114 protein-coding genes and 2 riboswitches (1 of these 116 cut by a window edge) are annotated in these 111,034 nt (G+C 70.3%); of the genes, 36 read left to right on the forward strand and 78 right to left on the reverse strand.

The window, feature by feature from the left end:
• Positions 1–162: 162 nt before the first annotated feature.
• The 6 genes from FHY05_RS01275 to FHY05_RS01300 form a co-directional block, all read right to left on the reverse strand.
• Positions 163–2,820, reverse strand: a complete 2,658-nt coding sequence (locus FHY05_RS01275; protein WP_183942608.1) for a valine--tRNA ligase — start codon at positions 2,818–2,820, stop codon at positions 163–165.
• 118 nt (positions 2,821–2,938) lie between these two features.
• Complete coding sequence (gene rplQ / locus FHY05_RS01280) at positions 2,939–3,361, reverse strand: 50S ribosomal protein L17 (RefSeq protein WP_132909159.1); 423 nt, start codon at positions 3,359–3,361, stop codon at positions 2,939–2,941.
• A gap of 219 nt (positions 3,362–3,580) precedes the next feature.
• Positions 3,581–4,645: a DNA-directed RNA polymerase subunit alpha gene (locus tag FHY05_RS01285; protein WP_183921102.1), complete on the reverse strand. Its 1,065-nt coding sequence runs from the start codon at positions 4,643–4,645 to the stop codon at positions 3,581–3,583.
• 92 nt (positions 4,646–4,737) lie between these two features.
• Positions 4,738–5,127, reverse strand: a complete 390-nt coding sequence (gene rpsK / locus FHY05_RS01290; protein ID WP_019516037.1) for a 30S ribosomal protein S11 — start codon at positions 5,125–5,127, stop codon at positions 4,738–4,740.
• Between the two features lie 105 nt (positions 5,128–5,232).
• Positions 5,233–5,601, reverse strand: a complete 369-nt coding sequence (rpsM, locus tag FHY05_RS01295) for a 30S ribosomal protein S13 (RefSeq protein WP_132909157.1) — start codon at positions 5,599–5,601, stop codon at positions 5,233–5,235.
• 192 nt (positions 5,602–5,793) lie between these two features.
• Entirely contained in the window at positions 5,794–6,039 is a 246-nt protein-coding gene (locus tag FHY05_RS01300; protein ID WP_183942609.1) for a hypothetical protein, read from the reverse strand.
• A 539-nt stretch (positions 6,040–6,578) separates the two neighbouring features.
• Between FHY05_RS01300 and FHY05_RS01305 the strand changes: the two genes are divergently transcribed.
• The gene (locus tag FHY05_RS01305) at positions 6,579–6,791 is read left to right on the forward strand and encodes a hypothetical protein (RefSeq protein ID WP_183942610.1); all 213 of its coding nucleotides are present in this window, start codon (positions 6,579–6,581) and stop codon (positions 6,789–6,791) included.
• On the opposite strand, the gene FHY05_RS01310 is transcribed toward FHY05_RS01305, so the two are convergent.
• The 30 genes from FHY05_RS01310 to FHY05_RS01455 all read right to left on the reverse strand — a co-directional run bounded on the left by FHY05_RS01310 (position 6,754) and on the right by FHY05_RS01455 (position 26,841).
• Positions 6,754–7,401 (reverse strand): adenylate kinase, encoded by a 648-nt coding sequence (locus FHY05_RS01310; protein ID WP_183942611.1) that lies wholly within the window; start codon positions 7,399–7,401, stop codon positions 6,754–6,756. The genes FHY05_RS01305 and FHY05_RS01310 overlap by 38 nt on opposite strands.
• A gap of 40 nt (positions 7,402–7,441) precedes the next feature.
• Positions 7,442–8,788 carry a preprotein translocase subunit SecY gene (gene secY / locus FHY05_RS01315; protein WP_183942612.1) on the reverse strand — a complete coding sequence of 449 codons (1,347 nt, stop codon included), beginning with the start codon at positions 8,786–8,788 and terminating at the stop codon, positions 7,442–7,444.
• A gap of 287 nt (positions 8,789–9,075) precedes the next feature.
• Positions 9,076–9,609 carry a 50S ribosomal protein L15 gene (rplO, locus tag FHY05_RS01320; RefSeq protein WP_132909152.1) on the reverse strand — a complete coding sequence of 178 codons (534 nt, stop codon included), beginning with the start codon at positions 9,607–9,609 and terminating at the stop codon, positions 9,076–9,078.
• A gap of 97 nt (positions 9,610–9,706) precedes the next feature.
• Positions 9,707–9,886: a 50S ribosomal protein L30 gene (gene rpmD / locus FHY05_RS01325; protein WP_132909151.1), complete on the reverse strand. Its 180-nt coding sequence runs from the start codon at positions 9,884–9,886 to the stop codon at positions 9,707–9,709.
• Between the two features lie 5 nt (positions 9,887–9,891).
• On the reverse strand, positions 9,892–10,641 hold the full coding sequence (rpsE, locus tag FHY05_RS01330; RefSeq protein ID WP_132909150.1) for a 30S ribosomal protein S5: 750 nt from the start codon (positions 10,639–10,641) through the stop codon (positions 9,892–9,894).
• A 3-nt stretch (positions 10,642–10,644) separates the two neighbouring features.
• Entirely contained in the window at positions 10,645–10,995 is a 351-nt protein-coding gene (rplR, locus tag FHY05_RS01335) for a 50S ribosomal protein L18 (protein WP_132909149.1), read from the reverse strand.
• Entirely contained in the window at positions 10,992–11,525 is a 534-nt protein-coding gene (gene rplF / locus FHY05_RS01340; protein WP_183942613.1) for a 50S ribosomal protein L6, read from the reverse strand. Before rplF ends, rplR begins: the two co-directional genes overlap by 4 nt.
• Complete coding sequence (rpsH, locus tag FHY05_RS01345) at positions 11,525–11,935, reverse strand: 30S ribosomal protein S8 (protein WP_132909147.1); 411 nt, start codon at positions 11,933–11,935, stop codon at positions 11,525–11,527. Before rpsH ends, rplF begins: the two co-directional genes overlap by 1 nt.
• Before the next feature lie 9 nt (positions 11,936–11,944).
• Positions 11,945–12,250 (reverse strand): 30S ribosomal protein S14, encoded by a 306-nt coding sequence (gene rpsN, locus FHY05_RS01350; RefSeq protein ID WP_183921109.1) that lies wholly within the window; start codon positions 12,248–12,250, stop codon positions 11,945–11,947.
• A 35-nt stretch (positions 12,251–12,285) separates the two neighbouring features.
• Positions 12,286–12,873 (reverse strand): 50S ribosomal protein L5, encoded by a 588-nt coding sequence (gene rplE, locus FHY05_RS01355; RefSeq protein ID WP_183942614.1) that lies wholly within the window; start codon positions 12,871–12,873, stop codon positions 12,286–12,288.
• The gene (rplX, locus tag FHY05_RS01360) at positions 12,866–13,183 is read right to left on the reverse strand and encodes a 50S ribosomal protein L24 (protein WP_132909144.1); all 318 of its coding nucleotides are present in this window, start codon (positions 13,181–13,183) and stop codon (positions 12,866–12,868) included. The genes rplE and rplX overlap by 8 nt, the downstream gene beginning before the upstream one ends.
• Entirely contained in the window at positions 13,183–13,551 is a 369-nt protein-coding gene (gene rplN, locus FHY05_RS01365) for a 50S ribosomal protein L14 (protein ID WP_022687056.1), read from the reverse strand. The genes rplX and rplN overlap by 1 nt, the downstream gene beginning before the upstream one ends.
• A gap of 221 nt (positions 13,552–13,772) precedes the next feature.
• Positions 13,773–14,045 (reverse strand): 30S ribosomal protein S17, encoded by a 273-nt coding sequence (rpsQ, locus tag FHY05_RS01370; protein ID WP_132909143.1) that lies wholly within the window; start codon positions 14,043–14,045, stop codon positions 13,773–13,775.
• Between the two features lie 13 nt (positions 14,046–14,058).
• Positions 14,059–14,265 carry a 50S ribosomal protein L29 gene (rpmC, locus tag FHY05_RS01375; protein ID WP_183942615.1) on the reverse strand — a complete coding sequence of 69 codons (207 nt, stop codon included), beginning with the start codon at positions 14,263–14,265 and terminating at the stop codon, positions 14,059–14,061.
• Between the two features lies 1 nt (position 14,266).
• Positions 14,267–14,701: a 50S ribosomal protein L16 gene (gene rplP, locus FHY05_RS01380; protein WP_022687059.1), complete on the reverse strand. Its 435-nt coding sequence runs from the start codon at positions 14,699–14,701 to the stop codon at positions 14,267–14,269.
• An 11-nt stretch (positions 14,702–14,712) separates the two neighbouring features.
• Positions 14,713–15,420: a 30S ribosomal protein S3 gene (rpsC, locus tag FHY05_RS01385; RefSeq protein WP_183921113.1), complete on the reverse strand. Its 708-nt coding sequence runs from the start codon at positions 15,418–15,420 to the stop codon at positions 14,713–14,715.
• Entirely contained in the window at positions 15,420–15,797 is a 378-nt protein-coding gene (rplV, locus tag FHY05_RS01390) for a 50S ribosomal protein L22 (protein ID WP_132909140.1), read from the reverse strand. Before rplV ends, rpsC begins: the two co-directional genes overlap by 1 nt.
• Positions 15,797–16,072, reverse strand: coding sequence for a 30S ribosomal protein S19 (gene rpsS, locus FHY05_RS01395; protein WP_132909139.1), 276 nt, complete (start codon positions 16,070–16,072; stop codon positions 15,797–15,799). Before rpsS ends, rplV begins: the two co-directional genes overlap by 1 nt.
• The gene (gene rplB / locus FHY05_RS01400) at positions 16,072–16,905 is read right to left on the reverse strand and encodes a 50S ribosomal protein L2 (protein ID WP_132909138.1); all 834 of its coding nucleotides are present in this window, start codon (positions 16,903–16,905) and stop codon (positions 16,072–16,074) included. The genes rpsS and rplB overlap by 1 nt, the downstream gene beginning before the upstream one ends.
• Position 16,906: 1 nt before the next feature.
• A complete protein-coding gene (locus FHY05_RS01405) occupies positions 16,907–17,221 on the reverse strand; it encodes a 50S ribosomal protein L23 (RefSeq protein WP_132909137.1) in 315 nt (104 codons plus the stop codon).
• Entirely contained in the window at positions 17,214–17,828 is a 615-nt protein-coding gene (gene rplD / locus FHY05_RS01410) for a 50S ribosomal protein L4 (RefSeq protein ID WP_132909136.1), read from the reverse strand. Before rplD ends, FHY05_RS01405 begins: the two co-directional genes overlap by 8 nt.
• 2 nt (positions 17,829–17,830) lie before the next feature.
• Positions 17,831–18,583 (reverse strand): 50S ribosomal protein L3, encoded by a 753-nt coding sequence (gene rplC / locus FHY05_RS01415; protein WP_183942616.1) that lies wholly within the window; start codon positions 18,581–18,583, stop codon positions 17,831–17,833.
• 327 nt (positions 18,584–18,910) lie between these two features.
• Entirely contained in the window at positions 18,911–19,219 is a 309-nt protein-coding gene (rpsJ, locus tag FHY05_RS01420) for a 30S ribosomal protein S10 (RefSeq protein WP_007406109.1), read from the reverse strand.
• Between the two features lie 267 nt (positions 19,220–19,486).
• Positions 19,487–20,683, reverse strand: a complete 1,197-nt coding sequence (tuf, locus tag FHY05_RS01425) for an elongation factor Tu (protein ID WP_183942617.1) — start codon at positions 20,681–20,683, stop codon at positions 19,487–19,489.
• Between the two features lie 217 nt (positions 20,684–20,900).
• Positions 20,901–22,994, reverse strand: coding sequence for an elongation factor G (gene fusA / locus FHY05_RS01430; protein ID WP_183942618.1), 2,094 nt, complete (start codon positions 22,992–22,994; stop codon positions 20,901–20,903).
• A 107-nt stretch (positions 22,995–23,101) separates the two neighbouring features.
• Complete coding sequence (gene rpsG, locus FHY05_RS01435; protein ID WP_132909132.1) at positions 23,102–23,572, reverse strand: 30S ribosomal protein S7; 471 nt, start codon at positions 23,570–23,572, stop codon at positions 23,102–23,104.
• A 43-nt stretch (positions 23,573–23,615) separates the two neighbouring features.
• Positions 23,616–23,987, reverse strand: a complete 372-nt coding sequence (gene rpsL / locus FHY05_RS01440; protein WP_029936467.1) for a 30S ribosomal protein S12 — start codon at positions 23,985–23,987, stop codon at positions 23,616–23,618.
• Positions 23,988–24,195: 208 nt separating this feature from the next.
• Entirely contained in the window at positions 24,196–24,549 is a 354-nt protein-coding gene (locus FHY05_RS01445) for a DUF3140 domain-containing protein (RefSeq protein ID WP_183942619.1), read from the reverse strand.
• Positions 24,550–24,593: 44 nt separating this feature from the next.
• A complete protein-coding gene (locus FHY05_RS01450) occupies positions 24,594–25,877 on the reverse strand; it encodes an amidohydrolase family protein (protein WP_183942620.1) in 1,284 nt (427 codons plus the stop codon).
• Positions 25,878–25,953: 76 nt separating this feature from the next.
• Positions 25,954–26,841 carry a LysR family transcriptional regulator gene (locus tag FHY05_RS01455; RefSeq protein ID WP_183942621.1) on the reverse strand — a complete coding sequence of 296 codons (888 nt, stop codon included), beginning with the start codon at positions 26,839–26,841 and terminating at the stop codon, positions 25,954–25,956.
• Positions 26,842–26,978: 137 nt separating this feature from the next.
• Between FHY05_RS01455 and wrbA the strand changes: the two genes are divergently transcribed.
• Entirely contained in the window at positions 26,979–27,581 is a 603-nt protein-coding gene (wrbA, locus tag FHY05_RS01460; RefSeq protein WP_183942622.1) for an NAD(P)H:quinone oxidoreductase, read from the forward strand.
• A gap of 72 nt (positions 27,582–27,653) precedes the next feature.
• Here wrbA and FHY05_RS01465 read toward each other — a convergent pair whose 3' ends face one another.
• From FHY05_RS01465 to FHY05_RS01500, 8 genes are all read right to left on the reverse strand, one after another.
• Positions 27,654–28,682: a LacI family DNA-binding transcriptional regulator gene (locus FHY05_RS01465; RefSeq protein ID WP_183942623.1), complete on the reverse strand. Its 1,029-nt coding sequence runs from the start codon at positions 28,680–28,682 to the stop codon at positions 27,654–27,656.
• Positions 28,683–28,747: 65 nt separating this feature from the next.
• Entirely contained in the window at positions 28,748–30,430 is a 1,683-nt protein-coding gene (locus FHY05_RS01470) for a GMC family oxidoreductase (protein ID WP_183942624.1), read from the reverse strand.
• 24 nt (positions 30,431–30,454) lie between these two features.
• Entirely contained in the window at positions 30,455–31,294 is an 840-nt protein-coding gene (locus tag FHY05_RS01475) for a sugar phosphate isomerase/epimerase (protein ID WP_183942625.1), read from the reverse strand.
• Positions 31,291–31,860, reverse strand: a complete 570-nt coding sequence (locus tag FHY05_RS01480; protein WP_183942626.1) for a gluconate 2-dehydrogenase subunit 3 family protein — start codon at positions 31,858–31,860, stop codon at positions 31,291–31,293. Before FHY05_RS01480 ends, FHY05_RS01475 begins: the two co-directional genes overlap by 4 nt.
• A gap of 49 nt (positions 31,861–31,909) precedes the next feature.
• Positions 31,910–32,839, reverse strand: coding sequence for a TIM barrel protein (locus FHY05_RS01485; protein WP_183942627.1), 930 nt, complete (start codon positions 32,837–32,839; stop codon positions 31,910–31,912).
• Positions 32,836–34,143, reverse strand: coding sequence for a sugar MFS transporter (locus tag FHY05_RS01490; RefSeq protein WP_183942628.1), 1,308 nt, complete (start codon positions 34,141–34,143; stop codon positions 32,836–32,838). Before FHY05_RS01490 ends, FHY05_RS01485 begins: the two co-directional genes overlap by 4 nt.
• Positions 34,144–34,190: 47 nt before the next feature.
• A complete protein-coding gene (locus FHY05_RS01495; RefSeq protein ID WP_183942949.1) occupies positions 34,191–35,231 on the reverse strand; it encodes a sugar phosphate isomerase/epimerase in 1,041 nt (346 codons plus the stop codon).
• Positions 35,232–35,245: 14 nt separating this feature from the next.
• Positions 35,246–35,623, reverse strand: a complete 378-nt coding sequence (locus FHY05_RS01500) for a cytochrome c family protein (protein WP_183942629.1) — start codon at positions 35,621–35,623, stop codon at positions 35,246–35,248.
• 112 nt (positions 35,624–35,735) lie between these two features.
• On the opposite strand from FHY05_RS01500, the gene FHY05_RS01505 reads away from it, so the two are divergent.
• On the forward strand, positions 35,736–36,875 hold the full coding sequence (locus tag FHY05_RS01505; RefSeq protein WP_183942630.1) for a Gfo/Idh/MocA family protein: 1,140 nt from the start codon (positions 35,736–35,738) through the stop codon (positions 36,873–36,875).
• 142 nt (positions 36,876–37,017) lie between these two features.
• On the opposite strand, the gene FHY05_RS01510 is transcribed toward FHY05_RS01505, so the two are convergent.
• The gene (locus FHY05_RS01510; RefSeq protein WP_183942631.1) at positions 37,018–37,722 is read right to left on the reverse strand and encodes a cytochrome c family protein; all 705 of its coding nucleotides are present in this window, start codon (positions 37,720–37,722) and stop codon (positions 37,018–37,020) included.
• A gap of 105 nt (positions 37,723–37,827) precedes the next feature.
• Here FHY05_RS01510 and FHY05_RS01515 point away from each other — a divergent pair, with 105 nt between their 5' ends.
• Both FHY05_RS01515 and FHY05_RS01520 read left to right on the forward strand, forming a co-directional pair.
• The gene (locus tag FHY05_RS01515) at positions 37,828–38,718 is read left to right on the forward strand and encodes a prephenate dehydratase (protein WP_183942632.1); all 891 of its coding nucleotides are present in this window, start codon (positions 37,828–37,830) and stop codon (positions 38,716–38,718) included.
• Between the two features lie 70 nt (positions 38,719–38,788).
• Positions 38,789–40,903 (forward strand): S9 family peptidase, encoded by a 2,115-nt coding sequence (locus tag FHY05_RS01520; protein ID WP_183942633.1) that lies wholly within the window; start codon positions 38,789–38,791, stop codon positions 40,901–40,903.
• Positions 40,904–40,952: 49 nt separating this feature from the next.
• Here the strand turns inward: FHY05_RS01520 and nudC are convergent, their stop codons facing one another.
• Genes nudC through mutY form a run of 3 tightly spaced genes read right to left on the reverse strand, consistent with a single transcriptional unit; the run spans position 40,953 to position 44,208 of the window.
• Positions 40,953–41,819: an NAD(+) diphosphatase gene (nudC, locus tag FHY05_RS01525; RefSeq protein WP_183942634.1), complete on the reverse strand. Its 867-nt coding sequence runs from the start codon at positions 41,817–41,819 to the stop codon at positions 40,953–40,955.
• Complete coding sequence (locus FHY05_RS01530; protein WP_183942635.1) at positions 41,816–43,168, reverse strand: serine hydrolase; 1,353 nt, start codon at positions 43,166–43,168, stop codon at positions 41,816–41,818. The genes nudC and FHY05_RS01530 overlap by 4 nt, the downstream gene beginning before the upstream one ends.
• Complete coding sequence (mutY, locus tag FHY05_RS01535; protein ID WP_183942636.1) at positions 43,165–44,208, reverse strand: A/G-specific adenine glycosylase; 1,044 nt, start codon at positions 44,206–44,208, stop codon at positions 43,165–43,167. The genes FHY05_RS01530 and mutY overlap by 4 nt, the downstream gene beginning before the upstream one ends.
• Positions 44,209–44,234: 26 nt before the next feature.
• Between mutY and FHY05_RS01540 the strand changes: the two genes are divergently transcribed.
• The 4 genes from FHY05_RS01540 to FHY05_RS01555 all read left to right on the forward strand — a co-directional run bounded on the left by FHY05_RS01540 (position 44,235) and on the right by FHY05_RS01555 (position 49,796).
• On the forward strand, positions 44,235–44,747 hold the full coding sequence (locus tag FHY05_RS01540) for a DUF721 domain-containing protein (protein WP_183942637.1): 513 nt from the start codon (positions 44,235–44,237) through the stop codon (positions 44,745–44,747).
• On the forward strand, positions 44,744–45,421 hold the full coding sequence (locus tag FHY05_RS01545; protein ID WP_183942638.1) for a thioredoxin domain-containing protein: 678 nt from the start codon (positions 44,744–44,746) through the stop codon (positions 45,419–45,421). The genes FHY05_RS01540 and FHY05_RS01545 overlap by 4 nt, the downstream gene beginning before the upstream one ends.
• 194 nt (positions 45,422–45,615) lie before the next feature.
• Entirely contained in the window at positions 45,616–46,374 is a 759-nt protein-coding gene (locus FHY05_RS01550; RefSeq protein ID WP_183942639.1) for a thioredoxin domain-containing protein, read from the forward strand.
• Positions 46,375–46,403: 29 nt separating this feature from the next.
• Positions 46,404–49,796, forward strand: a complete 3,393-nt coding sequence (locus FHY05_RS01555) for a chromosome segregation SMC family protein (protein ID WP_183942640.1) — start codon at positions 46,404–46,406, stop codon at positions 49,794–49,796.
• Between the two features lie 154 nt (positions 49,797–49,950).
• On the opposite strand, the gene FHY05_RS01560 is transcribed toward FHY05_RS01555, so the two are convergent.
• From FHY05_RS01560 to FHY05_RS01570, 3 genes are read right to left on the reverse strand one after another with little or no spacing between them, the layout of a single operon-like run.
• Positions 49,951–50,295 (reverse strand): DUF3325 family protein, encoded by a 345-nt coding sequence (locus FHY05_RS01560; protein WP_183942641.1) that lies wholly within the window; start codon positions 50,293–50,295, stop codon positions 49,951–49,953.
• Positions 50,288–51,835: a PepSY domain-containing protein gene (locus FHY05_RS01565; protein WP_183942642.1), complete on the reverse strand. Its 1,548-nt coding sequence runs from the start codon at positions 51,833–51,835 to the stop codon at positions 50,288–50,290. The genes FHY05_RS01560 and FHY05_RS01565 overlap by 8 nt, the downstream gene beginning before the upstream one ends.
• The gene (locus FHY05_RS01570) at positions 51,832–52,149 is read right to left on the reverse strand and encodes an iron transporter (protein ID WP_183942643.1); all 318 of its coding nucleotides are present in this window, start codon (positions 52,147–52,149) and stop codon (positions 51,832–51,834) included. Before FHY05_RS01570 ends, FHY05_RS01565 begins: the two co-directional genes overlap by 4 nt.
• A gap of 82 nt (positions 52,150–52,231) precedes the next feature.
• Between FHY05_RS01570 and FHY05_RS01575 the strand changes: the two genes are divergently transcribed.
• From FHY05_RS01575 to FHY05_RS01595, 5 genes are all read left to right on the forward strand, one after another.
• Complete coding sequence (locus FHY05_RS01575; RefSeq protein WP_183942644.1) at positions 52,232–54,523, forward strand: TonB-dependent siderophore receptor; 2,292 nt, start codon at positions 52,232–52,234, stop codon at positions 54,521–54,523.
• Positions 54,524–54,591: 68 nt separating this feature from the next.
• Positions 54,592–56,349 (forward strand): type I secretion system permease/ATPase, encoded by a 1,758-nt coding sequence (locus FHY05_RS01580; RefSeq protein WP_260181080.1) that lies wholly within the window; start codon positions 54,592–54,594, stop codon positions 56,347–56,349.
• A 1-nt stretch (position 56,350) separates the two neighbouring features.
• Positions 56,351–57,691: an HlyD family type I secretion periplasmic adaptor subunit gene (locus tag FHY05_RS01585; protein ID WP_183942645.1), complete on the forward strand. Its 1,341-nt coding sequence runs from the start codon at positions 56,351–56,353 to the stop codon at positions 57,689–57,691.
• Positions 57,692–58,113: 422 nt separating this feature from the next.
• Complete coding sequence (locus tag FHY05_RS01590) at positions 58,114–59,907, forward strand: glucan ABC transporter ATP-binding protein/ permease (protein ID WP_183942646.1); 1,794 nt, start codon at positions 58,114–58,116, stop codon at positions 59,905–59,907.
• 291 nt (positions 59,908–60,198) lie between these two features.
• The gene (locus tag FHY05_RS01595; protein ID WP_183942647.1) at positions 60,199–60,768 is read left to right on the forward strand and encodes a uracil-DNA glycosylase family protein; all 570 of its coding nucleotides are present in this window, start codon (positions 60,199–60,201) and stop codon (positions 60,766–60,768) included.
• Here FHY05_RS01595 and FHY05_RS01600 read toward each other — a convergent pair.
• Positions 60,737–62,059, reverse strand: a complete 1,323-nt coding sequence (locus FHY05_RS01600; protein ID WP_183942648.1) for an MFS transporter — start codon at positions 62,057–62,059, stop codon at positions 60,737–60,739. The genes FHY05_RS01595 and FHY05_RS01600 overlap by 32 nt on opposite strands.
• 113 nt (positions 62,060–62,172) lie before the next feature.
• Here FHY05_RS01600 and cyoA point away from each other — a divergent pair, with 113 nt between their 5' ends.
• From cyoA to FHY05_RS01635, 7 genes are all read left to right on the forward strand, one after another.
• Positions 62,173–63,309, forward strand: coding sequence for a ubiquinol oxidase subunit II (gene cyoA / locus FHY05_RS01605; protein WP_183942649.1), 1,137 nt, complete (start codon positions 62,173–62,175; stop codon positions 63,307–63,309).
• Between the two features lie 6 nt (positions 63,310–63,315).
• A complete protein-coding gene (cyoB, locus tag FHY05_RS01610; protein WP_183942650.1) occupies positions 63,316–65,316 on the forward strand; it encodes a cytochrome o ubiquinol oxidase subunit I in 2,001 nt (666 codons plus the stop codon).
• Between the two features lie 5 nt (positions 65,317–65,321).
• On the forward strand, positions 65,322–65,954 hold the full coding sequence (gene cyoC / locus FHY05_RS01615; RefSeq protein ID WP_183921149.1) for a cytochrome o ubiquinol oxidase subunit III: 633 nt from the start codon (positions 65,322–65,324) through the stop codon (positions 65,952–65,954).
• Positions 65,954–66,370, forward strand: coding sequence for a cytochrome o ubiquinol oxidase subunit IV (cyoD, locus tag FHY05_RS01620; RefSeq protein WP_183942651.1), 417 nt, complete (start codon positions 65,954–65,956; stop codon positions 66,368–66,370). The genes cyoC and cyoD overlap by 1 nt, the downstream gene beginning before the upstream one ends.
• Positions 66,367–67,050 carry an SURF1 family protein gene (locus FHY05_RS01625; protein WP_183942652.1) on the forward strand — a complete coding sequence of 228 codons (684 nt, stop codon included), beginning with the start codon at positions 66,367–66,369 and terminating at the stop codon, positions 67,048–67,050. The genes cyoD and FHY05_RS01625 overlap by 4 nt, the downstream gene beginning before the upstream one ends.
• A 165-nt stretch (positions 67,051–67,215) precedes the next feature.
• A complete protein-coding gene (locus FHY05_RS01630; protein WP_183942653.1) occupies positions 67,216–68,496 on the forward strand; it encodes an ATP-binding protein in 1,281 nt (426 codons plus the stop codon).
• On the forward strand, positions 68,493–69,023 hold the full coding sequence (locus FHY05_RS01635; RefSeq protein WP_183942654.1) for a response regulator transcription factor: 531 nt from the start codon (positions 68,493–68,495) through the stop codon (positions 69,021–69,023). The genes FHY05_RS01630 and FHY05_RS01635 overlap by 4 nt, the downstream gene beginning before the upstream one ends.
• Positions 69,024–69,122: 99 nt before the next feature.
• Here the strand turns inward: FHY05_RS01635 and FHY05_RS01640 are convergent, their stop codons facing one another.
• Positions 69,123–72,056, reverse strand: coding sequence for a TonB-dependent siderophore receptor (locus tag FHY05_RS01640; RefSeq protein ID WP_183942655.1), 2,934 nt, complete (start codon positions 72,054–72,056; stop codon positions 69,123–69,125).
• Between the two features lie 162 nt (positions 72,057–72,218).
• On the opposite strand from FHY05_RS01640, the gene FHY05_RS01645 reads away from it, so the two are divergent.
• From FHY05_RS01645 to FHY05_RS01655, 3 genes are read left to right on the forward strand one after another with little or no spacing between them, the layout of a single operon-like run.
• Positions 72,219–73,493 (forward strand): extracellular solute-binding protein, encoded by a 1,275-nt coding sequence (locus FHY05_RS01645; RefSeq protein ID WP_183942656.1) that lies wholly within the window; start codon positions 72,219–72,221, stop codon positions 73,491–73,493.
• Positions 73,490–74,371 (forward strand): carbohydrate ABC transporter permease, encoded by an 882-nt coding sequence (locus FHY05_RS01650; protein WP_183942657.1) that lies wholly within the window; start codon positions 73,490–73,492, stop codon positions 74,369–74,371. The genes FHY05_RS01645 and FHY05_RS01650 overlap by 4 nt, the downstream gene beginning before the upstream one ends.
• Positions 74,368–75,219 (forward strand): carbohydrate ABC transporter permease, encoded by an 852-nt coding sequence (locus FHY05_RS01655; protein WP_311732339.1) that lies wholly within the window; start codon positions 74,368–74,370, stop codon positions 75,217–75,219. The genes FHY05_RS01650 and FHY05_RS01655 overlap by 4 nt, the downstream gene beginning before the upstream one ends.
• Here FHY05_RS01655 and FHY05_RS01660 read toward each other — a convergent pair.
• The 3 genes from FHY05_RS01660 to FHY05_RS01670 all read right to left on the reverse strand — a co-directional run bounded on the left by FHY05_RS01660 (position 75,193) and on the right by FHY05_RS01670 (position 77,437).
• Positions 75,193–76,305 carry an ABC transporter ATP-binding protein gene (locus FHY05_RS01660; protein ID WP_183942658.1) on the reverse strand — a complete coding sequence of 371 codons (1,113 nt, stop codon included), beginning with the start codon at positions 76,303–76,305 and terminating at the stop codon, positions 75,193–75,195. The genes FHY05_RS01655 and FHY05_RS01660 overlap by 27 nt on opposite strands.
• Before the next feature lie 279 nt (positions 76,306–76,584).
• A complete protein-coding gene (locus tag FHY05_RS22365) occupies positions 76,585–77,199 on the reverse strand; it encodes a hypothetical protein (RefSeq protein ID WP_260181081.1) in 615 nt (204 codons plus the stop codon).
• On the reverse strand, positions 77,186–77,437 hold the full coding sequence (locus FHY05_RS01670) for a hypothetical protein (protein ID WP_183942659.1): 252 nt from the start codon (positions 77,435–77,437) through the stop codon (positions 77,186–77,188). Before FHY05_RS01670 ends, FHY05_RS22365 begins: the two co-directional genes overlap by 14 nt.
• Positions 77,438–77,607: 170 nt before the next feature.
• Between FHY05_RS01670 and FHY05_RS01675 the strand changes: the two genes are divergently transcribed.
• From FHY05_RS01675 to FHY05_RS01695, 5 genes are all read left to right on the forward strand, one after another.
• Complete coding sequence (locus tag FHY05_RS01675) at positions 77,608–78,603, forward strand: LacI family DNA-binding transcriptional regulator (protein WP_260181082.1); 996 nt, start codon at positions 77,608–77,610, stop codon at positions 78,601–78,603.
• A gap of 176 nt (positions 78,604–78,779) precedes the next feature.
• Positions 78,780–81,263 carry a TonB-dependent receptor domain-containing protein gene (locus FHY05_RS01680; protein ID WP_183942661.1) on the forward strand — a complete coding sequence of 828 codons (2,484 nt, stop codon included), beginning with the start codon at positions 78,780–78,782 and terminating at the stop codon, positions 81,261–81,263.
• 47 nt (positions 81,264–81,310) lie between these two features.
• Positions 81,311–83,092 (forward strand): alpha-amylase family glycosyl hydrolase, encoded by a 1,782-nt coding sequence (locus tag FHY05_RS01685; RefSeq protein WP_183942662.1) that lies wholly within the window; start codon positions 81,311–81,313, stop codon positions 83,090–83,092.
• Positions 83,093–83,157: 65 nt separating this feature from the next.
• Positions 83,158–84,426: an MFS transporter gene (locus FHY05_RS01690; RefSeq protein WP_260181083.1), complete on the forward strand. Its 1,269-nt coding sequence runs from the start codon at positions 83,158–83,160 to the stop codon at positions 84,424–84,426.
• A gap of 70 nt (positions 84,427–84,496) precedes the next feature.
• Complete coding sequence (locus FHY05_RS01695; RefSeq protein WP_183942664.1) at positions 84,497–85,636, forward strand: DUF1624 domain-containing protein; 1,140 nt, start codon at positions 84,497–84,499, stop codon at positions 85,634–85,636.
• A 17-nt stretch (positions 85,637–85,653) separates the two neighbouring features.
• Here FHY05_RS01695 and FHY05_RS01700 read toward each other — a convergent pair whose 3' ends face one another.
• The 3 genes from FHY05_RS01700 to FHY05_RS01710 form a co-directional block, all read right to left on the reverse strand.
• A complete protein-coding gene (locus FHY05_RS01700) occupies positions 85,654–87,039 on the reverse strand; it encodes a Coenzyme F420 hydrogenase/dehydrogenase, beta subunit C-terminal domain (RefSeq protein ID WP_260181084.1) in 1,386 nt (461 codons plus the stop codon).
• On the reverse strand, positions 87,032–88,105 hold the full coding sequence (locus FHY05_RS01705; protein ID WP_183942666.1) for a polysaccharide pyruvyl transferase family protein: 1,074 nt from the start codon (positions 88,103–88,105) through the stop codon (positions 87,032–87,034). Before FHY05_RS01705 ends, FHY05_RS01700 begins: the two co-directional genes overlap by 8 nt.
• 164 nt (positions 88,106–88,269) lie before the next feature.
• Positions 88,270–88,809 carry an NUDIX hydrolase gene (locus tag FHY05_RS01710; RefSeq protein ID WP_183942667.1) on the reverse strand — a complete coding sequence of 180 codons (540 nt, stop codon included), beginning with the start codon at positions 88,807–88,809 and terminating at the stop codon, positions 88,270–88,272.
• Positions 88,810–88,929: 120 nt separating this feature from the next.
• Here FHY05_RS01710 and mscL point away from each other — a divergent pair, with 120 nt between their 5' ends.
• Positions 88,930–89,406, forward strand: a complete 477-nt coding sequence (mscL, locus tag FHY05_RS01715) for a large conductance mechanosensitive channel protein MscL (RefSeq protein WP_183942668.1) — start codon at positions 88,930–88,932, stop codon at positions 89,404–89,406.
• Between the two features lie 60 nt (positions 89,407–89,466).
• On the opposite strand, the gene FHY05_RS01720 is transcribed toward mscL, so the two are convergent.
• The 5 genes from FHY05_RS01720 to hisF all read right to left on the reverse strand — a co-directional run bounded on the left by FHY05_RS01720 (position 89,467) and on the right by hisF (position 93,530).
• Positions 89,467–91,017, reverse strand: a complete 1,551-nt coding sequence (locus tag FHY05_RS01720; protein ID WP_183942669.1) for an amino acid permease — start codon at positions 91,015–91,017, stop codon at positions 89,467–89,469.
• A 363-nt stretch (positions 91,018–91,380) separates the two neighbouring features.
• On the reverse strand, positions 91,381–91,767 hold the full coding sequence (locus FHY05_RS01725; protein ID WP_183942670.1) for an HIT domain-containing protein: 387 nt from the start codon (positions 91,765–91,767) through the stop codon (positions 91,381–91,383).
• Between the two features lie 10 nt (positions 91,768–91,777).
• Positions 91,778–92,128, reverse strand: a complete 351-nt coding sequence (locus FHY05_RS01730) for a phosphoribosyl-ATP diphosphatase (protein WP_183942953.1) — start codon at positions 92,126–92,128, stop codon at positions 91,778–91,780.
• Positions 92,129–92,202: 74 nt separating this feature from the next.
• Positions 92,203–92,772: a septal ring lytic transglycosylase RlpA family protein gene (locus FHY05_RS01735; protein ID WP_183942671.1), complete on the reverse strand. Its 570-nt coding sequence runs from the start codon at positions 92,770–92,772 to the stop codon at positions 92,203–92,205.
• A complete protein-coding gene (gene hisF / locus FHY05_RS01740) occupies positions 92,769–93,530 on the reverse strand; it encodes an imidazole glycerol phosphate synthase subunit HisF (RefSeq protein WP_183942672.1) in 762 nt (253 codons plus the stop codon). Before hisF ends, FHY05_RS01735 begins: the two co-directional genes overlap by 4 nt.
• A gap of 126 nt (positions 93,531–93,656) precedes the next feature.
• On the opposite strand from hisF, the gene FHY05_RS01745 reads away from it, so the two are divergent.
• Positions 93,657–93,899 carry a hypothetical protein gene (locus tag FHY05_RS01745; RefSeq protein ID WP_183942673.1) on the forward strand — a complete coding sequence of 81 codons (243 nt, stop codon included), beginning with the start codon at positions 93,657–93,659 and terminating at the stop codon, positions 93,897–93,899.
• 129 nt (positions 93,900–94,028) lie between these two features.
• Here FHY05_RS01745 and hisA read toward each other — a convergent pair whose 3' ends face one another.
• The 4 genes from hisA to hisB form a co-directional block, all read right to left on the reverse strand.
• Positions 94,029–94,763, reverse strand: a complete 735-nt coding sequence (gene hisA, locus FHY05_RS01750) for a 1-(5-phosphoribosyl)-5-[(5-phosphoribosylamino)methylideneamino]imidazole-4-carboxamide isomerase (protein WP_183942674.1) — start codon at positions 94,761–94,763, stop codon at positions 94,029–94,031.
• Positions 94,764–94,971: 208 nt separating this feature from the next.
• Complete coding sequence (gene hisH / locus FHY05_RS01755; protein ID WP_183942675.1) at positions 94,972–95,577, reverse strand: imidazole glycerol phosphate synthase subunit HisH; 606 nt, start codon at positions 95,575–95,577, stop codon at positions 94,972–94,974.
• Complete coding sequence (locus tag FHY05_RS01760) at positions 95,574–95,885, reverse strand: YciI family protein (protein ID WP_311732340.1); 312 nt, start codon at positions 95,883–95,885, stop codon at positions 95,574–95,576. Before FHY05_RS01760 ends, hisH begins: the two co-directional genes overlap by 4 nt.
• The gene (hisB, locus tag FHY05_RS01765; protein WP_183942676.1) at positions 95,882–96,469 is read right to left on the reverse strand and encodes an imidazoleglycerol-phosphate dehydratase HisB; all 588 of its coding nucleotides are present in this window, start codon (positions 96,467–96,469) and stop codon (positions 95,882–95,884) included. Before hisB ends, FHY05_RS01760 begins: the two co-directional genes overlap by 4 nt.
• Before the next feature lie 73 nt (positions 96,470–96,542).
• Between hisB and FHY05_RS01770 the strand changes: the two genes are divergently transcribed.
• Together FHY05_RS01770 and FHY05_RS01775 are read left to right on the forward strand one after the other, a co-directional pair.
• Positions 96,543–97,028, forward strand: a complete 486-nt coding sequence (locus FHY05_RS01770; RefSeq protein ID WP_183942677.1) for an SspB family protein — start codon at positions 96,543–96,545, stop codon at positions 97,026–97,028.
• Positions 97,025–97,438, forward strand: a complete 414-nt coding sequence (locus tag FHY05_RS01775; RefSeq protein WP_183942678.1) for a GNAT family N-acetyltransferase — start codon at positions 97,025–97,027, stop codon at positions 97,436–97,438. The genes FHY05_RS01770 and FHY05_RS01775 overlap by 4 nt, the downstream gene beginning before the upstream one ends.
• Positions 97,439–97,653: 215 nt before the next feature.
• Here the strand turns inward: FHY05_RS01775 and FHY05_RS01780 are convergent, their stop codons facing one another.
• From FHY05_RS01780 to FHY05_RS01790, 3 genes are read right to left on the reverse strand one after another with little or no spacing between them, the layout of a single operon-like run.
• Complete coding sequence (locus FHY05_RS01780) at positions 97,654–98,904, reverse strand: adenosylmethionine--8-amino-7-oxononanoate transaminase (RefSeq protein WP_183942679.1); 1,251 nt, start codon at positions 98,902–98,904, stop codon at positions 97,654–97,656.
• The gene (gene bioD / locus FHY05_RS01785; RefSeq protein ID WP_183942680.1) at positions 98,901–99,521 is read right to left on the reverse strand and encodes a dethiobiotin synthase; all 621 of its coding nucleotides are present in this window, start codon (positions 99,519–99,521) and stop codon (positions 98,901–98,903) included. The genes FHY05_RS01780 and bioD overlap by 4 nt, the downstream gene beginning before the upstream one ends.
• Entirely contained in the window at positions 99,518–100,639 is a 1,122-nt protein-coding gene (locus FHY05_RS01790) for an aminotransferase class I/II-fold pyridoxal phosphate-dependent enzyme (protein WP_183942681.1), read from the reverse strand. The genes bioD and FHY05_RS01790 overlap by 4 nt, the downstream gene beginning before the upstream one ends.
• A 105-nt stretch (positions 100,640–100,744) precedes the next feature.
• On the opposite strand from FHY05_RS01790, the gene FHY05_RS01795 reads away from it, so the two are divergent.
• Entirely contained in the window at positions 100,745–101,572 is an 828-nt protein-coding gene (locus tag FHY05_RS01795; protein WP_183942682.1) for a DUF4336 domain-containing protein, read from the forward strand.
• A gap of 7 nt (positions 101,573–101,579) precedes the next feature.
• On the opposite strand, the gene FHY05_RS01800 is transcribed toward FHY05_RS01795, so the two are convergent.
• From FHY05_RS01800 to uraH, 3 genes are all read right to left on the reverse strand, one after another.
• Positions 101,580–102,593, reverse strand: a complete 1,014-nt coding sequence (locus FHY05_RS01800; protein WP_183942683.1) for a zinc-binding alcohol dehydrogenase family protein — start codon at positions 102,591–102,593, stop codon at positions 101,580–101,582.
• Between the two features lie 229 nt (positions 102,594–102,822).
• Complete coding sequence (locus tag FHY05_RS01805) at positions 102,823–104,355, reverse strand: aminoacyl--tRNA ligase-related protein (RefSeq protein WP_183942684.1); 1,533 nt, start codon at positions 104,353–104,355, stop codon at positions 102,823–102,825.
• A gap of 53 nt (positions 104,356–104,408) precedes the next feature.
• Complete coding sequence (uraH, locus tag FHY05_RS01810) at positions 104,409–104,825, reverse strand: hydroxyisourate hydrolase (RefSeq protein WP_183942685.1); 417 nt, start codon at positions 104,823–104,825, stop codon at positions 104,409–104,411.
• 129 nt (positions 104,826–104,954) lie between these two features.
• On the opposite strand from uraH, the gene FHY05_RS01815 reads away from it, so the two are divergent.
• Entirely contained in the window at positions 104,955–105,860 is a 906-nt protein-coding gene (locus FHY05_RS01815; RefSeq protein ID WP_311732341.1) for a DMT family transporter, read from the forward strand.
• 152 nt (positions 105,861–106,012) lie between these two features.
• On the opposite strand, the gene gcvPB is transcribed toward FHY05_RS01815, so the two are convergent.
• The 4 genes from gcvPB to gcvT all read right to left on the reverse strand — a co-directional run bounded on the left by gcvPB (position 106,013) and on the right by gcvT (position 110,528).
• A complete protein-coding gene (gene gcvPB, locus FHY05_RS01820; RefSeq protein WP_183942687.1) occupies positions 106,013–107,587 on the reverse strand; it encodes an aminomethyl-transferring glycine dehydrogenase subunit GcvPB in 1,575 nt (524 codons plus the stop codon).
• On the reverse strand, positions 107,584–108,942 hold the full coding sequence (gene gcvPA / locus FHY05_RS01825; RefSeq protein ID WP_183942688.1) for an aminomethyl-transferring glycine dehydrogenase subunit GcvPA: 1,359 nt from the start codon (positions 108,940–108,942) through the stop codon (positions 107,584–107,586). Before gcvPA ends, gcvPB begins: the two co-directional genes overlap by 4 nt.
• Before the next feature lie 67 nt (positions 108,943–109,009).
• Entirely contained in the window at positions 109,010–109,381 is a 372-nt protein-coding gene (gcvH, locus tag FHY05_RS01830; RefSeq protein ID WP_183942689.1) for a glycine cleavage system protein GcvH, read from the reverse strand.
• Position 109,382: 1 nt separating this feature from the next.
• Entirely contained in the window at positions 109,383–110,528 is a 1,146-nt protein-coding gene (gene gcvT, locus FHY05_RS01835) for a glycine cleavage system aminomethyltransferase GcvT (RefSeq protein ID WP_183942690.1), read from the reverse strand.
• A 52-nt stretch (positions 110,529–110,580) separates the two neighbouring features.
• Positions 110,581–110,693, reverse strand: a riboswitch (glycine riboswitch).
• A riboswitch (glycine riboswitch) is annotated at positions 110,694–110,796 on the reverse strand. It lies immediately after the preceding riboswitch.
• Positions 110,797–110,939: 143 nt separating this feature from the next.
• On the opposite strand from gcvT, the gene FHY05_RS01840 reads away from it, so the two are divergent.
• Positions 110,940–111,034, forward strand: the 5' end (the start) of a protein-coding gene (locus tag FHY05_RS01840) for a hypothetical protein (protein WP_183942691.1). Its footprint extends 169 nt past the window's final position; the window shows 95 of its 264 coding nt (coding positions 1–95); it begins with the start codon at positions 110,940–110,942; its stop codon lies beyond the right edge, outside the window.

The raw sequence follows: 111,034 nt of genomic DNA on the forward strand, positions 1-111,034 counted from the left end.
GACGATAGAGTGTGGGGAAAACAGACGTACCAGCCCCACCCGTCATCCCTGCGAAGGCAGGGATCCAGACATGCTGACGTCCGTGAAAGAACCGCGGCGTCAGCGCGTCTGGATCCCCGCCTGCGCGGGGATGACGGGAGGAGGAGGCGGGGTAGCCCCCCCTCACCCCAGCCGCGCCAGCGCCGCGGCGAAGCGTTCCGCGTCCGCCGCCTTCTCGGCGTGGTCGGCGCGCGCCTTGTCCACCGCCTCAGGCTTGGCGCGCTCGACGAAGCTCGCGTTGCCGAGTCGCCCCGCCAGCGAGTCGCGCTCCTTCTCGGCCGCCGCCAGCGACTTCTGCAATCGCTGCCGCTCCGCCTCGAGGTCGATCACGCCCTCCAGCGCGAGCGCGAACGTCTCCGCGCCCCACAGGATCGGCGCGCGCGCGCCGCTCGCCTCGCCCGGCGTCAGCGTGACGCGCGCGAGCCGCTCGACGTACGGGGCGATCGTCGCCGGCACGTCGCCCGCCCCGGTGTGGAGCGCGATCCGCGTGCCCGGCGGTACGTTGAGCTCGGCGCGTGCGCCGCGCACCGCCTCGACCAGCTCGATCAACCGCTCGACCGCCTGTGTCGCCCCCGGGTCAAGCGCGCGCGCGTCCGCCATCGGCCAATGCGCCACGATCAGCTCGTGCTCGCGTGGCGCCAGCGCGTGCCACAGCTCCTCGGTAATGAAGGGCATGAACGGGTGGAGCAGCACCAGGATCTGGTCGAGCACCCAGCCCGCGACCGCCTTGGTCTCGTCGTCGATCTGCCCTTTGATGAGCTCCAAATACCAGTCGCAGAAGCGGCTCCACACGAACTGGTAGATCGCGTTGGCGGCGGCGTCGAAGCGATAGTCGGCGAGCGCGAGGTCGACCGCCTGCACCGTCGCCACCGTCTCGGCCAGGATCCACTTGTTGACCGGATTGGACGCGAGCGGCGGCTCTAGCGTGGTCGAGCCGCCGATCCCGTTTGCCTGGGCGAAGCGACTGGCGTTCCACAGCTTGGTCGCGAAATTGCGATAGCCCTCGACGCGCTTCTCATCCATCTTGATGTCGCGCCCCTGGCTCTCCATCGCCGCCATGAAGAAGCGCAGCGCGTCGGCGCCGTAGCGGTCGATCAGCCCGAGCGGGTCGACCGTGTTGCCCTTGGACTTGGACATCTTGGCGCCGTCCGCGGCGCGCACCAGGCCGTGCAGGTAGAGCGTGCGGAACGGCACCTCGCCCATGAAGTGCATGCCCTGCATCATCATCCGCGCGTCCCAGAAGAACAGGATGTCGAAGCCCGAGACGAGCACGTCATTGGGGTAGCGGCCGCCGAGCGTGCGGTCCGCGGCGTCGGGCCAGCCCATCGTCGCGAACGGCCAGAGCGCGCTGGAGAACCACGTGTCCAGGACGTCGGGGTCGCGGGTCAGCGCCACGCCAGCGCCCGCCTCGGCCTGTGCCTCCGCCTCCGTTTCCGCGACATAGGCGCGACCGTCCGCGTCGAACCACGCCGGGATCTGGTGTCCCCACCAGAGCTGGCGCGACACGCACCACGGCTGGATGTTCTCCATCCAGTTGAAGAAGGTCTTCTCCCACGACTTGGGCACCAGCTTGATGGCACCCGAGCGCACCGCCTCGATCGCGGGCTGGGCGAGCGTCGCGGCGTCGACATACCATTGGTCGGTCAGCCACGGCTCGATCACCGCGCCCGAGCGGTCGCCGAACGGCGTCTGGATCACGCGCGGCTCGGCGTCGTGCGCGACGCCCTCCTTGTCGACGTGCGGGATCAGCACGCCCGCGTCCTTGAGCTGCGCGACCACCAGCCGGCGCGCGTCCTGCGCGGCCTTGGCGTCGTTGCCGGGAAGGCCGAGGAACTCAGCGGGGATCAGTCCGTCCGCGGTCTGCACCACGCGCGCCGTGGCATCGAGCATGTTGAGCATGTCGCGCGCCTCGATCCCGGCGCGGCGGCCGACCTCGAAGTCGTTGAAGTCATGGCCCGGCGTGATCTTCACCGCGCCCGAGCCGAGCGCTGGGTCGGCGTGCTCGTCGGCGACGATCCGGATCAGCCGGCCGGTGATCGGCAGCCGCACCTGTTTGCCCACCAGAGCGGTGTAGCGCGCGTCCTCGGGGTGCACCGCCACCGCCATGTCGGCGAGCATCGTCTCGGGCCGCGTCGTCGCCACCTCGATCGATCCCGAGCCGTCCGCGAGCGGGTAGCGCAGCCGCCAGAAGCTGCCGCGCACCTCGCGGGTCTCGACCTCCAGGTCGCTGATCGCGGTACCGAGGCCCGGGTCCCAGTTGACCAGCCGCTTGTCGCGATAGAGCAGGCCCTGGCGGTGCAGCTCGACGAACACCTTGAGCACCGCGCGCGAGAAGCCCTCGTCCATGGTGAAGCGTTCGTTCGCCCAGTCCATCGAGCAGCCGAGCCGGCGCAGCTGGCGCGTGATCTCGCCGCCGCTCTCCGCCTTCCACTCCCAGACGCGGGCGACGAACGCCTCGCGCGAGAGGTCGGTGCGCTTCTCGCCCTTGGCCGCCATCTGGCGCTCCACCACCATCTGCGTGGCGATGCCGGCATGGTCGGTGCCGACCACCCAGAGCGCGTCCTTGCCCTTGAGCCGGGCGTGACGCGTCAGGATGTCCTGCAGCGTGTTGTCGAGCGCGTGGCCGATGTGGAGCGAGCCCGTCACGTTGGGCGGCGGGTTGACGATCGTCCAGGGCTCGGCGTTGGGGCGCTCGGGGCGGAACAGGCCATTGTCTTCCCAGTGGGTATACCAGCGGCGCTCGATCGCGGCGGGGTCGAAGGTCTTGGCGAGCTCGGTCATGGCCCGGCGGCTATCCCGCGTCGCGGCAAAAGGGAAGACCGCGCCGCCCCCCGCATAGCAGAAGGGCCGCCCCGGTCTCCCGGGACGGCCCTGCTGTCAGCCTCGCGGCGCGCCGGGATCAGGCGGCGACGTCGAAGTCCTCGTCGGTCGTCACCGGGCCCGAGTCCTGGCCCTTGGCGGCCACGTCGCGGTCGACGAACTCGATGATCGCCATCGGCGACGCGTCCGAGGCGCGGATGCCCGCCTTGATGATGCGGGTGTAGCCGCCGTTGCGCGACGCGTAGCGCGGCGCCAGCACGTCGAACAGCTTCACCAGCTGCGCGTCGTCGAGCAGCCGCGCGTGGGCGAGACGACGGTTGCTGAGACCGCCCTTCTTGCCGAGCGTGATCAGCTTCTCGATGTACGGGCGCAGCTCCTTCGCCTTGGCGACGGTGGTGGTGATCTGCTCGTGCTTGATCAGCGCGGCCGACATGTTGCGGAACAGCGCCTGGCGATGGGCCGAGGTACGCTGCAGCTTACGACCGCCAACTCTATGACGCATGTATCTTACCTTTCGTTCGTCAGGGGGCCGTGTGAGGTACCCCGGGCCTGGTGGGGACGTTTGAGCCCACCTTTGTCACGTCGCTCCCGTGGGAGCCTCTATACTATAGGAGACCGGGAGGCGCCGCGGCGAAGCCGCGGCCTCGGTCGGGTGCCGCCTGCGGCACCCGCCGGCCGGGGCAGTCCGTCTCGCGCATAGCTCACGCTACGCGCGTGGGGATCAGCCCATGATCTCCTGCTCGAGCTTCTTGGCGACTTCCTCGATGTTCTCGGGCGGCCAGCCGGGGATCTCCATGCCCAGCCGCAGCCCCATCGACGAGAGCACTTCCTTGATCTCGTTGAGCGACTTGCGCCCGAAGTTCGGGGTCCGCAGCATCTCCGCCTCGGTCTTCCCGACGAGATCACCGATATAGATGATGTTGTCGTTCTTGAGGCAGTTGGCCGAGCGCACCGAGAGCTCGAGCTCGTCGACCTTCTTGAGCAGGTAGCGGTTGATCTGCGCGGTGTCGCTCGCGACCTCGCCGCCCGACGCCGCCGGGGCCGCGACGCCGACCGGGGCCGAGCGCGTGACCGACGAGTCGTCGAAGTGGACGAACAGCGCCAGCTGGTCCTGCAGGATACGGCCGGCATAGCCCACCGCGTCCTCCGGAGTGACGGTGCCGTCCGTCTCGATCGTCAGCGTCAGCTTGTCGTAGTCCAGGTCCTGCCCGACGCGGGTCGGGTCGACCTTGTACGACACCTGGCGCACCGGCGAGTAGAGCGCGTCGACCGGGATCAGACCGATCGGCGCGTCGGCCGGGCGGTTGTTGACCGCGGCGACATAGCCCTTACCGACGTCGGCGGTGAGCTCCATGTTGAGCGTCGCGCCCTCGTCGAGGTGGCAGATCACCAGCTCGGGGTTCATCACCTCGATGTCGCCCGACACCGCGATGTCGCCCGCCTTCACCTCGGACGGCCCGGTCGCGGAGAGCTGGAGGCGCTTCGGCCCCTCACCCTGCATGCGGATCGCGATCTGCTTGACGTTGAGGACGATGTCGGTGACGTCCTCGCGCACGCCGGCGAGCGAGCTGAACTCGTGCAGCACGTTCTCGATCTTGATCGAGGTCACCGCGGCACCCTGCAGCGAGGAGAGCAGGACGCGGCGCAGCGCGTTGCCCAGCGTCAGCCCGAAGCCACGCTCCAGCGGCTCGGCGACGAAGGTCGCCTTGCGCTTGCCGTCACCGCTCTTCTTCTCGAGCTGGTTGGGCTTCTTCAGTTCTTGCCAGTTCTTTGCGTTGACAGACAAGCTCTCGTCCCCTGGGGTTGGGCCGGCGCTGGCGGGCGCCGACCGGGTAATGGACGCAGCCGCTCGTCAGCGGCCACGCGAAGAACATCGGATCAGACGCGACGCCGCTTCGACGGACGCACGCCGTTGTGCGGGATCGAGGTCACGTCGCGGATCGACGTGATCTGGAAACCGACCGCCTGCAGCGCGCGCAGCGCCGACTCGCGGCCCGAACCCGGTCCCTTGACCTCGACCTCGAGCGTGCGGACGCCGTGCTCGGCGGCCTTCTTGCCCGCGTCCTCGGCCGCGACCTGCGCCGCGTACGGCGTCGACTTGCGGCTGCCCTTGAAGCCCATCATGCCCGCGGACGACCAGCTGATGGCATTGCCCTGCGCGTCGGTGATGGTGATCATGGTGTTGTTGAAGCTGGCGTTCACGTGAGCGACGCCCGCGGTGATGTTCTTGCGTTCGCGCCGGCGAATGCGCTGCGGTGCCTGAGCCATGTGGTGTTCCTGACCTTGAATTCCAATACGGAGGGCGGCGGGCTGTCAGCCCCGGGCCTGCCTTCCGGCGGAGAAAAAGAGAAAATCGTCCCCCGGACGATTTTCTTACTTCTTCTTACCCGCGATCGGCTTCGCCTTGCCCTTGCGGGTGCGCGCGTTGGTGTGCGTGCGCTGGCCGCGGACCGGCAGGCCCTTGCGGTGACGCAGGCCGCGGTAGCAGGCGAGATCCATCAGGCGCTTGATGTTCATCGCGGTCTCGCGACGAAGATCGCCCTCGACGGTGTAGCCGGCATCGATCGCCTCGCGGATCTGCAGCACTTCCTGATCGGTCAGGTCCTGCACGCGCCGCTCCGGCGTGATGTTCAGCTTCTCGGTCAGCTCCTTGGCCTTGGCCGGCCCGATGCCGTGGATGTAGGTTAGCGCGATCACCACGCGCTTGTTGGTCGGGATGTTAACACCCGCGATACGTGCCATGTGCTATATGCCTCCTGTGCTCCACGGGAAGCGGCATGGCTGCACGCGACCCATCTCAACGCATTGCCTTCCGCGCCCCCGCCTGCCCGAGTCGCTCCCCGCCGAACGCAGGAAACGCGACGTGCGCACGAGTGCGACGCCGACGAGTGAGAGGTTGGAAGGGAGGGCGGATAAGCGCGCGGGAACGCACTGTCAAGCAAGCGGTTCCGAGTCGCGCCGCGTCTGGCGTCGCAGCGCGACCCATTTGCGGAGCGCCACGACGACCCAGGCGAGCTCGACCAGCCCGAACGGCCACGCGCCCTGGAGGAAGCCGTAGGCGGAGCCCATTAGGCAACCTAAGGCGAACAGCAGTGTCCAGAAGGGCGCGCGCTCCTCCATCATATAGCACAGCAGCATGAAAGTGACCGCGAACAGGCCGAAGAGAGTCAGGGCGTCCATGCCGCGGGTGTGGCGCATCGCGGGCGCGGGGGCCAGAGGGGTGCTGGCCTGAGCGCCGAGGCGATCGGCGGTCGTGGCCGCAGGACCCCCCCCCCGCCTTCCTTCCTGGCGTCATCCTGAACTCGACTCAGGATCCACCTCTCCGCAGATAGTACGGCGGTCGTATGAGCGGCGCCGTGGCTCCCGACACGGGTTCGGGATGACTCGCTGTCGGGGGGATGGGACCGCCGCTCGCGCCGCCCGGGCGAGCCGGCGAGCGCGCCGGACACGCGAAGAGCCGGCGGAGGACAGGGAACCCTCCGCCGGCCTCGTCACCACCGGGAGAGAAGGTGACGAGTTCCGTATTGTCTTCGACGATCGGGCAGCGACCACCGCTGCCCGTGAGCCGTCTCTACCCCCCGTCCCGCTTCCGCAGCGTGGCAGGCGCATGAACTTTCCGTCATGTCCGTGAAACTGCGACCGTATCGGTGGCGAGATCCGCACCGCGCGCGCGCCTCGACGCGAACGCATCTAGCGCCGCGCCCGTGCGTTCGAGCGGCATGGAGGACCTACAGCGCGCCTACGCCTCGCTGGAGACGACGCGGCTCCGTGCCCGCGCCGCGGTGGAGGTGACGCCGGCGGGACTGCTCGCGCTCGGCGGGATGGTGGCAGCGATCCTGGCGGGCGGCGCAGCGATCGTGCTCGCCGCGCGTCGCCCGCCCATGCCGCCGCGGGTCAGCGATCGCCGAGGATCGCCTCGATCGCGGCGGTGACCTCGCCGATCTCCGCCATGCCGTCGACGCGGCGCACCAGCCCGCGCGACTCGTAGATCGGGATGATCGGCGCGGTCTTGGCGCGATACTCGGCCATACGGGTCCGTACCGTCTGCTCATTGTCGTCGGGGCGGCGCTTGAACTCGCTCGCGCCGCAGACGTCGCAGACATCGTCGACCTTGGGCCGCTTGAACGTGTCGTGGTAGCCGGTGCCGCACACCGCGCAGGTGAAGCGGCCGACGATCCGCTCGACGAGCGCGTCCTCGTCGACCTCGAGCTCGATGACATGGTCGAGCGCCTGGCCGCGCTCCGTCAGCAGCAGGTCGAGCGCGTCGGCCTGCGCCGCCGTGCGCGGATAGCCGTCGAAGATCGCACCGCTGCCGGTGCCCGCGTCCATCCGCTCGCCGATGAGCGCCGAGACGATCGCGTCCGAGACGAGCTCGCCCGCCTCCATCACCGCCTTGGCCTGGAGACCCACCGGCGTGCCCGCCTTCACCGCGGCGCGCAGCATGTCGCCGGTGGAGAGCTGGACCATGCCGCGCTCCTCGACCAGCCGCTGCGCCTGGGTGCCCTTGCCCGCCCCCGGCGGCCCCAGCAGAATGATGTTCACGAGATAACGCCTCCCTGTCGCGTCGTCCCGCGCCCCGCGCTCAGCGGCGGCGCGCGCCCTTCAGTTTCGCCTTCTTGATCAGGTCGCCATACTGGTGCGCCAGCAGGTGCGACTGGATCTGGGTGACGGTGTCCATCGTCACGTTGACCACGATCAGCAGGCTGGTGCCGCCGAGATAGAAGGGGATCGACAGCGCCGACACCAGATACTCGGGGACGACGCAGATGAACGTCAGATAGGCCGCGCCGATCACCGTGATGCGGGTCAGCACATAGTCGAAATAGCTCTCGGTGTTCTTGCCCGGCCGAATGCCCGGGATGAAGCCGCCGTAGCGCTTGAGGTTCTCGGCGGTCTCCTCCGGGTTGAACACCACCGCGGTGTAGAAGAAGGAGAAGAAGATGATGCCGGCGGCGTAGAGCGCCATGTACACCGGCGAGCCGTGCTGGAGATATTGGTTCAGCCCGATCAGGATGTCGCCGAAGCGGCTCTCGCCCGAGACGCGGTTGCCGGCGAACTGGGTGATCGTCAGCGGCAGCAGCAGCAGCGACGAGGCGAAGATCGGCGGGATCACGCCGGCGGTGTTGATCTTGAGCGGCAGGTGGCTGCGGTCGGCCTGCATGCCGCGCTGTGTCTGACGCTTGGGATATTGGATCAGGATGCGGCGCTGCGCGCGCTCCATGAAGCAGATCAGCAGGATCAGGCCAGCGACCACCGCGACGATCAGCACGACCGAGATCGGGTTCATCGACCCCGACCGCCCGCCCTCGAGCAGGTTGACCAGCGTGGTCGGCAGATGCGCGACGATGCCCGCCATGATGATCAGCGAGACGCCGTTGCCGATGCCGCGGCTGGTGATCTGCTCGCCCAGCCACATCAGGAACATCGTTCCGCCGATCAGCGAGATCACCGCGCCGATGCGGAACACCATGCCCGGCTCGATCACCGCGCCGCCGGCCTCGAGCCCGCGCGCGATGAAATAGCCCTGCACCGCGGTCAGCGCCACCGTGCCGTAGCGGGTGTACTGGTTGAGCTTCTTGCGCCCCGACTCGCCTTCCTTCTTGATCGCGGCGAGCTGCGGGCTCAGCGAGGTGGCGAGCTGCACCACGATCGAGGCGGTGATGTAGGGCATCACGCCCAACGCGATCAGCGACGCGCGCGACAGCGAGCCGCCCGAGAAGGTATTGAAGAAGTCGAGCACGCCGCCCTTCATGCGATCGGCGAGGACGCCGAGCTGGGTCGGATCGATCCCGGGCAGCGGCACGTAGCTCAGCAGCCGGAAGACGATCAGCGCGCCGATCGTGAACCACAACCTTTTCTTGAGATCGGTCGCCTGCGCGAATTTCGCGAGGCTGATGCTCTGCGCCATCTGGTCGGCTGCGGATGCCATCGTGTCGGTGTATCCTGGAAACGAAGAACGGCGGGATGCGTTTGTACCGCCCCGCCGCTCATATAGGCGCAAGAGGCGCCTTGTCTAACCCGAGACGGCGGAAGCGCGGCATTAAGGCGGCTAACCCGCCTCGCCCTCCGAGTGTCACCCCGGACCTGGTCCGAGGTCTACCGTCTCGCCCGACCCTCGGCCTGAGAGTTCGCGGGAGGGTGAAACGCGGAAGATGTCCGGGGTAACGGCAAGGTGGGAACCGGCGCGCGCCCTGCGGCGCGTGCCGGGACGGCAGCTTACGCCTGCGTCTGCGCCTGCTTGCGCGCGGCCTGCGCGGTGCGGTGCTTCGCCTTGTGCTTGTCCGCGGCCGGAACGATCTCGGGCACGGTGACCGAGCCGCCGAGCTTCTCGACCGCCTCACGTGCCGACGCCGACACGCCCGCGACGGTGAAGTTGAGCTTGGTGGTCAGCTCGCCCTTGCCGAGCAGCCGCACGCCGTCCTTGCCGCCGCGCGCCAGGCCCGCCGCCTTGAGCGCGGCATGGTCCAGGTCGGTGCCGGTCAGCTTGCCCGACTCGATCGCCTTCTGGATCTCGCCGAGGTTCACCGTGGCATAGTCCTTGGCGAAGATGTTGTTGAAGCCGCGCTTCGGCAGCCGCATGTGGAGCGGCATCTGGCCGCCCTCGAAGCCGGCGATGCTGACGCCCTCGCGGCTCTTCTGACCCTTGACGCCGCGCCCGCCGGTCTTGCCCTTGCCCGAGCCGATGCCGCGGCCGACGCGGATCTTGCGGTGACGGGCGCCCTGGTTGTCGCTGAGTTCGTTGAGCTTCATGATATGCACTCGCTTTCGCTTCTGTCGCGCTGAAAAACAGGAAGGGGGCCGGTTAGCCCCCTTCCCTCGTCGTGTCACTAGTCAGGTCGGGGAAGGCTCAGCCTTCGACCACCTCGACCATGTGCTGCACCTTGCGAATCATGCCGCGCACCTCGGGGCTGTCCTGCAGCTCCGCGACGCGATGCATCTTGTTGAGGCCCAGGCCCACGAGCGTCGCGCGCTGGTCCTTGGTCCGCCGGATCGGCGAACCGGTCTGCTTCACCTTGATGGTCGCCATGTCGCTCACTCCACCACTGCCGCGGCATCCGCCTCGGCGGTCGCCGCGTCCGCGCCGTGCGCGCGGCCGAGCAGGTCGGCGATCTTCTTGCCGCGACGCTGCGCCACCGCCTTCGGCGAGGTCTGCGTGTTCAGCGCCTCGAAGGTCGCGCGGATCATGTTGTACGGGTTCGAGGTGCCGACCGACTTGGTCACCACGTCGGCGACGCCGAGGCTCTCGAACACCGCGCGCATCGGACCGCCGGCGATGATGCCGGTGCCCTGCGGCGCCGAGCGCAGCGTCACGCGGCCCGCGCCGAAGTGGCCGTTGCCGTCGTGGTGCAGCGTGCGGCCTTCCTTGAGCGGCACGCGGACCATCTTCTTCTTGGCCGCGGCGGTCGCCTTGGAGATCGCCTCGGGGACCTCGCGCGCCTTGCCGTGACCGAAGCCGACCCGGCCCTTGCCGTCGCCCACCACGACCAGCGCCGCGAAGCCGAAGCGCTTGCCGCCCTTCACCGTCTTCGAGACGCGGTTGATGTGGACGAGCTTCTCGATCAGCTCCTCGCCGCCGTCGTCATTGTTGCGACGGTCGTCGCGGCGGCCGCGGCCACCGTCACGACCACCGCGCCCGCCGCGGTCGTTGCCGCCGCGACCACCGCCGCCGCCACGGCCGCCGCGCGCGCCGCGCGACGGGCCATTGTCCTGCGGCGCGGCCTGCGCCGGTGCCGCATTGGCCTCGGCCTCGGGCGCCTGCGTCTGCTGGTTCTCGTCAGCCATGTCTTAGAACTCCAGTCCGGCTTCGCGCGCGGCCTCGGCCAGCGCCTTCACCCGGCCGTGAAAGAGGAAGCCACCGCGGTCGAACACGACCTGCGTGACACCGGCGGCCTTGGCCGCCTCGGCGACGCGCTTGCCCACCTCGGTCGCGGCCGCGACGGTCGCGGTCTTGCCCTCGTGCCCGGCCAGCGTCGAGGCCGAGGCCACGGTGTGGCCGTTGGCGTCGTCGATGACCTGGGCGTAGATGTGCTTGCCCGAGCGATGCACCGACAGGCGCGGGCGCGTGCCGGCACGCGCGCGCAGCGCGGTGCGGTTGCGGCGGCGCCGCTTGTCGAAAAGCGAAAGACCCTTGGTCACTTCTTCTTCCCTTCCTTACGGAAGATATACTCGCCGTCGTACTTGATGCCCTTGCCCTTGTACGGCTCGGGCTTACGCCAGCGGCGGATCTCGGCGGCCAGCTGGCCGACGCGCTGCTTGTCCGCACCGCTGATCTCGACGGTGGTCGCGTCCGGCGTCTTCACCTCGATGCCCTCGGGCACCTCGATGTTGACGTCGTGGCTGTAGCCGAGCTGCAGGCGCAGGTTGCGGCCCTGCGCGGCGGCGCGGTAGCCGACGCCGGTGATCAGCAGCTTCTTGGTGAAGCCCTCGGTCACGCCGGTGACGAGGTTCTGCACCAGCGTCCGCTGCATGCCCCAAAAGGCGCGCGCGCGCTTGGTGTCGTTGGCCGGCTGCACGCCGATCGAGTCACCCTGCACGTCGTAGCTGATCAGGTCCGACAGCGGCATCGTCAGGGTGCCCTTCGGGCCCTTGACCGACAGCTCGTTGCCGGTGCGGGTGGCGGTGACGCCCGACGGGATCGGGACCGCCTTCTTGCCGATGCGGCTCATCAGAACACCTCCGCCAGCACTTCGCCGCCGACGTTCTGCTCGCGCGCCTCGGCGTCCGACAGAACGCCCTTCGGCGTCGACACGATGGTGATGCCCAGGCCGTTCATCACGCGCGGCAGCTCGGTGGCGCCGGAGTAGATGCGACGGCCCGGCTTCGAGACGCGCGCGACATGCTTGATCGCGGGCTGACCCTCGAAATACTTGAGCTCGATGCGGACGCCCTTGGTGGACGCGCCCTTGCCGAGCGCGAGCTCCTCCTCGGAATAGCCGCGGATATAGCCCTCGCGCTGGAGCACGTCGAGCACGCGGACGCGCAGCTTCGACGCGGGCGACAGCACGCTGTCCTTGCGCGCGCGCTGGCCGTTGCGGATGCGGGTGAGCAGGTCACCCAGGGGATCGGTCACTGCCATCGTACGTCCTTACCAGCTCGACTTGGTGAGACCCGGGATCAGGCCCTTGTTGGCCAGATCGCGCAGCATCACACGGGCAAGCCCGAACTTGCGGTAGTAAGCACGCGGACGCCCGGTCAGCGCGCAGCGGTTGCGGATCCGCGTCGGGTTGGCGTTGCGGGGCAGCTCGGCCATCTTCAGCCGCGCGATGAGACGCTCGGTCTCGTCGAGCGACTGGTCGTTCGCGGTTGCCTTCAGCTTCGCCAGCTTGGGCGCATATTGCGCCACCAGCTTCTTGCGACGCTCGTTCTTGTTCACGGAACTCAGTTTCGCCATGGACTTAAGCTCTCTTTATCAGACCACCGAGACGGTCATGCCGCCTTCTTCGCGTCGGTCGTTTCGTCCTCGATCGGGAACGGGAAGCCGAACAGACGGAGCAGCTCGCGCGCCTCGTCGTCGCTCTTCGCGGTCGTGGTCACGATCACGTCCATGCCGCGCACCTTGTCGATGCGGTCATAGTTGATCTCCGGGAACACGATCTGCTCCTTGATGCCGCAGGCGTAGTTGCCGCGGCCGTCGAAGCTCTTCGGGTTCAGCCCGCGGAAGTCGCGGACGCGCGGGAGCGCGATGGTGATGAAGCGGTCGAGGAACTCGTACATGCGCTCGCGGCGAAGGGTGACCTTCACGCCGATCGGCATGCCCTCGCGCAGCTTGAACTGCGCGATCGACTTCTTCGCCTTGGTGATGACCGGCTTCTGACCGGCGATCAGCTCCATCTCCGACGCGGCCTGGTCGACGCGCTTCTTGTCCTGGGTCGCCTCGCCGACGCCCATGTTGAGCACGATCTTCTCGATCCGCGGGATCTCGTTGACGTTCTTGTAGCCGAACTTCTCGGTCATCGCCGCGACGATGCGATCCTCGTAGATCGCCTTCATGCGGGGCTTGTAGGCGTCAGCCATCGATCTTCTCCCCGGTCTTCACCGCGACGCGGACCTTCTTGCCATCCTGCGTCTCGAAGCGGACGCGCGTCGGCTTGCCGTCGGCGGTGACGTGCGCCACCTTCGACACGTGCAGCGGCGCCTCGATCCGCTCGAGCCCGCCCTGCGGGTTCGCCTGGGTCGGCTTGCGGTGACGGGTGGCGACGTTGACGCCGCCGACGATCACCTTGCTATCCTTCGGCATCGACTGGGTGACCGTGCCGGTCTTGCCCTTGTCCTTGCCCGAGAGGACGATGACCTGATCGCCCTTCTTGATCTTCGCGGCGGCCATCACAGCACCTCCGGCGCGAGGCTGATGATCTTCATGTGCTTCTTGCCGCGCAGCTCGCGCACGACCGGGCCGAAGATACGGGTGCCGATCGGCTCCTCGTTCTTGTTGACCAGCACCGCGGCGTTGCCGTCGAACCGGATCACCGAGCCGTCGGCGCGGCGGATGTCCTTGGCGGTACGCACGATCACCGCGCGGTGAACGTCGCCCTTCTTCACGCGGCCGCGCGGCTGCGCTTCCTTGACGCTGACGACGATGATGTCGCCGACGCCGGCCGTGCGGCGCTTGGACCCGCCAAGCACCTTGATGCACTGCACCCGCTTCGCGCCGCTGTTGTCAGCGACGTCGAGATTGGACTGCATCTGGATCATCGATCCGCTTCCTTCTCGCCTTGGGGTGGATACCGACCCAGCCCCGCCTAAAAAAACGACCCCCGGCAGGCGCATGGCCGTACCGAGGGGAGCGGCCGGTTAGCCGCTCCGCGGGCGAAAGGCAAGTGCCCTGCCCCCACGTCTTCCCGCCAAGCTCGGCTGGTCTCCGCGGCCAGGCCGCGGACCCTTCCCGAAACGCCGGCGGGCGCGCTCAGCGACGCTTACGCGTCGACGTCGACCCGCTCGGGCGCGACATGCGTGTTCACGCGGTCGACGACCTTCCAGGTCTTCAGCTTGGAGATCGGCGCGGTCTCTTCGATGCGCACGGTCTCGCCCTGCTTGTACTCGTTCGCCTCGTCATGGGCGTGGTACTTCTTCGAGCGGCGGATGATCTTGCCGTAGAGCGGGTGCTTCACCTTGCGCTCCACGTTGACGATCACCGTCTTCTCGCCCTTGTCGGAGACGATCACTCCGGTCAGCACGCGCTTCGGCATGTGCGTCGTCCTCTTACTTGGCCGCAGCCGCAGCGGTGCGCTGCGCCTGCAGGGTCTTGATGCGGGCGATGTCCTTGCGGACCTCGCGCACGCGGCTCGGCTTCTCGAGCTGGCTGGTCGCCGCCTGGAAGCGGAGATTGAACTGCTCGCGCTTCAGGTTGCCCAGGCTCTCGGCGAGCTGGTCGTCGCTCTGGCCGGTGAAGTCAGTGGTATTTGCCATCTTACTCGCCTCCCAGGTGCGAGGTGTCGCCGAGGCGCGCCACGACCTTGGTCTTGATCGGCAGCTTCATCGCGGCGCGCTCGAACGCCTCCGCGGCGAGCGGCCCCTCGACGCCGTCGAGCTCGAACAGGATCCGGCCCGGCTTGACGCGCGCGGCCCAGAATTCGGGCGAACCCTTGCCCGAGCCCATGCGGACCTCGGCGGGCTTGCTCGACACCGGCACGTCCGGGAACACGCGGATCCACAGACGCCCCTGGCGCTTGATGTGACGCGTGATCGCGCGGCGGGCCGCCTCGATCTGACGCGCGGTGATACGATCCGGCTCCATCGCCTTGAGGCCATAGGAGCCGAAGTTCAGCGAGGTGCCGCCCTTGGCGTCGCCGTGGATACGGCCCTTGAACGCCTTGCGGAACTTGGTGCGCTTCGGTTGCAGCATTGCCTTATTCCTTAGCGGCGGTCATCGCGCGCGGGGCGCACGCCGGAGGTCTGGGCCTCCATCATGAGGCGATCGGTCGCCATCGGGTCGTGCCCGAGGATCTCGCCCTTGAACACCCACACCTTGACCCCGCAGACGCCATAGGCGGTGTGCGCCTCGGCCTCGGCATAGTCGATGTTGGCGCGCAGCGTGTGCAGCGGCACCCGGCCCTCGCGATAGCTCTCGGAGCGCGCGATCTCGGCGCCGCCGAGGCGGCCGCCGCAATAGACCTTGATGCCGTCCGCACCGAGGCGCATCGCCGACTGCACCGCGCGCTTCATCGCGCGACGGAAGGCGATACGACGCTCGAGCTGGTCCGCGATGCCCTGCGCGACGAGCTTGGCGTCGACCTCGGGCTTGCGGATCTCGACGATGTTCAGCGACACGTCCGAGCTGGTCATCGCGCCGAGCGTCTTGCGCAGCTTCTCGATGTCCGAGCCCTTCTTGCCGATGATCACGCCCGGGCGCGCGGCGAAGACGGAGATGCGGCACAGCTTGGCGGGACGATCGATCACCACCTTCGAGATCGCCGCCTGCGGCAGCGTCTTGATGATGTACTGGCGGATCTTGAGATCCTCCAGCAGCAGGCGACGGTAATCGTCGCCCTCGGCGTACCAGCGGCTGTCCCAGGTGCGGTTGATCTGCAGGCGCAGACCGATGGGATTGCTCTTGTGACCCATTAGGCTTCTTCCTGCTCGCGCACGACGATCCGCAGCCGCGAGAACGGCTTGAGGATGCGGGTGGACTTGCCGCGGCCGCGCGTGGCGAACCGCTTCATGGTGATCGACTTGCCGACCGACGCCTCGGCGACGACGAGCGCGTCGACGTCGAGGTTGTGGTTGTTCTCGGCGTTGGCGATGGCCGAGGCCAGCACCTTGCGCGCGTCGACCGCCATCGACTTCTTGGAGAAGGCGAGGATGTTCATCGCGTCGGCCGCCGAGCGGCCGCGGATGAGCGCCGCCACCAGGCCCAGCTTCTGCGCCGAGCCGCGGATCTGCGTGCCGACCGAGAGGGCTTCCTTCTCGCCGACCTTGCGGGGGGATGCAGGCTTGCTCATCAGCGCTTGCCCTTCTTGTCAGCCGCGTGACCCGGGAAGAACCGGGTGGGCGCGAACTCGCCGAGCTTCATGCCGACCATGTCCTCGTTGACCGAGACGGGCACGAACTTGCGGCCGTTGTAGACCGAGAACGTCAGACCGACGAACTGCGGCAGGATGGTGGAGCGGCGCGACCACGTCTTGATCGGCGCGCGCCCACCGGCGTCCTGCGCGGCCTCGGCCTTCTTGAGCAGGCTCAGTTCGACGAACGGGCCCTTCCAAACAGAGCGAGCCATTACTTCTTCCTCGCGTGGCGGCTACGGATGATCATCTTGTCCGTAGACTTGTTGTGGCGGGTGCGCGCACCCTTGGTCGGCTTGCCCCACGGCGTGACCGGGTGACGGCCGCCCGAGGTCCGGCCCTCACCACCGCCGTGCGGGTGGTCGACCGGGTTCTTGGCCACGCCGCGCGTCAGCGGGCGCTTGCCCATCCAGCGCGAGCGGCCAGCCTTGCCGAGGTTCTGGTTCTGGTTGTCGGGGTTCGACACCGCACCGATCGTCGCCATGCACTCGCCGTGGATGTAGCGCTGCTCGCCCGAGTTGAGGCGGACGATGACCATGCCGCGGTCGCGGCCGACGACCTGCACATAGGTGCCGGCCGAGCGCGCGATCTGACCGCCCTTGCCCGGCTTCATCTCCACGTTGTGGACGATCGTGCCGACCGGGATCTGGCCCAGCTCCATGGCGTTGCCCGGCTTCACGTCGGTCTTCTTGCCCGCGATCACCTTGTCGCCCGGCGCGAGCCGCTGCGGCGCGATGATATAGGCCAGCTCCTCGTCGGGGTACTTGACCAGCGCGATGAAGGCGGTGCGGTTCGGGTCATACTCGAGCCGCTCGACGGTGCCCTCGACGTCCCACTTGCGCCGCTTGAAGTCGACGTAGCGGTAGCGCTGCTTGTGACCGCCCGCGATACCGCGCGAGGTCACATGGCCCTTGTTGTTGCGGCCGCCGGTCTTGCGCTTGCCCTCGGTCAGCGCCTTGACGGGCTTGCCCTTGTACAGCGACGACTTGTCGACGAGGACGAGGCCGCGCTGCGCCGGCGACGTCGGGTTATAATGCTTGAGCGCCATCTTACTTGGCCCCCTCGGTGACGTCGATCGACTGGCCCTCGCGGAGCGTGACGATCGCCTTCTTGACATCGGAGCGACGGTAGGGCGCACCCTTCCAGCGCTTGGTCTTGCCCTTCTGGACGATCGTGTTCACGCCCGTGACGCTGACGCCGAAGAGCGCCTCGACGGCCGCCTTGATCTGGGGCTTGGTCGCCTTGTTGGCGACCTTGAAGACCACCGCGTTCTGCTCGGAGAGCAGGGTCGCCTTCTCGGTGATGTGCGGCGCGACAATCACGTCATAGTGACGGTTGTCGATCGCCTCTGCCGGCTTAGCCATTGAAGCGCGCCTCCAGCTTCTCGACCGCCGCGCGCGTCAGCACCAGCGTGTCTGCCTTGATGATGTCGTAGACGTTCGCGCCGACCGCCGGGAGCAGGTCCACGCCCGGCAGGTTGCGACCGGCGCGGAAGCTCTCGCCCGCCTCGCCGTCGATCACCAGCGTGCGCTTGCCCGTGGTGAGCGTGGCGAAGTGGCCCTTGAGCTCCTTCGTCTTCTGCACCTCGAACGCGTCGAGCACGATCAGCGAGCCGGCCTTGGCATGGCTGCTGAGCGCCATCTTGAGGCCGAGCGCGCGAATCTTCTTGTTGAGCCCGGGGTTGAAATCGCGGACGCGGGCGCCGTGCGCCTTGCCGCCGCCGATGAACACCGGGGCGCGACGATCGCCGTGACGCGCCACACCGCCGCCCTTCTGACGACCGAGCTTCTTGCCCGAGCGGGCGACGTCGGCGCGCTCGCGCGTGCCGCGCGCGGTGGCGCGACGCTTCTCGAGCTGCCAGGTCACGACGCGGTGCAGGATGTCGGCACGCGGATCGAGGCCGAAAACCTCGTCGTTGAGCTCGATGTCCGCTGCGTCGGTGCCGGCGAAGGAGGAAACCTTGACCTTCACGTTCAGCCCTCCTGGCCGTCGGTCGCGGGGGCATCGGCCGACGTGTCGGCCGGCGTGTTCGCCGCGCTGTTGTTGTTGGTCGCCGACTTGATCGACGCCGGGTACGGCGCGCTCTCGTGGCGGTCCTGCTTGACCGCGTCCTTGACGAACAGCCAGCCACCCTTCGAGCCGGGCACCGAGCCCTTCACGAAGATGAGGCCGCGCTCGACGTCGGTGCCGACGATCTCGAGGTTCTGCTGGGTGCGGTTCTTGTCACCCATGTGGCCCGCCATCTTCTTGTTCTTGAAGACGCGGCCGGGATCCTGGCGATTACCGGTCGAACCGTGCGAGCGGTGCGACACCGACACGCCGTGGGTCGCGCGCAGACCGCCGAAGTTCCAGCGCTTCATCGCGCCGGCGAAGCCCTTGCCCTGGGTGCGGCCCTGGATGTCGACCAGCTGGCCGGCGACATAATGGTCCGCGGCGAGCTCGGCGCCGACGTCGAGGAGATTCTCCTCCGTCACGCGGAACTCGTGCACCACCGCCTTGGGCTCCACCTCGGCCTTGCCGAAGTGGCCGCGCTGCGGCTTGGCGACATTCTTGCTCTTGGCGACACCTGCGCCGAGCTGGACGGCGGTGTAGCCGTCCCGGTCCTTCTCGCGACGGGCGACGACCTGAAGCGCCTCGATCTGCAGGACGGTGACCGGCACGTGGCGGCCGTCGTCCTGGAACAGGCGGGTCATCCCCATTTTCTTCGCGATCACGCCAGTACGCATGATCCCTAGCTCCTTGACAGAGGCACCGCGAGGCCCATCCCCACGGTGCGTGTGATCCGTGCCTGGCGGCGCGGATCGGTCAGCCCGGAATGTGCGAAGCGTGCCCCCGTCCCGGGCTGGGCGCTTCCCCGAGGGGAAACAGACGGGAGACGCTGGCCCGGCCACCCGAGAGCGGCCGGCGGTATCTCTGTCCTGTCGTCATGCCGGCGGCTGCCGGCACCTTCTGGCGAGGGATGGTCGCGAACGCGCCGCCCTCTCCGCAAAGATCCCGGCCTGGGCCGGGATGACGCGGGAAGGATGACTCACCTCCCGCGAGAAGAGGCGCGCTTACGCGAGCTTGATCTCGACGTCAACACCGGCCGCGAGGTCGAGCTTCATCAGCGCGTCCACCGTCTGCGGGGTCGGCTGGACGATGTCGAGCATGCGCTTGTAGGTGCGGACCTCGAACTGCTCGCGCGACTTCTTGTCGATGTGCGGACCACGGTTGACCGTGAACTTCTCGATGCGCGTCGGCAGCGGGATAGGGCCACGGATGAGTGCGCCGGTGCGGCGCGCGGTGTCGGCGATGTCGCCGGTCGCCTGATCGAGCACGCGATGATCGAACGCCTTGAGGCGAATGCGGATGTTGCTGTCCATGATCCCTACCAATGCGAAAGAGCGGGGCACTTCCTCTCCCGTCACTCCGGCCGAGACCGAAGCCCTGCTACGCTAGCGCTGACGCTGCCACCACAAGACCCCGGCCGAGACCGGGCTGACGGGACGAGAGCACCTCTTGCTGTTCTCGAACCCAAAGCGAAGGCGCGGCCATAACCGCGCTCCCATAAAAAGGCAACCGCCCGACGCACCATTCGGCGCATCGGGCGGAACCTTTCGTGACGGGCCGGTGAACCGGCCCGGTACGACTTACTTGGAGATGGCGCTCACCACGCCCGCACCCACGGTGCGGCCACCCTCGCGGATGGTGAAGCGCTGGCCGACGTCCATCGCGATCGGCGCGATCAGCTTGATGCCGAGCGCGACGTTGTCGCCCGGCATGACCATCTCGGTGCCCTCGGGCAGCTCGACGGTGCCGGTCACGTCCGTGGTGCGGAAGTAGAACTGCGGACGGTAGTTGGCGAAGAACGGCGTGTGACGGCCACCCTCGTCCTTCGACAGCACGTACACCTCCGACGAGAAGTCGGTGTGCGGCTTGATCGAGCCCGGCTTGCAGAGCACCTGACCACGCTCGACCTCGTCGCGGGCGACGCCGCGGATCAGCGCGCCGACGTTGTCGCCGGCCTGGCCCTGGTCGAGCAGCTTGCGGAACATCTCGACGCCGGTGACCGTGGTCTTGCGGACGGTCGGGTGGATGCCGACGATCTCGACTTCCTCACCGACCTTGATCACGCCCGTCTCGACGCGGCCGGTCACGACGGTGCCGCGACCCGAGATCGAGAACACGTCCTCGATCGGCATCATGAACGGCTTGTCGAGCGGACGCTCCGGCTGCGGGATGTACTCGTCGACCGCCTTCATCAGCTCCATCACCGCGTCCGGCCCGAGCTTCTGGTTCGAACCCGACAGCGCGCAGGTCGCCGAGCCCTTGATGATCGGAATGTCGTCGCCCGGGAACTCGTACGAGCTCAGCAGCTCGCGGACTTCCAGCTCGACGAGCTCGAGGATCTCCTCGTCGTCGACCAGGTCGACCTTGTTCATGAACACGACCATCGCCGGCACGCCGACCTGGCGCGCGAGCAGGATGTGCTCGCGGGTCTGCGGCATCGGGCCGTCGGTGGCGGACACGACCAGGATCGCGCCGTCCATCTGGGCCGCACCGGTGATCATGTTCTTGACGTAGTCGGCGTGCCCCGGGCAGTCGACGTGCGCGTAGTGGCGGTTGGCGGTCTCATACTCGACGTGCGCGGTCGAGATGGTGATGCCGCGCTCACGCTCTTCCGGCGCCTTGTCGATGTTGGCGAAGTCGACCGCCGCGTTGCCCGCGACGTTCTCCGCCAGCACCTTGGTGATGGCCGCGGTCAGCGAGGTCTTGCCATGGTCGACGTGACCGATGGTGCCGATGTTCAGGTGCGGCTTGTTCCGCTCAAACTTAGCCTTAGCCATTGTTTCCCTACCTTCTGATTTCCACTGGAGCCGCACTCAGGACTCGCCGTGAAGGCGGCCCCATAGCGGCTCAATTCGCGTTGCGCAAATCCCAGCCGTTTTCCGTCGGGGACGACGCGCGCGTGAATCGCGCGTCGGACGGGTTCGGCTGGCGCCGACCCGCCGGCCGGCCCCTCGGCGAGGAGGGCCAAGTCACCTTGCCCCTCCCGCCTCCGGCTTAGGCCAGCTTCGCCTTGACCTCGTCGGCGACGTTCTGCGGCACCTCGTCATAGTGCGAGAACTGCATCGAGTAGCTCGCGCGGCCCTGGGTGAAGGAACGCAGCGAGTTCACGTAGCCGAACATGTTCGCCAGCGGCACCATCGCGGTCACCGCCTGCGCGTTGCCGCGCGTGTCGGTGCCCTGGATCTGACCACGGCGCGAGTTCATGTCGCCGATCACGTCGCCCAGATAATCCTCCGGGGTGACAACCTCGACCTTCATGACCGGCTCGAGCAGCGTGATGCCCGACTTCTGCGCCGCCTCGCGCATCGCGCCGCGCGCGGTGATCTCGAACGCCAGCGCCGACGAGTCGACGTCGTGGTACGCGCCGTCGTACAGCGTGATCTCGAAGTCGATGATCGGGAAGCCGACCAGCGAGCCGGTCGCCGCGGTCTCGCGGAAGCCCTTCTCGATCGCGGGGATATATTCCTTTGGAATGTTACCGCCCTTGACCTCGTCCTTGAAGATGATGCCCGCGCCGCGCTCGCCCGGCGTCAGCTTCACCTTCACGCGACCGAACTGGCCGGTGCCGCCCGACTGCTTCTTGTGCGTGTAGTCGATGTCGACCGGCTTCTTGAGATACTCGCGATACGCCACCTGCGGCGCGCCGACATTGGCCTCGACCTTGAACTCGCGCTTCATGCGGTCGACCAGAATCTCGAGGTGGAGCTCGCCCATCCCCTTGATGATGGTCTGGCCCGACTCGTGATCGGTCGACACGCGGAACGAGGGATCCTCGGCGGCCAGGCGGTTGAGCGCGACGCCCATCTTCTCCTGGTCGGCCTTGGTCTTCGGCTCCACCGACAGCTCGATCACCGGCTCCGGGAACTCCATGCGCTCCAGGATGATCGGGTTGGCCGGGTCGCACAAGGTATCGCCCGTGGTGGTCTCCTTGAGGCCCGCCAGCGCGACGATATCGCCCGCGCGCGCTTCCTCGATGTCCTCACGCGAGTTCGCGTGCATCAGGAGCATGCGGCCGATCTTCTCCTTCTTGTCCTTCACCGAGTTCAGGTAGCTGCCCTTGGTGAGGACGCCCGAGTAGATGCGGGCGAAGGTGAGCGAGCCGACGAACGGGTCGTTCATGATCTTGAACGCCAGCGCCGAGAACGGCGCGGTGTCCGACGACGGGCGCTCGTCCGGCGTCTCGCCGTCGAGCTTGACGCCCTTGATCGCCGGCACGTCGAGCGGGCTCGGCAGATAGTCGACCACCGCGTCGAGCAGCGGCTGGACGCCCTTGTTCTTGAACGCCGAGCCGCACACCACGGGCACGAAGGCCATGTTGAGCGTGCCCTTGCGGATCAGCTTCTTGAGCGTGGCGGCGTCGGGCTCGTTGCCCTCCAGATACGCCTCCATCGCGTCGTCGTCCTGCTCGACCGCGAGCTCGATCAGGTCGTTGCGGTACTTCGCCGCCTTCTCGACCATGTCGTCCGGGATCGGCTGATACTCGAACTTCGCGCCGAGCGACTCCTCGAGCCAGATGATCGCGCGGTTCTCGACCAGGTCGACGAGGCCCTTGAAGCCGCCCTCGATGCCGATCGGGAGGTACAGCACCGCCGGCTTCGCGCCGAGGCGGTCGATGATCGACTGGACGCAGAAGTAGAAGTCCGCGCCGGTGCGGTCGAGCTTGTTGACGAAGCACATCCGCGGCACGCCGTACTTGTCGGCCTGGCGCCACACCGTCTCGGACTGCGGCTCCACGCCGGCGACGCCGTCGAAGCACGCGACCGCGCCGTCGAGCACGCGCAGCGAGCGCTCCACCTCGATGGTGAAGTCGACGTGGCCGGGCGTGTCGATGATGTTGATCAGATGCTCGGGGCCCTTGCCCTCCTCGGCCTTCCACTTGCAGGTGGTGGCGGCCGACGTGATCGTGATCCCGCGCTCCTGCTCCTGCTCCATCCAGTCCATCGTCGCGGTGCCCTCATGGACCTCGCCAATCTTGTAGGACTTGCCGGTGTAATAGAGGATGCGCTCGGTCGTGGTGGTCTTGCCGGCGTCGATGTGCGCCATGATGCCGATGTTGCGGTAGAGTTCGAGCGGATGGCTGCGGGCCATGATCGGGCTTCCTTAGCGATGTGGGGAGCGCAGCGTACCGCCGGCTCCCCACGATATAGGTCAGTTCTGAGACGCTTCCAAGACAGGCCGCGTCCGCACCGCCAGTGTTACCAGCGGTAGTGCGAGAAGGCGCGGTTGGCCTCGGCCATGCGGTGCGTGTCCTCGCGCTTCTTCACCGCGTTGCCGCGGTTGTTCGAGGCGTCGAGCAGCTCGCCCGAGAGGCGCGCCGACATCGTGTTCTCGCTGCGGCCGCGCGCCGCGGTGATCAGCCAGCGGATCGCCAGCGCCTGCGCGCGCTCGGGACGGACCTCGACCGGGACCTGGTAGGTCGCACCGCCGACGCGGCGGCTGCGGACCTCGATACCCGGCTTGATGTTGTTCAGCGCGTCGTGGAACACGCCGATCGGCTCGCGCTTGGCGCGGGTCTCGACGGTGGTGAGCGCCGAATAGACGATGCCCTCGGCGACCGACTTCTTACCGTCGAGCATGACCGAGTTCATGAACTTGGAGAGAACCTCATCCCCGTACACGGGATCAGGCAGGATTTCCCGCTTCTCGGGACGACGACGACGCGCCATGTGATGTTACCTTTCAATCAGCTGGTGAGAATACGGGAGCGGCTTACTTCGGCCGCTTCGCACCGTACTTCGAGCGCGACTGGCGGCGGTCCTTGACGCCCTGCGTGTCGAGCACGCCGCGCAGCACGTGGTAGCGCACGCCCGGAAGGTCGCGCACACGGCCGCCGCGGATCAGCACCACCGAGTGCTCCTGCAGGTTGTGGCCCTCGCCCGGGATGTAGCTGATGACCTCGCGCTGGTTGGTCAGGCGGACCTTGGCCACCTTGCGCAGCGCCGAGTTCGGCTTCTTCGGGGTCGTGGTATAGACACGGGTGCAGACGCCGCGCTTCTGCGGGTTCTGCTCCATCGCAGGGACCTTGGACTTGGCCTTCTGCGGCTCGCGGCCCTTGCGGACCAGCTGGTTGATCGTCGGCATGAAGCCTTCACCTTATCTGGAGGTTACTTTGCTGGAGCCCTGACAAGACTTGGAATACGAAAAGGACCGTGCGGCAGCCGATGACGGCGGCCTCAGGCCCTTGATGCATCCAGCAATGTTCAAGCTTGCCGGGCGGAAGTCGCCTTCCACCCGAACGGAGGCGCCTATACGCGCGCCGGGCGCCCGGGTCAATCGCCCGCCGCGCCGCTCACTTGAGCGGGTCGTGCCCCCAGTTCATCAACGAGTAGCGCCAGTCGGAATGATCCTTGTCCTTCGCCGGCCCGCCCTGGGCGAGGTGGCGATGAACGTAGCCCACCACCTTCTTCATGTGGGCGTAATCGTCGTCGGTGAGGTCCGCCTTCCTGGTCCGCTTCAGCTCGACGATGCGGCGGCCGGAGCGATGCCCGACACTCTCGCCGTCACCCTTGCCGTCCTCACCCTTCCAGCCGACGCGCTTGCTGTCGTCGCTGTCGAGGAAGTGCTCCAGCTCGGCCGGGGTCATGTTGACCGCCTCGCTGAAATCCCTGGCAATCTGGTCGTGATCGTCGTGCCGCTCAGCCATGTCGCTCTCCTCGCGCGATGAAAGCGCGAGGAGAGCGAAGGGTTTCACCTTACCTCGACGCCGCCCTTCACCACTGCCACCGGGTGTTCCAGCACGGAGACGTCGCGCAGCGGGTCACCGCGCACCGCGACGAGGTCGCCGTAACGCCCGACCGCGATCGCACCCACGTCGCCCTCGCGCCCGAGCGCGCGCGTGGCGCTGGTGGTGGCGGCGCGGATCGCGTCGAGCGGGGTCATGCCCCATTGCACCATCTTGGCGAACTGCTTGGCGTTGTCGCCGTGCGGATAGACCCCGGCGTCGGTGCCGAAGGTCATCGCCACGCCCATGCGGAAGGCGCGCTGGAAGGTCTGGCGCTGCTTGAGACCGATCACCCGCTCCTTGTCGAGGCTCTCCTGCTCGGTGCCGTTCTTGGTGCCGGTGGCGAGGATATAGTCGTCGTTGTAGATATCCATGTCGAACCAGGTCTTGTGCTCGATCGCGAGCTTCATCGCCTCGTCGGAGGCGAGGCTGACATGCTCGATCGTGTCGATGCCGGCGCGGATCGCTGCCTTGATCCCCTCGTCGCCGTGCGCGTGCGCCGCCACCTTGAGGTGGAGCATGTGCGCCTCGTCCGCGATCGCACGCATCTCCTCCTCGCTGAGCTGCTGCCCGCCGACCGAGTCGCCCAGCGAGAAAACGCCGCCGGTGGCGCAGATCTTGATCACCTCGGCGCCATATTTGTGCAGCCATCTCACCTTGGCGCGCGCCTCCTCGGGCGAGTTGACCACCGAGGGCAGCTTCTTGTCGTAGGAGGGCGGCAGCGCATTGTCGTCGCAATGCCCACCGGTCGCACCGATGGCGTAGCCCGCGGGCACGATGCGCGGCCCGATCACCCAGCCGCCGTCGATCGCCTCCTTGAGCCCGATGTCCTGGAAGTCGCCCGCGCCGACGTTGCGCACGGTGGTGAAGCCGGCGCGCAGCGTCTTGGCGGCGTTGGCGACGCTCACCGCACCCCAGAAGCTGTCGGTGTATTTGAGCGTCTGATAGCCGCCGATCTCGGCCAGGCTGGTGAGATGGACGTGCATGTCGATCAGCCCGGGCACGAGCGTGACGTCGCCGAGATCGACCCGGCGCGCGCCGGCGGGAATGGCGGGCCGGCTCGCCCCCCCTGCGGCGACCGCGGCGATGCGGCCGTCGGTGACGACGATCACCGGGTCGCTCACGACGGCGCCCTTGTCGACGTCGAGCATGCGCGCCGCGGTGACGACCACGCTCTCCGCGCTCGCCGGCGCCGCGCCGGCGAGCGCGACGAAGGCCGCGGCGACCCGCGGCAGGACGGTCAGTCTCATAAGTGGTTCCCCTTCTTTTCCGGCACGATGGCTGAGTTGCGGCGGGGAAGGAAGAGGGCTGCGGCTGGTCGCGCCGTCAGTCCCGCAGCCGCTCGCTGAGGAAGGCGATCAGCGCCTCGACTCGCGCCGGCCGCAGCGCGCTGGGCGGGGTGAGCAGGTGCAGCCCGATCGGCGCCGGCGCCCAGTCCGGCATGATCTCCACGACCCGCCCCGCAGCGATCCCGGCGCCGACGATGAAGCCCGGCAGTCGCGCGATCCCGAGCCCCGCCTCGAGCGCGGGCACCAGCGCGTCGCCACTGTTCGCCGCGAGCGGTCCCTGCGCCTTGACTGACACCTCGGCACCGTCACGCGAGCGGAAGCGCCACGGGCCGGTCAGGTTGGTATAGCCCAGCAGCCGATGCTCGCCGAGCTGCGACGGGTGAGTCGGCGTACCGTGCGCCGCGAGATAGGCGGGCGCGGCGACGACATGCGCGGTGATCGTGCACAGCCGCCGCGCGCGGAGCGAGCTGTCGGGCAGGTCGGCGATCCGCAGCGCCACGTCGAACCCCTCGGCGACGATGTCGACGCGCGAGTCGGCGAGGTGGAGCTCGATCTCGATCGCGGGATGCGCGGCGAGGAAGTCGGCGACGACGGGGGCAACGTGCTTGAGCCCGAAGCTCATCGGCGCGGCCAGCCGCACGCGTCCGGCCGGCGCGAGCGCGCCGTCGCGCGCCGCCTCCTCGGCGGCATGCGCCTCGGCGACGATGCGCGCGGCGTGCTCGGCGAGCGGGCGCCCCGCCTCGGTCAGCGCGAGCCGGCGCGAGGTGCGATGGAACAGAGACACCTGCAGCTGCGCTTCCAGCCGCGACACGCCCTTGGAGACCGTCGCCTTGCTCAGCCCGATCGCGTCCGCCGCCGCGCTGAACGAGCGATGCTCGGCCACCGCCGCGAAGATTGCCCAGGCCTCGAGATCGGGGAGCCGCATCGTCGCTCCGGCGTAGAGGCCGAAACGATCCGTTTCAATCGTGCCCGTTCCGCCGGCGCCGGCGCTTACCTAGGTTGATCACACCCGATCGCGTCGCCGGCGCGTCCCCTGCCCTACCCTCCACCGGAGCCACTGACATGACCAAGGTCCTCGTCCTGTACTACTCGTCCTACGGCCATATCGAGAAGATGGCCGACGCGGTCGCGGAGGGCGCGCGCGCCGGCGGCGCCGAAGTCGACATCCGCCGCGTGGCGGAGACCGCCCCTGCCGAGATCGTCGCCGCGGCCGGCTTCAAGACCGACACCGCGCATCCCGAGATCGAGGGCCCCGACGCGCTCGCCGGCTATGACGCCATCGTCGTCGGCGCGCCGACGCGCTACGGCCGCATGCCGAGCCAGATGGCGGCTTTCTGGGACACCACCGGCGGCCTGTGGATGAAGGGCGCGCTGGTCGGCAAGGTCGGCGGCGCCTTCACCTCGACCGCGAGCCAGCACGGCGGACAGGAGACCACGCTCTTCTCGATCATCACCAACCTGCTCCACCACGGCATGACGATCGTCGGGCTCGACTACGGCTACCAGGGCCAGATGGGCGTCAAGGAAGTGCACGGCGGGACGCCCTACGGCGCCTCGACGCTCGCCGACGGCGACGGCAGCCGCCAGCCGAGCCAGGTCGATCTCGACGGCGCGCGCTACCAGGGCAAGCGCATCGCCGAGACCGCGGCCAAGCTGAAGCGTTGAACCCCTCCCCCGTCTCGGAGCGGCCGCGACAGTGCCGCTCCGGGGCGGAGCATCGCCTGGCGCACGCTCATCTCAGCCCGCGGTCGACTCGCGCTCGATCAGCTCATAGTCGACCAGCTCGTCCTCGGCCTCGGCCAGCTCGCCGCGGCGGCCCGCGCGGATCAGCATCTCGGCGGCGCGATAGGCCATCTGCTGGATCGGCTGGCGCACGGTCGTCAGCGCGGGCGAGATCAGCGACGCCATCGTCGTGTCGTCGAACCCGGTCACCGCCAGGTCGCGCGGCAGCCGCAGCCCGCGGCGATGCGCCTCGCCGATCACCCCCGCGGCCATGTCGTCGTTGCTGCACATGATCGCGCTCGGACGATCGGCGGGCGACAGCAGCGCCGAGCCGGCGGCGATGCCCGACTCATGGTCGAAGCGCCCCTCGAACAGCAGCCGCGCATCGGCGGCGATCCCCGCCGCGGCGAGCGCGTCGTGATAGCCATGGATCCGGTCGGCGCTGTCGGAATGATTGGGCGGCCCCGACACCAGTGCGATGCGGCGATGGCCGCGCTCGATCAGCCGCCGTGTCAGCGCGCGCATCGCCGCGCGATTGTCGATCCTGACGGTGGCAGTACCCGGTAACGTCGCGCCGGTCGCGATCGCCGCGGCGGGCACGCCGAGCGCATCCACGACGCCCGCCTCGCTCAACAGCTCGGCGAAGGGCGGGATCAGCAGCAGCGCGTCCGCCCCGCCGCGCACCAGCGCGCGCGCCGCCGCCTCCGCCGCCTCGTGGGTGAGCCGCTGCTCCTCGCGCAGAAGCAGCTGCAACCCGTGCGCGTTGGTGGCGCGCAGCGAGCCGGTGAGAATCGCGTCGAGGAAGGGCGTGCGCGCGCCGCTGTAGATCAGCCCCACCGTGGTGGCACGCGCGCGCGCGAGCAGGCGCGCGCTGACGTTCGGGACATAGCCCAGTTCGTCGATCGCGGCGCGCACCGCCGCGACCGTCGCCGGAGCGGCGCGGCCGGCGCCGTTGATGACGTTCGAGACCGTCATCGGCGAGACGCCGGCGCGCGCCGCGACCGCGCGCATGGTGACCCCGCGCTCGCCGCGCCGCTCGCTCATCGCGCGCGGCCGGTCACGGGCGGGCGCCGCATCGGCTCAGCCGCCGAGCGCGGGGTGGCACGTCGTCAGATCAGCCCCGCCTTCTTGGCGCTCACCGCGTGATCCGCCGCGCGGGCGGTCAGCGCCATGAAGGTGAGCGACGGGTTGATGCACGAGATCGAGGCCATCTGCGCGCCGTCGGTGACGAACAGGTTGGGGGCGTCGTGCGCCTGGCTGAAGCCGTTGAGCACCGACGCGCGCGGGTCGCGCCCCATGCGCGCGCCGCCCATCTCGTGGATCGCGTCGCCGGGAACGTGCTCGTCCTCGCTGCTGCGGACGTTGAGCAGGCCCGCCTTCTTCAGCATCTCCTCGCCCTGCACGCGCGCGTCCGCCATCATCTTCAGCTCGTTGTCGCGGAAGCGCACGTCGAAGCGCATCAGCGGCACGCCGAAGCGGTCCACCTTGTCGGGATGGAGCGAGACGTGATTGTCCTCGTACGGCAGGCACTCGCCGAACGCGCCCATCGAGAACTGCCACGGGCCGTACTGGCGCATGCCCTGCTTCATCGAGGCGCCGAAGCCCTGCGGCTTGGCGGGATCGCGCCGCGCGCTGCCCTGGTAACCGTAGCCGCGCTTGAAGCCGAGCCCCTCGTCGCCGTTGTTGTTGCGGAAGCGCGGGATGTAGACGCCGCCGGGGCGCCGGCCGAACTCGATATATTCCTGCATCCCCGGGATCTCGCCGGTGATGCCGACGCGGAAGATGTGATCCATGACGTAGCGGCCGAGCGTCCCGCTGTTGTCGAAGTAGCTCTTGGTGCTGCCCGGCGCGCGCGAGTTCATCAGGATCTGCGTCGACGCCATCGCCGAGGCGCAGAGGAAGACGATGTCGGCGTTGACCGTCTCGGTCTGGCCGGTCTTGGCGTCGACGAAGCGCACGCCCGTCACCCGCTTGCGCTGCGGATCATATTCGAGGTTGGTAACGACGGCGTCCGAGCGGAGCGTGAGCCGACCGGTGGCGCGTGCCGCCGGCAGCGTCACCGCCTGGGTCGAGAAATAGGCGCCGAACGAGCAACCGCGCCCGCACTGGTTGCGGACCTGGCACTTGCTGCGGTTCTGGTCGGGCTTGTCCTCGGTCATGTTGGACAGGCGCGTGTTGATCAGCTTGCGCCCCGGGAACGCGCCCTCGAGCCGCTGCTTGAACCACTTCTCCGCGACGTTCATCGGCATCGGCGGTTGGAACTGGCTGTCCGGCAGATAGGGCAGGTTCTCGTGCGAGCCCGACACGCCGATATACTTCTCGACATAGTCGTACCACGGCGCGACGTCGTCGTAGCGGATCGGCCAGTCTCCGCCGACGTTCTCTTTCTTGTTCGCCTCGAAGTCGGCCGGGCTCCAGCGGAAGCACCAGCGCCCCCAGATGATCGACTTCCCGCCGACCGCCGCGGGACGGATCCAGTAGAACTTGCTGCCCTCGTCGTAGGCATAGGGGTTCAGGCGGTCATTGTTGTAATATTTCTGCGTGCTCGGCGAGACATAGCCGTGCGTCGTGATGAAATAGTCACTCTTGACCAGCTCCGGCGGCATCAGGTCGCGCGCCGGGATCTCATAGGCGGGCTTGCCGTCATAGGTATAGTCGGTCTGATGCTCGACCATGATGCCGCGGTCGAGCATCAGGACGCGCATGCCCTTCTCGGTCAGTTCCTTGGCGGCGAAGCCGCCGCTGACACCGGAGCCGATGACGATCGCGTCAAATTTGTTGGTAGCTGCCATGATCCCCTCCCGGGATGAGTATCGTCAGAAGCGCAGCTTGCGCAGCGTCTGGAAGCTGGTGGTGATGTCGGGGATGTACGGCGCGGGCGACTCGTCGTTCTCGACGTAGAAGTGCTTCACACCCGCCATCGTGTTGAGCTTGAACAGCTTGCCGAAGTCGATCGTGCCGAGCCCGACCGAGGTCATCTTGCCGTCGGGGCGCTGGTCCTTGACGTGATAGGCGTAGATCCGCCCGGCCATCCGCTTGATCAGCGCGGCCGCGTCCTGACCGGCGTGGATCGCCCAGTAGAGGTCGATCTCGACCTTCACCAGCTTGGGGTCCGTCCCCTTGATGAAGCGGTCGTACAGGCTGACGCCATCGGGCTTGTTGGTGAACTCGAAGTCGTGATTGTGATAGGCGAAGCCCAGCCCGTTCTGCGCCAGCTCGCGCGCGAACTTGTTGAAGTTCGGCAGAGCCGCTTCCCACGCATCGGCGGTGCGGTGCTCGTCGGTCATGTACGGCAGAACGATCGTGTCGGCGCCCAGCGTCTTGGCCATCTTCACGCTGTCGTCGAACTTGTTGAGCAGCAGGTCGTAGCCGACGTGGATCGACGGCGAGGTCAGGCCCAGCCGGTCCATGGTCCGGCGCAGCATGGCGTGATCCATGGCGTCGTAGCCGCCGCCGCCATATTCGACCTCGCGATAGCCGATCTTGGCGATCTGCCCGAGCGTGGCGACCGGGTCCTTCTGGAACAGCTCGCGGACGGTGTAGAGCTGGATGCCCACCTTGCCGAGCTGCGCGGCCGACGCGGGCAGCGCGCCCGCCACACCGAGGGCGGCGAGACCGGCGCTGCCGGCCAGGAACGTGCGACGATCCGTCATCATGAGGAATATACCTTGTTGACCTTGGAGTAGAGGAAGGCGCCGTCATACTGGCCGGGCACCGGCAGGTATTCACGCTCCTGCGTGATGCCGATCTCGGACGTGTAATAGCCCACGATCACCATCTGGCGGAACGGCTCGAAGAAGGCGGCGCCGCCCGGGATCGTGTCGTTCATCGCCAGCGTCAGCAGCGCGTCCTGCTGCGCCGGGGTGACCGCGGCGGCGCCCTTCTTGTAGTCGGCACGGCTGCGCGCCTCGATCGCGTCGAGCCCCGCGATGATCGGCACCCGGTCACTCGGCTCGGACCAGTCGGCGAGCAGCTTCTCGATATACTGCGGCACCTCCGCGGCGATCGCGCCGGGCGTGTCGGTCGTCGGGATCACGCGGTCGCTCAGCGCGGTCATCACCGCCTTCTGCGCGGGCGTGAACACCTGCACCGTGGGGGGCCCGGTGTTGATCACCCCGAACGCCTGCTGCGAGGCGACACCGGCCGCGCGCGCGATGGGGGCGAAGAGTTGGCTGCCGAACATCGCGACGATGCCGGCGAGCGCGTCTCTGCGGTCGATCACTTGGTTTCTCCGTTCCGTGCGCCCGCGCGGGCGCCGCTGCTCGTGTTGGTCATGCTTCCTCCCCTGCGACCCGATCGATCGCGCGATAGGCGGCGATCAGCCGCTCCTCGCCCGCGCGCCCCTCGCGCGCATTGCCGTGCTCCATGCCGATCACGCCGGCGTAGCTCTTGTCACGCAGCCAGCGGACGACGTTGGCGTAGTTGATCTCGCCCGTGCCCGGCTCGTTGCGGCCGGGATTGTCGCCGAACTGGATGTAGCCGATCTCGTCCCAGCAGGTGGCGAGCGAGTTGATCAGGTTCCCCGACTGGATCTGCTCGTGATAGCAGTCGGCCAGGATCTTGATCCCCGGGCTGTTCACCCCGCGTGCCACGGCATAGCCGGCCGACCAGCTCTGCATATAGACGTGCGGATGGTTCACCCGCGTGTTGAGTGGCTCCATCACCAGCACCAGCCCACTCGGCGCGACGAGGTCGCCCGCGCGGCGCATGAGGTCGATCACGCGCGCGGTCTGGATCTCCACCGGCACGCGCGCGTCGAGGAAGCCGGTGACCACCGTGGCGCGCCGCGTGTTGAGCCGCTTGGCCACCTCGATCGAGGCGCGCACGTCGGCGAGGAAGGCCTCGCGCTCGGCGCCGTCGTCGCTGCCGAAGATCGGCCGGAACTCGGACCATCGCGGCATGCTCGCGACGAACACGCCCATCGCCATGCCGCGCTGTTGCAGCGCCCTGGCCATCGCCTCCTGCTGCGCGACCGGCCGGGCCCGCGCCTCATTGTCCTCCCAGGCGCGGAAGCCCTGGTCGGCGGCGAAGGCGATCTGCTCGAGCAATCCGCCGCGGCTCTTGAAGCTGCCCTCGTGCGGCGCGAAGCCGAGCGAGAAACGCGCGGCGTTGGACGTGGCGCCGCGCTGCGCCGCGGCCGCGGACGCCGCCAGCGGCAGCGCCGCCCCGGCCGCGATCAGCGAGCGGCGCGTCGGCGTCACGCGGCGTCGCCGCGCGCGAGCGTGGCGCCGCGCGCGCGCCGCTCCGACAGCCAGATGCCGCCGAAGACGAACAGCAGCACCACCGGGAACAGCGCCAGCTTGGCGAACGACTGCGACGCCGCCGCATCCTCGACCTGGCGCAGCGCCGCGCCGGTCAGCTGCTTGAACGCCTCGGGCCCGCCGGCGAGCGCCACCTTGGCCTCGTCGAACATGCCACCCAGCAGCGGCAGCACGAAGAAGCTGGCGAGCGCGCCGGCCGAGCCGACCAGCCCGATCGCCCAGGCGCCACCGCGCGGGTAGCGCTCGGCGACCGACGCCAGCATCGTCGGCCACATCGCGCAGACACCCAGGCCCCACACGGTCGAGGCGAGGATCGCCGCGACCGGCGACTGCGCCAGCGACAGCAGGAACAGGCCGATGCCCGCGAGCAGGCTCGAGATCCACAGCAAACCCGGGTTGGACAGGCGGTTCGCCAGCCGACCGGCGAAGTGGCGGAACACGAACATCAGCGCGCTGACATAGACCAGCAGCAGGATGCCGCGCATGCCGACGCGGTTGGTGAGCGCGACGTCGAGCCACTGGCCGGGCGCGAGCTCCGAGGAGGCGGTGAGGAACATCGCGCCGAACCACACGAAGAAGCTGGGGCGGCGGAACACCTCGCCGATCATCTCGCCGAAGCCGGCGCCCTCGACCTCGGCCGGCGGCGCCGGGAAGGTGGTGGTGGCGGCGATCACGACCACGCCGACCGCGGGGATCAGCACCGAGCCCATGATCGCCTGCCACGGCAGTACGTCGGCGAGGAACACCCCGGCCAGGCCACCGATGATCAGCCCGCCCGGATACCAGGCGTGGAGCACGTTGAGCCGGTGCGTCGTCTCGTCCGGGTAGAGCCGCGCGGTGAGCGGGTTGATCGAGGCCTCGGCGAGGCCCCAGCCGATCCCGCTCAGCAGCATGCCGAACCAGACGAGATTGTAGACCGCCATGCCGGTGGCGAGATGCCCCGCGCCGACGATCAGCCCGGTGCCGATCAGGAAGCAGACGCCGCAGCCGATCAGCACGCGCTTGGCACCGATCTTGTCGAGCAGGGCGCTGACGACGAAGACCGTGATGGCGAAGCCGAGGAAGGCGGAACCCAGCGCCGCCCCGATCAGTTCACCCGCCTGAACCGGCGCGATGGGATCGATCCACTCCGCCTTGAGGCTGCTCGCGACCGCGGCGCGCAACGAGGCGCTGATCGCGGCGGTGGCCAGTGCCAGCACGCCGAGCCAGAATAATCGGCTGCGGTTCACTCCTGCCTGCTCCACTCGGTCCTCTCCCTTTTCTCTGTGTCGTTATCGTAGCCGGTACGGGATCAGCCGAGGCCGAGCAGGCGGCGATTGGCGCTGGGATCGCTGCCGCCGGCGAAATCGTCGAAGGCATGTTCCGGGCGCCGGATCATGTGCGCGGCGATGAAGGGTGCGCCCTCGCGCGCGCCGTCCTGCGGGTGCTTGAGCGCGCATTCCCACTCCAGCACCGCCCAGCCCGAATAGTCGTACTGGGTGAGCTTCGAGAAGATCCCGCCGAAATCCACCTGCCCATCGCCGAGCGAGCGGAAACGGCCGGGCCGATCGACCCAGTCCGAATAGCTGCCGTACACGCCCGCACGCCCGGTCGGGTTGAGCTCCGCGTCCTTGACGTGGAACATCTTGATGCGCTCGTGATAGATGTCGATGAACTGGAGATAGTCCATCGCCTGCAGCACCATATGGCTGGGATCGTAGAGGATGTTGGCGCGCTGGTGGCCGCCGACCTGGTCGAGGAAGCGCTCGAAGGTGACGCCGTCGTGCAGGTCCTCGCCGGGGTGCAGCTCGAAGCAGAGGTCGATGCCCTCCTCCTCGAACGCGTCGAGGATCGGGGTCCAGCGCCGGCCCAGCTCGGCGAACGCCTCCTCGACCAGCCCCGCGGGGCGCTGCGGCCAGGGATAGACGAAGCCCCAGACGAACGCGCCCGAGAAGGTGGCGTGCGCGCTCAGCCCGAGGCGACGGCTCGCCTTGGCGGCGAGGCGTAGGCGCTCGACGGCCCATCGCTGCCGCTCGACCGGCTTGCCGCGCAGCTCGGGCGGGGCGAAGCCGTCGAACAGCTCGTCATAGGCGGGATGCACCGCGACGAGCTGGCCCTGGAGGTGGGTGGAAAGCTCGGTGATCTCCACCCCCGCCTCGCGGCAGCGGCCGATCAGCTCGTCGGCATAGGTCTGGCTCTCGGCGGCGCGCTCCAGGTCGATGCAGCGCGCGTCCCAGGTCGGGATCTGCACACCGGCATAGCCCGCGTCCGCCATCCAGCGCACGGCGCTGTCGAGCGTGTCGAAGGGCGCTTCGCCCATGAACTGGGCGAGGAAGACCCCCGGCCCGCGCATCGCCGACGCGCCGCTCACTTGAGCGTCTTGAGATAGGCGATGACGGCGGCGCGCTTCGTCGGGTCGGCCATGCCGATCGGCATGCGCGTGCCCGGCACCTTCTTGCTCGGCCCCGCGATGAACTCGCTCAGCGACTTCTCGTCCCAGGTCAGCTTGGACGCCTTGAGCGCGGCCGAATAGTTGAAGCCGGGGGCGGTGCCGGCAGGACGGCCGACGACGCCGTAGAGGTTCGGCCCGATGCGATTGGGGCCACCCTTCTCGACCGTGTGACAGGCCTTGCAGGCGGCGAAGGCCGGCGGCGTGGCGGCCTGCGCCGCGAGCGGGGCGGGCATCAGGGCGATCGCCGCGGCGGCGACGACCGGAAGAGCGGCTAGTCCGGCGATCAGCTTCATCGCGACTCTCTCCAATTGGTTGTTTGGCGCATGTTTAGCGCTAAACAAGCGGGGATCAACCCGCTCGGTGACGCTGCGTCACCGTGGGACAATGCGACGGGAGAGATGAACGATGGCGCAACGACAACCACTTCGGCTCGCGATGCTGGGCGGCGGCGAGGGCGCCTTCATCGGCGCGGTCCACCGCATGGCGGCGGGCGTCGACGGCGACTGGCGGCTGGTCGCGGGCGCGTTCAGCAGCGACGCCGCGCGCAACACGCGCAGCGGCGAGTCGCTCGGACTCGACCCGGCACGGGTCTATGCCACGTTCGAGGAGCTGCTCGCCGCCGAGCGCGCCCTTCCCGAGAACGAGCGAGTCGAGGCAGTGGCGATCGTGACGCCGAACCATCTCCACGCGCCGATGTCGATCGCCGCGCTCGACGCGGGCTTCCACGTCATCTGCGAGAAGCCGATGTCGCTCAACCTGGAGGAGGCTGAGGCGATCGCGGCGGCGGTGGAGCGCAGCGGGCGCCACTACGCGCTCGCCTTCACCTACAGCGGCTACCCGCTGATCGAGGAGGCGCGCGCGCGCGTCGAGCGTGGCGACTTCGGCACGATCCGGCTGGTGCAGGTGGAATATTCGCAGGGCTGGCTGGCGCGCGCGATCGATCGCGACGGCAACAAGCAGGCCGAGTGGCGCACTGATCCGGCGCGCGCCGGCCTGGGCGGCTGCCTCGGCGACATCGGCACCCACGCCTTCCAGCTCGCCGAGCATGTCTCCGGGTTGAAGGTCGAGGCGCTCTGCGCCGAGCTGACCACCCACGTGCCCGGCCGCCGGCTCGACGACGACGTCAGCGTGCTGCTGCGCTTCGCGGGCGGCGCGCGCGGCGTGCTCAAGGCCAGCCAGGTCGCGGCCGGCGACGAGAACGGGCTGCGGCTGCGCGTCCACGGCGAGCTCGGCGGGCTCGACTGGGCACAGATGGAGCCCAACACGCTGACGCTCCGCTGGCTGGACCAGCCGGTCCAGGTGCTGCGCACCGGCGGTCCGGGGCTGAGCGACGGCGCCGCCGCGCGGACGCGCACGCCGGCGGGTCACCCGGAAGGCTATATCGAGGCGTTCGCCAACATCTACCGCGGTTTCGCGGGCGCGATCCGCGGGGCGGCGCCGGCGATGTGGTATCCCGGCGTGGACGACGGCGTGCGCACCATGGCCTTCGTCGAGGCGGTGGTCGGCAACGCCCAGTCCGACGTGAAATGGAGCGCGCTGGGCTAGGTCGATCCGAACCGTGCTCCTGCCCACGCCGGAGCACGGTCGGTCTGTCCGTATCATCGCCTAGGGCGGCAGAGCGACGCGGCGCGATCTCGCCCGCCGAACTCGCCGTCAGGGGCGACTTGTCAGCCTTGCGCCGGCCGCCTCAGGGCTTGGCCGGCGGCTCCGCGCCGAGCGACTTGTTCTCTTTGGCCGCCGGGTCGACCGAGGGCGCACCGGAGGCCGGGGTGCCGGTGTTCGACAGGTCGGCGGTGTCGCCCTTGGCGCTCTCCGTGACGTTGGCGACCGCCTGGTCCGTGCTCGCCGGCGCCGCCCCCGCCGCCGGCGCGGCCGGCAGCGGCAGGTTGGAGCCCTGCTGGTTGAGATAGGCGATCACGTTGGCGCGGTCCTGCGGGTTGCCCAGGCCGGCGAAGGTCATCTTGGTGCCGTTGGCGAATTTGCGCGGGCTGGTCAGCCACGCGTTCATTTTCTCGAAGTCCCAGGTGCCGCCAACCGACTTGAGCGCGTCCGAGAAGGCGAAGCCCGCCTTGCCCTGCGCCACCCCCTCGCCGAGCGTCGCGTACAGGTTCGGCCCGATGCCGTTGGCGCCACCCTGGTTGATCGTGTGGCACGCGGCGCACTTCTTGAAGACCTCGGCGCCCTTGGCCGGATCGGCGCTGGCGAGCAGCGACGCGATCGGCACCTCCGCCGCGGCGCCGCCGCCGCCGGCCTCCTCGACGCCCTCGATCGCGTAGCCCATCTTCTCGGGGCGTTCGCCGTGGAAGACCTGGCTGCCGACGATCGACAGCCCCAGCGCGACTCCGGCACCCGCCAAGACCCAGCCGAAAATCGTGTTGCTACGATCGTCCATGTCGCCCGTGTGCCCCTCTCTAATTAGGTCGATCCATAGAAAAGCCGCCACGGCACCGCAAGCGCTTGAGCGGCGCGCCGCGCTCTTCTACGCGCCGAAGCCGAGATGGACAGCTACGCCGCCCCCGCTTTGCCGATCGTCGAACGCCTGACCGAGGCCGCCGCGCGCGCGCCCGAGAGCGCCGTCGCCTTCCAGGGCGCGCCCGGCGCCAACAGCCATGTCGCGGTGGGCGAGGCCTTCCCGGAGGCGCTGCCCCTGCCCTGTTTCAGCTTCGACGACGCGCTCGACGCGGTGAAACAGGGCCGCGCGGCGCGCGCGCTGATCCCGATCGAGAACTCGCTCCACGGGCGGGTCGCCGACATCCACTTCCTGCTGCCCGAGTCCGGCCTGGTGATCATCGGCGAGCATTTCCTGCCGATCCGCCACGCGCTGATCGGCCTCGGCCCGCGCGCGGCGGTGACCAGCGCGATGAGCCATCCCCAGGCGCTCGGCCAGTGCCGCCACTGGCTCAAGGCGCACGGGATCGCGCCGGTGAGCTATCCCGACACCGCGGGCGCCGCCGCGGTGGTGGCCGAGCTGGGCGATCCCAGCGTCGCCGCGCTCGCCCCGCCTGGCGCGGCGGCGATCTACGGACTCGAGCTGCTCGCCACCGACATCGCCGACGCCGATCACAATATGACCCGCTTCGTCACGCTCGCGCGCGACGGGGTGCCGGTCGACGGCGAGGGGCCGTGGATGACCACCTTCATCTTCGCGGTGAAGAACGTGCCGGCCGCGCTGTACAAGGCGATGGGCGGCTTCGCCACCAACGGCGTCAACATGACCAAGCTGGAGAGCTACCAGCGCGGCGGCAGCTTCGCGGCGACCGAATTCTACGCCGACGTCGAGGGCCGCCCCGGCGATCCCGGCTTCGACCGCGCGATGGCCGAGCTAGGCTTCCACGCCAAGCACCTGCGCGTGCTCGGTTCCTACCGCCAGGCGCGCAAACGCGGCTGACCGCCCCTTGCGCGCGCCGCACCCGCTCCTATCGTTCAGCGCAATGACCATGGGTGGGGACGGACGCGTGATGAAGACCTTACTGCTGGCCGGCGCCGTGCTCACCGCCGTCGCGGGCGCGTCCGCCTGGGCGCAGGCCGCCCCGCAGCCGCCGCGCGCGGCGAAGAAGCCGCACCAGGTCACCTCGCCCAACGGCACGCGCGAGGACGATTACTACTGGCTGCGCGACGATACCCGCGAGGATCCCGAGATGCTGGCCTATCTCGCCGCGGAGAACGCTTATGCGGACGCGACGCTGGCGTCGCTCAAGCCGTTGCAGGACAAGCTGTACGCCGAGACGGTCAGCCACATCAAACAGGACGACAGCAGCGTTCCCTATCGCGAGCGCGGCTATTATTATCAGACCCGCTACACGCCGGGCGCCGACTATCCGATCGTCGAACGCCGAAAGGGCGCGCCCGACGCCACCGCAGAGATACTGTTCGACCAGCCCGCGATGGCGAGGGGCCATAATTTCTTCGCGCTGAGCGACTGGTCCGTGAGCCAGGACAATCGGCGGGTGGCCTACGCCGAGGACACCGTCGGCCGACGCCAATATGTGCTCAAGGTCAAGGACCTGGTTACCGGGCAGCTGCTGCCGGACACGATCACCAACGTCGAGCCCAACCTCGTCTGGGCCGACGACAACCGCACGCTCTTCTACATCGCCAAGGATCCGGTGACGCTGCGCGGCTATCGCGTGATGGCGCACGTACTCGGCACGCCGGTCAGCGCCGACCGCCTCGTGTACGAGGAGAAGGATGACACCTTCCAGATGGGGATCAGCCGCACCAGCGACGATCGCTTCATCTGCATCGGCGTGTCCGCCACGGTGAGCGACGAGCAGCGTTGTGCTCCCGCCGCGGCGCCGACCAACTTCGCGCTGGTGGCGCCGCGCGCGCGCGAGTTCCGCTACGGCGCGGACCACATGGGTGACCGCTGGATCATCCGCACCAACCGCGGCGCACGCAACTACAAGCTCGTCACCGTCGCCGACCCTGCGCTCGCCCGCGGCGTCACCGCCTGGCGCGACCTGACACCGGCGAGCGACAGCGTCTTCATCGAGGACTTCAAACCGTTCCGCGGCTTCATCGCGCTGGACCAGCGCGAGGGCGGCAACCGCATGATCCGGCTGCTGGCCGACGGCCGCTCGGCGCCGGTCAAAGCCGACGAGCCGGCCTATCAGATGGAGCTGGCGGTCAACGCCGAGCCCGATACCGACTGGGTGCGCTACACCTACGCCTCGCTGGTGACGCCGACGACCACCTATGAGGTCAACGCGACGACCGGCGAGCGCCGCGTGCTCAAGGTCTCGCCGGTGCCCGGCTACGACCCGTCGAACTACGTCACCGAGCGGGTCTGGGCCACCGCGCGCGACAGCACCAAGGTCCCGGTCTCGGTGGTGTACCGCAAGGGCGTCAAGCGCGACGGCACCGCGCCGCTCTTCCAATATGCCTATGGCAGCTACGGCGTGTCGATGGATCCGGCGGTCGATCCGGCGCGCATCGCGATGCTCGACCGCGGCGTGGTATACGCGCTGGCGCACATCCGCGGTGGCCAGGAGATGGGGCGCGGCTGGTATGATGACGGCCATTTGCTGCACAAAAAGAACAGCTTCACCGACTTCATCGACGTGACGCGCTATCTGGTGGCGCAGAAATATGCCGCCCCGGGCCGGGTGGCGGCGATGGGCGGTAGCGCCGGCGGGCTGCTGATGGGCGCGGTCGCGAACATGGCGCCGCAGGACTATGCGCTGATCGTCGCGCAGGTGCCGTTCGTCGACGTGGTGACGACGATGCTCGACGCCTCGATCCCGCTGACCACCTTCGAGTACGACGAATGGGGCAACCCGGCGCAGAAGCCCTATTACGATTACATGCTGAGCTACTCGCCCTACGACAATGTCGCGGCCAAGGCGTATCCGGCGATGTACGTCAGCACCGGCCTGTGGGACAGCCAGGTGCAATATTATGAGCCGACCAAATGGGTCGCGCGATTGCGCGAGCTGAAGACCGGCGACGCGCCACTGGTCTACCGCGTCAACATGGAGGCCGGCCACGGCGGCAAGTCGGGACGCTTCGAGCGTTATCGCCAGGGCGCGGAGTGGCAGGCTTTCGCGCTGCAGCGGCTGAAGGTGGCGGAGTAAGGTCGGGGCGGCGCCCCTGCCTTGTCGGAGCGGTCCCGCCTGGTTTTTTCTACTCCGCCCATGCCCGCAACAGCGTATGCGCGATCGCGTAGGGCGGCGGCGCGACGAAGCGTCCTCCCTCGCCCGCGAGTGCCCCGCGCACCTCGTCCCGCGTGACCCACATCGCGTCCTCCAATTCGTTGGCGTCGAGCGTGATCGTGTCGTCGGCCGCCTCCGCGACGCAGGCGATCATCAGCTGCGAGGGGAACGGCCACGGTTGGCTCGCGACGTAGCGGACGTCCGTCACCCGCACGCCCGACTCCTCGGCGATCTCGCGCGCCACCGCCTCCTCGACCGACTCGCCCGGCTCGAGGAAGCCCGCCAGCGCGGAGTAGCGCCCCGTGGGCCAGCTCGGCTGCCGCCCGACCAGCGCCCGGCCGTCATGTTCCGCCAGCATGATCACCACCGGGTCGACGCGCGGGAAATGCTCGGCCGAGCAGGTCGGGCAGCGGCGCCCCCAGCCGGCGCGGAACAACCCGGTCGCGCTGCCGCAATTGGCGCAGAAGCGGTGGCGCGCGTGCCAGTCGAGCAGCGAGCGCGCCGCCGCGAAGGTCGCCGCCTCGCCCGCGCGCAGTTGGTCGAGCAGGCCGAACAGGCTGGGCGAGCGGAACGGCGGCGGCGCCCCCGCGCCGGGCACGATCGCGGCGAAGCGCGGCGCCCCCGCGTCGAGCCCGAGCAGCACCAGCTCCGCCTCCGCCGGCGCGGCCGATAGCGGCGCCCAGGCCAGCGCGCCACCCTCCCCCACCACCGGCTCGAACGACTCGAGCACCAGCAGCCGCGCCGCCGGGTCCGCCACCGCGGCGGCGAGACCGTCGGCGTCGTGGCGCAGCGCGTCGGCGCGGTCGAGCGTGCCGCCGGTGAAGCCGGTCGCGATCACCGCGGTACGCCGGGGTGGAGCCGCGCCGCGTCGCGCGCCAGCGCCGCGAACGTCTCCTTGGCGAGGGGATAGCGCTCGCCCGGGAAGTAGTTGACCATGATCGTCCCCCTGAAGCGCCGCGCGGGATCGACGATCGCCACCGTTCCCGCCGCGCCGCCCCAGCCATAGCTGCCCTTCGAGGCGCCGCCGGCCTCGTCGGCGAGATAGACCACCCCGCCCGCGCCGAAGCCCTGCGCCACGCCTTCCTTGTTCTTATAGCTCACGCCCGGCGGCAGCAGGTTGGACATCGCCAGCCGCGCGGTCTCGGGCTTCATGATCGTCACGCCGTCGAGCGTGCCCGCGTCCTGGAGCATGTGGAGGAAGCGGTCGTAATCGCGCGCCGACGCCACCAGCCCCGCGCCGCCGTACGGGAAGCTGGGCGGCTGGAGGAACACCGAGCGCGCCGCGGGGTCGAGCGGGATCAGCTGGTCGCCCGCGAAAGCGTAGTTGGTCGCGAACCGCGCGACGTTGCCGGGCGCGACCTGGAAGTCGGTCGAGGTCATGCCGAGCGGATCGAGGATGCGCGCGTGGACGAAGTGCTCGAACGGCTGCCCGGACACCTTCTCGATCACCGCGGCGAGCACGTCGAGCCCCATCGAATAATGCCAGGTCGTGCCCGGCTCGGCGACGAGCGGCGCCTGCGCGACGCGCTCGGCGAAGGCGATCAGCGAGGCCGGCCGCGTCTTGCGGGCCACCGCCTCGGTCTGCGCGTTGGCCGAGAAGGGGACGAGGCCGAGCCGCTCATATTCCTTGAGCAGCGGCCCCTGCGCGTTGATCTGATAGCCGATGCCAGAGCTGTGCGTCATCAGCTCGCGGATCGTGATCGCCGCGCGCGCGGGCCGCGTCTCCAGCGACGTGTCCGGGCTGGTCAGCACCTTCATCCGGGCGAAGCCGGGAAAGTACTTCGAGAGCGGGTCGTCGAGCGACAGCTTGCCCTCCTCGACCAGCAGCATCGCCGCCATGCCGGTGATCGGCTTGGTCATCGAGTAGACGCGCCACAGCGAGTCGGGGCCGGCCGGCTGCGCGCCCGGATCGGTGGCGACCGCACCCGCGCTGACGAACACGGTCGGCAGGTCGCCCAACCCGAAGGCGCCGACGATGCCGGGCATCTTCCTGCCACGGACATAGCCGTCGAACAGCGCCTGCGTCGCTGGCAGGAGCTGCGCCCCAGGCAGCCCCTGCGGCGGCGTCGCTCCCTGGGTCGGGGGTGCGGTCTGCGGGCGCGGCGCGGGCGCCCGCTGCGCCGAGAGCTGAGTCGCCGCCACCAGCGCGGTGAGCGCCGCCGTACCGAACCACCGGAACACCGTCATGCCTGTCTGCTCCTCGCCAGCGCTGCCGCCTTCGCGAACAAGGTCGGCAGCCCCGCCTCGTCCAGTGTCGCGACCGGCCACCACTCGCCCAGGTTGGTCGCGCGCTCGGTGTCGGCGACCGCCACGTCCAGGTCCAGCGTGAAATGCGTGAAGCCGTGCTCGACTCGTCGCTCCAGCACGCGCCACGCCGCCTCGGCGGGCGCGTCACGCAAGCCGGGCGGCGCCAGCTCCCACGGACCGGTCGGCAGCGCGCGCATCCCGCCGAGCAGGCCTTTCTCCGGCCGGCGCACCAGCAGCACGTGGCCGTCGCGCTCGAGCCAGAAGATCGTGCCGTAGCGATGTGGCCGCGCCGCCTTGGGCTTCTTGACCGGGAAGGCCTCCGGCGTGCCCAGCGCGAGTGCGGCGCACTGGTCGGCGAGCGGGCAGAGCAGGCAGCGCGGCTTGCGCGGGGTACAGACCGCCGAGCCCAGGTCCATCATCGCCTGCGCATAGTCGCCGGCGCGTTTCTCCGGCGTGATCGTCGCCGCGGCGGCGCGGATCGCGCGGCGCCCGCCCGGCAGCGGCGCGTCGATCGCGAACAGCCGCGCCACCACGCGCTCGACATTGGCGTCCACCACCACCGCGCGTCGCCCGAACGCGATCGCCGCGACCGCGGCGGCGGTATAGTCGCCGAAGCCGGGCAGCGCGCGCAGCGCATCCTCGGTGTCGGGCAGTGCGCCGCCATGCTCCGCCGCGATCGCGCGCGCCGCGGCGAGCAGGTTGCGCGCGCGGGCGTAATAGCCGAGCCCGGCCCAGGCCGCCATCACGTCGGCCTCGTCCGCCGCGGCGAGGTCGGCGAAGCTCGGCCAGCGCGCCACCCAGGCGGCGAAGCGCGGGCGCACCGTCGCCACCGTGGTCTGCTGCAGCATCACCTCGCTCAGCCAGACTCGATAGGGATCGGGCGTCTCGCCCGGCAGCGCGCGCCACGGCAGCGCGCGACGGTGCCGGTCATACCAGTGTAGCAAGGGCTTGGCGGCAGTGATCGCGCGCTTGGCGTCCATGCCCCGGCTATGGCATGGGGGCGGGAATGAGCAAGCGCCCTCGCGTCTCCGATCAACCTCCCGAGCGGCAGAACCGGTCGCGCCAGGTGGCCGAGCTGCTGCCCTCGGTCGGCGGGGCGGCGTTCCGGCGCTTCGGCTTCGTCCAGTCCGCGATCGTGTCGCGCTGGCCCGAGATCGTCGGCGAGAAGCTCGCCGCCGCCAGCACGCCCGAGTCGATCCGCTTCCCGGTCGGCAAGAAGCAGGACGGCACGCTGACACTCACCGTCCGCGGCGCGCACGCACCGATGATGAGCCACCTGACGGTCGAGATCATCGAGCGGGTCAACCGCTTCTTCGGCTATGCCGCGGTGTGCAAGGTCGCGATCCGCCACGGCGAGGTGAGCAAGCGTCCCGAGCGTCGCGCGCCGCCGTCGCTCGCCCCCGCCCCCGAGCTGGGCGGCAGCCTCAAGACGATCGCCGACCCCGAGCTCAAGGCCGTGCTCGAGGCGTTGGCCTCGGGCGTCGCCGCCAACCCTCCCTCGCTGCCGAAGGTACGATGACCCGCTTCCGCTCGCTCCTGCTGCCGCTCGCCGCGCTCGCGCTCGGCACCGCTGCCGGCGCCGCCGCGCCGCGCCCGTGGACCGCGGTGGCGACCCCGGTGGCGACCGGCAGCTACCTGATCGGCAACCCCAAGGCGCGCGTGAAGCTGGTCGAATATGTCAGCTACACCTGCCCGCACTGCGGCCATTTCGCCGCCGAGTCGCGCGCGACACTCGGCGCGATGGTGCGCTCGGGTTCGACCAGCGTCGAGGTGCGCAACCAGATCCACGACGGCATCGATCTCGCCGCGGCGACGCTGGCGCGCTGCGCCGGCCCCGCCGCCTTCCCCGCGCTGCACGAGGCCTTCTACGTGAAGCAGGAGGAATGGTACGAGCGCGCCGCCGAGTGGAGCGAGGGCAATCGCGCGCGGATCGCGTCGTGGCCGCAGCTCGACCAGCTCAAGGCGGTGGCGCAGGGCGCCGGGCTCGACGCGATCGCCAGGCAGGCCGGCGCGCCCGCCGCGGCGATCGACGCCTGCTTCGCGAACGACGCGCAGGTGAAGCGCGCCATCGCGGGCTCGGAGGCGACCAGCAAGGTGAAGGGCACGCCCGCGTTCGAGATCAACGGCAGGCTGATCGAGAATGTCGGCTGGGCGCAGCTCGAGCCGCAGTTGCGCGCCGCTGGGGCGCGGTGAGGAAAGCGATTTTCAATCCTCCCCTGGAAGGGGAGGTGGCGCGCGTAGCGCGACGGAGGGGTGTCACCGCTGGTGAGTCAAGCCCGCCCCACCGGCCGGGTCACCTCTCCGTCAGGCCTTCGGCCTGCCACCTCCCCTTTCAGGGGAGGATGGATTGAACGGAATCTATACGGTCTTATCAACGGAGTGACCGAATGAAGCGTCTCGCATCCCCCCTGCTCTTCGCCGCCGCGGCGCTGCTCGCCGGCTGCGGCAGCGGCGGTGACGGCAACGGCAGCGCGCCGAGCGCGCCCGCCGGCTCGGTCAAGGCGGTCGCCGCGCCCGCGGGCTCGGACTGGACCCAGCAGGTCCGCCAGACGCCCGAGGGCGGCTTCGTTATGGGCAACCCGGACGCGCCGCTCAAGCTGGTCGAGTACGGCTCGCGCACCTGCCCCACCTGCGGCGCCTTCGGCCAGACCGGCATGCGTCCGCTCGAGGAGAATTATGTCAAGACCGGCAAGGTCTCGTACGAGTTCCGCGACTTCCTGGTCCACGGCCCGCCCGACTTCGCGGCCTCGCTGCTCGGGCGCTGTGCCGGCGCGGCGCCGTTCTTCCCGATCCTCGAGCAGATGTACATCGACCAGCCCAAGTTCCTCGACGCGCAGATGAAGGCGGCACAGGACCAGTCGTTCCTCCAGTCCACGCAGAACGCCACGCCGGCGCAGGTGGCGAACGGCTGGGCGGACAAGATGGGCTATGTCGAGTTCGTCAAGCAGCGCGGCATCACCGAGGCGCAGGCGCGCGCCTGCCTCAACGATCCCAAGGCGATCGAGGCGCTGACCAAGATGACGCAGGACGCCACCGAGAAGCAGGACGTGACCGGCACGCCCACCTTCTTCCTCAACGGCCGCAAGCTGGAGAACAGCGTCACCTGGCAGGCGATCGAGACGGCGCTCAAGGCCGCCGGCGCCTGACGTCGAGCATGACGCGGGGCTGACCCTCGATGCGCATCAAGCGGCTGCGGCTGACCGGCTTCAAGAGCTTCGTCGACCCGGCCGACCTGCGCATCGAGCCGGGGCTGACCGGGGTGGTCGGCCCCAACGGCTGCGGCAAGTCGAACCTGCTGGAGGCGCTGCGCTGGACGATGGGCGAGAACAGCGCCCGGTCGATGCGCGGCGCCGGCATGGAGGACGTGATCTTCGCCGGCACGGCGACACGGCCGCCGCGCGACTTCGCCGAAGTGTCGCTGCTCGCCGAGATCGACGCGCCCGACGGTGCGCAGGAGCGCGAGATCGTCCGCCGCATCGAGCGCGGTGCCGGCTCGGCCTATCGGCTCGACGGGCGCGACGTCCGCGCCAAGGACGTCCAGCTCCTCTTCGCCGACGCCGCGACGGGCGCGCACTCGCCCGCGCTGGTCAGCCAGAACCGTATCGGCGCGGTGATCGCGGCCAAGCCGGGCGAGCGCCGCGCGATGCTGGAGGAGGCCGCGGGGATCGCCGGGCTGCACGTCCGCCGCAAGGACGCGGAGGCGCGGCTGCGCGCCACCGAGGCCAATCTCGCGCGGCTCGACGAGCTGATGGCGGACCAGGGCACGCGCATCGCCGCGCTGCGCCGCCAGGCGCGCGCCGCGGAGCGCTACCGTCTCCTCTCCGAGCAGATCCGACTGGCCGAGGCGCGGATGATCTTCGCGCGCTGGCGCGACGCCGCCGCCGCCGCCGCCGCCGCCAAGCAGGAGGCCGACGCCGCCGCGGCGCAGGTTTCCGCCGCGACCGAGGCGGAGCAGGCGACGCTCGCGGCGCAGCGCGCTGCCGCCGAGCAGGTCGCCGGCACGCGCGCCGCCGCGCTGGCAGCGCGCGACCGCGCCGGCGAGCTCGCGCACCAGCTGACGCGCGCGCGCGAGCAGCGCCACGGCGTGCAGCGGCGGCTGGAGGAGATGGAATCGGCGCATCGTCGCATCGGCGAGGATCGCGCGCGCGAGGACTCGCTCGCGCACGACGCCGCCGCGGCGCTCGACCGCCTCGCCGCCGAGGCCGAGACACTCGACCGCCGCGTCGCCGAGGGCAGCGCCGCGCTGCCCGCGCTCGACGCCGCGCTCGCCGAGGCGGAGCGCCACGCGCGCGACGTCGAGGTCGCGCTCGCGCAGGCGCTGTCGGCCGAGGCGGCGGAGGCGGCCGAGCGTCGCGTCGCCGCCGCCGCGCACGCCGCCGCAGCGGCGCGCCATGAGCGCGCGCGGCGCGAGGCGATGCGGCTCGCCGAGGCGATCGAGGCGCTCGACGATCCCGCCACGCTGGAGTCGGTGCGCGATGCCGCGCGCGCGGCGCAGGCCGACGCGCAGGGGCGCATGGCGAAGGCACGCGCCGCGCTCGACTGGGCCGAGACGAGCGAGACCCAGGCGCGCGAGGAGCGCGACCCCGCCGAGGCGGCGCGCGCCACCGCGCTGGCGGCGCTGGCCGCGCTCGACGGCGAGGCGGCGGCGCTCGCGCGCGCGGTCGAGCAGAAGGGCGAGAAGCTGCTCGACTCGGTCAGCGCCGAGCCCGGCTTCGAGCGGGCGCTCGCCGCCGCGCTCGGCGACGAGCTGGAGACCGCGCTGGCCGACTGGCACGGTTCGCCGCTCGGTGAGGACGATCCGTCCGCCCCGATCGGCACGCTGCCGCTCGCGGCACGAGTCACCGCACCGCCCGAGCTGGAGCGGCGCCTGTCGCAGGTGTTCCTGGTCGAGACCGACTCGGGTCAGCCACTCCGCCCCGGCCAGCGGCTGGCGACCCGCGAGGGGCGCGTGCGGCGGTGGGACGGCTATGTCAGCACCAGCGGCGGCGTCGCCGCGGCGGAGCGGCTGGAGCGACGCAACCGGCTCGCCGCGCTGCAGGCCGAGCGCCCGGCCGCGGAGACGGCGGTGGAGCGTGCCACGCAGCGGCGCGCGCAGATCGACGAGCGCATCGCACGTGCGCGTGCGGCGGCGCAGTCCTCGCGCGCGCTGCTCGCGCAGGGCGAGGCCGACGTGCGCTCGGCGCAGCGGGACGAGGACCGCGCCGCCGCGCAGCTCGAGCGGCTCGCCGGCCAGCGAACCGATCTCGCGCAACGCGCCGAGCGGGTCACCGCCGAGGCGGCGGAGGCTTTCGCCGAGCAGGAGCGCGCCGCGGACACGCTCGCCGCCCTCCCCGACGGCGCCGCCGCGGCGGGCGAGACCGCGCGGCTGCGCGGTGAGGCCGAGGCGGCGCGCGCCAAGGTGGCGCTGGCACGCTCCGATCGCGCCACGCGCGAGCGCGAGCTGACCGACGCGCGCGAGCGTCGCGCCGCGGGCAAGAGCGAGGCGCAGGGCTGGCGCACGCGCGCGGGCGAGGCGGCGAAGCGGATCGCCGACATGGACCAGCGCGCCGCCGACTTGGAACGCGAGCGTACCACGCTCGCCGCCCGCCCCGACGCGCTCGCCGCCGAGATCGCGACGCTCGACCGCGAGGTGAGCGTCGCGCGCGCCGCCGCCGACTCGACCCAGGCCGAGGAGCGCGCCGCCGAGGCCGCGCTGCGCGACGCCGACACCGCGCACGCGCGCGCCGCCGAGGCGCTCGCCACCGCGCGCGAGGCGCGCGCCGGCGCTAACGCGCGCGCCGAGAACCACGAGCTGCGCCGCGTCGAGATGGGGCGCGTCTCGGGCGAGCGCTTCGAATGCCCCGCGCCCGTGCTGCCCGAGAAGATCGGGTTCGCCTCGGCCGAGGTCGGCTCGCCGCAGGATGAATCGAGCACGCACGAGCGGCTGACGCTCGACCGCGAGCGGCTCGGGCCGGTCAACCTCGTCGCCGAGCGCGAGCTGGAGGAGCTGGAGACGAGCGGCGCCGCCACCGCGGCGGAGCGCGAGGAACTGGGTCAGGCGGTCAATCGGCTGCGCGGCTCGATCGGCACGCTCAATCGCGAGGGGCGGCAGCGCCTGCTCGCCGCCTTCGAGGCGGTCAACGGCCATTTCCGGCGGCTGTTCACCACCTTGTTCAACGGCGGCCAGGCCCACCTGGCGCTGGTCGACTCGGACGATCCGCTCGAGGCCGGGCTCGAGATCATGGCGCAGCCGCCGGGCAAAAGGCTCCAGTCGCTCACCCTCCTGTCCGGCGGCGAGCAGGCGCTGACCGCGGTCGCGCTGATCTTCGGGCTGTTCCTGACCAACCCCGCGCCGATCTGCGTGCTCGACGAGGTCGACGCGCCGCTCGACGACGCCAATATCGAGCGCTTCTGCGACCTGCTCGAGCAGATGAGCCGCGAGACCGACACGCGCTACCTGATCGTCACGCACAATGCGGTGACGATGAGCCGGATGCACCGCCTTTTCGGGGTGACGATGGTGGAGCGCGGGGTGAGCCGGCTGGTGTCGGTCGACCTCCAGGCGGCGGAGTTGCTCGCGGCGGAGTGAGCGGGCAGCGCCCGCGCTTCATTCCCCAACGTCATCCTGACCTTGTTTTAGGATCCACTGCCCCGCACGCGCCGGTGCCGCGACGCCTGGGGCATGGTGGATCCTGAAACTAGATCGGGATGACGGCAGTGAGAGGCGCACTGTCAGCGCCCGCTCACCCCTGCGCCGTCGCGAACTTCTCTACCTCCTGCCCCGCCGATGCCGCGACGCGGCGGGTCAGCAGCCGCCGCAGCGGGTACAGCACCGCGGTCGCGCGGAGCGACAGCGTCAGCACCACCGAGACCGCGGCGAGCGAGGCGCACACCAGCAGCCGCACCCAGCGCTCGCCGTCGATGGCGGTGCCGGCGCGCAGCAGCGCCACCATGATCAGCGCCGTGCCCAGACCCCGCAACCAGCGCCGCTGCACGGGCGAGGTCGCGCCCGCGTCGCGGTGGAAGCGGTGCGACGCCGCCGCAAGCAGCACGAACGCCAGCGCGCACAGCACAAAACCCTCACACATGCGCCAATTCCCCCACCTTCCTGCGTGTCTTCACCTGCCGCTCGCGCCCCGCGCTCCACGCCGCCGCCGCGAGCAGCGCCGCGATCGCCAGCATCGCCACGTCGAAGCCGACGAACAGCCCGTCCCCGGCCCGCAGCGAGGCGACGAAGCCGCGATCGGTCGTGGCCGCGTTGACGAGGGGGATCGCGCCGAACAGCAAGGCTCCCAGCGCGAACAGCTCGCACCAGGCGCGCTTCGCCGGGCGCGCCAGCTGGAGCAGCGCGGCGCCGCCCCAGGCGTAGAACATCGTCGCCACCTCGGCGTCGGCGCGACCCGCCGCCGCGGCCGGGATCAGCCGGTTGGCCAGCAGATAGCTCGCCATGCCGATCGGCAGCGCGGCGATCGCGGCGATGTTGAGCCGCTCGACCAACCGCAGCCCAAAGAACGGCGCGGCGTTGGGGCGACGTCGCGCCGCGGTCCACAGCAGCAGCCCGGTGCCGACCATCGCCGCGCCCGTGAGCCCGAGCGCGAACAGGGTCCAGCGCAGCGCCGGCGCGGCGAACTGCGCGGTGTGCAGCCCCAGCATCACCCCGGCGGTGGAGAGCGCCGGCCCGGCGCCGACGTCGGCCGCGGTCACGCGCCCGGTCGCGCCCGCATAGGTCACCGTGCCGCCGCGCGCGTTGAGACCGCTCGCCCCGCCCGACGCTACCGCCACCGTGGCCGCGGCGTCACCGGGGAAGCGGATCACGACGCGCTGCGCGTGCTGGCCCAGGCGCCGCTCGGCGTCGGTGATCAGCGGCGCCACCGCCACCAGCGGCGCGGCGCGGCCGCTCGCCTTGTCGTCGAAGACATAGCCGTAGGCCTCTTTGCCGAAGTCGGCGGGCTGCTGGTAATTGGCCGCGATCGGCCAGGGCATGTACATCAGCACCAGCGTCATCAGACCGGTGTAGGTGATCACCGCGTGATAGGGCAGCGCGAGCACCGCCGAGACGTTGTGCGCGTCGAGCCAGCTGCGCTGCCCCTTGTTCCAGCGCAGCGTGAAGAAGTCGGCGAAGATGCGCTTGTGCGTCACCACGCCCGAGACGATCGCGCCCAGCATGAACATCGCGCACAGCCCCGCGAGCCATCGTCCCCACGGATGCGGCAGCTGGAGCTGGAAGTGGAATCGGTAGAAATGCTCGCCGCCGCGGGTCTCCCGCGCGTGGATCGGCTCGCCGCTGCGCGGGTCGAGCTCCAGCTCGGGCGCGCGCGGACGCTGGGCGGGCTTCGCGTCCGCGCCCGGGATGGCGAAGACGCGCGTCACCGCGGTGCGGTCGTCGGGCAGATAGATGTACCATTGCTCGTCGCCGACTCCGACGCGCGACAGGTAGCGCACCGCGGACTGCGCGGCCGCCGCGGCGCTCACGCGATTGGCCGGCTGCTCGGGCTGCATCCACTGCGTGATCTCGGGGCGGAAGTAGCTCGCGGTGCCGGTGAGGAACATGGCGAAGAGGATCCAGCCCGCGAGCAGGCCCAGCCAGCCGTGGATCCACGCCATCGACTGCCGCAGCGAGCGCGTCACGCGCGCGCGCCGATCAGCCAGACCGCTCCGCCCGCGAGCGCGGCGACGCCCCATACCAGCGCCGCGACGCGGGTGAGCTTCGGCTCGTGGAAGCACCACAGGCCGATCACCGCGTAGACGAGGAAGCTGGTGATCATGCCCCAGGCGGTCGCCTCGGCGCGCGACACAGGCAGCAGCCGCGAGACGAGGCTCACCAGCGCGGCGGTGGCGGCATAGCCGCCGAGCAGCGCGGTGGTGCAGCGCGCGAGCATGGCGAGCGCGGCGGGGCGGATCAGCATCCGTCGTCGCGGCATCTCCCCTCGCTGCATCAGCATCCGACCTTTCCCCTTGCCCTGTGGCCCGCTCGCTTATAGCGGTCTTTGCGAGTCACTAGCAATAGCGAAATAAGGGGTTGATATGAACAACAAGCGCGCCATCCGGCTACTCGCGTCGACGGTCGCCGGGGGCGTCGCGCTGGCCGCCGCGCCCGCAGCGGCGCGGCCGTTCGCCGACCTCGCCGCCGCCGAGTCGCCGGCGCCGGCCGAGGCCCCCGCCCCGGCGGACGACTCGAGCGACCGGGACGACATCCTCGTCACCGGCGAGCGCGAGCGGCGCGACGGGCGCAGTGGCGCAAAGACCGACACCCCGCTGATCGCGCTGCCGCAGACCGTCACCGTGATCGACGAGGACGAGCTCACGCGCCGCAACGCGCTGTCGATCAACCAGGCGCTCGGCTATGTCGCGGGCGTCGCGCCCAACCAGCGCGGCAACGTGGCGACGCGCTACGACCAGCTCTTCCTGCGCGGCTTCACCCCCGGCGTCTTCATGGACGGCATGCGCCAGCAGGGCGGCGTCTACTCGAGCCCGCAGACCGACTTCCACCTCGTCGAGTCGGTCGACGTGATCAAGGGCCCGGCCTCGGTGCTCTACGGCAGCGGCACCCCCGGCGGACTGATCAACCTGACGAGCAAGCTCCCCTATGCCGAGGCGGGCGGACGGCTCGAGCTGGCCGGCGGCAATTTCGACCTGCTGCGCTCGGCGATCGACCTCAACCAGCCGCTCGACCGCGACGGGCGCTGGCAGTTCCGCGTCATCGCCGGCGGCGAGCGCAGCGACGGCTTCCTGCGCCACACCCGCAACCGCCGCAATTACGCGCGCCCGATGCTGACCTTCGCGCCCGACGATCGGACCAGCGTGACACTGATCCTGAGCTACCAGCGCGACCCCAAGGCCTCGTCGTACAGCGGCGTGCCGGCCTATGGCTCAGCGCTGCCCAATCCCTTCGGCACACTGCCTGTCGATCTCAACGTCTCCGAGCCGGGTTATGAGGCGTTCGACCGCAAGCAGAAGTCGGCGACTCTGCTGTTCCGCCACCGCCTGTCCGACGCGCTGACCTGGACCACCAACGCCCGCTATTACGACGTCGACCTTCACTACCGCCAGATCTACCTGTCCGCGTTCCGCACCGCGGGAAGCGGCGCAGCACGCGCCACCGACTTCTCGACGATCGTGCGCGGCGGCGGCGGATCGGACGAGCGCTTCCGCACGATCACGCTCGACAATCGGCTCGCGGCCGAGTTCGCCACCGGGCCGGTGCGCCACGTCCTGCTCGCCGGCCTCGACTATGCGCACAACGAGGGCCGCAACGACCAGGGTTTCCTCACCGGGGAGACCAGCGATCCCACCACCAGCATCAGCGATTTCGACCTGTTCGCGCCGCGCTACGGCGGCACCCTGCCCAGCTTCGCGCTGACGCAGACGCGCAACTTCCGCCGCATCGACCAGACCGGCGCCTATGTGCAGGACCAGATGTCACTCGGCGGGCTCAACCTGATCGCGAGCGGGCGGTGGGACTGGTACGACCAGCTCACGCGCAACCGCACGAGCGGCGCGGTGACGCGCTCGTCGCAGACCGCCTTCACCGCGCGGCTCGGCGCGCTGTACGAGACGACATGGGGCGTGGCCCCCTTCGCCAGCTATGCCGAGAGCTTCGAGCCGCAGACCGGCGCCACCTTCGAGGGCACCGCCTTCGTGCCGGTGACGGGGCGGCAATATGAGGCCGGGCTCAAGTTCCAGCCGCGCGGCACCGAGGCGCTGTTCACGCTCTCCGCGTTCGACCTCCGCCGGCAGAACGTGCCCGTCGCCGACCCGTCGCGCCCCAATTTCCAGATCCAGGTCGGCGAGGTGAAGGTGCGCGGCATCGAGCTCGACGGTCGCGGCGAGGTGGCGCCCGGCGTCACCGTCGTGGTGGCGGGGAGCTACACCGACTCGCTCGTCACCAGCGGCACCGTCGCGGTGGGCAGCGGCGGCCAACTCGCCGGCGTGACCGGCACGCGCCCGCTGGGCGTGCCGCGCTGGAGCGCGTCCAGCTTCCTCTCCTGGGACCTGGGCGATTCGGTCGCCGGCGCGCTGGGAGGCGTGTCGGTCGGCGGCGGCGTGCGCTACGTCGGCGAGTCGGACGGCACGGCCAGCTACGTCCGGAACAACGCCACGATCGTCGAGCGCTTCGACTCGCCCGGCTATGTGCTGGCGGACGCGCTGCTCGGCTATGACCTCGGCGCGCTCGATCGCCGCTGGGACGGGCTGAGCCTCAGCGTCAACGCCAGCAACCTGTTCGACACGCGCCATATCGCCAGCTGTTTCTTCAACAACAGCTGCTATTATGGTGCTTCCCGGACGGTGGTGGGAACACTTCGCTACGCCTGGTGAGGGCGTCGGAGTTATAGCGTCGTTAACCAAAATCGGCGATGGTGCGCGTATCCCGTGGAGCGCGACGAATGATCGATCCTGCCGCCGACAGTCCGATGCGCCGCGCCGTGGCGCTGTGCCGCCGCCATGTCGCGGCGGCCTTCGGATTCAGCGCCCTGGTCAACGTGCTCTACATCGCACCGACGTTGTACATGCTCCAGGTCTACGATCGGGTTGTGCCGACGCAGGGGCAGCTCACCCTGTTGTTTCTGACGCTGGTGCTGCTCTTCGCGCTGGTGACGCTGTCGCTGCTGGATCGCGTACGCACCCGGCTCTTGGTGCGCGCCGGCGTGCAGCTCGACGCCGCGCTGGCACCGGCGCTGCTCGACTCGACCCTCGGCCGGCCCGACCTGCCGATGGCGCGCCAGGCGCTGCGCGAGTTCGACACGCTGCGCCAGACGCTGAGCGGCGCGGGCGTGCTCGCGCTGTTCGACGCGCCCTGGACGCCGATCTACATCTTCGTCTGCTTCCTGGTGCATCCCGCGATCGGCGCGGTGGCGCTGGTCGGCGGCACGATCCTGCCGGTGCTGGCATGGCGCAACGAGCGCGCGACCCGCACCGCGCTCGAGCGCGCGCAGGTCTCTGCCGCCAACAGCTATGCCAGCCAGGAGGCGATGCTCGGCGGCGCCGAGGCGGTGCGCGCGCTCGGCATGCGCCGCGCGATGGTGGCGCGCCAGCTGCGGCTGCGCGAGGCGATGCTGGCGCAGCAGACCGCGGCGGGCTTCACCGGCGGCAATTACCTCACCGCTACCAAGTTCGTCCGGCTCGCCCTGCAGAGCCTCGCGCTCGGGCTGGGCGCGCTGCTGGCGATCGACAACCAGATCTCGGCGGGGGCGATCTTCGCCTCCTCCTTCCTGATCGCGCGCGCGCTCGCGCCGATCGAGCAGCTGATCGCCGGGTGGAAGGGCATCGCCCAAGCGTTCGGCAGTTATCGCCGGCTCGACAAGCTGCTGATCGAGACGCAGCACGCCGCGCCTGCCACCCAGCTGCCCGCCCCGCGCGGCGCGATCGCGCTGGAGAGCGTGACGCTGCTCAACGACACGCGCGACGGCACGATCGTCTCCGACGTCACGCTCCAGATCGCGCCGGGCGAGGTGGTGGCGATGATCGGGCCGAGCGGCGCGGGCAAGTCGACCCTGGCGCGGATCATCGCCGGCGCGGTCCGCCCCGACCGCGGGCGCGTCCGGATCGACGGCGCCGATCTCGGTGACTGGGACCCCGAGCGACTCGCCGCGCACGTCGGCTACCTGCCGCAGGAGCCGACGCTGTTCGCGGGCACGATCAAGGAGAACATCGCGCGCTTCCGGGGCGAGCTGGGCGAGGACAGCGCCGCGCTCGACGCTGCCGCGATCGCCGCGACCGAGCGCGCCCGCGCGCGCGAGCTGGTGCAGCGGCTGCCGAGCGGCTTCGACCATCAGCTCAAGCCCGGCGGGCGCGGCCTCTCCGCCGGCCAGGCGCAGCGAGTCGCGCTGGCGCGCGCGATGTACGGCGACCCGGCGCTGCTGGTGCTGGACGAACCCAACGCGCACCTCGATTCGGAGGGCGACGCCGCGCTGCTCGCCGCGATCGACCACTACAAGCGCGCCGGCCACACGGTCCTGGTGGTCAGCCACAAGCTCGGCATCCTGCCCGTCGTCGACAAGCTCCTGCTGATGCGCGGCGGCCGGGTCGAGCTCTTCGGCCCGCGCGACGAGGTGCTCCAGCGGATCACGCCGCCGAAGCTCCGCCCGGTGCCGACCAGCGCGGCTCCCAGCGCCGATCTCCCCCCTCCCGCCGTGAGCGCCTGACATGGCCAGCCTGCCCATCGCCGACACCGTCCACCTGCCCGCCGACCCCCGCCGCGACATCCGCGCCGGGATCGTCGTCGCGGTGCTCTTCTTCGTGCTGTTCCTCGGCTGGGCCGCGTTCGCGCGACTCGACGCCGCGGCCTATGCCGAGGGCGTGCTCCAGGTCTCGGGCCAGCGCCAGACGGTGCAGCATCGCGACGGCGGCGTCGTGCAGACCATCCTCGTCCGCGAGGGCGAGCGCGTCCAGCGCGGCCAACTGCTGATCCGGCTCGCCTCGCCCGAGGTACGCGCCACCGAGCGCGCGCTCGCCTCGCAGGCGATCCGGTTGCTGGCGCAGCGCGCCCGTCTGCAGGCCGAGCAACTGGGTCAAGGCCAGATCGCGACCCCGGTCGAGTTCGCCGCGATGCCCGAGGAGGACAAGCCCGAGATCGCGCTGGCGATGCGGCTCCAGCAGACCGAGCTGCGCGCGCGCACCGCGACGCTCGCGGCGCAGCGCGACGCGCTCGGCCAGCGCGGCGCGCAGTCGCGCGAGCAGGGCCGCGGCTATGGCGAGCAGGTCGTCTCGGCGCAGGAGCAGCTGAAGCTCCTCGACGCGCAGCTCGACGCGCTGCGCCCCGTCGCTGCCAAGGGCTTCGTCTCGCAGACCCGCCTGCGCGAGCTGGAGCGGATGCGCGCCGAGCTGCAGGGCCAGCGCGGCCAATATGCCGCCAGCGTGGCACAGACGCGCGAGGCCGCGCGCGAGAGCCAGATCGAGCGGCTCGAGGCCGAGCGCACCTTCAGCGAGCGCACCGCCGCCGACCTGCGCGACGTCGAGACCAAGCTCGGCGACGTGCTGCCCAAGCTGAGCGCGGCGCGTGACCAGCTCGCGCGGACCGAGATCCGCTCGCCCGCGACCGGCGCGGTGGTGGGGCTGACGGTGTTCACCCCCGGCGGCGTGATCGCGCCGGGGCAGAAGCTGATGGACGTGGTGCCCGAGCGGACGCCGCTGCGCATCCAGGCGAGGATCTCGCCCGACGATGCCGATGATCTCGTCGTCGGCCAGAAGACGCTCGTAAAGTTCCCGAGCCTGCACGAGCGCGACCTGCCCGAGCTGACCGGCGAGCTGACCCGCCTGTCGGCGGACAGCTTCACCGACGAGAAGACCGGGCGCAGCTATTTCACCGGTGAGGTGATGGTGCCGGCGTCGCAGCTGCGGCTGCTGTCGAGCTTCCGCGGCAAGGACTTCCAGCTGCGCGCCGGCATGCCCGCGCAGGTGCTGATCCCGCTGCGCAAGCGCACCGCGCTCGACTATGCCGTGGAACCGCTGGTGGGCGGCTTCTGGGCCTCGTTCCGCGAGCATTGAGGGGGGGCTGGGACGGCCTGGCGGGCTCCTGCCACACACTCGCGTCCTCCTCTCTCTCGTCATTCCCGCGAAAGCGGGAATCCAGACGCGCTATCCTTCGTTCGGCGCGGGCCGGTCGTCGCAGCATCGTGAGAACATCGTTCCGCTTCCTCGTCGCGCCTCAGGCCGCGTCCGCGCCGCTCATTGGCGTCCGCGCATCTGGATCCCTTCCTACGCGGGGATGACAGAAGGAGCGGGACAGAGTGCGGCGGGAAAGTTCCACCTTACCGACCCCTTTCATCGACAGTGTGCCTCATTCTGGCGCTCGATCACTTAGCATTAACCATCGCGGGCGTAGAGCGCTCGTGTTCCGAACGATCAGTAAGCGGCGACGGCGGAACGTTTCTCCAGATCCAGCGACGAGACCGATCATGGCCCAGCCCATGCCCGCCCCACTTACGCCCGCCGAGCCGAAGCGCTCGCACCTGTATTTCCTGCGCGCGCTCGCGCTGCTGCGGCCCGAGAAGATCAAGGCCGGGTCGCTGATCGGCGCCGGGTTGCTCGTCGCGCTGCTGCAGGTCAGCGAGCCGCTGCTGTTCGGCAAGGCGGTCAACGGTCTCACCTCGGGCGCGGGGCCGATGCGCTACGTCGCGATGTGGTGCGGGATCAGCGTGGCCGTGTTCCTCGCGAGCGTCGTCATCTCGCTGCTGGCCGACCGCATGGCGCACCGCCGCCGCCTCGCCGCCATGTCCTCCTACGTCGAGCATCTGCTCGCGCTGCCGCCGTCGTTCCATACACAGGCGCGTTCGGGCCGGCTGATGCGGATCATGATCTCGGGCTGCGACGCCCTGTTCAACCTGTGGCTGCCGCTGCTGCGCGACCAGATCACCAACCTCGCCATCGTCGCGGTGCTGCTGCCGATCGCGCTCGCCACCAACTGGCGGCTCGCGCTGGTGCTGGTCGCGCTGATGGTCGTCTACTCGGCGGTCAACCTCGTGGTGATGCGCCACACGTCGACCGGCCAGGCGCAGGTGGAGGACCGCTTCACCGACATCTCCGGCAACCTCGGCGACCTGTTCGGCAACGTGACGGTGCTGCAGAGCTTTCTCGCCGTACCGGGCGAACTGGGCAACGTGCGCCGCTCGCTCCACGACCTGCTCGCCGCGCAATATCCGGTGCTCAACTGGTGGGCGGTCTCGGCGGTGCTGACGCGCGGTGCCTCGTCGATCGCGATCGTGTCGATCTTCGGCTTCGGCGCGGCGCTGGTGTCACGCGGGCTCGCCACGATCGGTGACGTCGTCTCCTTCGTCGGCTTCGCGACGCTGCTGATCGCGCGGCTCGAGACGATCACCAGCTTCATCGTCGACAAGGCGCAGCGCCTTCCCGCGCTGATGCAGTTCTTCGACGTGCTCGACCAGCAGAGCCATATCGGCGAGACCGCCGACGCGCAGCCGCTCGCGGTGAGCGAGGGCCGGGTCACCTTCGAGAACGTCTCGTTCCGCTATCCCACCGGCTCGGGCGCGGTGCGCGACCTCAGCTTCGAGGTCGCGCCGGGCCAGACGGTCGCGATCGTCGGCCCGACCGGCTCGGGCAAGTCGACCGCGCTCGGCCTGTTCCAGCGTGCCTATGATCCCGAGAGCGGGCGTATCCTGGTCGACGGGCAGGACATCCGCGACGTCACGCTCGCCTCGCTGCGCGCAGCGACCGGCGTGGTGTTCCAGGAGGCCGGGCTGTTCAACCGCTCGATCGCCGAGAATATCGCGATGGGCAATCCGGACGCGACGATGGAGCAGATCGAGGACGCGGCGCGGATCGCCGGCGCGTACGACTTCATCATGCGCAAGCCGCAGGGCTTCGCCACGCCGGTGGGCGATCGCGGCGCGGGCCTGTCGGGCGGCGAGCGCCAGCGCATCGCGATCGCGCGCGCGCTACTGAAGAACGCCCCGATCCTGCTGCTCGACGAGGCGACCAGCGCGCTCGACGTCGCCACCGAGGCGCGGCTGCAGGAGAGCCTGGAGCGGCTCCGCCAGGGCCGCACCACCTTCGTGATCGCGCACCGCCTCTCCACCGTGCGCGCGGCGGATCGGATCGTCGTGCTCGATCAGGGCCGGATCGTCGAGCAGGGCGGCTTCGACGAGCTACTCTCGCGCGGCGGCGCGTTCGCGCAGCTGGCGGCGGACGGCGGCCTCACCGCTCCCGCGGCCAACGACGACGGGGGCGAGCGCGAGGCGGCGTGAGCGGGCGGGGCGTAGCGGAGGTGAACCTTCGCCGCGACACCGACACAGATCCCCACCGGTCAGGGGAGGAGGACCCCGCCCGGAGGCCGGCGGTGGAGGGGGCTCGCGCGAGCGCTGCGCTGCGGGCAGATCCCCCTCCACCACCCCGCTTGCGCCGGGCGGGTCCCCTCCCCGCGGGCGGGGAGGACCGGCGCTGCCCGTCCCCATCTGCATCTCACTAGAGCTCGATGTTGCGCTCGGTCGCAGCCGACGTCGATCGACGCTCATGATCGCGCGCGCGGTAAGCGGGTGATGTCCGCCCACCCCGACGCGCACGCCCCGCTCGAACGCTGGCGCTCGCAGCTCGCCACCGGCGGCCGCGACGTCCCCGGCTTCGACCCGAACGACGGCGGCGCCGCGGCGCGGCTGCTCCTCCTGCTCGAGACCCCCGGCGCGCACGGCCCCGCGATCGTCTCGCGCGACCATGCCACGGGCACGTCGCGCAACCTCAAGCGCTTCCTCGCCGACGCCGGGATCGAGCGGCGCGACACGCTGCTGTGGAACGCGGTACCGTGGAACGTCCATGCCCCCGGCGAGCGCAACCGTCCGCTCCGCCGGGCCGAGATCGCCGAGGGGCTATCGCTCCTCCCGCCGCTCCTTCACCTGCTGCCGCGTCTCGAGCTGGTCGTGCTCGCCGGTCGAGTCGCGCGCGAGGCCGCCGCGCTGGTCGACCGCGAGCGGCCCCTGGTCGGGGTGCTGACGATGCCGCACCCCTCGCCCACTTTCGTCTGCACCAGCCCGGCGGTGCCGCGCGCGATCGCCGCGACACTCGCCGAGGCCGCGGCGCGGCTCAGTCGAGCCGGCGGGCCAGCTCCACGTTGAGCCCCAGCGCCGCGAGCGTACCGAGCGCGCCCGAGAGCAGATAGGCCCCTGCCGCGACCAGCCCGAACGCCTGGGTCAGCGCCAGCGCGGCGAGCGGGGCGAAGCCGGCGCCGAACAGCCACGCGAGGTCGGAGGTCAGCGCCGCACCGGTGTAGCGCGCGCGCTTGGGGAAGTTGCTCGTCACCGCACCCGACGACTGGCCGAACGACAGCCCGAGCAGCAGGAAGCCCATCACCATGAACAGCAGCTCGCCGGCGCGACCGCCACCCAGCAGCTGCGGCGCGAACCCGCTGTACGCCGCGATCCCCGCGGCGGTGTAGCCGAGCACGCTCCGCCGCCCGATCCGATCCGCCAGCAGACCCGAGAGCACGATCGCGCCGAGCCCCACCACGCCGCCGATCGTCTCGATCAGTAGGAAGCTGGCGATGTCCTCGCGCGTGAAGAGGTTGACCCAGGAGAGCGGGAACACGGTCACCATGTGGAACAGCGCGAAGCTGGCGAGCGGCGCGAACGCACCGATGATGATGTTGCGCCACTGCGCCTTCACCGTCGCGCCGACCGGGGAGGGCGTGAGCTCGCGGCTCTTGAACGACTCGGTATATTCCGGAGTCACGACGATGCGCAGTCGCGCGAACAGCGCCACCACGTTGAGTGCGAAGGCGACGAAGAACGGGTAGCGCCAGCCCCAGGAGATGAAGTCGGCGGCGGGCAGCGTCGAGACGAAGAAGGCGAACAGCGCGCTCGCCACCACCAGGCCGAGCGGCGCACCGAGCTGCGGCACCATCGCCCACCAGCCGCGCTGCTTCTCGGGCGCATTGAGCGCCAGCAGCGACGCCAGCCCGTCCCATGCCCCGCCGAGCGCGATGCCCTGGCCGATGCGGAACAGGGCGAGCAGGATCGCCGACCAGCCGCCGATCTCGGCATAGCCCGGCAGGAAGGCCACCAGCACGGTGGAAGTGCCGAGCAGGAACAGCGCGATGGTCAGCTTGGTGCCGCGGCCGTGGCGGCGGTCCACCCACATGAAGATCTGCGTGCCGATCGGGCGCGCGATGAACGCGAGCGGGAACAGCGCGAATGACCAGAGCGTCGCGGTGATCCGCTCCATATAGGGGAACACCACGGTCGGGAAGACCAGGACCGAGGCGATGGCATAGACGAAAAAGTCAAAGAATTCCGATGTTCGGCCGATGATCACGCCGATCGCGATCTCGCCGGGACGGACCTGATGGTCATCCCGCGTGTTGACGTTGCGGGCGCCGCGCTCGAGCGGCGCGGAATGTGCGGTGGCCATTACATGTTCCCGATCGGACGTATCTCACGGCTCTCTAGCCTAAGTGCCACAACGCCGGGATGGGACAAAATGTCCTATTCCGCTGCGCCGCAGCAAAGCCTAGCTGCGCGCCCATGATCCCCCTGCCCTCTCGCTCGCCCTCGCGGCCCCTGGCGTCACTCGCGCCGCGCCTGGTCGCGCTCGGCGCGCTGGCCCTGCTCGGCGGCTGCGACACCGTGGTGATGAACCCCGCCGGCGACGTCGCCGTGCAACAGTCGAACCTGATCATCTGGTCGGTCGTGCTGATGCTGCTGATCATCGTGCCGGTGATGGCGCTGACAGTGGTGTTCGCGTGGCGCTATCGCGAGACCAACACGGAGGCGACCTACGAGCCCGACTGGGATCACTCGACCGGCCTCGAGCTGGTGATCTGGTCGGCGCCGCTGCTCATCATCATCGCGCTGGGCGCGCTGACCTGGGTGGCGACGCACACGCTCGATCCCTACCGCCCGCTCGCCCGTACCGCACCGGGCCGGCCGGTCGCCGCGGCCGTTCGCCCGCTCGAGGTGCAGGTCGTGTCGCTCGATTGGAAGTGGCTGTTCATCTACCCCGAGCAGGGCATCGCCACGGTCAACGAGCTGGTCGTGCCGGTGAACCGGCCGGTCAAGTTCACCATGACCTCGTCGAGCGTGATGAACGCTCTCTGGGTGCCGGCGATGGCGGGGATGGTGTACACCATGCCGGGCATGGAGACGGTGCTCCACGGCGTGCTCAACCGCACCGGCAAGTTCGCGGGCCGCTCGGCGAACTACTCCGGCGCCGGTTTCTCGCACATGACCTTCTGGACCCATTCGGTCTCACCCGCGCGGTTCGAGCAATGGGCCGCGGGCGTGAAGCGGAACCGGTGGCGGCTCGACACCGCCTCCTATCTGAGGCTGGAGCAGCCGACCGAGAAGGTGCCGCCGCTCGGCTTCGGCAGCGTCGACCCCACTTTGTTCCGCCGCGTCGTCGCGATCTGCGTCAAGCCGGGTGCCGACTGCATGCAGGGCATGTCGCATGCCGGGCCGGCGGTGAACGACCGCGCACCGCGTGACGGCGAGGCGAAGGGGGCGCTGACCCGCGACCCGTCCGAGAAGGGCGAGTCGCCGCACCTCAGCGCACCGCACGGCCAGGCCCCGGGCCAGAACGACCCCGGCGCCGGCAGCAACCGCAACATGACCGAACTTCACCTTCCGGCGCCGCTGCGCGCCCGTGCCTCGACGGAGGCTTGAGGACCTATGTCGGACGATCTCATCAAGACGATCTTTGGGCGGCTCTCGCTGGAGAGCTTCCCGATCCACGAGCCGATCCTGGTCGGCACCTTCGCGATGGTCGCGCTGGGCGGGGCCGCGCTACTCGGCGCGCTGACCTATTTCCGCCTGTGGGGCTACCTCTGGAAGGAATGGTTCACCAGCGTCGATCACAAGAAGATCGGCATCATGTACATCGTGCTCGCGCTGGTGATGCTACTGCGCGGCTTCGCCGACGCGCTGATGATGCGCGCGCAGCAGGCGATCGCCTTCGGCGGGAACGAGGGCTTCCTGCCGGCGCACCATTATGACCAGGTGTTCACCGCCCACGGCGTGATCATGATCTTCTTCGTGGCGATGCCGTTCGTCACCGGGCTGATAAACTTCGTCGTCCCGCTGCAGATCGGCGCGCGCGACGTCAGCTTCCCCTTCCTCAACAACTTCAGCTTCTGGATGACGGTCAGCGGCGCGGTCATCGTGATGATGAGCCTGTTCGTCGGCGAGTTCGCCCGCACCGGGTGGCTGGCGATGGCGCCGCTCTCGGGGCTCGACTATTCGCCCGACGTGGGCGTCGACTATTACGTCTGGGCGCTCCAGATCGCGGGCGTCGGGACCTTGCTCTCCGGCGTCAACCTGCTGGCCACCATCATCAAGATGCGCGCGCCCGGCATGGGCCTGATGCAGATGCCGATCTTCACCTGGTCGGCGCTGGTCACCAACGTGCTGATCGTCGCGGCCTTCCCGGTGCTGACCGCGGTGCTGGCGATGCTGAGCCTCGACCGCTACGTCGGGACCAACTTCTTCACCAACACCGGTGGAGGCAACCCCATGATGTACACCAACATGATCTGGATCTGGGGTCACCCAGAGGTGTACATTCTCATCCTGCCCGCGTTCGGCGTCTTCTCGGAGGTGGTCTCCACCTTCTCGGGCAAGCGGCTGTTCGGCTACACGTCGATGGTCTACGCGCTGATCGTCATCTGCATCCTTTCGTACCTAGTGTGGCTGCACCATTTCTTCACGATGGGCTCGGGCGCGAGCGTCAACAGCTTCTTCGGCATCACGACGATGATCATCTCGATCCCGACGGGCGCGAAGATCTTCAACTGGATGTTCACGATGTATCGCGGGCGCATCCGGTTCGAGCTGCCGATGATGTGGGCGGTGGCCTTCATGCTGACCTTCGTGGTCGGCGGCATGACCGGCGTCATGCTGGCGGTGCCCCCGGCCGACTTCCAGTTCCACAACTCGCTGTTCCTGGTGGCGCACTTCCACAACGTGATCATCGGCGGCGTGCTGTTCGGCATGTTCGCGGGCGTGAACTACTGGTGGCCCAAGGCCTTCGGCTTCAAGCTGAACAAGTTCTGGGGCACGGTGAGTTTCTGGTGCTGGGTGGTGGGCTTCTGGGTCGCCTTCACGCCGCTGTACGTGCTCGGGCTGATGGGCGTCACCCGCCGGCTGCGCGCCTTCGACGATCCCAGCCTGCAGATCTGGTTCGTGATCGCGGCCGTCGGCGCGCTGATCATCGCCGCCGGGATCGGCGCGATGCTGATGCAGTTCTACGTCAGCATCCGCGACCGCGAGACGCTGCGCGACACGACGGGCGACCCGTGGAACGGCCGCACGCTGGAGTGGGCCACCTCGTCGCCGCCGCCGGCGTACAATTTCGCCTTCTCGCCGGTGATCCACGACCTGGACGCGTGGCACGACATGAAGCAGCGCAAGGCCGAGCGGCCGACCGAGGGCTTCCGCGCGATCCACATGCCCAAGAACACGGGCGCGGGGATCATCCTGGCAGGGCTGTCCACGGTCGTCGGCGTCGCCATGATCTGGTACATCTGGTGGCTCGCCGCGCTCGCCTTCGTCGCGCTGCTCGCCGTCGCGATCGGCCATACCTTCAACTATGACCGCGACTTCCACATCCCCGCCGAGGATGTCGTGAAGAACGAGGACGCGCGCACCCGCGCGCTCCAGAGCGCGGGGGTCTGAGACACATGAGCACGATGACGCAGACTCCGCCCGGCGCGGAGAACCCGGTCTTCTACGACCTGGACGAGCACGAGCATCCGCCGGGGCACAGCACGATGCTGGGCTTCTGGCTCTACCTGATGAGCGACTGCCTCATCTTCGCGATGCTGTTCGCCGCCTACGGGGTGTACGGCGGCAGCTACGCGGGCGGGCCGACCGCGCGCGAGCTGTTCGAGCTGCCGCTGGTAGCGGTGAACACGACGATGCTGCTGCTGTCGTCGATCACCTACGGGTTCGCGATGATCAGCGCCGACGAGCGCAAGCAGGGCGCGGTGCTCGGCTGGCTCGCCGTGACGGCCTTGTTCGGGGCCGCCTTCCTCGCGATCGAGCTCTACGAGTTCAGCAACCTGATCCACGAGGGCGCGGGACCGCAGCGCTCGGCCTTCCTGTCGTCCTTCTTCACCCTGGTGGGGACGCACGGGCTGCACGTCACCTTCGGCCTGATCTGGCTGGGGACGCTGATGGTGCAGGTGTCCCGCCGCGGGCTGGTCGATGCCAACCTGCGCCGGCTGCAGTGCCTGTCCTTGTTCTGGCACTTCCTCGACGTCATCTGGATCGGCGTCTTCACGTTCGTCTATCTGCTGGGAGTGCTGCGCTGATGAGCGCCGACACGCATCACGGCCATACGGCCGATCACGCGCATGGCCACGGGCACGGCCACGACGACCCGCACGGCGGGGCGGCGCATGGCTCGCGCAAGGGCTATTGGATCGGCTTCCTGCTCTCGGTGCTGCTCACCGCGCCCGCCTTCGCGCTGGTGATGAGTGGCGTCATCACCGACCCGCGGCTCACCGCGGGCATCGTGATGGCACTGGCGATGGTGCAGATCGTGGTCCACATGATCTACTTCCTGCACATGAACACCAAGTCCGAGGCGGGCTGGACGATGATGGCGCTGATCTTCACCGCGATCATCGTGTTCATCGTCATATCGGGGTCGCTCTGGGTCATGTATCACATGAACATCAATATGATGCCGCAGATGCAGGCGGAGATGTCGAGCGCGGGCATGTGACTCGTCGGCACGTCTTCCTGGCGCTGGCGGTGCTCGGCACCGCGCTGCTTGCCGGGCTGGGCGTGTGGCAGGTCGAGCGGCGCGCGTGGAAGCTCGCGCTGATCGATCGGGTCGAGCGCCGGCTCGCCGCAGCGCCGGTCGCGGCGCCGCCACGCGCGGCGTGGCGCACGATCGACGATGACAGCGCGTATCTCCGGGTCCGCGCCACCGGCCGGTGGCGGCCCGCCGCACCGGTGTTCGTCCAGGCGGTGACCGACTTTGGCGGCGGCTATTGGGTGCTCGCACCGCTCGACACACCAGGCGGCACGATCCTGATCAACCGCGGCTTCGTTCCGCTCGGCGACCGCGCCGCGATCAGGGCGCCCGCCGGCGACACGAGCGTCACCGGACTGCTGCGCGTGACCGAGCCGGAGGGCGCCTTCCTGCGTGACAACGATCCGGCCGCCGACCGCTGGTACTCGCGCGATACCAACGCCATCGCCCGTGCGCGGCACCTGGGCGAGGTCGCCCCCTATTTCATCGACGCCGAGGCGAGCGGCACGACGGGCTGGCCGCGCGGCGGCCTGACGGTGGTCCGCTTCCGCAACACGCACCTGATCTACGCGCTGACCTGGTTCACGCTGGCGGCGATGATGGGCTACCTTGCCTATCGCATCGCCCGGGCGCCGCGGGAGACGTGAGCGCCGATCTGGTGCTTCTGCGAACGCGGGAGCCGAGAGCCACGAGCGCCGTCCTCTGTGACCCTGAGTCCCTCCATTCGCAGGGACGCGGCGGGCCTTCGTCCAAGGACGTTCAGCTCTCGCGCGAAAGGCGCTAGACGGGATCCCATGCCGCACCTTGCCAACATGCTCGGACCGCTCGCGCGCGGCGGGCCGGGCGGACGCAACGTCCGCCTGCTCGCGCTGCTGCGCTGGCTCGCGGTGGCCGGGCAGCTCGCCGCGATCCTGCTGGTCCATTTCGTCGTCGGCGTGCGGCTGCCGCTGGTGCCGATGCTCGGCGCGCTGGCGGTGCTGGTGGCGCTCAACGTCGCGGTGAACCAAGTGGTGGAGCGGCGCCCGATCACCAACGCCGCCCTGTTCGCGACCTTGCTGGTCGACGTCGCCTGCCTCACCACTCAGCTCTATCTCAGCGGCGGGGTGAGCAACCCGTTCGTCACGCTCTTCCTGCTCCAGGTGGTGATCGCGGCGCTGCTGCTGCGCGGCTGGACGAGCTGGGCGATGGTGGTGATCACCAGCGCGTTGTTCGCCTGGCTCGCTTGGGCCGCCCCGCCCTTCCCGCTGCCGCATTTCTGGGCGTCCGAGCTCTCGATCCCCTATGTCGCGGCGAGCTGGTTCAACTTCACCCTCACCGCGACGCTGCTGGCGCTGTTCGTCACGCGCATCGTGCGCAACGTCTCCGAACATGACGCGCGGCTCGCCGCCTTGCGCCAGCGCGCCGCCGAAGAGGAACATATCGTCCGCATGGGGCTGCTCGCCAGCGGCGCGGCGCACGAGCTGGGGACGCCGCTCAGCTCGATCGCGGTGATGCTCGGCGACTGGCGGCGCGAGCCGGCGATCGCGCGCTCGCCCGCTCTGCTCGCCGATCTCGACGACATGCGCGCCGAGGTGACGCGCTGCAAGGACATCCTCAGCCAGGTGCTGCTCGCCTCGGGCGAGGTGCGCGGCCATGCGCCGGTGCGCACGACGTTGCGCACCTTCCTGTCGGGGATCGTCGACTCGTGGAACGAGAGCAAGGGGCCGACCGCCTCCTACGAGCATCTGATGACGAGCGACCCGCGCATCGTCGCCGACAAGGCGCTGGCGCAGACGATCACCAACCTGCTCGACAATGCCGTCGAGGCCGGCGCCAAGACGATCACCTTGTGCGCCTGGTGGGACGGCGACCGACTGGTGCTGGCGGTGCGCGACGACGGCGCGGGATTCCCGCAGTCTATCCTCGACGGGCTCGGCAAGCCTTACCTCAGCACCAAGGCGCGGCGCGGCGCCGGGCTGGGGCTGTTCCTCGCGGTCAACGTGCTGCGGACGCTCGGCGGCACCGTATCGGCGCGCATCCGTGAGCGCGGCGGCAGCGAGGTGACGCTGACGCTGCCGCTTGCCGCGATCTCGATCCCGGAGGAGACCGCATGAGCGCGCGCCGGCTGCTGATCATCGAGGACGACGCGGTGTTCGCGCGTACGCTGGCGCGCTCGTTCGAGCGGCGCGGCTATCAGGTGCGCGCGATCACCGACCCGGAGGAGCTCGACGCCGCCGCGGCCGAGCTGAGGCCCGACCATGCCGTCGTCGACCTGCGGCTCGGCAGCGCCTCGGGGCTGACCTGCGTCGAGCGGCTCCACGCGATCGATCCCGCGATGCGGATCGTGGTGCTCACCGGCTTCGCCAGCATCGCCACCGCGGTCGAGGCGGTCAAGCTGGGCGCGACCAACTACCTGTCCAAACCGGCCAACTCCGACGATATCGAGGCCGCCTTCCAGGCCTCGGGCGAGGGTGACGCCTCGGTCGAGCTGGTCGCGCATCCCACCTCGCTGCGCACGCTGGAGTGGGAGCATATTCACCAGACGCTCGCGGACTGCGGCTTCAACGTCTCCGAGGCGGCGCGGCGGCTCGGCATGCATCGGAGAACCCTGGCGCGGAAGCTGGGCAAGCGGCATCTGTGATCATTGTGCCCGGCGAAGACCGGGGGCCCAGGTGGGCGGGGCTGGTGGGCATCGCGACCGGCCTCCGACTGGGCCCTGGCTTTCGCCGGGGCACGATCCCTACGCTCCGAATCGGACCTTCGCGCCGGCATAGAAGTAGCGGCCGAGCGACGAGATCGGCTGATCGACCGAGTCGACCGACGGCCGCTGGTTCGCCAGATTGTTGACGCCGACGTAGAAGCCGACGCCCTGGTCCGGCGCCACCTGCACCTGCACGTCGTGCTGCCACAGCTCCTTGTAGCGCAGCAGCGCGGCGGGCGCGTAATCGGGGTTGTTGTCGGTGGTCAGCTTGGCAAAGCGGCGCGTCGCGTCGAACCAGCGCAGGTTGTAGCTCAGCGTCAGGACGCCCAGCGACCACGTCGGCGAGAAGACGAAATTGTACTTGGGGCGGTTGAACTGATCGACCTGATCCTCGACCTGCGCGCCCGGCGTCGCGATCTGCTCGAGCTTGTTCAGATAGCCGCCGACAAAGCGGATATCGAACGTCCCCGCCGAGGCGGTACGCAGCACGTAGCTGATGTTGAGGTCGAGCCCGGCGGTGGCGAAGCGTGCCACGTTCTGCGGCTGCACCGTGTAGCCGTTGATGTAGCCCGTACCCTGGCGACGCCGGATCGCGGCGCAATAGACGTTGTCGAGTGTCGGCTGGTCGACGCACAGGTTGGCGATGGTGTTGGCGTCGGCGATGCTGATCGCGTCGTCCAGACGGATGTCGTACCAGTCGGCCGAGATCATCAGGCCGGGCAGGAAGCGCGGGCGCAGCACCGTGCCCGCGGTCCAGGTACGTGCGGTCTCTTCCTTCAGCCCCGGGTTGCCGCTGCGCGAGCCGTTGATCAGCGACGCCGCGTCGGGGTTGTTCGCCGCGGTGAACGTCGCCGGGTTCGCACCCAGCCCGCTCACCAGCGTCACGCAATTCGCGGCGCGGGTCGAGGTGCCGGCGTTGCGGTTCTCGACATAGCAGGGGTCGGAGAAGAAGTTGTTGGTCGGCCCCACGGGCGCGAAGAGCTCCCCGATGTTGGGAGCGCGCACCGCCTGACTGTAGCTGCCGCGGAAGCTGATGTCGCGCACCGGCGCCCAGACGCCATTGAACTGGTAGGCCTTGGTGCTGCCGATGGTGGAATAGTCGGAATAGCGGCCGGCCGCGCCGACCGACAGCGTCTCGACGAAGGGCTTGTCACGCAGCAGCGGCACGTCCACCTCACCGAACGCCTCCCAGACGTCGAAGGCGCCGCGCGACGGTGAGATCACGAAGGTCGGATCGAACTTGTTGCCCTCGTCATATTGGTACCATTGCTCCCCGGTGAGGAAGCTGTTGGGATCGAAGCGGCTGGTCTCGCGACGATACTCGCCGCCGAGCGCGAACTTCACCGGTCCGCCCGGGAGCGCGAACAGCGCGCCGAAGTCACCCGTCAGCGCCGCGCTCGCGACCGACTGGGTCACGCGCGCGCTGCTGACATTGTTGTTGGTCGCCCAGGCGAGCGCCGCGGGATCGGTGACGTTGACTCCGAAGGTGTTGATCGGAAGGCAGCCGCTGTTCGGCCCCGGCGTGAAGCTGACGGTCGGCACTTGCACCGCGGCGGGGTTGAGGTTGGAGCGGCAGGTGGGGCGGCCGGTGGAGGGATCGGTCACCAGGTCGAGCGCGGCGTAGTAGCGGTCCTCCCAGCGATCGTTGAGCTTGGTGATCCGGACGTCGGTCTGGCCGTACGTATAGGACACGTCGTAGCGCGCGTGGTCGCTCACCGCGCCGGTCGCCGCGATCACGCCGCGCCAGGTGCGGCGGCGATCGCTCTCGCCCAGCCGCGGGTAATCGGTGTTGTTGCGGTTGGACGAGATCACGCGCTGCGCGTTGGCCAGCGCGGCGTCTCGCAGGTTGGTCGGCAGGTAGGGGTTATCGAGCGTGAAGTCGCCGGTGTAGTTGCCGGTGAAGCCGCCGAAGGTGGTGGCGGTCGACTGAACGAACTTGCCCTCCAGGCTGAGCTGGAACGCGTCCGAGAAATCGTAGTGGGTCAGCAGGTTGACCGCGTGGCGCTCGGTCTTGGGCAGCAGGTCGCCGACATAGCCCGCGACCGAGGTGGCGCTGCCGCCGCTGGCGAACCCGCCGCCCGCGTCAGTGCCCGGGTCATAGCGCGAGCCGTCGCCGTTGTAGAGCGTGCCGCCGATGTCGATCACGCCCGCGGGCGAGCCGCCGGGATAACGCAGATCGCCGGCCAGCACCTGCTGGTAGGTTCCCGAGCCCGGCCCGCCATAAGCGGGATTCGACACCGTGTAGAGCCGGTTCTGGCGCCGCAGGAACGAGCGATCGTCGTTCTGGAGCGGATCGTCGGCGTTATACTCGTAATAGGCGGTGACGTTGCCGCGCCCGTCCGCGAAATTCTTGCCCGCCATCAGTGAGGCGAAGCGGTTGCCGGCATCGCCCTGCTCCGAGATGCCGAACTGGGTGCGACCGGCGACCCCGTCGAAGTCGCGCTTGAGGATGAAGTTGACCACGCCCGAGACGCCGTCGGCGCCGTACACCGCCGAGGCGCCGCCGGTGAGCACGTCGACCCGCTCGATCAGGTCGGTCGGCAGCGAGTTGATATCGACCGCGGCGGTGTCGATCTGCCCCGAGACGTGGCGACGTCCGTTGACCAGCACGAGCGTCCGCGCCGAGCCGAGCCCGCGCAGGCTGAGCAGGTTGAGCCCCGCCGCGCCGTAGAGCTGGTTGTCGGGCCGGTTCGGGCCCGCGCTGTCGGCATTGTCGAGCGAGGTGGTCAGCGCCGGCACGCGCTGGAGGAAGGTGGTGACGTTGGTGTTGCCCGACTGCTGGATACGCTGGCTATCGAACGAGACGATCGGATCGGGCGCCTCGAAATCGGGGCGCGCGATGCGCGACCCGGTGACGACGATGTCGTCGCTCGACCCCGCCCCGGAGGTGTCGGGCGCGGCGTCCGCGGGGGTCGCGGCCTGCCCCCAGGCCGGCGCGGCAGCGACGCAGGCGAGTGCGCCCGCGAGCAACATGGCTCGCGGCGAGAGATGAGACGGCATCCTGAACCCCCTTCGGATCGCGCCGGTCCCTGCCTACCGGCTTCTTCTTTCCCGCTGCAACGCCTGCCGGCCGCAAAAGTTTCGAATTGTTAACAACCTAGCGCAACCTATTTTCGGGCAAGACGTTGATGTCGCGTGACATACGGGGGGAAGCTCGCGGGTGCCGCGGCTTGGTCCCGGCGCTCGGTGGTCGCGGCGCTCTCGACGGCCGCGGCCGGCGGCTGCGCCGCTCGGCGTACGCCCGACGCGATCAGCCTCTGGGCGATGAGCTACGAGGGCGACTACTCGCCGATGCTCATGCCCGCGTTCACGCGCGCGACCGGCCTTCAGGTCGAGGTGCAGACCCTGCCCTGGACCGCGGCGCACGAGAAACTGCTCACCGCGCAGGCCGGCGACTCGCTTCCCGACGTGCTGATGCTGCCCGACGGCTGGGTCGGCGAGTTCGCCATGGTCGGCGCGCTCGCGCCGGTGACCGACCCGGCGTTGCTCACCGGACTGTTCCCCGGCGTCAGCGCCGCCACTGGCGCGAACGGGCGGCCCTATGCGGTCCCCTGGTCAATCGCGCCGCAGGTACAATATTACCGCCGCGACCTGCTCGAGCGCGCCGGCTATGCCGCGCCGCCCGAGGACTGGGAATCGTGGCGCCGCATGGGGCAGCGGCTCAAGGCGCGCGCGCCCGACGATTACGCCTTCCTGATGCTGCTCAACTGGTGGGACACGCTCTTCACCTTCGCCGGCCAGACCGGCGCGCGCCCGCTGCGCGAGCGCGACACGCGCGGCAACTTCCGCGACCCGCGCTTCCGGGACGCGCTCGCTTTCTACGTGTCGCTGTTCCGCGAGCGGCTCGCGCCGCCGGCACTGTCGACCGAGGTGCAGGATCCCGTCGCCGCGTTCGCGCAGGGCTATTTCGCGGTCTATCCCTATGGTCCGACGCTGACGCTCGACCTGCACCGCCGCGCCGCCGAGATCCCGGCCGCGTCGTGGAGCACCGCGCGCATGCCGGGACCCGCGGGGCCGGGGCCCGTGTCGGGGATCGCGGCGAGCCTGTGCGTGTCGGCGCGCTCGCGCCGGCCCGCTGCCGCCTGGGCGTTGGTGCGCCACCTCACCTCGCCCGCCAGCGAGTTGACCTACCAGCGGCTGATCGGCACCCTGCCCGCACGCGCCGCCGCCTGGGACACGCCGCAGCTGCGCCAGCCCGCGCTACGCGCCTTCGCAGAGCAGATGCGCGATCCCACGCGCGAGCCGATGATCGTCGAGTGGGAACGGATCCGCATCGAGGTGCAGCTGATCGCCGAGCGCGTGGTGCGCGGCCAGATCGGCATCGACGCCGCGCTCGTCGCGATGGACGACCGAGTCGACCGGCTGCTCGCCAAGCGCCGCGCGTTGGTCGAGGCGGGGCGGCTGACATGACCCGGCAGGAGCGCACCGCCTGGGGCTTCGTGCTGCCGGTGCTCGCCATCATCCTGTTCGTCTTCGCGCTGCCGACCGTGCTCGCGCTGGCACTGAGCGTCACCGACTACTCGATCTACGCGCTCGCCGACTGGGACGCGCTGCGCTTCGTCGGGCTCGGCAACTTCGCCGACCTGCTGACCACGCCGCTGTTCTGGCGCGCGCTCGGCAACACTGCGCTGTTCGCGCTGCTCGGCGTGCCGATGGCGATCGGCACCTCGCTGGCGGCGGCGCTGCTGCTCCACGACGCCAGCGTGCGGTGGAAGCCGCTGTGGCGCGTGCTGCTGTTCGCGCCCTATGTGACCAGCGTGGTGGCGACCGCGGTGGTATGGCGTTTCCTGCTCAACACGCGCTTCGGGCTGCTCAACCGCGCGCTCGGCTGGGTCGGCGTGCCGCCGGTCGACTGGCTCGGCGACCCGCACGCCTCGATTCCCGCCATCCTGCTGTTCGTCACGTGGAAGATCTTCGGCTACAACATGGTCGTCTTCACCGCGGCATTGTCAGCGGTGCCGCACGACCTGATGGAGGCGGCCCGGCTCGACGGCGCCTCGCGCTGGACTCGCTTCCGCCACGTCACCCTGCCCGCGATCGGGCCCACGCTGCTGCTCGCGGCGGTGATGAGCGTCGCGGGCTTCCTCCAGATCTTCGCCGAGCCTTACGTCATGACCCTGGGCGGACCGGCGCAGAGCACCACGACGGTGCTGTACTTCATGTTCGACGAGGGGTTCAAATGGTGGAATCTCGGCCAGGCGTCGGCGGTGGCGTTCATCCTCTTCCTGTTGATCTTGGCGCTCACCTTCGTGCAGGCGCGGATCGGGCGACGCTACGAGTGGCTGTGACCCGCCGCCGCTGGCGCGCGATCGCCACCAACGCCGCGGTCGCGGCAGCGACGCTGCTCACCGCCGCGCCGCTGGTGTGGATGGTGCTCGTCTCGTTCATGCCGCGCGGGGAGTCGAGCCGCTTCCCGCCGCGGCTGTGGCCGTCGCATTGGTCGTGGGAGAATTACCACGAGCTGCTCGCGCGTCGGCTGATCGACGGCGCCTGGTTCGACTATCGCATCGTGCCGGCGCTGTGGAACAGCCTCGCGGTGGCGGCGCTGTCGACGCTGCTGGGGCTGCTGCTGACGGTGCCGGCGGGCTACGCCTTCGCCAAGCTGCGCTTCCGCGGGCGCGAGCGGCTGCTCCGGCTGCTCGTCGCGGCGCTGGTCGTGCCCGGGCAGGTGGCGATGCTGCCGCTCTTCCTGATCTTCAAGGAGCTGGGACTCGTGAACAGCTATGCCGGGGTGATCCTGCCCTCGCTCGCGGGCATCTTCGCGATCCTGTTCGTGCGCCAGGCGGCGCTGTCGATCCCCGACGAGATGCTCGACGCGGCGCGGCTCGACGGCGCCAGCGAGCGGCGCATCTTCGCGCAGATCGTGCTGCCGCTGCTCGCCCCAATCACGGTGACGCTGGCGCTGTTCATGTTCCTGGGCAGCTGGAACGACTTCCTCTGGCCGCTGATCGTGCTGGCGGACCAGCAACTCTACACGCTGCCGGTCGCGGTGGCGGCGATCTCGCGCGAACATGCCGCCGACGGCGAGCTGATGATGGCGGCGGCGGTGGTGACGACGCTGCCGGTGCTGATCCTCTTCGTGCCGCTGCAGCGCTACTATATCAGCGGACTACTCGGCGGCAGCGTCAAGGGCTGAGGCGAGGCGCGGGTAGGCGCGGCCGTCGCCGTCGAACAGATGCGCCTGCTCCGGTGCGACCGCGAAGCGCAGCCGCTCGCCCAGCGTCACCGCGCGGTCGCCGGGCAGCTGCGCCACCACCGGAGGATGATCGCCCAGCGTGCCGAGATGCGCGAAGGAGAGCGGCCCGAGCCGCTCGAACAGCTCGACCGCGCCCGTGAAGGCGCCATCGTCGGCGGGATGGAGGTTCTCGGGGCGCACGCCGAGCGTGGCGGCGGTGCCGACTGCGGCGCGCGGCACCGTCACCGCGACGCGCAGTTCGGAACCGTCCGCCAGCCGCACCGTCGCGCCGTCGTCGTCCGCCGCCGCGATCGTCGCCGGGAGCAGGTTCATCCCCGGCGAACCGATGGCGGCGGCCACCTCGAGCGTCGCAGGCTCGGCGTAGAGCTCGAGCGGCGGCGCGACCTGCTCGACCCGGCCCGCGCTCATCACGACGATGCGATTGGCGAGCGTCATCGCCTCGAGCTGGTCATGCGTGACGTAGATCATCGTGCTGCCGAGCTGCTGGTGCAGCCGGGCGAACTCGTGACGCATCCGCACCCGCAGGGCCGTGTCGAGGTTGGACAGCGGCTCGTCGAGCAGCAGCACCTTGGGTCGGCGCACGATCGCGCGCGCGATCGAGACTCGCTGCCGCTGCCCGCCCGACAGCGCCTTGGGTCGGCGCGCCAGCAGCGATACCAGGTCGAGCGCCTCGGCCACCTCCTCGACGCGGCGGCGCACCTCGGCCTTGGCGAGCCGCGCGACCTTCAGCGGGAAGGCGATGTTCTCGTAGACGGTGAGGTGCGGGTAGAGCGCGTAGGACTGGAACACCATCGCCAGTTCGCGATCCGCCGGCGCGGCGTCGGTCACGTCGCGGCCGCCGATCAGCACGCGGCCCGCGCTCGGCTCCTCCAGACCGGCGATGAGGCGGAGCAGCGTCGACTTGCCGCAGCCCGACGGGCCGACGATCACCACGAACTCGCCGTCGGCGATCTGGAGATCGGTGGGTCGGAGCACCTCGCTGGCACCGAAGCGCTTCGCTAGCCCCTGGATGTCGACGCTGGCCACGGCGGGAAGTGTCGCTGGTTAACGAGACGGTGACAAGGGTCGTCGTGGGCAGTTCAGGCGAGCTGGCGGTGCGCCACAGCGATCCTCCCCGGCACGGGCAAGGGGACCGCGCCCGCAGTGCGTGGTAGAGGGGGGCTGCCGCAGCTGGTGTGCTGCGCGGAAAGCCCCCGCCACCACTCGCTCCGCGGGCGGCCTCCTCCCCCGCCGTGCGGAGAGGATCTTGACCCCATCCTTCGGCTCGGCCGGCGTGACGGTCCCAGCGTTGACCAACTGCCCCGCTCAGAGCCGGCGGTGTTTGCCGCCGTAGTGCTGGCCGATGTAGCTGCCGATCCGCGCCATCTCGTGCGCCGCCGCGGTCGTCGCCTCGGAGCAGCACGGCATCGGGTCGCGCTCGGCCTGCGCGGCGCGGGCGGCGACGCGCTCGCACAGGGTCTCGATGTCCGCGCGCGACAGCAGGTTCTTCTCGCGCATCAGGCACAGCAGCGATTGAAGGATGACGATGCTCTCGTCACCAGCGCGCTCGTTCGACAGCATCGCCCTCTCCTCACCTAATTTGAGAGGAGAGTACGCCGAATCCGCTTCTTGGCAAGCAACCGTTTGCGCGTCAGCGCCGCTCCATCGCTGAGAGCGGTACAGCTCCACCAGATTGCTGGCCCGGCTCAGCCTCGTGCCCGCGAGCTGCTGCTCGACCGAATAAGCGGTACGCAGCACTCCTGGCGCAATGGGGCACGAGGCGAGGTCGGCGCGGGAGCACAACTCGGTCGGCCGGGCCGCGGCCGGGCGGCGTCCGCCTGCGCCGTGCGTGCGGGGATCCGCTGGCGGATCGTGCCGCTCCGCCAGCGCGTCCGCCACCTGGAGGAACGAGGTCCGGATCGCGCGCTCATCGGCCGCCATCGCGGCCCGATGTGGAACCTTGGGATCGGCGAGGTGCCCGCTCGCGCCCGCCGTCGACCAGCGGCGGCCGGGCCGATGGCGAGCCGGTCACGGTCAGGCGGCGCCCGTCGAGGGCGGGCCCGAGAGCGCGGACGAGATCGTCGCGATCGCCGCCCTCCGCGGGATGCGGGAAGAGGGCCGCGCGCGCCGCGCCGATCTCGGCGGTCGGCGCGATCAGCTGATGCTCGGCTTGGCGCACGTCGGCATGGCGAGCAGCACCTCGGACGAGACGTCGCCGGTGGGTGCGTCCGCTCGATCGCCTCGCCGCCGCGCGCGACAGAGCGCCGCCGCCTACGACCCTGAGGCGGTTGCGGCAAGGCGTCGCTCGCGGCTAAATGTCCGAGTGATTCCAGGGGGGTTTTGCGTTTGTTGTCGAAGCCGACGAAGCTAGCGGACCTGGCGGCACTGGCGGGCGTCTCGACCGCGACCGTATCGCGCGCGCTGTCGGGCCACCCGTCGGTGAGCAAGGCGACCCAGGCGCGTATCCAGGCGCTGGCGCGCGAGCACGACGTCCGCCCCAACCAGCTCGCGCGCAACCTGCGGCTGCGCAGCACCGGCGCGATCGGGCTGGCGATGCCGCTGGGGCACGCGCGCACGCAGCACCTGACTGATCCCTTCTTCCTCTCGCTGCTGGGCTATATCGCCGACCTGCTGGTCGACCGCGGCTATGACGTGCTGCTCTCGCGCGTGTTGCCGGAGAACGGCGACTGGCTGGATCGGCTGGTCGATGCCGGGCGGGTCGACGGTCTGCTGCTCGTCGGCCAGTCCGACCAGTATGAGACGATCGAGCGCGTCGCGGCGCGCTACGCACCGCTCGTCGCCTGGGGAGTCCACCGCGACGGGCAGCGCCACCTCGCGATCGGCTCGGACAATGTCGCGGGCGGGCGGCTGGCGGCGGAGCACCTGCTCGAGCGCGGGCGCCGCCGGTTGCTCTTCGTCGGCGACCCCGCCCCGCCCGAGTTCGCCGACCGCTTCGCCGGCTTCGCCGCGGCCGCGCGCGCGGCCGGGGTGCGCGCCGAGGTCCTCGCCACCGCGATGGACCCCGATCGAGTCCACGCCGCGATGCGGACCCGGCTCGCGGTCGGCACCTTGCCCGACGCGATCTTCGCCGCCTCCGACGTCGCCGCGATGAGCGTGCTCCGCGCGGTGAGCGAGGCCGGGCTCGACGTGCCGCGCGAGGTGGCGGTGATCGGCTACGACGACGTCACCCTCGCCGCGCACACCTCGCCGCCGCTCACGACGATCCGCCAGGATCTCGCGCGCGGCGCGGCGCTGATGGTGGAACGGCTGCTCGCGCGAGTCGCGGGAGAGCCGGCGGAGCACGCGGTGATCGCGCCCGAGCTGGTGGTGCGCGCCTCGACCTGAGCGAGGCGCCGTCGCCCACGGCGCTTCCGGTTTCAGCATCACAGCGGCCTACGAGAAATGCGCCAGGAGAGCCGACGCAATCGTTTGCAGAATAGCTATTGCAATCGATTGCGTAAGGGTGCATCAGCCTGTTAGCCGGTCGCGCAGACGACCGATCACCCGCTGGGGAGGATATCATGATCGCGCGTTATCGCCTGCTCGCCGGGGTGCCGGCGCTGTTGCTCGCCGCCGCCGCCCAGGCGCAGACCGCCGCTCCCGCCACCGAGGCGACCGCCGACCAGACCATGGACGCCCCCGCCCTCGCCGAGGACATCGTCGTCACCGGCGTCGCTCAGGGGCGCAACCGGCTCGACACCTCGGTGTCGGTCAGCTCGCTCGACGCCGACCTCACCAGCAAGATCCCGCCGCGCAACACCGCCGAGATCCTGCGCAACCTCCCCGGCGTGCGCGTCGAGGCCTCCGGCGGCGAGGGCAACGCCAATATCGCGGTGCGCGGCCTGCCGGTCGCCTCGGGCGGCTCCAAGTTCCTCCAGCTCCAGGAGGACGGCCTGCCCGTCCTCGAGTTCGGCGACATCATCTTCGGCAACGCCGACATTTTCCTCCGCAACGACCTGTCGCTCGCGCGCATCGAGTCGGTGCGCGGCGGCTCCGCCTCCACCTTCGCGAGCAACTCGCCCGGCGGCATCATCAACTTCATCTCCAAGACGGGCGAGCAGGAGGGCGGGTCGTTCCAGCTCTCGTCGGGCATCGACTATCGCGAGTATCGCGCCGACTTCGCTTACGGCGGCCGGATCGACGCCAACACGCGCTACGAGCTGAGCGGCTTCTACCGCCTCGGCGACGGGCCGCGCGACGTCGGCTATGACGCGATGCGCGGCGGCCAGATCAAGGCCAACATCACGCGCGAGTTCGACGGCGGCTACGTCCGTCTCTACGGCAAGTATCTCGACGATCGCAGCATCGCCTATCTGCCCAACCCGGTGCGCGTGAGCGGAAGCGATAGCGACCCGAGCTATAGCAACGTGCCCGGCTTCTCGATCAACCAGGACACGCTGCACAGCCGCTACATCGGCTCGGTGCTGACGCTCGACGGCGACAACAATCCCGTGCGCCGGAGCATCGGCGACGGCATGCACCCGGACGTCAGGTCGGTCGGGTTCGAGGGCCAGTTCGCGATCGCAGACGGCTGGAACATCACCGAGCGGTTCCGCTACTCGGACATCTCGGGCGACTTCGTCTCGCCCTTCCCCGCCGCGGTGGGTGACGCGCAGACCGCCGCCGAGGCGCTCGCCGGTCCCAACGCGCAGCTCTATTATGCCAGCGGCCCGCGTTCCGGGCAGCGCATCGCCAGCCCGGCGACGCTCGGTGGCAACGGCCTGCTCGCCAGCGTGGTGCTGTTCGACGTCGACCTGAAGAGCCTCGACAACATCACCAACGACCTGCGCGTCAACGGCAAGGTCGATCTCGGCGGCGGCGCGCTGACGCTGGCGGCGGGCATCTACAACTCGCGCCAGGACATCGTCACCGACTGGCTGTGGACCAGCTTCTACCAGACCGTGCAGGGCGACGGCCGCTCGGTGCTGGTCGACGTACGCGACTCGTCCGGCGTGGCCCGTACCGCGGGCGGCACGCTCTACTCCGCGTCCTTCTTCGGCAACTGCTGCCGCCGCAGCTACGACATGCGCTACACCACCAACGCGCCGTTCGCGCAGCTCGGCTTCGAGCTCGGCCGGCTCAACGTCGACGGTTCGCTGCGCTACGATTTCGGCAGCGCCAAGGGCAGCATCGCGGGCGACCTGCCCGGCGCGACCACGACGCGCGCGCAGGACATCGACGGGGACGGCTCCCTCTCCTCGGCCGAGCAGGCGGTGGCGTTCATCCCCGCCAACCGCTCGCCGGTCGACTATACCTACAGCTATCTCTCCTACTCGGCCGGCATCAACTATCGGCTGAGCGACACGTTAGCGGCGTTCGCGCGCTACAGCCGCGGCGGCCGCGTCAACGCCGACCGGCTGCTGTTCGGCCCGCTGATCGACACCACCACGGGCGGGCTCGTCGCGGGCGCCAAGCCGTACGACTTCGTCAAACAGGCCGAGGGCGGACTGAAGTTCTCGACCGGGCCGCTGGCGCTCTACGCCACCGTCTTCAACGCGCGCACGCAGGAGACCAACTACCTGCTGTCGCAGCAGCAGTTCACAAGCCGCGATTACGAGGCGACCGGCGTCGAGCTGGAGGGTCGCTTCCGCGCCGGTCCCTTCTCGCTGACCGCGGCGGGCACCTATACCGACGCCAAAATCAAGCGCGACGCCACCGACGCGACGCTCGACGGCAACCGCCCGCAGCGCCAGGCCGCGTTCGTCTATCAGGCGACGCCGCAGCTCGATCTCGGGCGGGTGAGCTTCGGCGCCAACGTGATCGGCACCACCTCCAGCTACACCCAGCCGATCAACGACCTGAAGATGCCCGCCTACACCCAGGTCAACGGCTTCCTGCTGGTGCGCGCGGCCGAGAACGTCAGCTTCAACCTCAACGCCAACAACATCTTCGACGTGAAGGGCATCACCGAGGCGGAGGACGCCAGCATCCCCGCCAACGGGCTGGTGCGCGCGCGCTCGATCAACGGGCGCACCATCGCCGCCTCGGTGCGCTTCGATTTCTGACGCGCGCGGGCGTGGCGACGGGGCGACGCGCGTCTATGGTGCGCGATGTGACAGGAAGGACGACGATGGAGGAGCGGCTCGCCGCGATCGCGCCGCGACTGCGGCGGCAGCTCGACCGTCTCTATGGCGCGCGGGGTGATACCGCAGCGCTGTGGGCCGCGGCCGAGACGCTGCTGCGCGAACGCCATGCCGAGCGGCCCGAGGCGTTGCGCGCGCTCGACGCGGCGCGGCTCGTTGATCCCGACTGGTTCGTCCGTCCCGACATGCTGGGCTATTCCACTTACGTCGACCGCTACGCCGGCACGGTCGCGGGACTCGCCGCTCGGGTCGACCATCTCGAGTCGCTCGGGGTGCGCTATCTTCACCTGCTGGCGCTGCTCAAGGCGCGCGAGGGCGACAGCGACGGCGGCTTCGCGGTCTCTGACTATCTCGCGGTCGAACCGCGCCTCGGCACGATCGACGACGTCGAGGCGCTCACCGCGCGGCTGCGCGCGGCGCGTATCAGCCTGTGCGTCGACCTCGCGCTCAATCACACTGCCGACGACCATCTCTGGGCCAAGGCGGCGAAGGCAGGCGACCCCTTCTACCGCGACTTCTATATCGTGCTCGACGAAGCCGAGGCGCGCGCGCGCGAGGCCGCTCTGCCGCAGGTCTTCCCCGCCACCGCCCCCGGCAATTTCACCGCGGTTGCCGCCATGGGCGGTCACGTCTGGACCACCTTCTATCCCTTCCAATGGGACCTGAACTGGCGCAACCCGCACGTCTTCCTCGCCATGCTCGACGTCGCGCTGCGGCTCGCCAACAAGGGGGTGGAGGCGTTCCGGATGGACAGCATCGCCTTCCTGTGGAAGCAGCCGGGGAGCGACTGCCGCAACCTGCCCGAGACGCATCACATCGTCCGAGCGCTGCGCGCCGCGCTCGACATCGCCGCGCCCGCGACCCTGCTCAAGGCGGAGGCGATCGTGCCGACGGCCTTCGTGCCGCCCTATTTCGGTCTGGACGAGGGCGAAGGGTTCGAGCCCGAGTGCCACCTCGTCTACAACAACTCGCTGATGGTGGCGGGCTGGGTCGGTCTGGCGGAGCAATCGGCGGCGCTACCGGCCGCGATCGTCGCCGCGAGCGGCGGGCTCCCGCGCGGCGCCAACTGGCTGAGCTACGCGCGCTGCCACGACGATATCGGCTGGGGATCGGTGCTGGGCGACCTGCGCGCGATCGATCCCGCGCCCGAGCGCCGGCTCGCCGCGGCGGCCCACTTCCTCGAGGGAGCGGACGGCGGCTGGGGACGCGGCGCACCGTTCCAGAGCGACGGCGCGGTGCTCCACGGCAGCAACGGCACCATGGCCTCGCTCGCTGGACTGGAATCCGCGCGCGATGAGGTGGAACGCGAGGCGGCGTATCGCCGCATCGCGCTGCTCAACGCGCTGGCGATCGCGAGCGGCGGGCTGGCGACGACCTACATGGGCGACGAGCTCGGGCTGCTCAACGACCGTGGCTATCTCGACGACCCGGAGCGCGCGCACGAAGGTCGCTGGCTGCACCGCCCCGACATGGACTGGGCCGCGCTCGACGGCGCCGCGGCGGATCGGATCAGCGGCGACCTGCGCGCGCTGCGCGCCGCACGGATCGCGGGCCGCGGCGCGGGCGCGCCGGAGCTGATCGAGACGGGCGTTCCGGCGCTGCTCGGCGTGCGGTGCGGGAGCGACCGCGTGTTCCTCAACTTCGGCGCGGTGCCGGTACCGCTTCCTTCCACTGGTCGCGACCGATTGGACGGCGCCGACCGCGACACCGCGCCGCCCTGGGGCGTGGTATGGCTGGAGGGGGAGCGATGAGGCGCGCAACAGTCGCGACATCGGGTAGCTCGCGCCCCCGCCTCTCGCTGGCGCGGATCGTCGAGATGAACCTCGGTTTCCTCGGCCTGCAATTCTCCTTCGGGCTGCAGCAGGCCAACATGGCGCCGATCTACGGCTACCTGGGCGCCGACGAGGCGACACTGCCGCTGCTGTGGCTCGCAGGGCCGGTCACCGGCCTGCTCGTCCAGCCGCTGATCGGCGCGATGAGCGACCGCACCACCTCGCGGCTCGGCCGTCGCACACCCTATTTCCTCGTCGGCGCGGTGCTGTGCAGCCTGTGCCTGTTCGCGATGCCCTACAGCCGCGCCTTGTGGGTCGCGGCGAGCCTGTTGTGGGTGCTCGACGCCGCCAACAACGTGACGATGGAGCCGTATCGCGCCTATGTCGGCGACCGGCTCGCCCCCGACCAGCGGCCGACCGGCTTCCTCACGCAATCGGCCTTCACCGGGCTGGCGCAGACGCTCTCCTATCTGGCGCCGAGCCTGCTGGTGTGGTTCGGCCTCGACAAGGACGCGGTCGACGCCAACGGCATCCCCGACATCACGCGCATCGCCTTCGTGATCGGCGCGGTGCTGTCGCTCTCCACGATCCTCTGGTCGGTGTGGCGCGTGCCCGAGCTGCCGCTGCCGCCCGAGGAGCGCGCGCGGCTCGGGGCCGAGCCGCTGACGCTGCGATCCGCCCTCGCCGATCTGCGCACCGCGCTGGTGGGGATGCCCCGCCCGATGCGCCAGCTCGCGCTGGCGATGCTGTGCCAATGGTACGCGATGTTCGCTTACTGGCAGTTCATCGCCTTCGCGCTGTCACGCTCGCTCCACGGCACCGCCGACGCGACCAGCCAGGCGTTCCGCGACACCGCACTGACGGTGGGGCAGCTCGGCGCCTTCTACAACGCGGTCGCCTTCGTCGCCGCGCTCGCGCTGATGCCGCTCGCGCGGCGCCACGGCGCCAAACGGGTCCACGCCTGCTGCCTCGCCGCATCGGGCGCGGCGATGCTGGCGATCCCCGCGATCGGACAGGAAGCGTGGCTGTACCTCGCGATGATCGGGATCGGGATCGGCTGGGCCGGGATGATGGGCAATCCCTACGTCATGCTCACCGACATGATCCCGCCCGAGCGCAACGGCGTGTACATGGGCATCTTCAACATGTTCATCGTCATCCCCATGATGATCGAGAGCCTGTCGATCCCGCTGTTCTACCACAATCTGCTCGGCGGCGACGCGCGCGCGGTGCTCGTGCTCGCCGGCGCGCTGATGCTGCTCGGCGCGGTCGCCACGGTGATGGTGGGCCGCGGCGCGCGCGCGGCGCCGTAGCCACCGCGCCACCGTCCGGCAGCGACCCGAACGTTGCGTGTGACGAGATAATGTATCATGGCCCGCGGCCATGCTTCAGCTCACCGCCCCCCGCACCGTCCGAGCGCCGTCACGTCCCGCGCCGAACCGCCGGCTCGACTCGATCGATGCGCTGCGCGGACTCGTCATGCTGCTGATGCTGGCGGACCACACACGCGAATACTTCTTGCTGAGCGCGCCGGTGAGCGACCCGATGGATCTTCGCGTCGCCCCACCCGGTCTCGTCGCGGCTCGGCTCGCGGCGCACCTCTGCGCCCCGGTCTTCATCGCCCTCGCGGGCATCTCCGCATGGCTCTACGGTGCGGCCCGGCCGCGCGCCGCCACCGCGCGCTTCCTGCTCGAACGTGGGCTGTTCCTGCTGCTGCTCGAGCTGACCCTGGTAGGCTTCGCCTGGAGCTTCTCGCTCGCGCCGGCGATGATCTACCTCCAGGTGATATGGGCGATCGGCTGGTCGATGATCGCGCTGGCGGGGCTGCTGTGGCTGCCGCGCGGCGCACTGATCGCGGTCGCCATCGTGCTGGTGGCAGGGCACAATCTGCTCGACTCGGTGCGCCTCGCCGCGGGCCAACCGCTGCATCCCCTGTGGGCGATACTCCATCAGCGCGACCTCGTCGCGCTGGGCGGCGGGGTGACCGCTCGTACCTCCTATCCGGTTCTCCCCTGGATCGGCGTGATCGCGCTCGGCTACGCGATCGGCCCGTGGTTCCACGCCTCGCCGGCCTGGCGGCGGCGCGCGCTCGCGGCCGCCGGCGCGACGCTGCTGCTGGCGTTCGTGCTGCTGCGCGCGATCAATCGCTACGGCGAGCCGGTGCCATGGGAGCTCGGCGCGACACCGCTGCTCACCTGGCTCTCCTTCCTCAACGTGACCAAATACCCGCCCTCGCTCGACTTCCTGCTGTTGACCCTCGGCCTGGGCGCATCATTGCTGGCGGGCTTCGAGCAGCGCGCGCCGCGCTGGCTGGCGGTGCTGGGGAGCGCGCCGATGTTCTTCTACCTGCTCCACCTCTACGCGCTGCACCTGCTGGCGATCGCCGCCGGCGGGCGCGAGGTGCCGACGATCGGCCACGTCTGGCTGCTCGCCGCCGCGGCCACGCCGCCGTTGTGGTGGGCGACCCGCTGGTTCGCCGCGGCGAAGCGGCGGAGCGCGAGCCGCTGGCTGCGCTTCTTCTGAGCGGGCGTCGGCCGAACCTACTGACGTCGCGCGTCCGGCAGCACCCGGTCGATCCAGCCGCCGAGCCGACCGTGCGACCAGGCGAGCGCTCGATAGAAGGCCAGCACCGGCCGCGCCCAACGAAGGTAGAGCCCCGGCGCCCCGGTCCGCGCCGACAGCCACCCCAGCCGGTGGCTCCAACGCGCGATGCCGGCGCGCGTGCGATACACCAGACGGCGTCGCAGCGGCAGCGCGCGCGCGTCGGGCGCGACCCGCTTGCGCTTGGCGACGCCGCCGCGCCAGCGCCGCCACGTCAGCCGATACGCCAGTCCCTCGCGGCGATGGCGGAATCCCGCCGCCTGCGTCGCCTCGACGAAGGCGGCGTCGACCTCCTCGAGCATGAGCCGCCCCTCTGCCACGGCGGTGCGGATCAGCCGATCGATGAGCGGCGTGCGTGCGATCACCACGTTGGTCCCACGGCCGTCGGACGAATAGGGTTCGACCCAGGCGTCGCCGAAGGCCACGTCGGCGGTCTCGGCCACGACGTCGTCGCACATGTCGCACGCGCTGTTCTGGAAGAAGCCCGCGCCCCAGTCGCCGTCGGCGAGATGCCACCAGTCCTCGGCACGCGCGCTGCCGTCGTCGAGCGTCAGGTGCGCACGGTACCAATTGGCCGGACGGCCCGCGTCCTTGATGCGATAGTCCACCGCGCGCACGCGCGACGGTGGCGTGTCGAGCTGCCACGCGAAGCTGTCGACCAGCCGCGCGCTCTTCTGATGGCCGCAGAACAGACCGAGCACGTGCGGCACGCGCTCGCGCAGCACCGGGTCGCGCGCGCGCTCCAGCTGGATCATCTTGGCGAAGCACGGCACCGCGACGATCGCGTAGCGCCCCGGCGTGGCCCGGATCTCGCGCAGCATCGCGGAGAGCTCGACGGGATAATAGCGCGACTTGGCACCCGTCAGCAGCGATCCGGCGTCGCGCGACAGACGATAGGCGAAATAGCGCCCGTCCTCCTGCGGCGCGGCGACCGCGGCGACATGCGCCACCGCGTCGACCGCGCCGGTCCGCAGCAGCTCGGCCGCGACCCAGCTCACCATGCCGCCCGAGCTGCCCCACTCGCGCCACGCCCCCTCGGCGACATGGCCGACCCAGGTCGACTCGTGGCGACCGAGCAGCGGTGTGGCGCGCGGTGCGGTCGGGAAGCGCTCGGCGGCGATCGCATCCTCGTCGCGGGCGGCGGGCGAGAAGGGGCATCGGCGCGCGAACTCGTCCGAGCGACGCGCGGTGAAGGCGCCGACCGGCTTCCAGGTGCCGTAGCGATCCCACGCCATCGTGCCGGCCGGCGCGTCGGCCGCGCAGCCGCCGCAGCCGATGCACAGTCCGGAGCGCACCACGTCGCGCGGTGCGAGCGGCTCAACCAAGCGCGTGACGCAGATAGTCGAACGACTCGGCGCGTAGCGCCTCGATCCGGTCGTACACCGCGGGCGCGGGCGGCGCGCCGAGCAGCGTATCATAGTCCGCCGCCTCCAGCTCGGGCGCGACGATATGGCGACGCGCGTCGAGCGCCGCGGCGAGATCGCGCACCTTGTTGAAGCGATACGGCGACGGTGCGGTGACGAACGGGGTGCGATTGTTGAGCGCGAAGACGCAGCCGTGGAAGAAGTTGGTGACCAGCGCGCTGGCACTCGCGGCGCGGCGCGCGAACTCCTCCGGGCCGGCGGCGATGTCCTGCTCGTCGGCCCAGTCGTTGCGATACCCGATGCTCACCAACCGCACCCCGCTGCGACGGCTCCAGTCGCGCATCTGGCGCTGCAGCCATTCGGGGAAGCCGTGGCCGTAGACCAGCGCGTAGCCGCCCTCGCCCGACGGCGATGCGGCGGCGTGAACACGGTCGCCGAACTGGAGCACCGGATCGAGCACCAGGGGCGGTGTCGCGCCCAGGGCCGACTCGACGAGCTCGCGCGAGTTGGCGTCGCGCACGGAGACGGCGGTGAAGCGGCGCAGTTTCGCCGCCCAATCGTCCGAGATGCCGTCGGCGGCATCATGGTTGCCGAAACTGGCGGCATAGGAGACCAGCCGTGGCGCGTTCAGCCCCTCGCCGAAGAAGATCGGGGCGCCGCCGTACCACGGATGGCGGAAGTTCCAGACCTCGTCGCTTCCGACCACGATCGCGTCATAGTCGCTGGTGTCGGGCCGGTGCAGCGGGAAGCGCGGCGACTGCGGCAGTCGGTCGAACGCGGCGACGAACTTGCGCCCCTTGATCTTATAGGCGGGCAGGTCGGCGCGGCGGGTCCGCTCGGGCAGGGTCGGCTGGAACGAGCAGCGCCACTCGGCGCGCGCGACCTGATCGCTGTGATGGTCGAGCAGCCGCGCGTCATGGCCGAGCGAGCGCAGTCCCTCGGTCAGGCAGCGCGCCTGCCAGTAGGAGCCGTAGTTGATGCAGCGGTGGAAGGTCAGGATCCCGACCTTGCGCGGTGTGGCAGTCATTACGGGGATAATCGCTTTCAGGTCGGTGGGTTCCGCTGATCCTCCCCGCTCGCGTGAAGGGGGACCAGCCACAGGCTTGCGGAGGGGAGCGCACGCCGGCGCTGCGCGCGCGACCACTGGCCTGCGGCCCGCGGTCCCCTCGCCGCCGAGCGCGGAGGATCACGTCACCCCAGCAACCCGTCCGCCAGCAGCAGCAGCATCTTGACGTCCATCGCCACGCCCTGGGTGCGCTTCGCCAGCACGAAGCGCGCCAGCTCGGTGCGCGGCACGAGATGCACCTCGATGTCCTCGTCGGCCTCGCCGCCGCCCGGACCGACCTTCTCCAGCTCGTGCGCGCGCACCAGCGTGAAGCCCTCGCTGTTCATGCCCGGCGACGAGTAGAAGAAGCCCAGTTCCTCGATCCGCCCCGCGCGATAGCCGGTCTCCTCCTCCAGCTCGCGCGCGGCGCCGGCGGCGACCGCCTCACCAGCGGTCTCGTCACCGATCAGGCCCGCGGGTAGCTCGAGACAGCGACGGCCGAGCGGGACGCGATATTGCTCGACCAGCACGACGCGATCGGCGTCGTCGATCGCCACGATCACGGCGGCCTGGATGCCGTTGCGGCGGGTGACATATTCCCACTGCCCCTGCGTCTTCACCTCGATGTAGCGACCCGCCCAGGCGGTCTCGGCAGGAGCGTCGGCGTCGCGGTGCGGCTTGGTCATGGGGTCTCGCTCGATGCTGGCGTCGGGAGGCGCCTCTGTAGGTCAGCCGGGCGGCTTGGCGAAGCGACAATCCGCGCTTAACCTGGATCTGCCCGCACCGGGAGCGGCAGGGAGACGATCATGTTGAAGGATTTCAGGGCGTTCATCGCTCGCGGCAATGTGCTAGACCTGGCGGTCGGCGTGATCATCGGCGGCGCCTTCGCCACCATCACCAAGTCACTGACCGACGACATCATCATGCCGATCGTCGGCGCGATCTTCGGCGGCTTCGATTTCTCGAGCTATTTCGTGAAGCTGGGGCCCGTCCCCGCCAACTACGCCGGCTCGCTGACGAGCTATGCCCAGCTCAAGGCGGCGGGCGTGCCGCTGTTCGGCTACGGCGAGTTCATCACCGTGGTGATCAACTTCATCATCCTCGCCTTCATCGTCTTCCTGCTGATGCGCAGCGTCAACCGCGTGATCGCCGCAACCGAGCGCGAGAAGAAGGAGGGCACCGCCGAGCCTGCCGCCGAGCCCGCCGAGGTGGCGCTGCTGCGCGAGATCCGCGACGAGCTGCGCGCCGGAACGGGCACGCGCACGCCTCCCCCGCTGGCCTGACCCGATGACGTCCGAGCGCTCTCCGTGCGCGGGAGAGCGCCGCGGCGTGCCCGCGATGACTCAGTGCAGCGTCGGGTCGGCGAGGTCGTCGGCGTCGACGATGCCGCGGCCGACATGGCTGTGGTGCCGGCTGTAGGCGAAGTAGATCACCAGCCCCACCGCGCCCCACACCGGCAGCACCAGCATCGCGGCGGAGGGCAGGTTGAAGAACAGGAACACGCAGCCCAGGATCGTCAGCGGCCCGACCAGCCACAGCGCGGGCGTGCGGAAGTCGCGCTTGTGGTCGCGCGCGGTGCGCCGCAGGATCATCACCGCGATCGCCACCATCATGAAGGCGTAGAGCGTGCCCGCGTTGGCGATGTCGGCGAGCTGCCCGACCGGCAGGAACGCTGCCGCGAAGGCCACGCCGATCCCGGTCATCGCGGTCACGACATAGGGCGTCTTCCACTTCGGGTGCACGGCCGACAGCTTCTCGGGCAACAGGCCGTCGCGGCTCATCACGAAGAAGATGCGCGTCTGGCCGAACATCAGGATCAGGATGACCGAGGGCAGCGCCAGGAAGGCCGCGATGCCCAGCATGTTGCCCACCTTGGACCAGCCGATCGCGCGCAGCACGTGGGCCAGCGCCTCGTTGGAGCAGACCAACGCGTCGGCATATTGCGGCAGCGCGCACTGGCGCGCCAGCTCCTCCGAGCCGGTCGGGAAGGGCACGCCGTTGGGCCCCATGATCGGCTGGCCGCCGATCGTGCCGATCGCGCCGGCGGCGACCAGGATGTAGAAGATGGTGCAGAACAAGAGCGAGCCGATCAGCCCGATCGGCACGTTGCGCTGCGGGTTCTTGGTCTCCTCCGCGGCGGTCGAGACGGCGTCGAAGCCGACATAGGCGAAGAAGATCGTCGCCGCCGCGCCCACCGCCCCCACGCCGGTGCCGAAGCCGCCGAACACGCCGGCGGGAAGGAAGGGGTTGAACTTGCCCGCGCTGAATGAGTCACTCGGCAGCGTCAGCGCGATGAAGGCGGTCAGCGCCACCACCTTGATCGCGACCAGTACGGCGTTCACGCGCGCGCTCTCCGTGGTGCCGATCATCAGCAGCCAGGTGATCAGCCCCGCGATCACCACCGCGGGCAGGTTGATGAAGCCGCCGGGGGCCCCGCCCAAGGCGAGCGGCGCCGCCGACAGCCAGGCGGGCAGATGGATGCCGAGGAACTGGTTGAGGATCGTCCCGCTGAAATAACCCGACCAGCCGACCGCCACCGCGCTGGCGGCGACCGCATATTCGAGGATCAGCGCCCAACCGACCGTCCAGGCGAGCAGCTCGCCCATGGTGGAGTAGGTGTAGGTATAGGCCGAGCCCGCCACCGGGATCATCGCCGCGATCTCGGCGTAGCACAGCGCCGCGACGATGCAGATCGCGCCGGCGATGGCGAAGGCCAGCATCAGCCCGGGTCCGGCCTTCTGTGCCCCCGCCGCGGTGAGCACGAAGATGCCGGTGCCGATGACGCAGCCGATGCCGAACAGCGTCAGCTGGAACCAGCCGAGCGTGCGGTGGAGCGACTTGCGCTCGGCGGTGGCGAGGATGGCGTCGAGAGGTTTGACGCGCCCGAAGATCATTAGGTTCGATGCCCCCAAGGGAAATTTGCTGGACAGGAGCGTAGCGGGTGTGCGGCGACGCGCAATAGTGTTGCGCGGCAATGACAGGGCAGGCGGCGAGAGGACACGACACCTCCCTGCCGTCATCCCGTCCTCGCGCCGGGTTCGAGGGTCCGGTTCCCCGATGCTCACTGACGCGGAGGCGACTCGCCGAGCTCGTCATCCCGGCTTGACCCGGGATCCATGGTCCCGCGAGTGCCGCGGGCGTCAATCCCGCGAAAGGATGGTCTCCGGCTCAGGGCCGGGATGACGGTTGCTGCGCGATGACCCCGACCGGGCAAGTGCCGCCGCGGCGCGATCAGCGCGCCGGGCTGCCTCCCGCCCTTACCCGTCCCGCTGCGCCAGCATCGGGCCGAGCGCGCGGCCGGCGAGGATGTGGACGTGAAGGTGCGGCACCTCGGCGTGGCTGTCGAGCCCGGTGTTGGCGATCAGGCGGTAGCCGCGCTCGACCAGCCCCGCCTCGCGTGCCGCCTGGCCGATCGCGCGGGTGAGGCTGACGATCTCTTCCGCGCTCGCGCTCGCCGAGAAATCGTCCCAGCTGACGTAACGCCCCTTCGGCACCGCGAGCAGGTGGACCGGCGCCCACGGCGCGATGTCGTGGAAGACGATGCTGTGCTCGTCCTCGTAGACCCGCCGCGACGGGATCTCGCCGCGTACCAGCTTGGCGAAGATATTCGCGTCGTCATAGGGCTGGGTGGCGTCGACGGTCATCGGGCGATCCTCACTCGGGTCGGAAGGAGAGCGGCAGCGGTCCGCCGCGTGCGGCTTTCTCGTCATGCCCCGACACGCCCTCGCGTCGCGCGAGCTCGGCGCGGACCTCGTCGAGCGTCAGCCCGGCGTCGGCGAGCAGCACCATGAGGTGGTACAGCAGGTCCGCCGCCTCCGGTACGATCGCGCGCTCGTCGCCGCGCAGCGCCGCGATCACCGTCTCGACCGCCTCCTCGCCGAGCTTCTGCGCGATGCGCGGCCGCCCCCTCGCGAACAAGGAGGCGGTGTAGGAGGACGCGGGGTCGGCGCCGCGGCGCGAGGCGACCGTGGCGAAGAGCCGGTCGAGCGGGTCGGGCTGGTCCATGACGCGCGGGGTGCCGCGCGAGAGCTCGCGGGTCAAGTCAGGGTGGTCCTGACCGACACGCGACATCGCTCTGCTCAGCGACCGATCGCGCGCAGGCCGGTGTCGAGCTGCGCGCGCAGGTTGGCGGCGACCTCGGGCGAGACGCCGGGTCGCGGCGCCGCGGCCTTTCCCCGACGCAGCCGCTCGCGGTCTCGCTCGGGCGGCTCGACCACGCGCACGCGCACCGCGACATGGCCGCGCGCCCGCACGCCGAGCAGTTCGGCCGCGCCGCGCGACAGGTCGATCAGCCGGTCGCGCGCGAACGGGCCACGATCGTTGACCCGCAGCAGGATCACGCGCCCGGTGTCCAGCGCGGTGACCTCGACGTAGCTCGGCAGCGGCAGCGTCGGATGCGCCGCGGTGACCCATTTGGCGCGGAAGCGCTCGCCGAGCGCGGTGCGATTACCCGACTCGCTGCCGTACCAGCTGGCATAGCCGAGCATGTCGTAGCTCGGGTCGACGGCGGGCGTGTAGGTGACGCCGCGCACCACATAGGGTCGGCCGAGCCGCACCGGCACGTCGCTCACCGGCCGGTAGTGGCCGCCGCAGCCGGCGAGAAGCGCTGCCAGCAGCGCGGCGCCTGCCCGCCACGCGCCGCGGCTCAATGCGCGCGCACCGGCACGCCGGCGCCGGCGAGCGCGGCGTGCGCCTCGGCCACGGTGGCCTGGCCGAAGTGGAAGATCGACGCGGCGAGCACCGCCGAGGCATGGCCCTGGGTCACTCCCGCGACGAGGTCGTCGAGCGTGCCGACCCCGCCCGAGGCGACCACCGGCACCTCGGTGCGGTCGGCGATGGCGCGTACCAGCGCGAGATCGTAGCCGCCGCGCGTGCCGTCGCGGTCCATCGAGGTGACGAGCAGCTCGCCCGCGCCCAGCTCGGCGAGGCGCAGGGCGTGCGCCACCGCGTCGATCCCGGTGGCGCGGCGACCGCCGTGGGTGAACACCTCCCAGCCCTCGCCGACGCGGCGCGCGTCGACGCTGGCGACGCAGCACTGGCTGCCGAACCGCTCGGCGATGTCGCTCACCAGCTCCGGACGCGCCACCGCCGCGGAATTGACCGCCACCTTGTCCGCGCCGGCGAGCAGCAGCGCGCGCGCGTCCTCCGCGCTGCGCACCCCGCCGCCGACGGTGAGCGGCATGAAGCAGACCGCGGCGGTGCGGCGGACGACGTCGAGGATGGTGCCGCGCGCCTCGTGACTGGCGGTGATGTCGAGGAAGCAGAGCTCGTCGGCGCCGGCGGCGTCATAGGCGCGCGCCTGCTCCACCGGGTCGCCGGCGTCGATCAGGTCGACGAAGTTGACGCCCTTGACGACGCGGCCCTCGGCGACGTCGAGGCAGGGGATCACGCGGGCACGGACGGTCATGCGTGCGGCTCATGCCCGCGCGCGCGGTCGGGAGCAAGCGCAGGCGCCGATGTCGGTCAGTGACGGGGTTCCTTGAAGCGCGCGCGGCGGCATCATCAGTTTCGATGGGTCGAGGAGAATAGGGCGATGCGATGCCGCTTCTGTGCGCTGCTGGTGATCTTCGCCAACCCGCGCGGCGCATTCCCGACCGAGTGGCCGCACGAGCGCCGTACGATCCTGTGCTGGTCGTGGTTTCGCCAGCGCACGTGGGAAGCCGGGCTGGAGCGCGAGGAGCGCTTCTGGCTGCATACGCCGCACGCGCGACGAGGCACAGCGCGCGGGTTGGTCGCGCGCAGCGGCGTGGGTCAGGGACCGCCCTTTCGTGGCTGAGTTGTGCTCCAGCGAGCGCCCGAGCTCAGGGTCACGCAGGGCAACAGCTCGCGGCGCGGTGTCCGCCGGGACACCCGCGTGCGCGGGATAGCCACGAGATATCCCGCCGCTCGCGCGCCTGCGCGCCCGCTACGCCGCCGCCGCCACGCTCAGCGCCGCGGCCAGGTCGAGCCGGCCATCATACAGCGCGCGCCCGGTGATCACGCCCTCCACCCCGTCGCGCGCGTGCAGCGCCAGCACGTGGATGTCGGCGATCCCGGCCACGCCGCCGCTCGCGATCACCGGGATGTCGACCGCGCGCGCGAGGTCCACCGTCGCCTCGATGTTGGCGCCCTTGAGCAGCCCGTCGCGACCGACATCGGTGAACAGCAGCGCCGCCACGCCCGCGTCCTCGAAGCGGCGCGCGAGCTCGACCACGCTGGTGGTCGACACGTCGGCCCAGCCCTTGGTCGCGACCATGCCGTCGCGCGCGTCCACCGCCACCACCACGCCGCCGGGAAAGTCGCGTGCGGCACCGCGGACGAAGTCCGGATCCTCCAGCGCGGCGGTGCCGATCACCACGCGCGACACGCCGAGATCGAACCAGCGCTCAACGCTCTCGCGCGTGCGGATGCCGCCACCGAGCTGGACGTGGCCGGGGAAGCGCGCGACGATCGCGCGCACGGCCTCGCCGTTGACGCTGGCACCGGCGAAGGCCCCGTCGAGGTCGACGACGTGGAGGTGCTCCGCGCCGGCCTCGGCGAACAGCATCGCCTGCGCCGCGGGGTCGTCGCCGTAGACGGTGGCGCGCGCCATGTCGCCCTCGGCGAGGCGAACCACCTGGCCCTGTTTGAGGTCGATCGCGGGGAAGACGATGAGGGTCATGCGGGCTCACTCGGCGAGGGCGGGACGGATCGGAAGCGCTGCCGGCGGGCATGCCGCCCTACCCTTGCCGTCGTCCCGGACTTGGTCCGGGATCCACCGTGCCGCCGACCCGACGGGCGAAGAGCGAGCGGAGCGGTGAATTCTGGAACGAGTTCAGGGTGACGCGGCGGGTGGGAAGAGGGCGGTCGACCGACCGATGCCGTGCCGCTCACGGCCGCCACGCCAGGAAGCGCTCCAGCAGCGCCAGCCCGTAGCGCTGGCTCTTCTCGGGATGGAACTGCACCCCCACGACCGTGTCCCGCGCCACCGCGGCGGTGACCGGGCCGGCATGATCGGTGGTCGCCACCACGTGCGCGCCGGTGAAGGCGTAGCTGTGGAGGAAATAGGCCTCGCCGGGTACGATCAAGGCGTGCTCGACCTGCGGCACCACGTCGTTCCAGCCCATGTGCGGCACCTTGGCGTCGGTGCCCGCGACGTCGATTCGGCGGACCGTGCCGTCGATCCAGCCGAGCCCGGCGTGGCGACCGAGCTCCTCGCCCGCGGTCGCCAGCAGCTGCATGCCGACACAGATGCCGAGGAAGGGCGCGCCCTGTTCCAGCACGCGACGCTCGAGCGCAGGCACCAGACCGTCGACCGCGCGCAGCGCCGCCGCGCAGGCGCCGAACGCGCCCACGCCGGGCAGCACGATGCGATCGGCGCGCGCCACCGCGTCGGGGTCGGCGGTGACGACCAGGTCCTCGCACCCGGCGGCGCGCAGCGCGTTGGCGACCGAGTGGAGGTTGCCCGCCTGATAGTCGATCAGCGCCAGCGTCATGCCAGCCACGCGCGGACCGGGTCGGCGGCGAAGCTGGCGTGGAACGGCACCACCTCCGCGGTGGCCGCGCCGGCGGTGACGAACGGGTCGGTCGCGGCGATCGCCTCGGCGGCGGCGCGGTCGCCGCGCACCACGATCACCCCGCCGCTGCGCGGCTCGCGCCGGCCCGCCACCAGGAAGGCGTTTTCCGCGAAGCCGGCGTCGAGCCAGGCGACGTGCGCCGGCATCAGCGAGTCGAGCTCGTCGAGCGGGCGCACGTAGCTCAGCAGGATCAGGCTCAGCTCGCCGCCGACACGGAAGCCGCTCACAGCGTGCCCTTGGTCGAGGGGATCACGCCGACCTTGCGCGGGTCGATCTCGATCGCCTCGCGCAGCGCGCGCGCCAGCCCCTTGTAGGCGCTCTCGGCGATGTGATGGTTGTTGTCGCCGTACAGCGTCTCGACGTGGAGCGTGATCCCGGCGGTCTGCGCGAAGCTGTGGAACCAGTGCTGGAATAGCTCGGTGTCCATCTCGCCGAGGCGGGTCTGGGTGAAGGCGGTCTTCCACACCAGCCACGGTCGGCCCGAGATGTCGAGCGCGACTCGGGTCAGCGTCTCGTCCATCGGCGACAGCGCGTCGGCGTAGCGGCGGATGCCGCGCTTGTCGCCGAGCGCCTGCGCCACCGCGCTGCCGAGCGCGAGCGCGCTGTCCTCCACCGTGTGGTGCTGGTCGATGTGGAGGTCACCGTCGCAATGGAGCGTGACGTCGATCAGCGAGTGGCGCGCGAGCTGCTCGAGCATATGGTCGAAGAAGCCGACCCCGGTGTGGATCTCATACTGGCCGGTGCCATCGAGGTTGACGGAGACGCTGATACGGGTCTCGCTGGTGTCGCGGCGGAGCGTGGCGGTGCGCATGGCGTCGGTCCATAACGCGCTGGACGGTCCAAGCAACCTTGACCGCTCAGCCCACCGCGCTACCCATAAGCGCATGAACGACATGCTGCCCGACAGCCAGATCCCCTACGACGAGATCGTGCAGGAAGCGCTGCGCGCCGTGGTGGGGCGTGTGCTGGGCGTGGTCGCCGAGACCGGCGGGCTGCCGGGCCAGCACCATTTCTACATCACCTTCAAGACACAGGCACCCGGCGTCGACATCCCGTCGCGCCTCGTCGAGCGCTTCCCCGACGAGATGACGATCGTGCTCCAGAACCGCTTCTGGGACCTGACCGTCGACGACGAGCGCTTCTCGGTGGGGCTCAGCTTCAACCAGGTGCCGTCCAAGCTGGTGATCCCTTACGCTGCGATCACCGGTTTCCACGACCCGGCGGTCAACTTCGAGCTGCGCTTCCAGGCGCAGGAGGGGCCGGGCGACGGCCCCGGCGGGCACGACCCTGCCGAGAATGACGGGCCGCCCGCCAGCGGCGCGAGCGACGGCTCGAACGTCGTCGCGGTGGACTTCAAGCGCAAGAAGTGATCGAGCGAGTCGCCGCGCCCGACGCGGCGGTGCGCGCCGCGATCCTCGCCCCGCTGGTGGCGCACAACGACTCGGCGGTGGGGCAGATGCCGCGCGAGGAGATCGCGCTCGTGCTCCGCGACGAGGCCGGCGCGATCGTCGGCGGGCTGTGGGGGGTGGCGAGCTATCGCTGGCTGTTCGTGCAATATCTCGCGCTCCCGCCCGACCGGCGCGGCCGCGGCGAGGGACGAGCGCTGATGCTCGCCGCCGAGGCCGAGGCGGCGCGGCTCGGCTGCGTCGGCGTGTGGCTCGACACCTTCAGCTTCCAGGCGCGCGGCTTCTACGAGAAGCTCGGCTACGCGCAGTTCGGCGCGATCGACGACTATCCGCCGGGCGAGTCGCGCTTTTTCCTGGCGAAGCGGATCGACTGAGAGTGGGCGGAGCGCCTACGACGCCTCACGCGGCCAACCGACGCTCTCGAAAGACCGTGGCGCCATCCTGAACCTGGTTCAGGCTCCACTCGTCCGCGCACCTTGGCGCCGCTGCATAGGCGGGACGGTGGATCCTGAAAGGAGTTCAGGATGGCGCCGACAAGAGGCCGCGCAACTCGCACCGCAATCCGGCTTGCACAGAAGCACGGTGGCGCTCACCCGAACGTCTCCACCGCCTCCGCGATCACCGCATAGATCCGGTCAAGGTCGTCGGCCCCGATGCAATAGGGCGGCATGACGTAGAGCGTGTCGCCGAGCGGGCGCAGCAGCACGTCGCGCTCGCGGAAGAAGGCCATCAGGCGCGGCGCGCGGTCGGAGAGGTAGCCCGCCCCCTCCCCGAGTTCGAGCGCCGCGATCGTGCCGAGCGAGCGCGCGCCGCTCACCTCAGGCACAGCGGAGAGCGCCGCCACGCGCTCGGCCTGTGCCGCCGCCAGCGCCGCCACGCGCTCGCGCACCGGCTCGTCGCGCCAGATCGCGAGATTGGCGCACGCGGCGGCACAGGCGATCGGGTTGGCGGTGTAGCTCGACGAGTGGAAGAACATTCGCGCGCGATCGGTGCTGCGATGCGCCTCGAACAGCGGCTCGGTCGCCAACGTCACTGCCAACGGCACCGCGCCGCCGGTCAGCCCCTTGGAAAGGCAGAGGATGTCGGGCACCACGCCGGCCTGCTCGCATGCCAGCAGCGTGCCGGTGCGGCCCCAGCCGGTCATCACCTCATCGGCGATGAAGAGCACGGAGTGGCGCGCGCAGATCGCGCGCATCTCGGCGAGCACCGCGGGCGCGTAGAACAGCATCCCGCCGGCGCCGAGCACCAGCGGCTCGACGATGAACGCCGCCGCGCCGGACGCGCAGGCCTGTTCCAGCGAGTCGAGCGTCGCCTGCTCCGCGCCCGCGGCGGGGAACGGGATCGTACCGACGTCGAACAGCAGCGGCGCATAGGGCCGGTTGAACACGCCGCGCGCGCCGACCGACATCGCCCCGATCGTGTCGCCGTGATAGCTGTGCGCCATCACCAGGATGCGGTCGCGCGGCTCACCGCGCGCGTGCCAGTATCCCAGCGCCATCTTGAGCGCGACCTCGACGCTGGTCGAGCCCGAGTCGGAGAAGAAGACGCGGGTCAGCGCCGCCGGCATGATCGCGGTCAACCCGCGCGCCAGCTCCTCGGCGGGCTCGTGCGTCCAGCCGGCGAAGATGATCTGGTCGAGCCGCTCGGCCTGATCGCGGATCGCGGCGACGATGCGCGGGTGATTGTGGCCGTGCGTCGTCACCCACCAGGAGGAGATCGCGTCGATCACGCGGCGACCGTCGGCGGTGTGCAGCGCCGCGCCCTCGCCGCGGGCGACGAGCGGGATCGGCTCGCCCAGGCCGTGCTGGGTGAAAGGATGCCACACCGGCGAACCGCTCATCGGAACGCCGCCACGTCGAACGACCCGGCGAAGGCACTCACCAGCGTGGTCGGATCGAGCCGGGGCAGCAGCGATAGCCGGCCGAGCCGGCGCACGTGGCCGATCGCCGCGATCGTCGCCTCGCTATCCTCCTGCGCGTCGCCGACGAAGGCGACCCCGAGCAGCGGCACGCCGCGCGCGCGCAGCGCCTCGATCGAGAGCAGGCTATGGTTGATCGTGCCCAACGACGTGCGCGCCACCAGCACCGCGGGGCAGCCCCAGCGCGCGATCTGGTCGGCGAACAGCCAGTCGCGCGTCAGCGGCACCAGCGCCCCGCCCGCCCCTTCCACCACGAGATCACGCGCGACCGCGGGTAGCGTCAGCCGCGCGGGATCGATCGCGACCCCATCGAGCTCGGCCGCGCGGTGCGGCGAGCACGGAGTCGTGAGCCGATACGCCTCGGGCATGATCCGCGCGCGGGGGACGCCGAGCGACTCGACGCTGGCGGCATCGCTGCCGTCCTCCAGCCCGGCCTGCACCGGCTTCCAGTAGGAAGCGTCGAGCGCCACGGTCAGCGCCGCGGCGAACACCGTCTTGCCCACGCCGGTATCGGTACCGGTCACCGCGACCACGCTCATCGCCGCGCCTCCGCGACCGCCTCGGCGAGCGCGTCGATCTCCGCGGTGCCGACGTGGAGCGTCAGCGACAGCCGCAGCCGCGCGCTCCCCGCCGGCACCGTCGGCGGTCGGATCGCGCGCACGTCGAAGCCGGCGCGCTGCACCGCGGCGGCGAGGTCGAGCGCGGCGCGGTCGTCGCCGACCAGCAGCGGCATGACCTGGGTCTCGGTCACGGTGGCGCCGAGCGGTCCCAGCCGCGCGCCGGCGTGCGCGATCAGCGCGTGCAGCCGCGCGCGCCGCTCGGGCTCGTCGGCGAGGATCGCCAGCGCGGCGCGCGCCACCGCGGCGGCGAGCGGCGCCGGCGCGGTCGAGAAGATGAAGGGCCGCGCGCGCGCCACCAGGAAGTCGCGCACCAGGCGTGAGCAACACACCAGCGCGCCCTCGCAGCCGAGCGCCTTGCCGAAGGTCTTGAGCGTGATGACGTCGTCCCGCCCGTCGAGCGCGCCGGCGAGACCGCGCCCGCGCTCGCCCCACACGCCGGTGGCGTGCGCCTCGTCGATCACCAGCATCGCGCCGTGCCGCTCGGCGACCGCGGCGAGATCGGCCAGCGGCGCGCGATCGCCGTCCATGCTGTAGAGGCTCTCCACCGCGATCCAGGGCGTGCCGGTGCCGCCGCGGGCGCGCCACGCCGCGATCGCCGAGTCGACCGCGCCCGCGTCATTATGCGACGTGGAGACGGTCGCGGCGCGGCCGAGCCGCATCCCGTCGTGGGCACTGGCGTGGACGAGCGCGTCATACACCACCAGGTCGCCGGCCTGGGGCAGCGCCGCGAACAGCGCGGTGTTGGCGGCATAGCCGCTGCCGAAGAACAAGGCCGCGGCGGTGCCGAAGAAGGCCGCCGCCTCCGCCTCCAGCGCCTCATGCTCGGGGTCATTGCCCCGCAGCAGCCGCGAGCCGCCGGAGCCGAGCGAGACGCCGCGCTCGAGCGCCGCCACCGCCGCGGCGCGCAGCCGCGGTGCGGCGGCGAGTGCGAGATAATCGTTCGAGGAAAAGTCGATGCCGCGGCGCGGCGCGAGCGTGCGGAGCCGGTCGCGCGCGGCGAGCTCGGCGAGATGGTCACGGTGCGAGGCGAGTAGCATCACCGCGCCTATAAGTCGCGGCGGCGGGGAATGACCAGCCGGCGCGGTGAGCCGGCTCTGCGGCGAGACGCGGCACGACGCGGCGCGCGCGACGTTCTGTCCGGCATGACACGACGCTCCTACTCCGTCCCGGCTCCCGCGCTCACCGCCATCGCCGCGGTCGCCGCCGCCGGTGCGCTCGCCGGCTACCGCTACGCCAGCCGGCGCCCCGTCGCGCCCGCGACCTACCCGCCGCTCGACCTGCCCAAGCCGTTCGCGGAGGATATCTGGGTCGTCGACAGCGGTCCGATCCACGCCGGCGGCCTGACGCTGCCGGTGCGCATGACGGTGATCCGGCTCGACGATGGCGCGCTGCTGCTCCATTCGCCCATCTCGTACACGCCAGCCCTGGCGGCAGCGCTCGAGGCGCTCGGCCCCGTGCGCCATCTCGTCGCGCCCAACGTAGCGCACTGGACCTATCTGCCACGTTGGCAGCGCGCCTTCCCACGCGCGACCTTGTGGGCAGCGCCGGGCCTCGCCGAGCGCGCGCAGGTGCGCCGCGCCGGGCTGCGGATCGACTCGGTACTCGGTGACGAGGCGCCGTCGGCCTGGGGCGGGGCGGTCGACCAGGGCGTGATCGAGGGCGGCGCTGGCTTCCGCGAGACCTGGTTCCTGCACCGCGCCACCCGAACGCTGGTGCTGACCGACCTGGTGCAGAACCTCGAGCCCGAGCGGCTGCCCGCGATCACCGCGCTGGTCGCCCGCGCGACGCGGGGGACGGCCGGTACCACGCCGCTCTACCTTCGCGCCGCGCTGCGGCTCGGCGGCGAGCCGATGCGGGCGGCGATCACGTCGATGGTGGCGCTGGCGCCCGAGCGCGTGGTGATGGCGCATGGCGCGCCGTTCACGAGCGGCGGCGCGGCGCGCCTCCGGAGCGCTTTCGCCTGGGTGTGAGCGGCGATCAGTCGAAGCGGACGATCGCCTTGAGCACCGTGTCCGCCGCCTCGATCAGCTCGGGAAGGCGCCGCGGCAGATCCCCGGCGTCGACGCTGTGGCTGTGGAGCGCGTCGGTCGCGATCGTACCGTCGCGGATCGCGGCGATGACCCGCGCGAAATCGGCCGCGAGCGCGTTGCGGCTGGCGATCAGTGTCGTCTCGCGCTTGTGGAACTCCGGATCGGCGAACACCAGGTCGCCCTTCACGACGCTCACCAGCACGTAGCTGCCGCCGTGCGCGACCTGGTGGAGCCCGTCGCGCATGGCGGCAAGATTACCCGTCGCGTCGAACACCGTCTCGAAGAAGTCGCCGTCGGTCATCGCCGCGAAGCGCGCCTGCGCCGCACCGTCGGCGAGCACCACCGAGTCGAAGCCGAGGTCGCGTCTGGCGCGATCCAGCCGCGGCCGGCGTGAGTCGCACAGCGTCACCGCGGCGCCGTCGAGCCGCGCGAACAGGGCGGTGGCGAGGCCGATCGGGCCGGCGCCCTTCACCAGCGCGCGGCTGCCCGGCCGCAGCCGCGCGCGCGCCACCGCGTGCGCGCCGATCGCGAGGAACTCGACCATCGACGCCTGCTCGGGCGTGAGCCCGGTGGCGTCGATCGCGGCGCGCTCGGGCACCGCGATCAGCTCGGCCATGCCCCCGTCAGTGTGGACGCCGAGCACCGCGACATGGGCGCAGCAATTGGGCTTGCCGGTGCGACAGGCAACGCAATGATCGCAGGCGAGATACGGGTTGATCGTCACCGCCTGCCCAGGACGGAAGGCAGAGCCCGCCGGCGCCTCGACGACCTCGCCCGCCAGCTCGTGCCCCATCACTCGCGGATAGCTGAGAAACGGCTGGTCGCCCGCGTAGATATGATAGTCGGTGCCGCACAGCCCGACGCGCCTGATCCGCACCAGCAACCCGTCGCTCGCGCGCGCGGGCGGCTCACGCTCGACGACGCGCAGTGCCAGCGGTTGGTCGCAGATGATGGTCAGCACGGCGCCGGGCTCCCTCACAGGGCGGTTCATCTCGCACCTATGAAATACCGTTCACGCTCATGCAATCGGTGTCGACTCGGCGAGCGATGAGACAGCCCCAGGCCGCTCGGAGCGATCCCCGGCAATGTCCGGCGCCGCGGCCCCGCCCTGCCGCCGCGCTGCTGATGCGGGATCTCGGGAGCTGCTGTGGTGCCGGTCCGCTCTGTGCGGGCCGGCACCGCGGCGGCGCTCAATAGGCGCGGCCGACCAGCACGCGCTCCACCGCCGGCGCGCCGGTGAAGACGCAGGTGCCGTCGAGCGGCGCCTGGTCGCTCGGCGCGTTGCGCAGCGTCAACTTGAGCGCCTTGAGCTTCTCCACCACCGCGTCCAGCGCCGCCCCGGTCGGGCGCGCCCATTGCACCTCGAGCCACCCGGGGTTGCGCGCGTCAGGGGCGAAGTGGGCCTCGACCGCGGCCCAGTCGCTTGCCGGGGTGATGCCCGCACGCAGCCGCGCGGCCGCCTCGTCGTACAACGATCGCTGGATCGCCTCCAGCAACGCGGGCGCCTCGGCAACGAAGCCGTCGCGCGCGGCACCGACGCTGTCGAGCTTGCCGTCGGCGCGGTACAGCCGATCCCGTCGGATCACCGAGACGTTGCCCGCCGCCATGTCGCGCCCGCCGACCTCGACGACGATCGGCGCACCCTTCTTGACCCAGCCCCAGCGCTTGGTGGTCGACTTCACCGGCTTGAGATCGAGCAGCGCGCGCAGCGGCTCGCCGAGCGCGCTCTGCCGCGCGAGGGCTTGCTGCAGCGTGCGGCAATAGGCCACCAGCGCCTCGTCCTCGGGCGTGTCGCGCAGCATCGGCACGATCACCACCTGCCACGGCGCGACGCGCGGCGGCACGCGCATTCCGTCGTCGTCGCCGTGGACCATGATCAGCGCGCCGATCGTCCGCGTCGACACACCCCAGCTGGTGGTGTTCGCCAGCTCGAGCTCGCCCGCGCTGTTCTGGAAACGGATGTTCTGCGCGCTGGCGAAATTGGTGCCGAGGAAGTGCGAGGTGCCCGCCTGGAGCGCCTTGCCGTCCTGCATCATCGCCTCGATCGAGTAGGTCGCGACCGCGCCGGGGAAGCGCTCGTTCTCGGGCTTCTCGCCCGCCACCACCGGCAGCGCGAGGTCGCTCTCGGCGAAGTCGCGGTACACCTCGAGCATGCGCAGCGTCTCCTCGCGCGCCTCCTCCGCCGAGGCGTGCGCGGTATGCCCCTCCTGCCACAGGAACTCGGCGGTGCGCAGGAACATGCGCGTGCGCATCTCCCAGCGGACGACGTTGGCCCATTGGTTGATCAGCACGGGCAGGTCGCGCCACGACTGCACCCAGCGCGCGAAGGCGTGGCCGATCACCGTCTCGGAGGTGGGGCGGACGACCAGCGGCTCTTCCAGCTTGGCGGCGGGATCGGGCACCAGCCCGCCCTTGCCGTCGGCGATCAGGCGGTGGTGAGTCACCACCGCCATCTCCTTGGCGAAGCCCTCGACGTGCGCGGCCTCCTGCTCGAAATAGGAGAGCGGGATGAACACGGGAAAGTAGCAGTTCTCGTGCCCGGTCGCCTTGATGCGATCGTCGAGCAGCCGCTGGATCCGCTCCCAGATGCCGTAGCCCCACGGCCGGATCACCATGCAGCCGCGCACACCCGATTCCTCCGCCATGTCGGCCTCGGCGATGACGGACTGGTACCAGGCGGCGAAGTCGGCCTCGCGCGTGACGGGGAGAGCGTGCTTGATCATCGCGCGCCCGTACACGCGAAGCCGGGCACGCGTAAACCGCCGCGTCGCGGGGCTCAGCTGCCGCGATACGTCGAGTAGCCGTAGGGGCTCACGGCGACCGGCACGTGATAGTGAGCGGCGGCATCCGTCACGCTGAAGGTGAGCACGATCTCGGGGAAGAACGGCTTGGCCGCGGCGTCAGGGTAGCGGGTCATGTCGAAGGTGAGTCGATAGATGCCGGCCCCGATCGTCGCGGGATCACCGATCCGGCGCACGCGCCCGTCCGCGTCGGTGCGCGCCTCGCCGATCCGCTCCCAGCGTCCGGCCGACGACCGGCGTTCGAGGCTCACCGGCACGCCCTTCCCGCCCGACCCGCGGGTCAGGTCGAGCACATGGGTCGATATCTCGGCAGCGTGCGCGGGCGTCGCCGCGACCGCGAGAGACGCCGCGACGACCACGCCAAGGGATCCGAGATGACGCACCGGGAACATGGAGAACCTGCCTGACATGGAACAACCTACCCGTAGCTCGCGGGGCGCCGCTTCGTTCCAGGCAGCTCCTCCGGCGAGGCGTCGCACTTACGTCACCACGGCGCGCTGAAAGCCGCTATGGCGCCGCGGGTGGCATCCGATCGCATCCTGCTCGCCGTCGCGCTGCGGCTCACCTCGGTGGCGCTGTTCGCGCTGATGAACACCTGCATCAAATTGGCCGAGGCGGGCGGTGCGCACCTCGCGGAGATCCTCTTCTGGCGCCAATGCGGCGCCGCGCTGCTCGTCACCGCGGTGGTGGGAGTCGTCCCCGGCTTCGCGACATTGCCGACGCGGCGCTTCGGCGCGCACCTGGCGCGCGCGACCGTGGGGCTGATCTCGATGGCCTTCACCTTCTACACGCTGACGGTGCTGCCGCTCGCCGAGGCGACGACGATCGGCTTCTCGATGCCGATCTTCGCCACTGTCTTGGGCGCGCTGCTGCTCAAGGAACCGACCGGGTGGCGCCGCTGGGCCGCGGTGGCGGTGGGCTTCACCGGTGTGGTCATCGTGGCGCAGCCCGGCGGCCACGAGATCCCGCTCCACGGCGCGCTGAGCGGTCTGCTCGCGGCGGTGCTGACCGCGGTGGTGACGATCCTGCTGCGCACGATCGGGCGCACCGAGAGACCGCTCACCACCGTCTTCTGGTTCTCGACGCTCTCGCTGGTGCCGCTCGGGATCGCCTATGCGATCTGGGCACAGCCGCACACGCCGTGGCTCTGGCTGATCCTCGTGACCTGCGGACTGTTCGGCGGCGCGGCGCAGGTGGCGATGACGAGCTCGCTGAGCTTCGGGCCGGTCTCGGCGGTGGTGCCGATGGACTATACGTCGCTGCTCTGGGCGACGTTGCTCGGCTGGCTGGTCTTCGACCACCTCCCCGACCGCGCCACCTGGGTCGGTGCGCCGGTGATCGTCGCGGCGGGGTTGTACATCGTGTGGCGCGAGCACGTCCGCCGGCGCGAGGAGACGCGGCAGGCGATGGCGCAGGGGATCGGGTGAGGACAGCGTTGGTTCGGCCCGAGCAGGATCTGCGCGCGCCGAGAACCCGGGTCGAGAGACGCGTGCGGACATCTCTCGACCCGTCGTCTCGACACGCTCACGACTGCTCGACGCGAACGAAGGGTCGCAGGGACAGCCGGAGATGCTGCCCCCTACTCCGCCGCCTGCGCCTCCTGGAGCTTCGGCTTCCACACCAGCACCGGCTTGCGCGCCGCCAGCGTCTCGTCGAGCCGCGCGCGCGGGGCGAAATGTGGCGCGGTCTTGAGTGACTCGTCGCCCGCCTTGGCGCGCTCCGCCACCGAGCGCAGCGCGCCGATGAACTGGTCGAGTGCGGCCTTGCTCTCGGTCTCGGTCGGCTCGACCAGCATCGCGCCGTGGACGACCAGCGGGAAATACATGGTCATCGGGTGATAGCCCTCGTCGATCAGCGCCTTGGCGATGTCGATCGTGGAGAAGCCCGGCGCCAGACCGCGATCGGAGAAGATCGCCTCGTGCATGCACGGCCCCGAGCCGGCGAACGGCGCATCGAGCGTATCCTCCAGCCGGCGCAGCACGTAATTGGCGTTGAGCACCGCGTCCTCGGCGACTTGGCGCAGCCCGTCCGCGCCGTGGCTGAGGATGTAGGTCAGCGCGCGCGTGAACATCCCCATCTGACCGTGGAAAGCGACCATGCGGCCGAAGCTGTCGGCGTGATGCTCCTCGGCATTCTCCTCCTCGACGAGGCGGTACTGGTCGCCGTCGCGCTCGACGAAGGGCAGCGGCGCGAACGGGGTCAGCGCCTCGGAGAACACCACCGGCCCCGACCCCGGCCCGCCGCCGCCGTGCGGGGTGGAGAAGGTCTTGTGCAGGTTGATGTGCATCGCGTCCACGCCGAGGTCGCCCGGGCGGACGCGGCCGACGATCGCGTTGAAATTGGCGCCGTCGCAATAGACGTACCCGCCCGCGGCGTGGACCGCGTCCGAGATCGCCTTGAGGTCGCGCTCGAACAGGCCGCAGGTGTTGGGGTTGGTGATCATCACGCCGGCCACGTCCGGGCCGAGCCGCGCCGTGAGCGCCGCGGTGTCGACGCGCCCCTCGGCGGTGGCGGGGATGTCCTCCACGCTGAAGCCCGCGAAGGCGGCGGTGGCGGGGTTGGTGCCGTGCGCCGACTCGGGCACCAGGATGACCTTGCGGTGCCCCTCGCCGCGCTTCGCCAACGCCGCCTTGATCGCGAGGATGCCACACAGCTCGCCGTGCGCGCCCGCCTTGGGGCTCATCGCCACCGAGTGCATGCCGGTGAGCGTGATCAGCCAGTGCGCGAGCTGGTGGATGACCTCCAGCGCGCCCTGCACCGTGTCGACCGGCTGGAGCGGATGGACGTCGGCGAAGCCCGGCAGCCGCGCCATCTTCTCGTTCAGCCGCGGGTTGTGCTTCATCGTGCACGAGCCGAGCGGGAAGAGGCCGAGGTCGATCGCGTAATTCTGCCGGCTCAGCCGCGTGTAGTGGCGCACCGTCTCGGGCTCGGAGAGGCCCGGCAGCCCGATCGGCGCGGTACGCGCGAGACCGCCCAGCCGCGAGCCCGCGGCGTCACCCGCGGCGAGATCCACGCCGGTGGTCTGGTCGTCGCCGATCTCGAAGATCAGCGGCTCCTCCAGCATCAGCGCCTTGTTGCCGGTGAAGGTCGTGCCCGCCGCGTCGCCGCGGCCCGCGGGCGCGGTCGGCTTCCAGCCGCTCTGGTTGATCGTCATGCCAGCACCTCCGTCAGCGCCGTCGCCAGCGCCTCGATATCGTCGTCGGTCACCGTCTCGGTCACCGCCACCACCAGGCCGTTCTCCAGCGCCGCCTCGCCCGGGTAGAGCCGCCCGAGCGACACGCCCGCGAGCACCCCGCGCTCCGCCAGCGTGCGCACCACGGGCCGCGCCTCCTGCCCGAGGTCGAGCGTGAACTCGTTGAAGAAGGCCTGGTTGATCACGCGCACGCCGGGCACCTGCGCGAGCCGGTCGGCGGCGCGGCAGGCGCTCGCGTGGTTCACCGCGGCGAGCCGGCGCAGCCCCGCCTCACCCAGCAAGGTCATGTGGATCGAGAAGGCCAAAGCGCACAGGCCCGAGTTGGTGCAGATGTTGCTGGTCGCCTTCTCGCGGCGGATATGCTGCTCACGCGTCGAGAGCGTCAGCACGAAGCCGCGCCGCCCGTCGGCGTCCACGGTCTCGCCGCACAGCCGGCCCGGCATCTGGCGGACGTATTTGTCCTTGCAGCCGAACAGCCCGACATAGGGTCCGCCGAACTGGAGCCCGACACCGAGCGACTGGCCCTCGCCGACGACGATGTCCGCGCCCATCTCGCCCGGCGCGCGCAGCGCGCCCAGCGCGACCGGCTCGGTCACCACCGCGATCAGCAGCGCCTTGTTCGCCTGGCACGCCTCGGCGAGCGGCGTCAGGTCGGCGACGCGCCCGAGGATGTCGGGATATTGCACCACCACGCACGAGGTGTCGGCGTCGATCGCGGCGATCAGCTGGTCGACGTCGGTCGCGGCGGTCAGCGCGGGCGCGCCGGTCTCGAGCAGGTCGCCGGTGTAGCGCGCCATCGTCTTGGCGACCGAGACGTAATGCGGGTGCAGCCCGGACGAGAGCAGCGCCTTGCCGCGCCGCGTGATCCGGCGCGCCATGCCGATCGCCTCCCAGCAGGCGGTCGAGCCGTCGTACATGCTGGCGTTGGCCACGTCGGTCCCGAGCAGGCGCGCGACCTGCGTCTGGAACTCGAACAGCATCTGCAGCGTGCCCTGCGCGATCTCGGGCTGATAGGGCGTGTAGGCGGTGAGGAACTCGCCGCGCTGGATCAGATGGTCCACCGACGCCGGCACGTGGTGACGGTAGGCGCCGGCGCCGAGGAAGAAAGGCACCTCGCCCGCGACGGTGTTCCGGCGCGCCAGCGCGGTCATGTGGCGCTCGACCGCGAGCTCGCTGGCGTGGAGCGGCAGGTCGCGCACGGGGCCGTCGAGCCGCGCGGACTCGGGCACGTCGACGAACAGGTCGTCGATCGAGCCGGCCCCGATCACCGCGAGCATGTCGCCGCGATCGGACGGGGTGAGAGGAAGGTAGCGCATAATCTGGTCTCTCCCGCCTCCCCTTGGGGGAGGCGTTGCTCCCCTCCCGCCCGGGAGGAGAGTCACATCACAATTTGGCGACGAAGGCGGCGTAGGCGGTCTCGTCCATCAGCGCTTCGAGCTCGCCCGGGTCGCTGAGGGTGAGCTTGAAGAACCAGCCCTCGCCCTCCGGGTCCGAATTGACGAGCGACGGCTCGTCGGCGAGCGCGGGATTCCCCTCGGTCACCGTGCCCGACACTGGCGCGTAGACGTCGGACGCGGCCTTGACGCTCTCGACCACCGCGGCCTCGTCGCCCTTGCTCAGGCTGCGGCCCGAGTCCGGCGCCTCGACGAAGACGATGTCGCCGAGCTGGCCCTGCGCATAGTCGCTGATGCCGACCGTGCCGGTCTGGCCGTCGACCTCGATCCACTCGTGATCCTCGGTGAAATAACGGCTCATCTCACTTCACTCCTCGGAAGTAACGGTGGGGAACGAACGGCATGGGTGCGACTGTCGCCTGGTGCGCCTTGCCGCGCTGTGACAACGTCAGGCCGGTGCCGGGAGCGGCGAGCGCCGCGGGGACATAGGCCATCGCGATCGGCGCCCCGACGCTCGGCGCGAAGCCGCCGCTGGTGACGCGGCCGACGGTCGCGCCGGCGTCGTCGACCACGGTCGCGCCCTCGCGCACCGGCTGGCGCCCCGCGACGAGCAGCCCGACGCGGCGCAGCGCCGGCCCGGCCTCGCGCTCGGCGAGCACGCGCGCGGCGCCGGGGAAGTCGGCGGCCTCGCGGCGGCGCTTAGCCAGCGCGAAGCCGAGGTCGGCCATCACCGGCGTGGTGGTGGGGTCGAGGTCGTGGCCGTAGAGCGGCAGCCCCGCCTCCAGTCGCAGCGAGTCGCGCGCGCCCAGGCCGATCGGCTTGATCTCCGGCTGCGCGACGAGCGCGTCGGCGAGCGCCACCGCCGCCTCGGCCGGCACCGATATCTCGACGCCGTCCTCGCCGGTATAGCCCGATCGGCTGATCCACAGCTCGTGACCCTGCCAGTCGAACGCGCCCGCCTGCATGAACACCAGCGAGTCCACGCCGGGGATCAACCGCGCCGCCGCGGCGACCGCCTCCGGCCCCTGGACCGCGAGCAGCGCATGCTCCTCCATCAGGTTGAGCGTGATCTCGTCAGGCAGGCGCTCGATCATGTGCGCGACGTCGTCGTACTTGGTCGCGCCGTTGACGACCATGTAGACGCGGTCCTCGCCCTGCGGCGTCAGCATCAGGTCGTCGAGCACGCCGCCGTCGTCGTCGAGCAGCAGCGAGTAGCGCGCCTTGTTGAGCGGCGCGTCGCTGATCGCGGCCGGCATCAGCGCCTCGAGCGCGGCGGCGACGTTCGGTCCGGTGAGGCTGAGCTGGCCCATGTGACTCACGTCGAACAGACCGGCGTGCTCGCGCGTCCACAGATGCTCGGCCATGATGCCCTCATACTGGACGGGCATGTGATATCCGGCGAACTCGACCATGCGGGCGCCGCGCTGGCGGTGCCAGGCGTCGAGTGGGAGAGTGAGGATCTCGATCGGCTCGAGATCGTCGTCGGTGTCCAGGACCGGGTCGCTCATCATCATGTCCGTACGTGCGAGGGCGAATCGCGCCGGCTGCCCGGCGATGATCCGTTCCCCCTCTGTCACGGGACCTGAGAGCTTTCCCCGGATCGCACCGGGTTACCCCTTCGGTGGGTGGCGCGATCCCGCGGGCGCGCGCCGCCGCTTTCCAGAGTGTCGATGAAGGCCGGCGCGGTCCCTGCTGCCTGAGAGATTCCGGGGTGGTTGCTCCTTCGGCGGCGGCTCCCGGCCTGCAAGGCCCGCCGCACTCTCCCGCGCCTGCCCATGCCGGTCGCCCGGCATCGACGTTCCGTCGCTCTACGGCAAGCGCGGCCCGAGTCAATCGCGTTCGCCACACCCCCTCGCCGCCGCGCATCGGAGCCGCGCGCGTGCTAAGACGTTTGCGCCTCAGGAGAAGGAGCAGCTCGCATGGACACCGCCACCTCGCCCGCCGTCGACCGCATCGCGCGCGTCCTCGCCGGCCAGCATCTCAGCGCCAACGGCCACGGCGAGTCGGAGTCGGC

The organism is Sphingomonas sp. BK580 (assembly GCF_014194975.1).
GTDB lineage: Bacteria > Pseudomonadota > Alphaproteobacteria > Sphingomonadales > Sphingomonadaceae > Sphingomonas.

Bases quoted from the DNA above. Each gene is read 5' to 3' on its own strand.
- tuf (WP_183942617.1), bottom strand. From the start codon at position 20,683: ATGGCTAAGGCTAAGTTTGAGCGGAACAAGCCGCACCTGAACATCGGC.
- FHY05_RS01590 (WP_183942646.1), top strand. From the start codon at position 58,114: ATGCCCGCCCCACTTACGCCCGCCGAGCCGAAGCGCTCGCACCTGTAT.
- rpsM (WP_132909157.1), bottom strand. From the start codon at position 5,601: ATGGCACGTATCGCGGGTGTTAACATCCCGACCAACAAGCGCGTGGTG.
- rpsK (WP_019516037.1), bottom strand. From the start codon at position 5,127: ATGGCTCAGGCACCGCAGCGCATTCGCCGGCGCGAACGCAAGAACATC.
- FHY05_RS01690 (WP_260181083.1), top strand. From the start codon at position 83,158: ATGAACCTCGGTTTCCTCGGCCTGCAATTCTCCTTCGGGCTGCAGCAG.
- FHY05_RS01510 (WP_183942631.1), bottom strand. From the start codon at position 37,722: ATGGACGATCGTAGCAACACGATTTTCGGCTGGGTCTTGGCGGGTGCC.
- cyoD (WP_183942651.1), top strand. From the start codon at position 65,954: ATGAGCGCCGACACGCATCACGGCCATACGGCCGATCACGCGCATGGC.
- rpsC (WP_183921113.1), bottom strand. From the start codon at position 15,420: ATGGGTCACAAGAGCAATCCCATCGGTCTGCGCCTGCAGATCAACCGC.
- FHY05_RS01725 (WP_183942670.1), bottom strand. From the start codon at position 91,767: ATGACCGTCGACGCCACCCAGCCCTATGACGACGCGAATATCTTCGCC.
- FHY05_RS01570 (WP_183942643.1), bottom strand. From the start codon at position 52,149: ATGCTGATGCAGCGAGGGGAGATGCCGCGACGACGGATGCTGATCCGC.
- FHY05_RS01475 (WP_183942625.1), bottom strand. From the start codon at position 31,294: ATGATGACGGATCGTCGCACGTTCCTGGCCGGCAGCGCCGGTCTCGCC.
- FHY05_RS01720 (WP_183942669.1), bottom strand. From the start codon at position 91,017: ATGATCTTCGGGCGCGTCAAACCTCTCGACGCCATCCTCGCCACCGCC.
- rpsE (WP_132909150.1), bottom strand. From the start codon at position 10,641: ATGGCTGACGAGAACCAGCAGACGCAGGCGCCCGAGGCCGAGGCCAAT.
- FHY05_RS01455 (WP_183942621.1), bottom strand. From the start codon at position 26,841: ATGCGGCTCCCCGATCTCGAGGCCTGGGCAATCTTCGCGGCGGTGGCC.
- FHY05_RS01795 (WP_183942682.1), top strand. From the start codon at position 100,745: ATGACACGACGCTCCTACTCCGTCCCGGCTCCCGCGCTCACCGCCATC.
- FHY05_RS01530 (WP_183942635.1), bottom strand. From the start codon at position 43,168: ATGACGGTGTTCCGGTGGTTCGGTACGGCGGCGCTCACCGCGCTGGTG.
- FHY05_RS01405 (WP_132909137.1), bottom strand. From the start codon at position 17,221: ATGGCTAAGCCGGCAGAGGCGATCGACAACCGTCACTATGACGTGATT.
- FHY05_RS01680 (WP_183942661.1), top strand. From the start codon at position 78,780: ATGATCGCGCGTTATCGCCTGCTCGCCGGGGTGCCGGCGCTGTTGCTC.
- rplB (WP_132909138.1), bottom strand. From the start codon at position 16,905: ATGGCGCTCAAGCATTATAACCCGACGTCGCCGGCGCAGCGCGGCCTC.
- rplQ (WP_132909159.1), bottom strand. From the start codon at position 3,361: ATGCGTCATAGAGTTGGCGGTCGTAAGCTGCAGCGTACCTCGGCCCAT.
- cyoC (WP_183921149.1), top strand. From the start codon at position 65,322: ATGAGCACGATGACGCAGACTCCGCCCGGCGCGGAGAACCCGGTCTTC.
- rpsS (WP_132909139.1), bottom strand. From the start codon at position 16,072: ATGGCTCGCTCTGTTTGGAAGGGCCCGTTCGTCGAACTGAGCCTGCTC.
- rpsH (WP_132909147.1), bottom strand. From the start codon at position 11,935: ATGGCAGTGACCGATCCCCTGGGTGACCTGCTCACCCGCATCCGCAAC.
- FHY05_RS01640 (WP_183942655.1), bottom strand. From the start codon at position 72,056: ATGTTGCTCGCGGGCGCACTCGCCTGCGTCGCTGCCGCGCCGGCCTGG.
- rplE (WP_183942614.1), bottom strand. From the start codon at position 12,873: ATGGCTGACGCCTACAAGCCCCGCATGAAGGCGATCTACGAGGATCGC.
- FHY05_RS01635 (WP_183942654.1), top strand. From the start codon at position 68,493: ATGAGCGCGCGCCGGCTGCTGATCATCGAGGACGACGCGGTGTTCGCG.
- gcvPB (WP_183942687.1), bottom strand. From the start codon at position 107,587: ATGACGATCAACCAGAGCGGCTGGAAGCCGACCGCGCCCGCGGGCCGC.
- rpsJ (WP_007406109.1), bottom strand. From the start codon at position 19,219: ATGGACAGCAACATCCGCATTCGCCTCAAGGCGTTCGATCATCGCGTG.
- FHY05_RS01805 (WP_183942684.1), bottom strand. From the start codon at position 104,355: ATGATCAAGCACGCTCTCCCCGTCACGCGCGAGGCCGACTTCGCCGCC.
- FHY05_RS01695 (WP_183942664.1), top strand. From the start codon at position 84,497: ATGCTTCAGCTCACCGCCCCCCGCACCGTCCGAGCGCCGTCACGTCCC.
- FHY05_RS01505 (WP_183942630.1), top strand. From the start codon at position 35,736: ATGGCGCAACGACAACCACTTCGGCTCGCGATGCTGGGCGGCGGCGAG.
- FHY05_RS01705 (WP_183942666.1), bottom strand. From the start codon at position 88,105: ATGACTGCCACACCGCGCAAGGTCGGGATCCTGACCTTCCACCGCTGC.
- FHY05_RS01450 (WP_183942620.1), bottom strand. From the start codon at position 25,877: ATGAGACTGACCGTCCTGCCGCGGGTCGCCGCGGCCTTCGTCGCGCTC.
- FHY05_RS01465 (WP_183942623.1), bottom strand. From the start codon at position 28,682: ATGAGCGAGCGGCGCGGCGAGCGCGGGGTCACCATGCGCGCGGTCGCG.
- gcvT (WP_183942690.1), bottom strand. From the start codon at position 110,528: ATGAGCGACCCGGTCCTGGACACCGACGACGATCTCGAGCCGATCGAG.
- FHY05_RS01650 (WP_183942657.1), top strand. From the start codon at position 73,490: ATGACCCGGCAGGAGCGCACCGCCTGGGGCTTCGTGCTGCCGGTGCTC.
- rplC (WP_183942616.1), bottom strand. From the start codon at position 18,583: ATGCGTACTGGCGTGATCGCGAAGAAAATGGGGATGACCCGCCTGTTC.
- rpmC (WP_183942615.1), bottom strand. From the start codon at position 14,265: ATGGCAAATACCACTGACTTCACCGGCCAGAGCGACGACCAGCTCGCC.
- hisH (WP_183942675.1), bottom strand. From the start codon at position 95,577: ATGACGCTGGCGCTGATCGACTATCAGGCGGGCAACCTCCACTCGGTC.
- rpsN (WP_183921109.1), bottom strand. From the start codon at position 12,250: ATGGCGAAACTGAGTTCCGTGAACAAGAACGAGCGTCGCAAGAAGCTG.
- FHY05_RS01305 (WP_183942610.1), top strand. From the start codon at position 6,579: ATGGAGGACCTACAGCGCGCCTACGCCTCGCTGGAGACGACGCGGCTC.
- FHY05_RS01595 (WP_183942647.1), top strand. From the start codon at position 60,199: ATGTCCGCCCACCCCGACGCGCACGCCCCGCTCGAACGCTGGCGCTCG.
- FHY05_RS01600 (WP_183942648.1), bottom strand. From the start codon at position 62,059: ATGGCCACCGCACATTCCGCGCCGCTCGAGCGCGGCGCCCGCAACGTC.
- secY (WP_183942612.1), bottom strand. From the start codon at position 8,788: ATGGCATCCGCAGCCGACCAGATGGCGCAGAGCATCAGCCTCGCGAAA.
- FHY05_RS01540 (WP_183942637.1), top strand. From the start codon at position 44,235: ATGAGCAAGCGCCCTCGCGTCTCCGATCAACCTCCCGAGCGGCAGAAC.
- rpsG (WP_132909132.1), bottom strand. From the start codon at position 23,572: ATGGCGCGTCGTCGTCGTCCCGAGAAGCGGGAAATCCTGCCTGATCCC.
- cyoA (WP_183942649.1), top strand. From the start codon at position 62,173: ATGATCCCCCTGCCCTCTCGCTCGCCCTCGCGGCCCCTGGCGTCACTC.
- gcvPA (WP_183942688.1), bottom strand. From the start codon at position 108,942: ATGCGCTACCTTCCTCTCACCCCGTCCGATCGCGGCGACATGCTCGCG.
- FHY05_RS01580 (WP_260181080.1), top strand. From the start codon at position 54,592: ATGATCGATCCTGCCGCCGACAGTCCGATGCGCCGCGCCGTGGCGCTG.
- bioD (WP_183942680.1), bottom strand. From the start codon at position 99,521: ATGAGCGTGGTCGCGGTGACCGGTACCGATACCGGCGTGGGCAAGACG.
- FHY05_RS01745 (WP_183942673.1), top strand. From the start codon at position 93,657: ATGCGATGCCGCTTCTGTGCGCTGCTGGTGATCTTCGCCAACCCGCGC.
- FHY05_RS01730 (WP_183942953.1), bottom strand. From the start codon at position 92,128: ATGGACCAGCCCGACCCGCTCGACCGGCTCTTCGCCACGGTCGCCTCG.
- FHY05_RS01495 (WP_183942949.1), bottom strand. From the start codon at position 35,231: ATGCGCGGGCCGGGGGTCTTCCTCGCCCAGTTCATGGGCGAAGCGCCC.
- wrbA (WP_183942622.1), top strand. From the start codon at position 26,979: ATGACCAAGGTCCTCGTCCTGTACTACTCGTCCTACGGCCATATCGAG.
- FHY05_RS01585 (WP_183942645.1), top strand. From the start codon at position 56,351: ATGGCCAGCCTGCCCATCGCCGACACCGTCCACCTGCCCGCCGACCCC.
- FHY05_RS01560 (WP_183942641.1), bottom strand. From the start codon at position 50,295: ATGTGTGAGGGTTTTGTGCTGTGCGCGCTGGCGTTCGTGCTGCTTGCG.
- FHY05_RS01300 (WP_183942609.1), bottom strand. From the start codon at position 6,039: ATGGACGCCCTGACTCTCTTCGGCCTGTTCGCGGTCACTTTCATGCTG.
- rplV (WP_132909140.1), bottom strand. From the start codon at position 15,797: ATGAGCAAGCCTGCATCCCCCCGCAAGGTCGGCGAGAAGGAAGCCCTC.
- FHY05_RS01780 (WP_183942679.1), bottom strand. From the start codon at position 98,904: ATGAGCGGTTCGCCGGTGTGGCATCCTTTCACCCAGCACGGCCTGGGC.
- hisB (WP_183942676.1), bottom strand. From the start codon at position 96,469: ATGCGCACCGCCACGCTCCGCCGCGACACCAGCGAGACCCGTATCAGC.
- FHY05_RS01515 (WP_183942632.1), top strand. From the start codon at position 37,828: ATGGACAGCTACGCCGCCCCCGCTTTGCCGATCGTCGAACGCCTGACC.
- rpsL (WP_029936467.1), bottom strand. From the start codon at position 23,987: ATGCCGACGATCAACCAGCTGGTCCGCAAGGGCCGCGAGCCGCAGAAG.
- mutY (WP_183942636.1), bottom strand. From the start codon at position 44,208: ATGGACGCCAAGCGCGCGATCACTGCCGCCAAGCCCTTGCTACACTGG.
- rplX (WP_132909144.1), bottom strand. From the start codon at position 13,183: ATGGCCGCCGCGAAGATCAAGAAGGGCGATCAGGTCATCGTCCTCTCG.
- fusA (WP_183942618.1), bottom strand. From the start codon at position 22,994: ATGGCCCGCAGCCATCCGCTCGAACTCTACCGCAACATCGGCATCATG.
- rplN (WP_022687056.1), bottom strand. From the start codon at position 13,551: ATGATCCAGATGCAGTCCAATCTCGACGTCGCTGACAACAGCGGCGCG.
- FHY05_RS01275 (WP_183942608.1), bottom strand. From the start codon at position 2,820: ATGACCGAGCTCGCCAAGACCTTCGACCCCGCCGCGATCGAGCGCCGC.
- FHY05_RS01550 (WP_183942639.1), top strand. From the start codon at position 45,616: ATGAAGCGTCTCGCATCCCCCCTGCTCTTCGCCGCCGCGGCGCTGCTC.
- hisF (WP_183942672.1), bottom strand. From the start codon at position 93,530: ATGACCGTCCGTGCCCGCGTGATCCCCTGCCTCGACGTCGCCGAGGGC.
- rplO (WP_132909152.1), bottom strand. From the start codon at position 9,609: ATGAAGCTCAACGAACTCAGCGACAACCAGGGCGCCCGTCACCGCAAG.
- FHY05_RS01630 (WP_183942653.1), top strand. From the start codon at position 67,216: ATGCTCGGACCGCTCGCGCGCGGCGGGCCGGGCGGACGCAACGTCCGC.
- FHY05_RS01555 (WP_183942640.1), top strand. From the start codon at position 46,404: ATGCGCATCAAGCGGCTGCGGCTGACCGGCTTCAAGAGCTTCGTCGAC.
- FHY05_RS22365 (WP_260181081.1), bottom strand. From the start codon at position 77,199: ATGGCGGCCGATGAGCGCGCGATCCGGACCTCGTTCCTCCAGGTGGCG.
- FHY05_RS01710 (WP_183942667.1), bottom strand. From the start codon at position 88,809: ATGACCAAGCCGCACCGCGACGCCGACGCTCCTGCCGAGACCGCCTGG.
- FHY05_RS01520 (WP_183942633.1), top strand. From the start codon at position 38,789: ATGAAGACCTTACTGCTGGCCGGCGCCGTGCTCACCGCCGTCGCGGGC.
- cyoB (WP_183942650.1), top strand. From the start codon at position 63,316: ATGTCGGACGATCTCATCAAGACGATCTTTGGGCGGCTCTCGCTGGAG.
- FHY05_RS01790 (WP_183942681.1), bottom strand. From the start codon at position 100,639: ATGCTACTCGCCTCGCACCGTGACCATCTCGCCGAGCTCGCCGCGCGC.
- FHY05_RS01500 (WP_183942629.1), bottom strand. From the start codon at position 35,623: ATGAAGCTGATCGCCGGACTAGCCGCTCTTCCGGTCGTCGCCGCCGCG.
- FHY05_RS01445 (WP_183942619.1), bottom strand. From the start codon at position 24,549: ATGGCTGAGCGGCACGACGATCACGACCAGATTGCCAGGGATTTCAGC.
- hisA (WP_183942674.1), bottom strand. From the start codon at position 94,763: ATGACCCTCATCGTCTTCCCCGCGATCGACCTCAAACAGGGCCAGGTG.
- rplF (WP_183942613.1), bottom strand. From the start codon at position 11,525: ATGAGCCGCATCGGCAAGAAGGCGGTCCCGATCCCGTCGGGCGTCACC.
- FHY05_RS01545 (WP_183942638.1), top strand. From the start codon at position 44,744: ATGACCCGCTTCCGCTCGCTCCTGCTGCCGCTCGCCGCGCTCGCGCTC.
- gcvH (WP_183942689.1), bottom strand. From the start codon at position 109,381: ATGAGCCGTTATTTCACCGAGGATCACGAGTGGATCGAGGTCGACGGC.
- FHY05_RS01470 (WP_183942624.1), bottom strand. From the start codon at position 30,430: ATGGCAGCTACCAACAAATTTGACGCGATCGTCATCGGCTCCGGTGTC.
- rplP (WP_022687059.1), bottom strand. From the start codon at position 14,701: ATGCTGCAACCGAAGCGCACCAAGTTCCGCAAGGCGTTCAAGGGCCGT.
- rpmD (WP_132909151.1), bottom strand. From the start codon at position 9,886: ATGGCGACCATCAAGGTGAAGCAGACCGGTTCGCCGATCCGGCGGACC.
- FHY05_RS01770 (WP_183942677.1), top strand. From the start codon at position 96,543: ATGAACGACATGCTGCCCGACAGCCAGATCCCCTACGACGAGATCGTG.
- uraH (WP_183942685.1), bottom strand. From the start codon at position 104,825: ATGTTCCCGGTGCGTCATCTCGGATCCCTTGGCGTGGTCGTCGCGGCG.
- rpsQ (WP_132909143.1), bottom strand. From the start codon at position 14,045: ATGCCGAAGCGCGTGCTGACCGGAGTGATCGTCTCCGACAAGGGCGAG.
- FHY05_RS01575 (WP_183942644.1), top strand. From the start codon at position 52,232: ATGAACAACAAGCGCGCCATCCGGCTACTCGCGTCGACGGTCGCCGGG.
- mscL (WP_183942668.1), top strand. From the start codon at position 88,930: ATGTTGAAGGATTTCAGGGCGTTCATCGCTCGCGGCAATGTGCTAGAC.